General features: G+C 65.3%; 113 protein-coding genes, 3 tRNA genes and 2 pseudogenes (2 of these 118 cut by a window edge). 51 read left to right on the top strand and 67 right to left on the bottom strand.

Features of this window, described 5'->3' with window-relative positions; genetic code table 11:
* Positions 1-345, bottom strand: partial view of a hypothetical protein gene (locus LPB260_RS24245; RefSeq protein ID WP_208708397.1) — the 5' portion only. 330 nt of this gene lie to the left of the window's left edge; the window shows 345 of its 675 coding nt (coding positions 1-345); its start codon is at positions 343-345; its stop codon lies beyond the left edge, outside the window.
* Between the two features lie 649 nt (positions 346-994).
* Between LPB260_RS24245 and LPB260_RS24250 the strand changes: the two genes are divergently transcribed.
* The 11 genes and pseudogenes from LPB260_RS24250 to LPB260_RS24300 all read left to right on the top strand — a co-directional run bounded on the left by LPB260_RS24250 (position 995) and on the right by LPB260_RS24300 (position 10,058).
* Positions 995-1,687, top strand: a complete 693-nt coding sequence (locus LPB260_RS24250) for an SOS response-associated peptidase (RefSeq protein ID WP_208708398.1) — start codon at positions 995-997, stop codon at positions 1,685-1,687.
* 152 nt (positions 1,688-1,839) lie between these two features.
* Positions 1,840-2,907 carry a P-loop NTPase gene (locus LPB260_RS24255; RefSeq protein WP_305888805.1) on the top strand — a complete coding sequence of 356 codons (1,068 nt, stop codon included), beginning with the start codon at positions 1,840-1,842 and terminating at the stop codon, positions 2,905-2,907.
* 391 nt (positions 2,908-3,298) lie between these two features.
* Positions 3,299-3,955 carry a hypothetical protein gene (locus LPB260_RS24260; RefSeq protein WP_208708399.1) on the top strand — a complete coding sequence of 219 codons (657 nt, stop codon included), beginning with the start codon at positions 3,299-3,301 and terminating at the stop codon, positions 3,953-3,955.
* 44 nt (positions 3,956-3,999) lie between these two features.
* A complete protein-coding gene (locus LPB260_RS24265) occupies positions 4,000-4,650 on the top strand; it encodes a hypothetical protein (RefSeq protein WP_208708400.1) in 651 nt (216 codons plus the stop codon).
* Between the two features lie 337 nt (positions 4,651-4,987).
* Positions 4,988-5,218: a GNAT family N-acetyltransferase gene (locus LPB260_RS29515; protein ID WP_371926131.1), complete on the top strand. Its 231-nt coding sequence runs from the start codon at positions 4,988-4,990 to the stop codon at positions 5,216-5,218.
* Between the two features lie 560 nt (positions 5,219-5,778).
* Positions 5,779-6,210 (top strand): hypothetical protein, encoded by a 432-nt coding sequence (locus LPB260_RS24275; RefSeq protein ID WP_208708402.1) that lies wholly within the window; start codon positions 5,779-5,781, stop codon positions 6,208-6,210.
* Between the two features lie 513 nt (positions 6,211-6,723).
* Positions 6,724-7,134: a hypothetical protein gene (locus LPB260_RS24280; protein ID WP_208708404.1), complete on the top strand. Its 411-nt coding sequence runs from the start codon at positions 6,724-6,726 to the stop codon at positions 7,132-7,134.
* Positions 7,135-7,365: 231 nt separating this feature from the next.
* Entirely contained in the window at positions 7,366-7,995 is a 630-nt protein-coding gene (locus LPB260_RS24285; RefSeq protein WP_208708406.1) for a hypothetical protein, read from the top strand.
* 82 nt (positions 7,996-8,077) lie between these two features.
* Positions 8,078-8,356, top strand: a complete 279-nt coding sequence (locus tag LPB260_RS24290) for an MAPEG family protein (RefSeq protein ID WP_208708408.1) — start codon at positions 8,078-8,080, stop codon at positions 8,354-8,356.
* Between the two features lie 101 nt (positions 8,357-8,457).
* Positions 8,458-9,073: pseudogene (locus tag LPB260_RS24295) on the top strand (hypothetical protein); the annotation flags it as partial.
* A pseudogene (locus LPB260_RS24300) lies at positions 9,070-10,058 on the top strand (tyrosine-type recombinase/integrase). The pseudogenes LPB260_RS24295 and LPB260_RS24300, both read left to right, overlap by 4 nt.
* Here the strand turns inward: LPB260_RS24300 and LPB260_RS24305 are convergent.
* Positions 10,043-10,678, bottom strand: coding sequence for a hypothetical protein (locus tag LPB260_RS24305; RefSeq protein WP_208708410.1), 636 nt, complete (start codon positions 10,676-10,678; stop codon positions 10,043-10,045). The pseudogene LPB260_RS24300 and the gene LPB260_RS24305 sit on opposite strands and share 16 nt — an antisense overlap.
* Positions 10,679-11,296: 618 nt before the next feature.
* On the opposite strand from LPB260_RS24305, the gene LPB260_RS24310 reads away from it, so the two are divergent.
* The 4 genes from LPB260_RS24310 to LPB260_RS24325 all read left to right on the top strand — a co-directional run bounded on the left by LPB260_RS24310 (position 11,297) and on the right by LPB260_RS24325 (position 14,727).
* A complete protein-coding gene (locus tag LPB260_RS24310) occupies positions 11,297-12,013 on the top strand; it encodes an SOS response-associated peptidase (RefSeq protein ID WP_208708412.1) in 717 nt (238 codons plus the stop codon).
* Positions 12,014-12,089: 76 nt separating this feature from the next.
* Positions 12,090-12,953: a restriction endonuclease gene (locus LPB260_RS24315; RefSeq protein WP_208708414.1), complete on the top strand. Its 864-nt coding sequence runs from the start codon at positions 12,090-12,092 to the stop codon at positions 12,951-12,953.
* An 88-nt stretch (positions 12,954-13,041) separates the two neighbouring features.
* A complete protein-coding gene (locus LPB260_RS24320) occupies positions 13,042-14,097 on the top strand; it encodes a DUF262 domain-containing protein (RefSeq protein ID WP_208708415.1) in 1,056 nt (351 codons plus the stop codon).
* Positions 14,098-14,100: 3 nt separating this feature from the next.
* Positions 14,101-14,727: a hypothetical protein gene (locus LPB260_RS24325; protein WP_208708417.1), complete on the top strand. Its 627-nt coding sequence runs from the start codon at positions 14,101-14,103 to the stop codon at positions 14,725-14,727.
* 152 nt (positions 14,728-14,879) lie between these two features.
* Here LPB260_RS24325 and LPB260_RS24330 read toward each other — a convergent pair whose 3' ends face one another.
* Genes LPB260_RS24330 through LPB260_RS24340 form a run of 3 tightly spaced genes read right to left on the bottom strand, consistent with a single transcriptional unit; the run spans position 14,880 to position 15,791 of the window.
* Positions 14,880-15,209: a hypothetical protein gene (locus tag LPB260_RS24330; RefSeq protein WP_208708419.1), complete on the bottom strand. Its 330-nt coding sequence runs from the start codon at positions 15,207-15,209 to the stop codon at positions 14,880-14,882.
* 45 nt (positions 15,210-15,254) lie between these two features.
* Entirely contained in the window at positions 15,255-15,464 is a 210-nt protein-coding gene (locus LPB260_RS24335; protein ID WP_208708421.1) for a hypothetical protein, read from the bottom strand.
* 54 nt (positions 15,465-15,518) lie between these two features.
* Positions 15,519-15,791, bottom strand: a complete 273-nt coding sequence (locus LPB260_RS24340) for a DNA-binding protein (RefSeq protein WP_208708423.1) — start codon at positions 15,789-15,791, stop codon at positions 15,519-15,521.
* 122 nt (positions 15,792-15,913) lie between these two features.
* Here LPB260_RS24340 and LPB260_RS24345 point away from each other — a divergent pair, with 122 nt between their 5' ends.
* The 12 genes from LPB260_RS24345 to LPB260_RS24400 all read left to right on the top strand — a co-directional run bounded on the left by LPB260_RS24345 (position 15,914) and on the right by LPB260_RS24400 (position 23,668).
* Positions 15,914-16,186, top strand: a complete 273-nt coding sequence (locus tag LPB260_RS24345; protein WP_208708425.1) for a DNA-binding protein — start codon at positions 15,914-15,916, stop codon at positions 16,184-16,186.
* Positions 16,179-16,343, top strand: a complete 165-nt coding sequence (locus LPB260_RS24350) for an Arc family DNA-binding protein (protein ID WP_208708427.1) — start codon at positions 16,179-16,181, stop codon at positions 16,341-16,343. Before LPB260_RS24345 ends, LPB260_RS24350 begins: the two co-directional genes overlap by 8 nt.
* Before the next feature lie 39 nt (positions 16,344-16,382).
* Entirely contained in the window at positions 16,383-16,715 is a 333-nt protein-coding gene (locus tag LPB260_RS24355; protein ID WP_208708429.1) for a DUF5447 family protein, read from the top strand.
* A gap of 471 nt (positions 16,716-17,186) precedes the next feature.
* Positions 17,187-17,546 (top strand): hypothetical protein, encoded by a 360-nt coding sequence (locus LPB260_RS24360; RefSeq protein WP_208708431.1) that lies wholly within the window; start codon positions 17,187-17,189, stop codon positions 17,544-17,546.
* A gap of 15 nt (positions 17,547-17,561) precedes the next feature.
* Positions 17,562-17,747: a hypothetical protein gene (locus LPB260_RS24365; protein WP_208708433.1), complete on the top strand. Its 186-nt coding sequence runs from the start codon at positions 17,562-17,564 to the stop codon at positions 17,745-17,747.
* On the top strand, positions 17,744-17,956 hold the full coding sequence (locus tag LPB260_RS24370; protein ID WP_208708435.1) for a hypothetical protein: 213 nt from the start codon (positions 17,744-17,746) through the stop codon (positions 17,954-17,956). Before LPB260_RS24365 ends, LPB260_RS24370 begins: the two co-directional genes overlap by 4 nt.
* 14 nt (positions 17,957-17,970) lie before the next feature.
* Positions 17,971-18,213: a major capsid protein gene (locus tag LPB260_RS24375; protein ID WP_208708436.1), complete on the top strand. Its 243-nt coding sequence runs from the start codon at positions 17,971-17,973 to the stop codon at positions 18,211-18,213.
* Positions 18,214-18,364: 151 nt separating this feature from the next.
* A complete protein-coding gene (locus tag LPB260_RS29125) occupies positions 18,365-19,726 on the top strand; it encodes a virulence factor TspB C-terminal domain-related protein (RefSeq protein WP_256625584.1) in 1,362 nt (453 codons plus the stop codon).
* The gene (locus LPB260_RS24385; protein ID WP_208708438.1) at positions 19,726-20,052 is read left to right on the top strand and encodes a DUF2523 domain-containing protein; all 327 of its coding nucleotides are present in this window, start codon (positions 19,726-19,728) and stop codon (positions 20,050-20,052) included. The genes LPB260_RS29125 and LPB260_RS24385 overlap by 1 nt, the downstream gene beginning before the upstream one ends.
* A 12-nt stretch (positions 20,053-20,064) precedes the next feature.
* Positions 20,065-21,255: a zonular occludens toxin domain-containing protein gene (locus tag LPB260_RS24390; protein ID WP_208708439.1), complete on the top strand. Its 1,191-nt coding sequence runs from the start codon at positions 20,065-20,067 to the stop codon at positions 21,253-21,255.
* Positions 21,256-21,395: 140 nt separating this feature from the next.
* Positions 21,396-22,679 (top strand): hypothetical protein, encoded by a 1,284-nt coding sequence (locus tag LPB260_RS24395; protein WP_208708441.1) that lies wholly within the window; start codon positions 21,396-21,398, stop codon positions 22,677-22,679.
* On the top strand, positions 22,676-23,668 hold the full coding sequence (locus LPB260_RS24400) for a tyrosine-type recombinase/integrase (RefSeq protein ID WP_208708443.1): 993 nt from the start codon (positions 22,676-22,678) through the stop codon (positions 23,666-23,668). Before LPB260_RS24395 ends, LPB260_RS24400 begins: the two co-directional genes overlap by 4 nt.
* Positions 23,669-23,670: 2 nt before the next feature.
* Here the strand turns inward: LPB260_RS24400 and LPB260_RS24405 are convergent, their stop codons facing one another.
* From LPB260_RS24405 to LPB260_RS24455, 11 genes are all read right to left on the bottom strand, one after another.
* Positions 23,671-24,318: a hypothetical protein gene (locus tag LPB260_RS24405; protein ID WP_208708445.1), complete on the bottom strand. Its 648-nt coding sequence runs from the start codon at positions 24,316-24,318 to the stop codon at positions 23,671-23,673.
* A gap of 110 nt (positions 24,319-24,428) precedes the next feature.
* Positions 24,429-24,505 (bottom strand) — tRNA-Met (locus LPB260_RS24410).
* A 77-nt stretch (positions 24,506-24,582) separates the two neighbouring features.
* A complete protein-coding gene (gene ychF / locus LPB260_RS24415; protein WP_208708447.1) occupies positions 24,583-25,683 on the bottom strand; it encodes a redox-regulated ATPase YchF in 1,101 nt (366 codons plus the stop codon).
* Between the two features lie 39 nt (positions 25,684-25,722).
* The gene (gene pth / locus LPB260_RS24420; RefSeq protein ID WP_208708449.1) at positions 25,723-26,307 is read right to left on the bottom strand and encodes an aminoacyl-tRNA hydrolase; all 585 of its coding nucleotides are present in this window, start codon (positions 26,305-26,307) and stop codon (positions 25,723-25,725) included.
* 68 nt (positions 26,308-26,375) lie between these two features.
* Positions 26,376-27,017, bottom strand: a complete 642-nt coding sequence (locus tag LPB260_RS24425) for a 50S ribosomal protein L25/general stress protein Ctc (protein ID WP_208708451.1) — start codon at positions 27,015-27,017, stop codon at positions 26,376-26,378.
* Between the two features lie 113 nt (positions 27,018-27,130).
* Entirely contained in the window at positions 27,131-28,072 is a 942-nt protein-coding gene (locus tag LPB260_RS24430; protein ID WP_208708453.1) for a ribose-phosphate pyrophosphokinase, read from the bottom strand.
* 45 nt (positions 28,073-28,117) lie between these two features.
* Positions 28,118-28,192, bottom strand: a tRNA-Gln gene (locus LPB260_RS24435).
* A 54-nt stretch (positions 28,193-28,246) separates the two neighbouring features.
* Positions 28,247-28,321 (bottom strand) — tRNA-Gln (locus tag LPB260_RS24440).
* Between the two features lie 22 nt (positions 28,322-28,343).
* Positions 28,344-29,219 (bottom strand): 4-(cytidine 5'-diphospho)-2-C-methyl-D-erythritol kinase, encoded by an 876-nt coding sequence (gene ispE, locus LPB260_RS24445; RefSeq protein WP_208708455.1) that lies wholly within the window; start codon positions 29,217-29,219, stop codon positions 28,344-28,346.
* A complete protein-coding gene (lolB, locus tag LPB260_RS24450; RefSeq protein WP_208708457.1) occupies positions 29,216-29,833 on the bottom strand; it encodes a lipoprotein insertase outer membrane protein LolB in 618 nt (205 codons plus the stop codon). The genes ispE and lolB overlap by 4 nt, the downstream gene beginning before the upstream one ends.
* The gene (locus tag LPB260_RS24455) at positions 29,833-31,563 is read right to left on the bottom strand and encodes a tetratricopeptide repeat protein (protein WP_208708459.1); all 1,731 of its coding nucleotides are present in this window, start codon (positions 31,561-31,563) and stop codon (positions 29,833-29,835) included. The genes lolB and LPB260_RS24455 overlap by 1 nt, the downstream gene beginning before the upstream one ends.
* A 185-nt stretch (positions 31,564-31,748) precedes the next feature.
* Here LPB260_RS24455 and hemA point away from each other — a divergent pair, with 185 nt between their 5' ends.
* The 6 genes from hemA (at position 31,749) to LPB260_RS24485 (ending at position 37,199) form a co-directional block, all read left to right on the top strand.
* Entirely contained in the window at positions 31,749-33,026 is a 1,278-nt protein-coding gene (gene hemA / locus LPB260_RS24460; protein WP_208708461.1) for a glutamyl-tRNA reductase, read from the top strand.
* Positions 33,026-34,108, top strand: coding sequence for a peptide chain release factor 1 (gene prfA / locus LPB260_RS24465; RefSeq protein WP_208708463.1), 1,083 nt, complete (start codon positions 33,026-33,028; stop codon positions 34,106-34,108). The genes hemA and prfA overlap by 1 nt, the downstream gene beginning before the upstream one ends.
* A gap of 79 nt (positions 34,109-34,187) precedes the next feature.
* On the top strand, positions 34,188-35,021 hold the full coding sequence (prmC, locus tag LPB260_RS24470) for a peptide chain release factor N(5)-glutamine methyltransferase (RefSeq protein WP_208708465.1): 834 nt from the start codon (positions 34,188-34,190) through the stop codon (positions 35,019-35,021).
* The gene (locus LPB260_RS24475) at positions 35,014-35,787 is read left to right on the top strand and encodes a molybdopterin-synthase adenylyltransferase MoeB (RefSeq protein ID WP_208708466.1); all 774 of its coding nucleotides are present in this window, start codon (positions 35,014-35,016) and stop codon (positions 35,785-35,787) included. Before prmC ends, LPB260_RS24475 begins: the two co-directional genes overlap by 8 nt.
* Positions 35,777-36,565, top strand: coding sequence for a glutamate racemase (gene murI / locus LPB260_RS24480; protein WP_208708468.1), 789 nt, complete (start codon positions 35,777-35,779; stop codon positions 36,563-36,565). The genes LPB260_RS24475 and murI overlap by 11 nt, the downstream gene beginning before the upstream one ends.
* 118 nt (positions 36,566-36,683) lie before the next feature.
* Entirely contained in the window at positions 36,684-37,199 is a 516-nt protein-coding gene (locus tag LPB260_RS24485) for an acyloxyacyl hydrolase (RefSeq protein ID WP_208708470.1), read from the top strand.
* A 64-nt stretch (positions 37,200-37,263) separates the two neighbouring features.
* Here the strand turns inward: LPB260_RS24485 and LPB260_RS24490 are convergent, their stop codons facing one another.
* The 12 genes from LPB260_RS24490 to LPB260_RS24545 form a co-directional block, all read right to left on the bottom strand.
* A complete protein-coding gene (locus LPB260_RS24490; protein WP_208708472.1) occupies positions 37,264-37,581 on the bottom strand; it encodes a YkgJ family cysteine cluster protein in 318 nt (105 codons plus the stop codon).
* Between the two features lie 37 nt (positions 37,582-37,618).
* Positions 37,619-38,143 (bottom strand): DUF2878 domain-containing protein, encoded by a 525-nt coding sequence (locus LPB260_RS24495; RefSeq protein WP_208708474.1) that lies wholly within the window; start codon positions 38,141-38,143, stop codon positions 37,619-37,621.
* Positions 38,136-39,410 carry a cyclopropane-fatty-acyl-phospholipid synthase family protein gene (locus tag LPB260_RS24500; protein WP_208708476.1) on the bottom strand — a complete coding sequence of 425 codons (1,275 nt, stop codon included), beginning with the start codon at positions 39,408-39,410 and terminating at the stop codon, positions 38,136-38,138. The genes LPB260_RS24495 and LPB260_RS24500 overlap by 8 nt, the downstream gene beginning before the upstream one ends.
* Positions 39,397-40,197, bottom strand: a complete 801-nt coding sequence (locus LPB260_RS24505) for a DUF1365 domain-containing protein (RefSeq protein WP_208708478.1) — start codon at positions 40,195-40,197, stop codon at positions 39,397-39,399. The genes LPB260_RS24500 and LPB260_RS24505 overlap by 14 nt, the downstream gene beginning before the upstream one ends.
* Entirely contained in the window at positions 40,197-41,444 is a 1,248-nt protein-coding gene (locus LPB260_RS24510) for an NAD(P)/FAD-dependent oxidoreductase (RefSeq protein ID WP_208708480.1), read from the bottom strand. The genes LPB260_RS24505 and LPB260_RS24510 overlap by 1 nt, the downstream gene beginning before the upstream one ends.
* Positions 41,441-42,220: an SDR family oxidoreductase gene (locus tag LPB260_RS24515; RefSeq protein WP_208708482.1), complete on the bottom strand. Its 780-nt coding sequence runs from the start codon at positions 42,218-42,220 to the stop codon at positions 41,441-41,443. The genes LPB260_RS24510 and LPB260_RS24515 overlap by 4 nt, the downstream gene beginning before the upstream one ends.
* A complete protein-coding gene (locus LPB260_RS24520; protein ID WP_208708484.1) occupies positions 42,217-42,639 on the bottom strand; it encodes a nuclear transport factor 2 family protein in 423 nt (140 codons plus the stop codon). Before LPB260_RS24520 ends, LPB260_RS24515 begins: the two co-directional genes overlap by 4 nt.
* Positions 42,639-44,081 carry a deoxyribodipyrimidine photo-lyase gene (gene phrB, locus LPB260_RS24525; RefSeq protein WP_208708486.1) on the bottom strand — a complete coding sequence of 481 codons (1,443 nt, stop codon included), beginning with the start codon at positions 44,079-44,081 and terminating at the stop codon, positions 42,639-42,641. Before phrB ends, LPB260_RS24520 begins: the two co-directional genes overlap by 1 nt.
* Entirely contained in the window at positions 44,069-45,034 is a 966-nt protein-coding gene (locus tag LPB260_RS24530) for a MerR family transcriptional regulator (RefSeq protein WP_208708488.1), read from the bottom strand. The genes phrB and LPB260_RS24530 overlap by 13 nt, the downstream gene beginning before the upstream one ends.
* Positions 45,031-45,999, bottom strand: a complete 969-nt coding sequence (locus LPB260_RS24535) for a DUF523 and DUF1722 domain-containing protein (protein ID WP_208708490.1) — start codon at positions 45,997-45,999, stop codon at positions 45,031-45,033. Before LPB260_RS24535 ends, LPB260_RS24530 begins: the two co-directional genes overlap by 4 nt.
* Before the next feature lie 129 nt (positions 46,000-46,128).
* Positions 46,129-46,362 (bottom strand): TIGR02450 family Trp-rich protein, encoded by a 234-nt coding sequence (locus LPB260_RS24540; RefSeq protein WP_208708492.1) that lies wholly within the window; start codon positions 46,360-46,362, stop codon positions 46,129-46,131.
* Positions 46,363-46,381: 19 nt separating this feature from the next.
* Positions 46,382-47,374: an NAD(P)/FAD-dependent oxidoreductase gene (locus LPB260_RS24545; protein ID WP_208708494.1), complete on the bottom strand. Its 993-nt coding sequence runs from the start codon at positions 47,372-47,374 to the stop codon at positions 46,382-46,384.
* A 197-nt stretch (positions 47,375-47,571) separates the two neighbouring features.
* Here LPB260_RS24545 and LPB260_RS24550 point away from each other — a divergent pair, with 197 nt between their 5' ends.
* Together LPB260_RS24550 and hemH are read left to right on the top strand one after the other, a co-directional pair.
* On the top strand, positions 47,572-48,477 hold the full coding sequence (locus tag LPB260_RS24550) for a TIGR01777 family oxidoreductase (protein WP_208708495.1): 906 nt from the start codon (positions 47,572-47,574) through the stop codon (positions 48,475-48,477).
* 12 nt (positions 48,478-48,489) lie between these two features.
* Positions 48,490-49,512, top strand: a complete 1,023-nt coding sequence (hemH, locus tag LPB260_RS24555; RefSeq protein WP_208708496.1) for a ferrochelatase — start codon at positions 48,490-48,492, stop codon at positions 49,510-49,512.
* Positions 49,513-49,641: 129 nt separating this feature from the next.
* Here hemH and LPB260_RS24560 read toward each other — a convergent pair whose 3' ends face one another.
* Positions 49,642-50,907 (bottom strand): uracil-xanthine permease family protein, encoded by a 1,266-nt coding sequence (locus LPB260_RS24560; RefSeq protein WP_208708497.1) that lies wholly within the window; start codon positions 50,905-50,907, stop codon positions 49,642-49,644.
* 2 nt (positions 50,908-50,909) lie between these two features.
* Entirely contained in the window at positions 50,910-51,548 is a 639-nt protein-coding gene (gene upp / locus LPB260_RS24565) for a uracil phosphoribosyltransferase (protein WP_208708498.1), read from the bottom strand.
* 259 nt (positions 51,549-51,807) lie between these two features.
* On the opposite strand from upp, the gene LPB260_RS24570 reads away from it, so the two are divergent.
* The 3 genes from LPB260_RS24570 (at position 51,808) to LPB260_RS24580 (ending at position 53,955) form a co-directional block, all read left to right on the top strand.
* Entirely contained in the window at positions 51,808-52,365 is a 558-nt protein-coding gene (locus tag LPB260_RS24570; RefSeq protein WP_208708499.1) for a hypoxanthine-guanine phosphoribosyltransferase, read from the top strand.
* Between the two features lie 4 nt (positions 52,366-52,369).
* Entirely contained in the window at positions 52,370-52,843 is a 474-nt protein-coding gene (locus tag LPB260_RS24575) for a WbuC family cupin fold metalloprotein (protein WP_208708500.1), read from the top strand.
* A 101-nt stretch (positions 52,844-52,944) separates the two neighbouring features.
* The gene (locus tag LPB260_RS24580; protein WP_208708501.1) at positions 52,945-53,955 is read left to right on the top strand and encodes an Ldh family oxidoreductase; all 1,011 of its coding nucleotides are present in this window, start codon (positions 52,945-52,947) and stop codon (positions 53,953-53,955) included.
* A gap of 333 nt (positions 53,956-54,288) precedes the next feature.
* Here LPB260_RS24580 and LPB260_RS24585 read toward each other — a convergent pair whose 3' ends face one another.
* From LPB260_RS24585 to LPB260_RS24650, 14 genes are all read right to left on the bottom strand, one after another.
* On the bottom strand, positions 54,289-55,872 hold the full coding sequence (locus LPB260_RS24585) for an aldehyde dehydrogenase (NADP(+)) (RefSeq protein ID WP_208708502.1): 1,584 nt from the start codon (positions 55,870-55,872) through the stop codon (positions 54,289-54,291).
* A 111-nt stretch (positions 55,873-55,983) separates the two neighbouring features.
* Positions 55,984-56,931: a dihydrodipicolinate synthase family protein gene (locus LPB260_RS24590; protein ID WP_208708503.1), complete on the bottom strand. Its 948-nt coding sequence runs from the start codon at positions 56,929-56,931 to the stop codon at positions 55,984-55,986.
* Between the two features lie 148 nt (positions 56,932-57,079).
* Positions 57,080-58,111 carry a proline racemase family protein gene (locus LPB260_RS24595; RefSeq protein WP_208708504.1) on the bottom strand — a complete coding sequence of 344 codons (1,032 nt, stop codon included), beginning with the start codon at positions 58,109-58,111 and terminating at the stop codon, positions 57,080-57,082.
* A 125-nt stretch (positions 58,112-58,236) separates the two neighbouring features.
* Positions 58,237-58,959 carry an amino acid ABC transporter ATP-binding protein gene (locus LPB260_RS24600; RefSeq protein ID WP_208708505.1) on the bottom strand — a complete coding sequence of 241 codons (723 nt, stop codon included), beginning with the start codon at positions 58,957-58,959 and terminating at the stop codon, positions 58,237-58,239.
* Positions 58,952-59,602: an amino acid ABC transporter permease gene (locus LPB260_RS24605; protein ID WP_208710149.1), complete on the bottom strand. Its 651-nt coding sequence runs from the start codon at positions 59,600-59,602 to the stop codon at positions 58,952-58,954. Before LPB260_RS24605 ends, LPB260_RS24600 begins: the two co-directional genes overlap by 8 nt.
* Positions 59,603-59,615: 13 nt before the next feature.
* Positions 59,616-60,281: an amino acid ABC transporter permease gene (locus LPB260_RS24610; RefSeq protein ID WP_208708506.1), complete on the bottom strand. Its 666-nt coding sequence runs from the start codon at positions 60,279-60,281 to the stop codon at positions 59,616-59,618.
* 3 nt (positions 60,282-60,284) lie between these two features.
* On the bottom strand, positions 60,285-62,054 hold the full coding sequence (locus LPB260_RS24615) for an aconitase X (RefSeq protein ID WP_208708507.1): 1,770 nt from the start codon (positions 62,052-62,054) through the stop codon (positions 60,285-60,287).
* A 73-nt stretch (positions 62,055-62,127) separates the two neighbouring features.
* Complete coding sequence (locus LPB260_RS24620; protein WP_208708508.1) at positions 62,128-62,946, bottom strand: transporter substrate-binding domain-containing protein; 819 nt, start codon at positions 62,944-62,946, stop codon at positions 62,128-62,130.
* 622 nt (positions 62,947-63,568) lie between these two features.
* Positions 63,569-64,330, bottom strand: coding sequence for an AraC family transcriptional regulator (locus LPB260_RS24625; protein ID WP_208708509.1), 762 nt, complete (start codon positions 64,328-64,330; stop codon positions 63,569-63,571).
* 62 nt (positions 64,331-64,392) lie between these two features.
* Complete coding sequence (locus LPB260_RS24630) at positions 64,393-65,694, bottom strand: FAD/NAD(P)-binding oxidoreductase (RefSeq protein WP_208708510.1); 1,302 nt, start codon at positions 65,692-65,694, stop codon at positions 64,393-64,395.
* A complete protein-coding gene (locus LPB260_RS24635; protein ID WP_208708511.1) occupies positions 65,691-65,927 on the bottom strand; it encodes a (2Fe-2S)-binding protein in 237 nt (78 codons plus the stop codon). The genes LPB260_RS24630 and LPB260_RS24635 overlap by 4 nt, the downstream gene beginning before the upstream one ends.
* Positions 65,924-67,045, bottom strand: a complete 1,122-nt coding sequence (locus LPB260_RS24640) for an FAD-binding oxidoreductase (RefSeq protein ID WP_208708512.1) — start codon at positions 67,043-67,045, stop codon at positions 65,924-65,926. The genes LPB260_RS24635 and LPB260_RS24640 overlap by 4 nt, the downstream gene beginning before the upstream one ends.
* On the bottom strand, positions 67,042-67,977 hold the full coding sequence (locus tag LPB260_RS24645; RefSeq protein WP_208708513.1) for a 4-hydroxyproline epimerase: 936 nt from the start codon (positions 67,975-67,977) through the stop codon (positions 67,042-67,044). Before LPB260_RS24645 ends, LPB260_RS24640 begins: the two co-directional genes overlap by 4 nt.
* A gap of 149 nt (positions 67,978-68,126) precedes the next feature.
* Positions 68,127-68,342, bottom strand: a complete 216-nt coding sequence (locus LPB260_RS24650; protein ID WP_208708514.1) for a hypothetical protein — start codon at positions 68,340-68,342, stop codon at positions 68,127-68,129.
* A gap of 164 nt (positions 68,343-68,506) precedes the next feature.
* Between LPB260_RS24650 and LPB260_RS24655 the strand changes: the two genes are divergently transcribed.
* Positions 68,507-68,848 carry an FKBP-type peptidyl-prolyl cis-trans isomerase gene (locus tag LPB260_RS24655; protein ID WP_208708515.1) on the top strand — a complete coding sequence of 114 codons (342 nt, stop codon included), beginning with the start codon at positions 68,507-68,509 and terminating at the stop codon, positions 68,846-68,848.
* Between the two features lie 22 nt (positions 68,849-68,870).
* On the opposite strand, the gene LPB260_RS24660 is transcribed toward LPB260_RS24655, so the two are convergent.
* Entirely contained in the window at positions 68,871-69,545 is a 675-nt protein-coding gene (locus LPB260_RS24660) for a GntR family transcriptional regulator (RefSeq protein ID WP_371926170.1), read from the bottom strand.
* 201 nt (positions 69,546-69,746) lie between these two features.
* Between LPB260_RS24660 and LPB260_RS24665 the strand changes: the two genes are divergently transcribed.
* Positions 69,747-70,034, top strand: coding sequence for a PA4642 family protein (locus LPB260_RS24665; RefSeq protein WP_208708517.1), 288 nt, complete (start codon positions 69,747-69,749; stop codon positions 70,032-70,034).
* A gap of 52 nt (positions 70,035-70,086) precedes the next feature.
* Here the strand turns inward: LPB260_RS24665 and LPB260_RS24670 are convergent, their stop codons facing one another.
* The 7 genes from LPB260_RS24670 to LPB260_RS24700 all read right to left on the bottom strand — a co-directional run bounded on the left by LPB260_RS24670 (position 70,087) and on the right by LPB260_RS24700 (position 77,822).
* Positions 70,087-71,418, bottom strand: a complete 1,332-nt coding sequence (locus tag LPB260_RS24670; RefSeq protein ID WP_208708518.1) for a DUF58 domain-containing protein — start codon at positions 71,416-71,418, stop codon at positions 70,087-70,089.
* Between the two features lie 22 nt (positions 71,419-71,440).
* Positions 71,441-72,493, bottom strand: coding sequence for a MoxR family ATPase (locus LPB260_RS24675; RefSeq protein ID WP_208708519.1), 1,053 nt, complete (start codon positions 72,491-72,493; stop codon positions 71,441-71,443).
* Positions 72,490-73,698, bottom strand: a complete 1,209-nt coding sequence (locus LPB260_RS24680; RefSeq protein ID WP_208708520.1) for a DUF4350 domain-containing protein — start codon at positions 73,696-73,698, stop codon at positions 72,490-72,492. The genes LPB260_RS24675 and LPB260_RS24680 overlap by 4 nt, the downstream gene beginning before the upstream one ends.
* Complete coding sequence (locus LPB260_RS24685) at positions 73,695-75,263, bottom strand: DUF4129 domain-containing protein (protein WP_208708521.1); 1,569 nt, start codon at positions 75,261-75,263, stop codon at positions 73,695-73,697. The genes LPB260_RS24680 and LPB260_RS24685 overlap by 4 nt, the downstream gene beginning before the upstream one ends.
* Complete coding sequence (locus LPB260_RS24690; RefSeq protein WP_208708522.1) at positions 75,250-76,230, bottom strand: stage II sporulation protein M; 981 nt, start codon at positions 76,228-76,230, stop codon at positions 75,250-75,252. Before LPB260_RS24690 ends, LPB260_RS24685 begins: the two co-directional genes overlap by 14 nt.
* A complete protein-coding gene (locus LPB260_RS24695) occupies positions 76,227-76,952 on the bottom strand; it encodes an RDD family protein (RefSeq protein ID WP_208708523.1) in 726 nt (241 codons plus the stop codon). The genes LPB260_RS24690 and LPB260_RS24695 overlap by 4 nt, the downstream gene beginning before the upstream one ends.
* A gap of 108 nt (positions 76,953-77,060) precedes the next feature.
* Complete coding sequence (locus LPB260_RS24700; protein ID WP_208708524.1) at positions 77,061-77,822, bottom strand: hypothetical protein; 762 nt, start codon at positions 77,820-77,822, stop codon at positions 77,061-77,063.
* Positions 77,823-77,988: 166 nt separating this feature from the next.
* Between LPB260_RS24700 and sbcB the strand changes: the two genes are divergently transcribed.
* Positions 77,989-79,416, top strand: coding sequence for an exodeoxyribonuclease I (gene sbcB / locus LPB260_RS24705; protein WP_256625587.1), 1,428 nt, complete (start codon positions 77,989-77,991; stop codon positions 79,414-79,416).
* Between the two features lie 388 nt (positions 79,417-79,804).
* On the opposite strand, the gene mvaT is transcribed toward sbcB, so the two are convergent.
* Positions 79,805-80,179, bottom strand: coding sequence for a histone-like nucleoid-structuring protein MvaT (gene mvaT / locus LPB260_RS24710; protein ID WP_208708526.1), 375 nt, complete (start codon positions 80,177-80,179; stop codon positions 79,805-79,807).
* 340 nt (positions 80,180-80,519) lie between these two features.
* On the opposite strand from mvaT, the gene purU reads away from it, so the two are divergent.
* The 3 genes from purU (at position 80,520) to LPB260_RS24725 (ending at position 82,140) form a co-directional block, all read left to right on the top strand.
* On the top strand, positions 80,520-81,371 hold the full coding sequence (gene purU / locus LPB260_RS24715) for a formyltetrahydrofolate deformylase (RefSeq protein ID WP_208708527.1): 852 nt from the start codon (positions 80,520-80,522) through the stop codon (positions 81,369-81,371).
* A gap of 48 nt (positions 81,372-81,419) precedes the next feature.
* Positions 81,420-81,842: a CBS domain-containing protein gene (locus LPB260_RS24720; RefSeq protein ID WP_208708528.1), complete on the top strand. Its 423-nt coding sequence runs from the start codon at positions 81,420-81,422 to the stop codon at positions 81,840-81,842.
* A 109-nt stretch (positions 81,843-81,951) separates the two neighbouring features.
* Entirely contained in the window at positions 81,952-82,140 is a 189-nt protein-coding gene (locus tag LPB260_RS24725) for a hypothetical protein (protein WP_208708529.1), read from the top strand.
* A 44-nt stretch (positions 82,141-82,184) separates the two neighbouring features.
* On the opposite strand, the gene LPB260_RS24730 is transcribed toward LPB260_RS24725, so the two are convergent.
* Positions 82,185-84,062: a methyl-accepting chemotaxis protein gene (locus LPB260_RS24730; protein ID WP_208708530.1), complete on the bottom strand. Its 1,878-nt coding sequence runs from the start codon at positions 84,060-84,062 to the stop codon at positions 82,185-82,187.
* A gap of 145 nt (positions 84,063-84,207) precedes the next feature.
* On the opposite strand from LPB260_RS24730, the gene LPB260_RS24735 reads away from it, so the two are divergent.
* Positions 84,208-85,710 carry a helicase HerA-like domain-containing protein gene (locus LPB260_RS24735; RefSeq protein ID WP_208708531.1) on the top strand — a complete coding sequence of 501 codons (1,503 nt, stop codon included), beginning with the start codon at positions 84,208-84,210 and terminating at the stop codon, positions 85,708-85,710.
* A 94-nt stretch (positions 85,711-85,804) separates the two neighbouring features.
* Here the strand turns inward: LPB260_RS24735 and LPB260_RS24740 are convergent, their stop codons facing one another.
* Complete coding sequence (locus LPB260_RS24740; RefSeq protein WP_208708532.1) at positions 85,805-86,017, bottom strand: hypothetical protein; 213 nt, start codon at positions 86,015-86,017, stop codon at positions 85,805-85,807.
* Positions 86,018-86,621: 604 nt separating this feature from the next.
* Here LPB260_RS24740 and LPB260_RS24745 point away from each other — a divergent pair.
* Positions 86,622-87,752, top strand: a complete 1,131-nt coding sequence (locus LPB260_RS24745) for a M14-type cytosolic carboxypeptidase (protein WP_208708533.1) — start codon at positions 86,622-86,624, stop codon at positions 87,750-87,752.
* 15 nt (positions 87,753-87,767) lie between these two features.
* On the opposite strand, the gene LPB260_RS24750 is transcribed toward LPB260_RS24745, so the two are convergent.
* From LPB260_RS24750 to LPB260_RS24790, 9 genes are all read right to left on the bottom strand, one after another.
* On the bottom strand, positions 87,768-89,168 hold the full coding sequence (locus tag LPB260_RS24750; RefSeq protein WP_208708534.1) for a diguanylate cyclase domain-containing protein: 1,401 nt from the start codon (positions 89,166-89,168) through the stop codon (positions 87,768-87,770).
* Between the two features lie 287 nt (positions 89,169-89,455).
* Positions 89,456-90,577, bottom strand: coding sequence for a glycine cleavage system aminomethyltransferase GcvT (gene gcvT, locus LPB260_RS24755; protein ID WP_208708535.1), 1,122 nt, complete (start codon positions 90,575-90,577; stop codon positions 89,456-89,458).
* A gap of 124 nt (positions 90,578-90,701) precedes the next feature.
* Positions 90,702-92,078, bottom strand: a complete 1,377-nt coding sequence (locus tag LPB260_RS24760) for an L-serine ammonia-lyase (RefSeq protein ID WP_208708536.1) — start codon at positions 92,076-92,078, stop codon at positions 90,702-90,704.
* A 75-nt stretch (positions 92,079-92,153) separates the two neighbouring features.
* The gene (gene glyA, locus LPB260_RS24765; RefSeq protein ID WP_208708537.1) at positions 92,154-93,407 is read right to left on the bottom strand and encodes a serine hydroxymethyltransferase; all 1,254 of its coding nucleotides are present in this window, start codon (positions 93,405-93,407) and stop codon (positions 92,154-92,156) included.
* 61 nt (positions 93,408-93,468) lie between these two features.
* Complete coding sequence (locus LPB260_RS24770; protein WP_208708538.1) at positions 93,469-94,845, bottom strand: sodium:alanine symporter family protein; 1,377 nt, start codon at positions 94,843-94,845, stop codon at positions 93,469-93,471.
* A 271-nt stretch (positions 94,846-95,116) separates the two neighbouring features.
* A complete protein-coding gene (gene gcvP, locus LPB260_RS24775) occupies positions 95,117-97,972 on the bottom strand; it encodes an aminomethyl-transferring glycine dehydrogenase (protein WP_208708539.1) in 2,856 nt (951 codons plus the stop codon).
* Positions 97,973-97,982: 10 nt separating this feature from the next.
* Positions 97,983-98,366 (bottom strand): glycine cleavage system protein GcvH, encoded by a 384-nt coding sequence (gene gcvH, locus LPB260_RS24780; RefSeq protein WP_208708540.1) that lies wholly within the window; start codon positions 98,364-98,366, stop codon positions 97,983-97,985.
* Positions 98,367-98,723: 357 nt separating this feature from the next.
* Entirely contained in the window at positions 98,724-100,130 is a 1,407-nt protein-coding gene (locus LPB260_RS24785; RefSeq protein ID WP_208708541.1) for an FAD-binding oxidoreductase, read from the bottom strand.
* A gap of 38 nt (positions 100,131-100,168) precedes the next feature.
* On the bottom strand, positions 100,169-100,972 hold the full coding sequence (locus tag LPB260_RS24790; RefSeq protein WP_208708542.1) for a SirB1 family protein: 804 nt from the start codon (positions 100,970-100,972) through the stop codon (positions 100,169-100,171).
* A 173-nt stretch (positions 100,973-101,145) separates the two neighbouring features.
* Here LPB260_RS24790 and LPB260_RS24795 point away from each other — a divergent pair, with 173 nt between their 5' ends.
* From LPB260_RS24795 to LPB260_RS24810, 4 genes are all read left to right on the top strand, one after another.
* Complete coding sequence (locus LPB260_RS24795) at positions 101,146-102,168, top strand: Glu/Leu/Phe/Val dehydrogenase dimerization domain-containing protein (protein ID WP_208708543.1); 1,023 nt, start codon at positions 101,146-101,148, stop codon at positions 102,166-102,168.
* A 124-nt stretch (positions 102,169-102,292) separates the two neighbouring features.
* On the top strand, positions 102,293-103,384 hold the full coding sequence (gene pdhA, locus LPB260_RS24800) for a pyruvate dehydrogenase (acetyl-transferring) E1 component subunit alpha (RefSeq protein WP_208708544.1): 1,092 nt from the start codon (positions 102,293-102,295) through the stop codon (positions 103,382-103,384).
* Positions 103,377-104,363 carry an alpha-ketoacid dehydrogenase subunit beta gene (locus LPB260_RS24805; protein ID WP_208708545.1) on the top strand — a complete coding sequence of 329 codons (987 nt, stop codon included), beginning with the start codon at positions 103,377-103,379 and terminating at the stop codon, positions 104,361-104,363. Before pdhA ends, LPB260_RS24805 begins: the two co-directional genes overlap by 8 nt.
* Positions 104,364-104,799: 436 nt before the next feature.
* Positions 104,800-105,906 carry a dihydrolipoamide acetyltransferase family protein gene (locus LPB260_RS24810; protein ID WP_208708546.1) on the top strand — a complete coding sequence of 369 codons (1,107 nt, stop codon included), beginning with the start codon at positions 104,800-104,802 and terminating at the stop codon, positions 105,904-105,906.
* A gap of 18 nt (positions 105,907-105,924) precedes the next feature.
* Here the strand turns inward: LPB260_RS24810 and LPB260_RS24815 are convergent, their stop codons facing one another.
* Both LPB260_RS24815 and LPB260_RS24820 read right to left on the bottom strand, forming a co-directional pair.
* Positions 105,925-106,749 (bottom strand): cytochrome b5-like heme/steroid binding domain-containing protein, encoded by an 825-nt coding sequence (locus LPB260_RS24815; protein ID WP_208708547.1) that lies wholly within the window; start codon positions 106,747-106,749, stop codon positions 105,925-105,927.
* Entirely contained in the window at positions 106,746-108,044 is a 1,299-nt protein-coding gene (locus LPB260_RS24820; protein ID WP_208708548.1) for a ferric reductase-like transmembrane domain-containing protein, read from the bottom strand. Before LPB260_RS24820 ends, LPB260_RS24815 begins: the two co-directional genes overlap by 4 nt.
* Before the next feature lie 286 nt (positions 108,045-108,330).
* On the opposite strand from LPB260_RS24820, the gene LPB260_RS24825 reads away from it, so the two are divergent.
* Positions 108,331-108,951 carry a DUF1326 domain-containing protein gene (locus LPB260_RS24825; RefSeq protein WP_208708549.1) on the top strand — a complete coding sequence of 207 codons (621 nt, stop codon included), beginning with the start codon at positions 108,331-108,333 and terminating at the stop codon, positions 108,949-108,951.
* A 37-nt stretch (positions 108,952-108,988) separates the two neighbouring features.
* Here the strand turns inward: LPB260_RS24825 and LPB260_RS24830 are convergent, their stop codons facing one another.
* Positions 108,989-109,271, bottom strand: the final stretch of a protein-coding gene (locus LPB260_RS24830) for a DEAD/DEAH box helicase (RefSeq protein WP_208708550.1). 1,661 nt of this gene lie beyond the right edge of the window; only the last 283 of its 1,944 coding nucleotides appear in the window; its start codon lies beyond the right edge, outside the window; its stop codon occupies positions 108,989-108,991.

A 109,271-nucleotide genomic window follows, 5' to 3' on the forward strand; every position in this document is an offset into this window, starting at 1 on the left:
GTTGAAGGTCAGCAGCATCACGATGGTGATCTTGGCCTGCAGCTTGGGGTTGAGCAGGTAGGACAAGCCGCTGGCACTGATATCCAGCCAGATGATCGCCACGCCGCTGACCCAGAGGACCGCCAGGGCGGCGGAAACGGATTTCTGCAGGCTTTCCATATGCTGGCTGTCTTGCAGGTGGGAGTTTCCACCCTTGAACAATTCTTTGATCATCGCGAAGTCGCTGGTCAACACCATGCCGATGGCGACACAGCAGGCGATCAGGTGCGCATAAACAATCCCTAGGCGCATAAACTCCATGGTGGTCTTCTGCTCGAACAGCGCAGTAATGATAGTGAAATCCATGGGTGCCTCTTTTTATCAGGTGAGCCTCACAATCAGGGCGTTGTGGGCATTAGGTTTTTACATTTGCAGTTAAGAAACGCTTCCAGAGCCGGTCTTCGGTTTCAGGATGAAACTGTCGATCCGGTTACCACCTGGCGAATGAGCCTTCAGTCATTCGATTTCCTCTTTCAAAAGTAAAAGCTCCCCCTGCACATGACTCGTGCCTGTGAGAAAAAGCTCCTGGTTTGCTGGAAGGCGGGGCGAATGCCTCCGCCGTCATCTGGCTACTCTCAGAGCGGGCTGAAATCGGTTTGTTCATTTTTTGAGCAGTGACGGCGACGAACGGTAGTGCCGTTCAGGGCGCCGGAAATACTGGCTATTTAGCGGCCAGGCAGCCCCCATCCGCTCTGGTCCGAGGCCTGGCCGGTGCATCGCGTGCCAATACCGAGGTCCACGGCGAATAGGCGTTGCCGGGTCGCAGGCGGAGGCAGACGCGGCTCTACTTCTCTTCCGCGGGGTTCATGATTTTCGGCCGCTGATGGTTGGGTTGCTCGAGTGGCGTGATGAGCCTTGCAGGCACGCCTCGTCTCCCATCCAACCGGACTAACCTGAATACAGCGGTGGGCTCGACACGCCGATCTCGACCAATCCCGACGCTTCGGAGGTGTCCATGTGCGGTCGATACGTCAGCCCCGATGAAGCCGCCATGGAGCGTTACTGGCACATCGGCGCAGGCAACTCCGGGCGGTGGATTCGGCGTATCTACAACGTCGCCCCGACAATGACCGTGCCCGTGGTGCTAAGCAACGAAGAGGGTATAGCCGAAGTGCTGCCGGCTCGCTGGGGGCTGATTCCGGGGTGGTGGAAGAAATCCAGTCTGCCGACCCTGACCTTCAATGCCCGCCGTGAAGAGGCGGCCGAAAAAACCATGTGGCGGCAAAGCTACCGGTCTCGCCGCTGCCTGATGCCAGCCCAGGGCTGGTATGAATGGAACGCTCAGGAACAGGCAGTCAGTCCGAGCGGCCGCAAGGTCAAGCAGCCGTACTACATCCATTGCCCCGATGATTCGATGCTAGCCTTCGCTGCGCTGTGGTCCACCTGGCTGGGCCCGGATGCGCGGCAAGTCCTGTCCTGCGCATTGCTCACCACGGAAGCGTCACCGGCCATTCACGCCATCCACCAGCGCATGCCCGTTGTCCTGGCCCCGCAGCAGTTCGACCTGTGGTTGTCGACCAACCTGTCGGCTGAGCGGGTTGGCGAGGCGCTGACCCACGCTCGGCGTGACCTCATTGCCCATCCCGTCAGCACCGAGGTCAACGACGCCCGCAACGACTACTCCGCGTTGCTCCAGAAACTGAACTAGCCCTTGCCGCCTGATTCGCCTGGCCTGCGTCCTCCCAAACTTCCGGAGGCGTCGCCATCCATCGGGAATCAAACGCGTGTGTAGATTTCCATTAGTGTCACGATTGGCATCAAAGGCATTTATGACATAATCGTGAGGTCAGCTTGTGATGGATGACCTGGATCAGCCTGGGCGATGCGTTGAGCGCGCTGCGGAGCCATCGGTTGAGCTCGCTGATGCTGATCGGTCGGCCGCTGCGAGGCGAGACGAATGATGGGCTCACCAGTAAGGGCATCGCCAGTGAGGGCAGCGTTGTGGCAAATCGTGGGGGGAATCCTGTTCAGGTCGTTGCCGTGACCAGCGGCAAGGGCGGTGTCGGCAAGACGAATGTTGCGGCCAACCTCGCCCTGGCATTGGCCGACCTGGGTAATCGGGTCTTGTTGCTGGATGCCGACCTGAGCAAGGCGAACCTCAATGTATTGCTGGGCCATGCAGCCGAGCGCAGCCTTGCAGACGTAATCAACGGCAAGTTCCGCCTGAGCGAAGTGGTCCACGAGGGTAGGAGTGGCGTTCGCGTGGTTTCCGGCAGTTCTGGCGATCCCGCGATGGGGCGGCTCAGCGCCATGCAGCATGCCGGGCTGATTCACGCCTTCAGCGAGATCGGTGACGCCATGGACTACCTGATTATCGATACGGCCTCGGGCATCAGCGACACGGTGCTGAGTTTCGTGGGCGCCTCCCGGGAAGTGCTGGTGGTGGCCGGTGACGAGCCCAGTTCGATTGCCAGTGCGTCCACGCTGATCGAGTTGCTCAATCGTGAGCATGGCACCACGCGTTTCCATGTGCTGGCCAACATGACCCACAGCCCTCAAGAGGCGCACTTGCTCTTCAGAAAACTGGTGAAGAGCAGCGAGCACCTCCCCGAGGTACTGCTGTCCTACGCCGGCGCCATACCTTTCGACAACTTCGTGCGCCGAGCCGCGCAGAAGGGGCGGGCAGTCTATGAGGCCTACCCCCGTTCAAGGAGCGCGGCGGCCTACAAGGTGCTCGCGCAGCGGGTCTGCCTCTGGCCGTTGCCTGGTGGACCGAGTGGCCGGGTGGAGTTCTTTGTCGAGCGTTTGGTTGCGAGCCCAGCCGCGCCAGTTCGACGTCCGCGCATTCATTTGGCCGCGGACTATCAAGGCGCCGATCATCACGCCGCCTTGTGGCCTGATCTGGCCCGCGTCAGCCTGATCGGCTGAGGCGATCGCCGCGGCTTCTCTACAGTAGTGCAGCCGTTTCCCGAGCAGGTCGCTGTTCATCAGGGCAAACTGAACCGGGCGGCGACCCAGGCAACTGATCCCGCCATTGAGCGGAGGTTAAGCGCCATGAACATCCGACCAGGCAGCCCCACCGACAGTAAGCGCCTTGCCGAACTGATTGAGAGTTTTCAGCCACTGCCTACGCTCGACAATTGGCCTTGTTCTCACGGACCTACTAGAGTCTCGGAAGGGCCGCCGCTGCTACGGCTGACCCATGGATGTGTACTCCATGGACGCTCGACGCGTTAGGTCGGACAGCGTGCAGTTAGAGGCGGTCCAATAGCCTCTATCGGTAGGGGGCTACCTCGATGCATTACGTATAGGTGATGCTATGAATCCGGTAGGTGCGCTACGCCTGGCTCTCTTCACTCTGGCTGTCACCGTACTTCTCGCTGGCTGCGCGACCAGTCCGTCTATACCTGCTATATCTCAACCGAGCGCATCCGCCTTGGTTGTAGATTTAACCTTGAATGCACCGGTCAGTGTATTCACCAATAAACCTGATCAGGTCTATTTTGTCAGGGTCGATAACCAAGACGGTCTTCTTCAACAAAGTATTATCCGCTCCAACTTCGTCAAGGACGGTCGAGCCTATCTACTCAATGCACGACCAGGTACCTATGCTGTGGTTGGCGCGTTTTTTTTGCCACCCATGCAAGCAGCCAGAAGTACCTACACCACCTATTTCTCCAGGGCGATTGTAGAGCAGTCAGTTGTCACTGTTCATGAGAATCAGTTTGTCGTTATGGGGCGCTATGTCGTCAACACATCAGTAGGGCTTGATGGGGCTGATGAGACCCAAGAGCATTATAAAAATGTAATCGCACCTGGGGAGGCTACTGGCCTGCTTGCCATGTCCTTCGGTGGGGCAGTTCATTACCGTGGTGTTCTGCATCAACTAAACAATGACGAGAAAACTCGAAATGAAATCCTTCGACTCGCCAGGCAGGATCTGGCCGGTAGTGGTTGGGCCGATTCTATAAAATGACGTGCTTTCGCCGTCTCGTTTGTGCACTAGTGGAGATAAGGCCAATGAAGACTGTGCTAGCGGTCCTTGTGCTGATGCTTGCTGGCTGTGCGGGGCAAATCACCAATCCCAACGTCGCCGACGTTGATCGGTCCAGCACCCTTTCGGTAGTCGATCGGCGGCCGGAGTCGGAGAAGGAAGCAGAGACGTTTAGCTATTCAATCAGCAACGCTGCGTATGCGACCTATCGTGTGGCTGAAGACGCCGTTTCACCGCCCGGTACCATTCTCCTACGCCATCGTGCGTATGAAAAATTCGGCGCGGCAACGCCGAGCCTTGAACTCGTTGTCCATCATTTTGTTGTGTACTGCAACCTGCAATCAGAGCTTCGCCGTAGCACATTTGGCGGAGTGTTTGCGGGTGCCTTGGGCGCAGTAGTAGTGGGCCAGCTACCGACGACGGTTCCAAATACAGCATGTACATCGGTTGATCGTGCTGGATTCGAGTCGCTAGCATCGGCCGAATACAAACGGGCACTGTACTCGGCGCGAGAAAATCCCAGTCACGCCAGCGTGTATATCGTCTACATAGACGCGGAGATAAATGGCAAACGTGTATTCACTCGAACCATGATGCCGTTTAAAAATGCGGTTGATGCGGACCCTCAGGTAGCTGCCCTAGAGGCGGCTGTTGGATGCCAGCTGTCACAACATTAATAATAGTGAATTACCTCCAGACGTTAGGCGGCGCAAAGATCCATCATGCAGTCGACGGGTAATGTACGAAGGCTCGAAGCAACAGATTGGCTGCTATATAGTCAGCTGCGCCTGCGCGGTCTGACCGAGTCGCCTGACGCCTTCGGCAGTACCCTGGCACTTGAGCAGCAGCGCTCCGCGGAAGAGTGGCAGCGTCGTACGTCCAACGGGGCCGCGTCATCCTCGGATCTTCCCCTCCCGGCTCTCGTGCACAACTATCCTGCTGGACTTGCTTGGGCCAAGGCAGATCCCTCCAACCCCTCTCAGATCAACCTGTTCCAGATGTGGGTCGCCCCCGGTGCACCGAGGCATAGGGCTGGGAAGGCAGCTTTTGCAAGCGGTGATCTCATGGGCGCGAGCGCGCGATGCCACTGCCGTCTGCCTTGGCGTCACGCTGAACAATGGCCCAGCGACGCACCTCTACCTTAAGGCTGGCTTTGTACCAAGTGGTGCAACTGAGCCTTTGCGTCCCGGCTCGGCCTTGCTAGTCCAGTCCATGACGCTCTGCCTTAAAGAAGGGGTTGTCTAACGCTGGCCAGGAGCGGAGGCGCAACGGAGTGTGTTGATTCTGGCTGTCTGCCCATCTCCGACCTCATCCAGGCAATGCTTTCCAGAGAACAGGCTGATGCTGCGGCACATCTCATGAATGGTGTTGGTCGTTTCCCTCTCTCCTGCAACCCCGATAGGCCCGCAGGGTCTGGGTTTCAGCCGGCGCGTGCCTCACCAGTACAGAGTGTTCAGAAACGCTCACCGCATAGTCGTGGCCTATATCAGAGGAGTCCTTCTGTGTGCTGAGGCCAGAGTGCTCAGATTTCATGTGGGATTTATGACTTGCAGGTAGGGTGTTGTTGGCTAGGCTTGTTCCGGTATCCGCATAGGCAGTACTGATTTGAGGATAAATAATTGTAATTTATTGGTGATGTGCCCATAGACAGTGCCAATCGTATTGGCTAATACGATTCACTGTTCAGGTTGCCGTCATAGTCAATAGATGAGGAGGTGTCACTATGGTCTAGCTTGTAAAGGCTTTAAGTGTGAAAGCTATGAACAGGAAGTTTCATTAGCAGTTCTATACGGGATGATAAACTCATGTCTATGTATACCGAAAGCTTTAAGATTGTTAATAACAGCCCTTACTCCTTGACCCTGTTGAATCAGGATAATCAAGGGGATGGGGATTGGCCTAAGTCCATACCTGCCCACTCTACAACGCCTGTCTTCAAGCAGACGGGCCGGTTAAGTATTAATCCAACTGTTACATACGGTTGTGATGGTGCAAGTCCGGCGATTTCGATAACAATGCACTTTTACCTCTGGGGGCTCGATCCGCTGTTAACGGCAAATATGTACATGTCGTTCAGTAATAATGAGCCGTTCAATAATAGCTCAATATACTTGGATAATAATTTCCATGACGGGGCCACCTCTAGCTATCCGCCGGATACCTCGTTGGAAATTAAAACCACGGGCAATGGTAGTTCTACTGGGAATGCAATATTTACGGTGGGGAGCAATAGCTAGTTTTTAAAGCATTTGCTGAGCGGTAGTGGGTGTAGCCTGTGTTGTCTGTCAGTTTTGTCAGTTGCATCCACTTCTTGCAAATAGCCCACTGAAGGAGCTAGCAAATCCGAGTTATCTATATCTAGCGATTGCTGTCCAGCTCCGCTCCGCCGTCAATACGAAGCACCTGAGCGGCTACACCCTTACCCCAGAAGGCCCATTAACAGGCCTTCAGCCTTCCTAGACCCCTGTCTAAACAGAGCTTTCAGAAAAAAGGCCGATGTAGTCACCGTGCCTAGTTCCCTTTTTTCTGACGCTAAGGCATCATCGCGCCGCACTAGTGGCATTATGCCCATCGACCTGCAGGAGTCACGGATGACCTACCGCACCTCAGATACACTTTCGAATACTTCCCCCAACACTCCCTTGATGCTTGCGCTGAGCGGAATGGCGCCTGCGTGCATTGACGATATGACTGCTTCGCTTATTAGCTCAGTCTAAGCATTTCCATCAACTAGAGGGTAGAGGTTCTACATGCTCCAACTGCTGCTTGCTGCTGCGTTTATATTTTTTGTAGTCATCGCGCCAATGGAAAAGGTCATGTTAGCTGCTGTTTCCATATTGCTTATGGTCGGAGTCGCGAAGCTCTGTGCCAAGGTGGTATCTGGATGCTCTCCGTCCTGGGGAGAGTCCTTTAATGCCGTAGCACTCTCTTGCATATTTGCTGTAGTTGCGATGCTGGGGCTGAGTGGGTTTTCGTCAGGCTCTGGTGCGTTTATGTACTCAGGTATCTCGGCACTTGCTGCGCTAGGGGTGTTCTTTTGCTCGTATGTGCTTGGTTTTAGCGTGGCTCTAGGAACAAAATTTGGGCCAAGTGTCATGATTGCGGTCATATCAACTGCGATTACGGAGGGGTTGTTTATTGTCGCTGGGCCGATTATTTAACTGTTATGTTTTAAGTGTTTTGGAGTGCGAAAGTCAGAGGCGTCTAGTGTCCGATACTTGTCGAGGTGCTAGGTGGATTCATGGTTGCGATAATAAGCTTCGTCTTTCCCCGGAGTGCTGAAGCATGGCGGCACCAAACTACAAGAGGTTGGCGAGCAGGAGTGGACTGGTCGTCAATATGTAGTACCCATGGCTTAGGTTAGTCGCTGGGTTTTGGTAAAGAGGGCTGGGATGAGTCGCGTATCTGTTTTGGTATTTTGTGTTTTGCTGCTTTGTGGTTGTGTAACGACCAATGTGTCTAAGAACTACTCACTGAAGGAGAATTCTGGGACTGGGCTTGTTGTTGGCTCCATTACCTATGATGGTTCGTATTCGGGATATGCCGTGTCGTACCGGCGGGCTCCCTCTGAGGCTTCTGGGCGTTTTCAGTCTGGTCAGTCAAATGTGGTGATTCCGTATTTTCCGGCTGGTGAATTTGAGACTATGGGGATCAACGGTAATTTGATCGCTGCTGAACTGCCTGCGGGTGACTACGTTATTGACGCCTGGAGTGTTGGCAGTGGTGCCGCCTTCGTGCGCCCAACAAGGCCATTCTCAATCTTGTTTAGCGTCATCCCAGGCAAGGCGACATACATAGGCAATTTCCACTTCACTCAACTTTCCCGCATGGGCCTAACTGTTACTGGGGCCAAGGTTGATTTTAGTGATAAGCGGGAAAGGGACTCGGATGTGTTGAAAAAGCACTATCCAAATCTATCAACTGTATCGATCGTCTCGGCGGTTGAGCCTGGCCTGCACGTTACTGAGTTGGGAGGGCTTCATCACACCACTATTTCGATAGACGTTCCGATTACATATTGATTGTTCTGTGGGGTAGGTTCTGAGTTGTGCTAGCTGTAGCGAACGTGACCCCGACTCTTGGAATAAATCTATGGTCTTGCACATGACGAACCCAACCATTCTCTACCCCATATTTGCCCTGGCGCTCTGGACCAGCCTGGTTCTGCTGCTGATTCCCATCGCGAGAATGCGGGCAGGCCAGCGACGCGAGATCGTCACCAACGACTTTAAGTACGGTGAGTCGGCCACCGTGCCGCCGCATGTGAGCATTCCCAACCGCAACTACATGAACCTGCTTGAGCTGCCGGTTCTGTTCTACGTAGTGTGCCTGCTGATCTTCGTCACCCGGGGTGCCTCGTCGCTCATGCTCACCTTCGCTTGAGCATTTGTGGCGTTGCGGGTACCTGAGGCGCGAGTGGCTGGCCTGCTGGTTGGTTAAACCTGAGCCTCGGCGCGCTTTTGCTTCTCCTTCTTCCCAGGTGCAAACAGGCCCGCGCCGCGGACAAGCTCGACTACTGGGAAAGCGTCTGGAAGCGCCGTGACAGCTTCGATGAAGGCGACCCGGAGAACTACGATCCGGCGCAAGACGTCTGGCGAGTCGAGCTGCGCTATCACCATTCGATCATCCAGCAGTTCGCCAGCGGGTCTATCGACGTCAAGACGGGGGAGACCATCGACACCCGGTCGTTTGCCGCTTTCTCGGGCCATTTGGACGGCCTATGGCGCTATGGGCCTGGCGCAGTTCAAGTTGCTGGTCCGGCCTGGCTATTTCGAGCCGATCGGGACCCTGATCCGCGATGATGTGCGGGTCGATCTGCCGGTGGACTCGTTGCTCGATCAGACCGAATACAAGCGTTACTACAAGACGAGCCGAGGCTTCTCCGGGAAGAACGTCGAGCTGTTCCTGGGAAACTTCGTCAGCCTGCTGGCAAGGGAGCGGGTGGGCGCAAAAAAGGCCTTTGAGACCCTCCAGCAATGGGACTGCTGGCCGGTGATCCGCGACCACTACGCCGCCAAGGACATGAGCGAGCACGACCTGTACAAGCACATCAAGGCGCTGCTCGAGGAGCGCAATGTCAGGTGGGGCAGGGCGGTATGACCGTTCGCAAAAACGGCAAAACATGGATGGCGGACTTCTATGAGAACGGCCGCACCGGTCGGCGAATCCGCAAGAAGGGCTTCGCGACCAAGTCAGCCGCGCAGCGTTTCGAGTCGGATTACTTCGCGGCGCTAAAGCAGACCGGCAGGCCGCTCGATGATCGCCTCTCCGATCTGGTCACCGTCTGGTATGACCTGCACGGCTGTTCGCTCAAGGATGAGAAGGCCCGGCTGTCTCGGACCATGGCAGTGGTCCAGCGCCTGGGCGACCCTCGCGTCTCCGACTTCGATGTCCTGGCTTGGGCCCGCTACCGTCAGTCACGCTTGAAAGACGCGACGCCCAGCACGGTCAACCACGAGCAGCGCTATCTGTCCGCCGTCTTCTCCGAACTGATTCGCCTGGGCGCTTGGGCGGGCAACAATCCGTTAGCCAAGGTCCGGCAGATAAAGACCGACCAGACCGAGCTGTCGTTTCTGAGCCTGGAGCAGATTCGTCAGCTGCTCGATGAGTGCCGCAGGTCGACGAACAACCACACCTATCCAGTGGCGCTGATCTGCTTGGCTACTGGCGCCAGATGGGACGAAGCGGAGAGTCTGACGCGGGGCGCGATCTTCGGGGGAAGGCGCATTTTCACCGGACCAATAACCGGCAGTCGCGCTCGGTGCCGATACCCAAGGAAGTCGAAGATGCGGTTTTCAAGGTGGCCATGCCTGGGAACGGTCGGCTGTTCATGTCCTGTCGCGCAGCATTTCGTAGCGCCTATGAACGCTGCGGCTTCGATACTCCTGGGCAACTCACTCACATCCTCCGGCACACCTTCGCCAGTCACTACATGATGGCCGTTGGTGACATCCTCAGCCTGCAGCGCATCCTCGGGCATTCTTCGATCACGATGACCATGCGCTATGCACATTTGTCGCCCGATCACTTGGAGTCGGCACTACGACTATCTCCGTTGATTCAGAGTGCTCACTGTGTTCGGTGAGTTACTGCCGCCACAGGGGGATTCCGGCTAACTTTATCGGAGTGGTATCTATAACCACTCCACAAAATTATCGGGTTTTGCCCCGGCGTATCTTCTGCAGCGGCGGTAATTAGGCCGTGTTTTACTCGCCATACGACTAACTTTTTCCCGAATGAATCGGTGCCAAATCTGGCGCCCGGCATCTTGTCGAGGCGTGGGTAGTCGGCAAGCTTTCTCATGAGATAGTCATTCAGACGGTCAAAGCTTCCGGACGCAAATTCGATGCGTACGTTGCTCAGCTTATTCTTGGAGAAAAAGAACGTTACCAGTCGAGCAGGGATGTTGTCATACGCATTGCTGATATGCGCTGAGCACAGGTAGTCATCTTGTGCGCTAATGCGTTCTGCTGGGCCCAAATTGCCATAGCATTTCAACTTGTGGCCGCGAGCCTCATTCTCGCTGATGACTGCGGCTTGGTCTCGTGCAGAGAAATAGTCAGGCGCTTCTGAATAGGTGGGGGTGCCCAAGCGAGCATGCCAGTCGGAAATCGCGTGCTGGTAATGCAGGGGAAGTGTGGGGTATAGGAGTGTTGCGGCGCCATACAACGCGACTACAACGAAGATTGGCTTTAGGAGCTTCATTGCTTTCCTTTTCAGACGTAGTACCACCCATCTTTCCTAGGCGGCTGTGGTTTTAAGAATTAGTGAATAGAAGAAGGGCGGGAGCGATAACGGTTAGAAACGCTAAGCGCTGCTTTTTCCAGGGAATCCAGAGGTATGCGATGGTCGCTAGCGATGTTGCAATATAGAGCAGTAATTTGCTTACTGTTAACGCTACTGCGTAGCAATGCACTGCACTGGCTGGCGCGGGAGGAGGGAGAAAGTAGCATTCAGCTGAGAGCCCAATGAGGGCAAGCCATCCTAGAGCCCCCAACGAGAGAGCGACCCAGCAAATGAACGTGGCGGTCGTTTTCATCGGCATCCTGCCGTATCGATAGGTGTGGGCGCGCCGTAGTCACTTTGTAGTCACTAGCGCCCACAAAAAAGGGCTTACCTTTCGGTAAACCCTTGTTTTGTTTGGTGGCTACGCAGGGACTTGAACCCCGGACCCCAGCATTATGAATCACCTGAGCGGCTACACTCTGAGCCAGGAAAGCCCATAAACCGGGGCTTTCAGCCTGCCTCGGCCCTCGTCAAAACAGAGCTTTCCAGAAAAACAGGCCGATGTAGTCACCCCCGGATTGAGCCCAAGAGGTGCCCATGTGCGGTCGATACGTCAGCCCCGATGAAGCAGCCATGGAGCGCTACTGGCACATCGGCGCGCGAAACTCCGGGCGGTGGATTCAGCGGATCTACAATGTAGCCCCGACCATGACGGTGCCCATCGTCCTGAACAACGACGACGGATCGCCCGAGGTCGTGCCCGCTCGCTGGGGGCTGATTCCGGGGTGGTGGAAGAAGCCCAGCCTGCCAACCCTGACCTTCAATGCCCGCAGTGAAGAAGCCGCCGAAAAGCCCATGTGGCGGCATAGCTACCGTACCCAGCGTTGCCTGATGCCCGCCCAGGGCTGGTACGAATGGAATGCTCACGAATCGGCACGCAGCCCGAGCGGTCGCAAGGTGAAGCAGCCGTACTACATCCATTCCCCTGATGATTCGATGCTGGCCTTCGCCGCGCTATGGTCCAGCTGGCAGGGCCCGGATGATCAGCAAGTCTTGTCTTGCGCACTGCTCACCACGGAAGCGGCGCCGTCCGTTCATGCCATCCACAACCGCATGCCCGTTGTCCTGGCCCCGGAGCAGTTCGACCTGTGGTTGTCGGCCAGTCTCTCGACTGACCAGGTTGGCCAAGTGGTGGCCCAGGCTAGGCATGACCTCATCGCCCACCCGGTCAGCACAGAGGTCAACAACACCCGTAATGACTACCCTGAATTGTTGCACGCCGTGGAGCTATCCACCGGCAATGAACCGCTCTAGTTCCAATGTTTCAGCCTTTGCGGCATTATCCGGTAACGCTAATGGCCATGTGCCAAGGAACAGGTAGGAACCAGGGATGGCACGTCGCAAGAAAACCTCGCCTTTTGAAGACCTTATCTTCATCGCCAGCCGTTTGCCCTGGTGGGTAAGCCTGCTGATCGCCTTGGCCGCAGGGCTGTACTTCCACTCTGTTGCCAATACCCTGTCGCCTACAGCGATAGACCATAAGAATTTTGGCCCTGCCATCGCCGGTCAGGTGTGGCGCAGCCTTGCTCTGTTCCTTCAATACATCATTCCCATTGCCTTTGTGCTGGGCGCCATCGGCTCCATATTCGGCCGAGCCAAGCGTCGCAAGCTGATGGAAGACGTCGCCTCCGCCACCAAGCCGGGCAAGACCCTCGACGGCATCACCTGGCAGCAGTTCGAGCAACTGGTGGGCGAAGCCTTTCGCCGGCAGGGTTTCACCGTCACCGAAACTGGCGGTAACGGCCCGGACGGTGGCATTGACCTGATCCTGCGCAAAGGCAGCGAGAAGCACCTGGTTCAGTGCAAGCAGTGGCGCTCACTCAAGGTTGGTGTTGCCGTGATTCGCGAGTTCTTTGGTGTGATGGCGGCAGAAGGGGCGGCTGGCGGTTTTGTCGTAACCTCGGGCACCTTTACTGATGAGGCCAAGACCTTTGCCAGTGGCCGCAATATTCGCCTGGTCGAAGGCGCCGAGCTCAATCGCTGGGTTGCGGCATCCCGCAGTACGCAAAACAAGCCTCCAGCAGTTACTCCAGTTCCAATAAAACCACTCCAACCTCAGCAGGCACTCGCGCCCAGTTGTCCGGTGTGTAATTCCGTCATGCGGAAACGGACTGCGAAGCGTGGCGCTAATGCGGGAAATGTGTTTTGGGGCTGTGTACAGTATCCTAAGTGTCGTGGAACGATTCCGGGTTGAGGGCTTCTGAGTGATTAATAGCCTACCTCTATAATGTTTCCGATATCGTGTGATTCAGTCCTTTGCCTAAATTTAGTGGACGACGTAAATGAAGAATTTTGATTCGCGCACTTACAGTATTAATGACTTCATTGAATGGCATGAGAATGGTCAGCTTGAATTGTCTCCTAAGTTCCAGAGGCGATCTGTGTGGACAGATACGGCCAGATCCTACCTCATGGACACAATTATTGATGGTAAGCCGATTCCTAAAGTTTTTATTCGTCAGAAAATAAACCCGCAAACCAGGAAATCTATTCGTGAAGTTGTTGATGGGCAGCAGAGATTAAGAACTATTCTGTCTTTTGTCAAGGATGGGTTTGTAATTAGTAAGCGGCACAATAAAGTATACGGTGGTCTCTATTTTAGTCAGCTGGATGGTGTTGATGACGATATCCAGTCTCAAATACTTAATTATGAGATTTCTGTCGATTTATTAGTGAATATGTCGGACCCCGATGTTCTTGATATATTCAGTCGATTGAATTCTTACTCTGTGACGCTAAACGAGCAGGAAAAAATAAACGCCAATCACTTTGGGCCATTTAAACGACTGGCTGACAATGTTGCTCATAAGAATAACGCGTTCTGGATCGATAATAAGATAGTTAGCGAGCAGAATGTTCTGCGCATGCATGATGTTCAGCTGACTGCGGATCTGCTAATCGGTATGGTTGAGGGGGTGCGCAGTAAAAAGCAAATAAGGAAATATTATGAGCAGTATGAACATGAGTTTGAATATGATACTGATGATTTAGAAGCTAGATTCCAGTCTGTAATAGATATTATTAAAGAGCTTTTTGATGATAACTTCAAGAAGAGGGAGTTTAGGCGGCCGCACGTTTTTTACTCCCTCTTTATGACTCTGTATCACATGCAGTATGGAGTTGAAAATCTTTCCTCCCCAAGGGTAGATATGAATCGTATTGGGTATGCGCGAATCTCTCAGAATCTCGAGCGCATTGATTATATTTTTGAAGAGGAGGATAAGCAGTTGTTGAGCCGAGATGAACGGCAGTTTCTTGAAGATTGTCGCCGGGCAACTACAGATACAGCGGTGCGCATCAGGAGAAGTGACTTCATAGCTGGGGTCATTGCGGGGTAGGTTATGTCGCTGGCTGATACGCTTTCCGAATTCAGAAGGGGGATTGCTCTAACTAATAGTTTTGTATCTATGGCTTATGAGCGAGACCAAAATGGGAATGATTTATTTGATGATGTAAAAAAGGATTTTGTTATTTCTTCATCCTTTCTGAAAATGTTTATATATTGGGAGTCTTTTTTGGAAGACTCTTTTGCGAAGTATCTTGCGGGCGAGTTGTCAACTGCGGGGACTCCTGCTCCTGGAATTGTTACTCCTGCAGATAAGCAGCATGCTATAAAAATTTTAGTGGGGACTCAGAAGTATGTGGACTGGGCGAATCATGAGATTGTAAGGAGGCTTGCAGGTATATATTTGGTTGATGGTAATCCACTTCTTACAAATCTATCGTCAATAGCAAGTGAGCTATCGGATTTGAGGACTATTCGGAATGCCGCTGCTCATTTGAGTAGTTCTACACAGGCGCAGTTGGATGCCTTGTCAACAAGAATACTAGGGCGCACTCAAAGAAGTACGACGGTCTCGGGTTTGGTTATGCAGTTGCATCCGGGGGACGCATCAAAAACTGTGCTCCAGTATTATCAGGATATGCTAGATATATGTGCAGACAATATTGCGGCAAATCGAGTGTGAGACTACGTTGTCTCTGTAAGTGAGTAAAGGGTTTGGTTATTGTGCTTATAGGTTGTAGTTATATTGTTTGGTTCTTTATTGTTCTTCAATGCTGCAAGGTTGAGTGCTCTCCTGAAGTGCTCGGGCATATGTCGCAGTTTTATGGGGATAAGTCACCATGTTTTCTCGCGTAGCCCTTCAATGCATTCCTTCACATCATCATCAATGACGTTCCCAGGCTTGATGCACTCTTTCATGCTCTTGCGGGTGCCGCGATTGGCTTCCCGCTCGCGCTGATCCTGCATCCTGAGGTTGGCGCGCGCACCTTCGGCCATCGGGCCTTTGCCGCCGGCCATGATCTCAGTGAAGGTTCTGCTTACGCTTTTACTGAATGCTTCCGCATAGGGGGTAACGGCTTCTGCCGCCTGGGTAGCGACGGGCTTTTCCTCATCGGCAAAAGCGGGCGCTGCCAGGATGAGTAAGGCGATAAGTGCTTGCTTCATGATGTTGCTCCGTTCCTTCGGAAATACCGCGACTCGTATGCCCGCCTAGGGTTGTGGCAAGGCTATGGTCATGCCGCCCAGCAGTGCGCCTACCGAAATCAGCCAGAGCAGGGTGCCGATCAGGCTCAGCACGCTGCCGCCGACGATGATGCCCAGGGCGATCTGCTTCCAGAGCCCCGCATATTGGTTAGGCTGATGCCGTCTGAAGGTCGGCGCCTCGCGCTCGGCCCGGATGTTTTCAAAGCTCTCTTTCACTCGATCTCTCCACCTTTCGGGCGTACCAGCGCTTAGTCACTTCCGTTGTGATTGCTATCCCGCGTTTTGACCGATCAAGTTTCGGTTGGCCTCGTCGTAGTCCGGGCTTGTTTGATCATTCTCTGGCATGACCTCGCCTGTAATCAGCCACCACCGGTAGCGTGGGAATACACGGCCGAGAATCTCGATCTCGTTGGCTCCTATCCTTGCCTTGCCTCGTTTGATGTTCTGCCAGCGGACGTATTCCGTCCCCCCGCTTTCCGCCAGCTCTTTCAAGCTCGCGCGTTCGAGAAGTTGAAGCCCTCTATCAGAAATGCCTTCGCTCATTAAAAAATGCCATGAATGTTCTATGTACACTCTGAGCCATTTGGGTACTATGTACATGTGTATCTAGTACATATTTTGCCGTGAAGGGCACAGCCATTTCGCCGGATTATAGGGGCTTTTACATGGAACAGTCTGGAGTAGTGGGGTTCAACGCACAGGGAAACGCAGAGCGCATCACCGACTTCCGTGATTCGCCTTTTTGCTCCCAGCTGGTTTTCGCCGAAATGCTCGGCATCGAAGACGTCACTCAGGACGTGGTGCGCGGGTGGGTTGAGTCGCAAGCCATCCCGACCGTGAAGATCGGCCGCCGGCGCGTGATCAACCTGCACCGCATCCGCCGCGACCTGGAGAAGGGCAAAACCATCTTTTGCGCCGGGGATTACGCCGATGAGTAGGGCAGATCAGCAATTCAAGCTGCGCATGCCGGCATCCGTTCGCGCTCAGTTGGAGCAGGCCGTCAAGCAGGCCCGCCGCTCTCTCAACGCTGAAATCGTCATCCGCCTTGAGGCGAACTTCGCCCAGGGAGAACCAAAGCAGGAGGCTTCGCTGTGATCTACGCCATTTCCGAGCGCCCAGGCGAGGGCATGACCTATGAATCAGTCCAGCTACAGCCACAAGCCGCATGCCGAGAACTGCGCCTGCTCTGTCTGCTGGTCCAAGGCCGAAATGGCCAGGTCCGATCCTTGCCCATCCACACCATGCGCCCTATGCCGCCGCGCCTCTGCGCTGCCGATTCGCGTCATCAAGATGGGCTTCGTAGCTGGCGCCTGGAAAGTCCTGCTCTCGGACTGGGCGGTGACACCGGCCTTTATCTGCGAGAAACACACGCCACCGCTCCAGCCGCCGAAGTACTGGCGCGTTGTGCAGGACAGCGGCGCCCCCATTCCATCGCTGCCGCCAGTGGATCTCTTCTATGACTTCTGAACAGATCGCCCTGCTCATCTTACTGGCGCCGGCTGCCTATATCGTCGGCCACGGCATCACCCGTTACCTGTGGCGCGAGTGGCTGGCCTGCTGGTTCGTCAAACCCGAACCTCGGCGCGCTTTTGCTTTTCCTTCTTCCCAGGTGCAAACCCGCTTTGCCCAAGGCCCGAGTGGGGCCCCACGTGTGGGGTCGAGGGCTGATAGATATCCACGGGCGCAGCCGGTGGGTATCTGTCCCAGGCAACGCGGGTTGCGCATCCATGCCCCGATCCCCAGCCCGCCCCGACGATGGAGCGGCTGACCAGCAGCCCCAGTGCTGACCCCGTAACAGCTCAACGCAAGACCCGGCTTTAACCCCCGGCAAGTCGAGATAACCCAGTAGGCCGAACTTCACAGTTCACCTGCTCGGGATCGCTCGGCCTGCTGATAGGCAAACCGCGCAATAACGCGCAACTCAACGAGGAAATACCAATGGCACGTTCAACTATGGAAGTTGCATTTCTCGGCACGCAGATGACCCAGGTCGATGACGCCAAATACGCCAAGATTTTCTATGGCGATGAACCGGACGGCAAAAGCGAGCACGGTCTTTCCATCATCGGCATGGCCATCGCCGAAGACGTGGCCGATGAAGTCTTCGCCGCCGGCGCCCAGTTCGACCCGCTGCAGAAGGTGCGTATCACCTTCGACGTAGCCCGAGGCGGGCAGAACAAGGGCAAAAATCTCGCCCTGCACATCGAAGCCGTGGACCCGCGCCCGACCACCCGCCAGACCCCGGCCAGCCCGCAACGGCCGGCCCAGCAGCCGTCGCCTGACGCGGCCAAGAGCTAAGGGGGAGGGCAGACCGTGCTGATCGTCGATCGCGTCATCTGCGACCTGTGCTTGGGCGACATGGGCCAACTGCACCACCAGCCCGCGCCCCAAGCCGATCTGCTGGCCGATCTGCGTTTGGCCCCGGCCTTCACCGTCTGCCCGGATTGCTGGGACTCCAGCGAAGTATCAAGCCCCGTGTTGATTGAGGGCGGGGCATGAATTTCCTGGCCTGTGAGGGCGACTGGTCGAAGGGCGCAGCTGGCGAACCCATCTGCACCGGCGCCTTGGTCTCCCTCACCCGCGAGGAAATGCAGGGCCTTAGCGGCTCTGCACTCACCTGGGATCAGGTAAGCGAACTGCAAGGCGAGGTCATCACCTTGTTCGCCCTGGCGTTTGGCTTCCTGGTCCTGAAAAAAGTCCTGAAATAGCGAGGTACACCACGATGAAACACCTGAAAACTCAGCTGCAGAACGTCGCGTCCGGCTTCGGCCGCCGCTCCCGTCAACTGGCTACCGGCGCTGCCGTTGGCTCCCTGGCACTGGCCGGCTCGGTGCACGCCGCCGTACCGACTGAAGCCACGGCCGCGCTCGATACCGCGGGTACCGACGTCGGCACCATCGGCTGGGCCGTGTTCGCCGTACTGATCGCCGCCATGGCCTTCAAGTACATGCGTCGCGCCCTGTAACCCGACCACACCGCACCTCACCAGTGCCGAAGCAAACCAACCCCGCTCCGGCGGGGTTTCTCTTTCAGGAGGACGCCATGGACTACCAACTGTACGTACTGCTGCTCAGCACCCTGGCGTTTTACCTCGTGTTCTTTGGGCGGGTTTGAATATGGCCGCTATTAGTCGGGTTTTATTGATTCTTGGCCTGTTGATATCGTTGTGCTGGGCTCAGGGGGTTAGTGCTGCGGATTTCTACTGGCAGCGCCCAGGCTATCCGCGCCAGGAAGCTACTCCTTCTGCTCTTTGTAATTACTACCGCACCACAATTGGACAATGCCAATACAGCGAGTGTTCTGGCGAGTTTGTCAGCAACAATACATTCAAGCTGGTTAAGCAGGCAGACACTCAGTTCAAGTGCGAATACTATTCGCAGCCGTCCAACTTTCAATACGGTTCTGTCGTTGCGGTGCGCGGTGGTGACTCGTGCCCGGCTGGCGCTAACTACAACTCCGCCACTGGTGCATGTGATCCTGCCCCTGTAGAGCCGCCACCATCGCCTGACGATTGCTCAACCAAATCCGGTCAATCTACCTCCTGGTCATTGCTGCGGCCTGATACCAACGGCCTCGGCAATATCGAATATGGCTGCTCTGATAGTTGTCGTATTTCCCTTGGCACCTCCACCTGTGCCGCTACGCCTGATGGGGCTACGCCTGGCATTTGTTATGGGACCGGCACCTTCACAGGCGCTGCTTGTTCTCCTGGCGATGAGCCCACTGGCGGTACGCCTCCAACCGATCCCAACAACCCCGACGATCCGCCGCCGCCTAATTGTGGCGACGGTTACAGCTGGTCTGGCACAACCTGCGTTCCGTCGGACGGTGGCAGTCCTGGCGACGGCGGCGACCCGTCCGACCCCTCTGATCCGTCGGACCCTGGCGATGGTGGTGATGGATCTGGAGATAGCGGTGGCGGTGGCGGTGGCGGTGGCGGTAGTGGTGGCGATGGTCCCGGTGATGGAAGCGGCGACGGATCGGGTGATGGATCGGGCGATGATGGCGGAGAAGGAGACGGCGAGGATGAAGGCGCCTGCGATCCCAAGACCGACCCGAACAAGTGCGGTGAAGCCAGCGTCGGTGGGGAAAGCTGCGAAGGGGTTCTGACCTGCTCGGGTGACATCATCCAGTGCGCCATCCTCAAGCAGCAAAAAGAGCTGCGCTGCCACGTCGAGAAGCAAGACGACTTCGCCAAGCAGAAGCCTGAAATCGAAGCGCTCCTGCAGGGTGACAAATTCAAGCTGCAGGACGGCGGCGAAATCGAACTGCCGTCCTTCATCAACCAAGGCACCCGCTTTCTGCCTTCCAGCTGCCCCGCGGCGGAAAGCTTCTCCTTGACGACTGCTGGCGGCCGTACGTTCGCCATCAGCTACGAACCCCTGTGCAATGTCGCCAGCGCGCTCAGTCCGTTGTTTCTGGTGGCTGCCAGTGTCTTTGCCGCTCTCTATGTCGGGCGCTCCGTAGGAGGTCAGTGATGCAATACCTGTTCATCGCCCAGTTGCTCATCATGATCGTCGGCCCCTTGGTAAAGATGGTCCTGCGCATCCTGGGCTTCGGCTTCGTCACCTATTTTGGCTTCAACCTGATCATTGGTCAGGCGCAGAGCTACGTATTCGCCCGCATGGGCGAAGCCGGCCCGATCATTCAACAGATTCTCGGCCTCGCCAAATTCGATGTGGTGATCAACATCTTCTTCGCCGCGATCGCCACCCGCTTCATTTTGGCGGGCATCGACAAGGCCACCGACCGCAAACGCAATCAGGTCTGGCACAAGCCGGGCGGCACCTCCATCGACGCCTAAGGGGAGCGAGCCATGCTCTACATTCGCACCGGTAAACCGGGTCACGGCAAGACCCTCAACACCATCCGCGAAGTCGACCAGAAGGCCCATAGCGAAGGCCGGGTGGTTTACTTCCACAACATCAACGGCCTCAAGCCTGAGCAGCTGCAAGCGCCCTGGTATCCCTTCGAAGATCCCGAGAAGTGGTACGAGCTACCCAATGACGCCATTGTCGTGGTGGATGAGGCCCAGGGATGGTTTGGCAGTCGTGACCCTCGTCAGCGCCCTCCAGAACACATCACCCGCTTCGAAACCATGCGTCACCAGGGCCATGAAGTGCATCTGGTCACCCAGGACCCGCGCTACCTCGATGTGCACCTGCGCCGCCTGTGCAACGGCCATGTCCACTACTGGCGGGTATTCAAATCCCAGCAACTGCTGCGCTTCGAGTCCGAAGCGGTGGTGGAAAAGGTCGAAGTGAAAACCAGCTTCAAGGATGCCGACAAGAAATCCCTGCGCCTGGATAAGCGCTACTTCACCGCCTACACGAGCAGCAACGCCAAGCACCACTTCCAGACCAAGCTACCGACCAAGTTCATCATGGCCGCGCTAGTCATCCTTGCCGCTGGCGTGCTGGTCTATCGCGCCTACGACCGCTACGCAGATGCCAAGACCGACAGCGGAACCCAGGCGGCCACCGCTACCAGCTCGGAAGCCGGGGGCGTGGTCGAACAGGTCAAGTCCACGGTGGGCGCGTTCATCACGCCGGTCGGCGCACCTGAGCAGGCCAGTCCGGAGCAAACGGTCGCTGGCTATTTGGCCAGTCGCCTGCCTCGGGTGCCCGACCTACCGTCCTCGGCTCCAGTCTATGACCACCTCACCGCTCCAGTCTCCCACCCCAGGCTCTATTGTCTGTCCAGTAGTGACCCCGAACTGGTGGCCAGAAGGCCGCCGCAGACGGTGAAGGATGGCGTGTCCTGCCAGTGCTACACGCAGCAGTCGACCAAATACCAGACCTCGTTCGACTTCTGCATCGGTGTGGCCCGGGATGGTTATTTCGATCCGACCGTTCCTGATCGCCAGCCAGCGGAAAACCCAATGCTTGCCCAGGCCGAACCGAGGCCATCAGCCCCAGTGCGCAATCCCGCTGCTGCGGCTGAGGGTAAGCCATCAGGAATCACCGTGACGCGTATTCCCTATGAGAAAGGCGAGTTCCTATGGTGACTGCTCAGCGCCTTCGCTCGGCGCTTTTGGGCGCAGGCGCGAGGGACGAGCGCCGCGCCAAAAGCGCGCGCTGACGTTCCTGTAACACGTCAGATAAACAGAAGTGAACGACCAGACTAAACCAGATTGAAGGGTGTGAAATGGCCAGAGCAAAGGACTTCTCCCGCATCGATATAGAAACCGGCTTGGAGAATTCGAAAAGTCGTCTTTTCGTCGATCCGGGCCATATGGGCTTCGTCGACCTGTCCGGCGTTCGCCTGCTGCGCTGTGGCGTCGATACGGTGCGTCAGCTGTACCGGGGCATGATCCGCCCGGAGATCATGGCGCTGTTTGAGACGCCGGGCGCCATGGTCGATTTTGCCGGCCAGCGCTGGCACTCCGGTCGCGTCGGCCGTGATTCGGGTTACCAGTACAAGCTGCAGAACGCCGACCTGGGCATCATCCTGTTGGTGAAGAATTTCAACTCCAAGCTCGATAGCATCGGCCCCCATCTGAAAATCGAAGTCTCGCCTCACGCCATCGACGCCTTCTCGCCCGAGCGTCTGCAAGAGCGCCTGGACTACTACGCCGACGCCGTGCTGACCCATCTGGAAATGAACCAGTGCGCGGTCCATCTGGCGTTGGACCTGCAGGGCTGGACGCCGCCTGCCGATCTGGTCGCCCGGATGCACTGCAAGGCGCGCACGCACCGCGACATATCCGGCATCAATGAAGTCCATTGGTCCACCAAATCCAGCGTCTACGGTCGCGGCGAAACCTCCATGTTCGGTTCCGCCGGTGGCGTTCAACTGGCCATCTACAACAAGACCGAACAGGCCCGCGCCACCGACAAGCTCGACTACTGGGAAAGCGTCTGGAAGCGCCGTGACAGCTTCGATGAAGGCGACCCGGAGAACTACGATCCGGCGCAAGACGTCTGGCGCGTAGAGCTGCGCTATCACCACTCAATCATCCAGCAATTCGCCAGCGGCTCTATCGACGTCCATACGGGGGAAGCCATCGACACGCGCTCCTATGCGGCGTTTTCGGGCCATCTGGACGGCCTATGGCGCTATGGCCTGGGGCAGTTCAAGTTGCTAGCCCGTCCCGGCTATTTCGAGCCGATATGGACCCTGATCCGCGATGACGTGCGGGTCGATCTGCCGGTGGACTCGTTGCTCGATCAGACCGAATACAAGCGTTACTACAAGACCAGCCGGGGCTTCTCCGGGAAGAACGTCGAGCTGTTCCTGGGAAACTTCGTCAGCCTACTGGCAAGGGAGCGGGTGGGCGCAAAAAAGGCCTTTGAAACCCTCCAGCAGTGGGACTGCTGGCCGGTGATCCGCGACCACTATGCCGCCAAGGACATGAGCGAGCACGACCTGTACAAGCACATCAAGGCGCTGCTCGAGGAGCGCAATGTCAGGTGGGGCAGGGCGGTATGACGGCACGCAAGGAGGGCAAGACCTGGACTGCTGATTTTTATGAGAATGGTCGTACCGGGCGCCGTATCAGGAAGTATGGATTCCTAACCAAGTCGGCGGCTCTGCGCTACGAGTCCGACTTCTTCGCGTCAATGAAACTGACTGGCAGGCCGCTCGATGATCGCCTCTCGGATCTCGTCACTGTTTGGTATGACTTGCATGGCTGCTCGTTAAAAGACGAAAAGGCTCGCCTCTCGCGCACTCTCGCTGTGGTGGAGCGCCTGGGTGACCCTCACGTATCTGACTTCGATGCCCTGGCCTGGGCTCGCTATCGCCAGTCACGCCTGAAAGATGCCACTCCCAGCACGGTCAATCATGAACAGCGCTACCTGTCTGCCGTGTTCTCCGAGCTGATCCGCCTGGGCGCATGGTCGGGTATCAACCCTTTGGCCAATGTTCGTCAGATCAAGACCGATCAGACCGAGCTGTCCTTCCTGACCCTGGAGCAGATAGGCCAGCTCCTTGAGGAGTGCAGGAAGTCGACGAACAACCACACCTATCCGGTTGCCCTAATCTGCTTGGCAACTGGTGCGCGTTGGGATGAAGCGGAGAGTCTGACGCGGGGTGCGATCTTCGGGGGTAAGGCCCATTTCCATCGGACGAAGAATCGGCAGTCTCGCTCGGTGCCGATACCCAAGGAAGTCGAGGACGCCGTGTTCAACGTGGCCATGCCTGGGAACGGTCGGCTCTTCATGTCCTGCCGTGCCGCATTCCGTAGTGCCTATGAGCGCTGTGGCTTCCAGACGCCGGGGCAGCTAACCCACATCCTTCGTCATACCTTCGCCAGTCATTACATGATGGCGGGAGGGGATATCCTCAGCCTGCAACGAATCCTCGGCCACTCCTCGATCACCATGACCATGCGCTATGCGCACTTGTCGCCGGATCATCTGGAGTCAGCGTTGAGGCTTTCGCCTCTTGCGCAAAGCGGAGCCTTCCGGGAGGACTAAGGTCAATGAGCTGCGGTGACTACGATTGGCGGCAGGCAGTCGATGTATTGCGAGTAGATCTCTCGTACGGGCGTAATCACTGTAATGTCGCCTGTGTGCATCGCCATCATAACTGCGGTCATGTGGCTCAACCCATTTGAATTCTTGACCACCTCGATGGCTAGCTCTACGGGAAAGCCTTCGGTGTGCCTCTTGAGTGGATGAATGCCCCCATGCACAAAGGAGTTCAGTGCATTGAGCGATACGCTCTTGAACTCAATGAGTTTGAGGTAGGCGTGGTGTGCTGACTCAATCGCCTGCAGCCTTCCAAGCATCTCATTCAGCCCGGGTAGCTTCTTCGCGGCGTGCTCACTTTCGGCGCTGAGTGGCTGGCAGAGCTGCTCGATTACCTTGTCGCTTGCGCAGTAAAGTAGCCACAGAGCTCTAGTCAGGGTCTCGTACTGAAGCCTGAGCAGGCTAGTTGCACTATTCGCATGGCCTCGGGCTATCAGGGCTCTTAAACCTTCTGCATGCTCCTGCGATAGTGAGCACATACAGAAGCTTGCTTCCACTCGCTCTGTTGGGTAGGGCTTAGTCCCGAGAAGTAGTCTGCTGTAGGCACGATGAAATTCGGCGGACCGGGAGAGGATTTGATCAAGCTCGATCGTCATTCCGTTTACTCAAGCGCCTGATAGGAGCGGCGGTGGTCGGAATGTAGTCTGTTTGTAGTCTGCCGGACAAACAAAAAAGGGCTTAGCTTTCGCTAAACCCTTGTTTTGTTTGGTGGCTACGCAGGGACTTGAACCCCGGACCCCAGCATTATGAATGCTATGCTCTAACCAGCTGAGCTACGTAGCCGAGTGGCGCGCATTATTCGCGGAAGGCGGGCTGCTGTCAACCCTGTTTCGCGAAAATTTCTGCGCGCGATCAAGCGCTTAGACGTTGAAGCGGAAATGCATGACGTCGCCATCCTTGACGATGTACTCCTTGCCTTCCAGGCGCCACTTGCCGGCTTCCTTGGCCCCCGCTTCGCCCTTGTACTGGATGAAGTCGTTGTAGGCGATGACCTCGGCGCGGATGAAGCCTTTCTCGAAGTCGGTGTGGATCACTGCAGCGGCCTGCGGCGCGGTGGCGCCGACGCGAACGGTCCAGGCGCGCACTTCCTTGACCCCGGCGGTGAAGTAGGTCTGCAGGTTGAGCAGTTCGTAGCCGGCGCGGATCACCCGGTTCAGGCCGGGCTCTTCCAGGCCCAGGGACTCGAGGAACATGTCCTTCTCCTCGCCGTCTTCCAACTCGGCGATTTCCGCTTCGATCTTGTTGCACACCGGGACGACGATGGCGCCTTCCTCGGCGGCGATGGCGTTGACCACGTCGAGCAGCGGGTTGTTCTCGAAGCCGTCTTCGGCGACGTTGGCGATGTACATCACCGGCTTGCTGGTGAGCAGGTGGAAGCCCCGGACCAGTTGCTTCTCCTCGTCGCCCAGGGTCTTCAGCAGGGTGCGCGCCGGCTTGCCTTCGCTGAAGTGCGGGATCAGCTTCTCCAGCAGGGCCTTCTGCGCCACGGCTTCCTTGTCGCCGCCCTTGGCGTTGCGCTGGACTTTCTGCAGCTGCTTCTCGCAGCTGTCGAGGTCGGCGAAGATCAGTTCCAGCTCGATGATTTCGATGTCGCGCTTGGGGTCGACGGTATTGGCCACGTGGATCACGTTGTCGTCCTGGAAGCAGCGCACCACGTGGGCGATGGCGTCGGTCTCACGGATGTTGGCGAGGAACTTGTTGCCCAGGCCCTCACCCTTGGAGGCGCCGGCGACCAGGCCGGCGATGTCGACGAATTCCATGGTGGTGGGGATCACCCGCTCCGGCTTGACGATGGCCGCCAGGGCGTCCAGGCGCGCATCGGGCATGGGCACGATGCCGCTGTTCGGCTCGATGGTGCAGAAGGGGAAGTTCTCCGCGCTGATCCCGGCCTTGGTCAGGGCATTGAACAGGGTAGACTTGCCGACGTTGGGCAGGCCGACGATGCCGCAGTTGAATCCCATGGTGTGTTCCTCGCGGAGGTGAATTCGGTGGGGAGAAGGTCAGGCTTTCTGGCTGTGCAGTTGCTGCATGGCCTTGGACCAGTCGCCGGCGAGCATTTGCGGTAGCACGCCGAGGGCGAAATCGATGCTGGTATCGAGCAGTTCCTGCTCGCTGCGCGGCGCGCGGCCGAGCACGTAGCCGGAAACCATGCTGCTGTGCCCGGGGTGGCCGATGCCGAGCCGCAGGCGATAGAAATTATTCTGATTACCGAGCTGGGCGATGATGTCGCGCAGCCCGTTATGTCCGCCGTGCCCGCCACCCTGTTTGAGTTTGGCGATGCCGGGGGGCATGTCGAGTTCGTCGTGAGCCACCAGGATCGCTTCCGGGGGGGTGCGGAAGAATTTCGCCAGCGCCGCCACGGCCTGGCCGCTGCGGTTCATGTAGGTGGTGGGGATCAACAGGCGAACGTCGCGGCCCTGGTGGCTGAACTTGCCCACCAGGCCGAAATACTTGCGATCGACGCTCAGGTTGGCGCCCTGGCTGGCCGCCAGGCGCTCAACGAAAAGGGCCCCCGCATTGTGCCGGGTCTGGTCGTATTCGGGGCCGGGATTACCCAGGCCAACGATCAGTTGTACGGCGGTCATGTCAGGAGCCCTTTAGTGAAAATAGCCCGGCCACCGAGGTGGCCGGGCTGTTTTCGGCGGTGCGAGGGTTACTCGGCAGCGCCTTCACCTTCTTCGTCTTCGACTTTGCTTTCAGCTTCGTCTTCTTCCTTCACCACGCGGGAAGCGTGGATGTTGGCCACGGCCAGGTCGTTGCCGTGAGCCAGTGCCACCAGCTCGACGCCCTTCGGCAGGGTCAGGTCGGACAGGTGAACGACTTGGCCCAGCTCGACCTTGGCCAGGTCAACTTCGATGAACTCCGGCAGGTCCTTCGGCAGGCAGGAAACTTCCACTTCCACCAGGGTGTGGGAGATTTCGCCGCCGCTCTGCTTGACGCCGACTGCGGTTTCTTCGTTGAGGAAGTGCAGCGGAACGTGAGCAGTCAGCTTCTGGCCAGCGATCACGCGCTGGAAGTCGGCATGCAGGACGAAGCCCTTGGCCGGGTGACGCTGCAGCGCCTTGATCAGGACGCTTTCGTTGCTGCCGGCGACGTTCAAGGTCAGAACGTGGCTGAAGGCCGCTTCGTTCTCCAGCAGCTTGGCGAAGTCCTTGGCCAGCAGGCTGATCGATTGCGGGGCTTTCTCGCCACCGTAGATTACGGCAGGAACCAGGCTGGCGTTACGACGCAGGCGGCGGCTCGCACCTTTCCCCAGGTCGGAACGCACTTCGGCATTCAGGGCAAATTCAGTCATTTCATTTCTCCAAAATAACCAAACCGTCCTTCACGCTTGCGACCAGCGACCGGACGGTTGGGCAAAAAGCCCCGCTCGAGGCGGGGCGCATTTCGTTCAGCGGTGATTCCGGGTTAACGGAACATCGCGCTGATCGATTCTTCATTGCTGATGCGGCGGACCGCCTCAGCGACTACCGGTGCGATATCCAGCTGGCGAATACGCGAGCAGGATTGCGCGGCGGCGGACAGCGGGATGGTGTTGGTCACCACCAGCTCGTCCAGCACGGAATTCTCGATGTTCTCGATGGCGCGACCCGACAGCACGGCGTGCGTGGCATAGGCGAAGACTTTGGCGGCGCCATGTTCCTTCAGGGCCTTGGCCGCGTGGCACAGGGTGCCGGCGGTGTCCACCATGTCGTCGACCAGGATGCAGGTGCGGCCTTCCACGTCGCCGATGATGTGCATCACCTCGGAGTGGTTGGCCTTCTCGCGACGCTTGTCGATGATCGCCAGGTCCACGCCCAGGGACTTGGCCACGGCGCGCGCACGCACCACGCCGCCGATATCCGGGGAAACGATCATCAGGTTGTCGAAGCGCTGATCTTCGATATCGTCGACCAGTACGGGCGAGCCGTAGATGTTGTCGACCGGGATATCGAAGAAGCCCTGGATCTGGTCCGCGTGCAGGTCGACGGTGAGAACACGGTCGATGCCTACAACGGTGAGCATGTCGGCCACTACCTTGGCGCTGATAGCCACGCGGGCGGAGCGCGGACGGCGATCCTGGCGGGCATAGCCGAAGTAGGGGATGACAGCGGTGATTCGAGTGGCCGAGGAGCGGCGGAAGGCGTCGGCCATTACCACCAGTTCCATCAGGTTGTCGTTGGTTGGCGCGCACGTCGGCTGGATCAGGAAGACGTCTTTACCGCGGACGTTTTCGTTGATTTCAATGCTGATTTCGCCGTCGGAGAACTTACCGACAGAGGCATCGCCGAGGGGGATGTGCAGCTGACGAACAATACGTCGCGCCAGATCGGGGTTAGCGTTCCCCGTAAAGACCATCATCTTGGACACGCGCAGTACCTGCCGGCTGAGGGTATACCTGGATGAGTATAGAAATGGCAGGGGCGGCTGGATTCGAACCAACGCATGCCAGGATCAAAACCTGGTGCCTTACCGCTTGGCGACGCCCCTGTATCGTGTGTAACCCAATGCTGTCAGTCGTACTCACAACGCCTGTGGCGTTGATGGCAGGGGCGGCTGGATTCGAACCAACGCATGCCAGGATCAAAACCTGGTGCCTTACCGCTTGGCGACGCCCCTAGTACAACTCACTCTTACGCATTCACTTCTTGGCCAGAGCTGCGAGCTTTCGATGCAACATCGAGATGTTGCGACCTTGAGCGACAAAGCTCGGCAAAGCGGCTGGAAGTTGGCGGGCGACTTTATCAGCATCGTCCCGGTTTGGGAAGCTCCCAAACACACAAGCTCCAGTGCCGGTTAATCTAGTTGGAACAAATTTGTTCAACAAGATCAAAGCGTTACGAACAGCTGGGTAACGCTTCTGGACAACCGGCTGGCAGTCGTTACGACCACCCCCCTCAAGAAGGCTGCGAACTTTAATGGGCGGCGTATCGCGTGTCAACTCGGGGTCGGAGAAAACTTCCGCTGTGCTGACAAGCACTTGCGGGATGGCCACGAGAAACCAGGGTTCGGCGAGCTCGACCGGGGTGAGTCTCTCGCCGACGCCCTCGGCGAAGGCGGCGCGGCCGCGCACGAACACCGGCACGTCGGCGCCGAGGCCGAGGCCCAGCGCGGCCAGGCGGTCCTCGTCCCAGTCCAGCTGCCAGAGCTGGTTGAGGCCGAGTAGGGTGGTGGCGGCATCCGAGCTGCCGCCACCGATGCCGCCGCCCATGGGCAGCTGCTTGTCCAGCCAGATGTCGGCGCCCAGTGGACAGCCCGACTGCCGCTGCAACTGCCGGGCGGCACGCACGATCAGGTTGCTGTCGTGCGCCACGCCGGATATCTCGGTGTGCAGGCGGATCTGTCCGTCGTCGCGCAGGGCGAAGCCCAGCTGGTCGCCATGGTCGAGGAACTGGAACAGGGTCTGCAGCTCGTGGTAGCCGTCGGCGCGGCGACCGAGGACGTGCAGCATCAGGTTGAGTTTGGCCGGCGCCGGCAGGGTCAGCTGGGCGGCGGCGGGAATGGCCGGCTGGATCATTGGCCGAGCTGGCGCGGTTGCCAGTCCTTGATCACCAGGGTGACCTGCAGGTCGTGGCCGTCGAGCTTGATGCGCTCGGGCAGCCAGTAGCCGTTCTGCTCGGTGTAGCGCAGGTAGTCGACCTGCCAGCCGTCCTGCTTCAGTTGCGCCAGGCGGCTGTCGCCGTCCAGGGTGACGCGACTCCTGCTGTCGGGCGAGGGCAGGCCGCGGATCCACCAGAGTAGATGCGAGACCGGCAGGTTCAGGCCCAGCTGCTGTTGCAGCAGGGCTTCCGGCGAGGCGGCCTGATAGCGGCCCTGGTTGGCCACTTCCAGGAGGATCGCCCCCGGCCGCCCGGTCAGGCGGGCGGCGCCGCGGCCCAGGGGGCCGGACAGGCGAATGTCGTAGTAGTCCTGGCGCTGCAGCCAGAACAGCGTGCCGCTGCCGGAGTCGCGCGGGGCACGGATGCCGACCTTGCCGCTGATCTGCCAGGCGTCGAGGGTGCTGACCTGCTGCTTGTGCAGCTTCCAGCGGGCCGGATCGCCGGCGCCTTCGAGCGCTTCGCGGGAGGTCAGGCCGGCGCAACCGGCGAGCAGGATGGACAGGCTGAGGAGGATGAGGGTACGGGCGAGCATCACAGGGTCTCGGAGCCGGTCAGGCGCAGCAGGGTGCTACGCAACACGGTGCTGTCGGGTTGATCCTTGAGGGCGCCGGCCCAGACTTTCCTGGCCTCGCGCTGCTTGCCCTGGGCCCAGAGCACTTCACCGAGGTGGGCGGCGACCTCATGGTCGGGGAAGCTGCGCAGGGCCTGGCGCAGCAGGCGCTCGGCCTCGTCCAGGTTGCCCAGGCGATAGTTGACCCAGCCCAGGCTGTCGAGAATCGCCGGGTCGTCCGGGCTGATCTGGTAGGCCAGCTCGATCAGTTCCTTCGCCTCGGCGTAGCGCGTGGTGCGGTCGGCCAGGGTGTAGCCGAGGGCATTGAGCGCCATGGCATTGTCCGGCTCGCGCTCGATGATGAAGCGCAGGTCCCGTTCCAGCTGGCCCAGGTCGTCGCGCTTCTCCGCCAGCATGGCGCGGGTGTAGAGCAGGTTGAGGTCGTCCGGGAACTGCTCGAGCGCCTGCGCGATCAGGGTCCAGGCGGTTTCGTGCTGCTGCTGCTTGGATAAGGCTTCCGATTCGATCAGGTACAGCTGGATGGCGTAGTCGGGCTGCGCTTCGCGCGCCTTGCGCAGGCGTGTCGAGGCCTCTTCGCCGCGCTGCTCGGCCAGCAGCAGTTCGGTCTGGCGCGCCTGGGCCGGCAGGTAGTCGTTGCCGGGGCCGACCAGGGCGTACTCCATCAGCGCGTTCTTCGGCTTCTTCAGCGCCTCATAGGCACGGGCCAGATTGAAGTGGGCGGCGTCGACATGGCTGCCACGCTCGACCAGTTCCTGCAGGTAGACGATGGCCTCTTTCCAGGCTTCCGCTTCCAGGCAGACCAGTGCCAGGGAGAAGCGCAGGTCATCATCCGTGGGGAATTGCTGCAGGAGCTTGGCGAACTCGCCCTTGGCGTCCTCCAGGCGGTCCTGGGTGACCAGCATGCGCGCGTAGGTCAGGCGCAGGCGCTTATCCTCCGGGTGGCGCTTGAGGCCCCGCTCCAGCAGTGGCAGCGCTTCATCGCCACGCTCGAGGCCCTGCAGCAGGCGCGCGCGCAGCAGCAGTGGCGCCACGTTGTCGAGCTTGGCGGCCTGCTCCTCGAGCAGCTCTAGGGCCTCCTGGGGGCGCTCGTCCTGCTGCAGCAGCAGGGCCTTGCCGAACAGCAGTTGGCCGTTGTCCGGGTGCTTTTCCAGCAGCTGGTCGAAGCTTTGCAGCAGGCCGGCGCGGGTGTCCGGGTCGGTTTCTGCGGCGGACAGGGCGAGGAAGTCGAAATGGGTATCGCCCTGGCGTTGCAGGACGCTTTCCATATAGTGCATGGACTCGTCGTAGCGCCCGGCGCGGGCTAGTTGCACGGCGGCGGCGCGCTGGGCGTCGAGGTTGTCGGGAGCGTTCTTCGCCCAGATCAGCGCGGTATCCAGGGCCGCCTGCTCGGCACCGAGGTATTCGGCGATGCGGAAGCCGCGCTCGGCGACCCCGGCGTCCTGGGTGGCGTTGGCCTGCTGCACGTAGTTGCCCAGGGCGATATCGAAGCGGTTGCGCTGCCCGGCCAGCTCGGCGGTGAGCAGGGCGAACAGGGTTTCCTGGCTGAACGAGGCATATTCCTTGGGCGTCGGCGCTTGCGTTGCCGGGGAGGCCTCCTCCACGGGCGGCGTGCCGTCCGGAACGGCAGGGCTGAGCACTTGGCAGCCGCCCAGCAAGGCCAGGGCGGTCAGTAACGCGAAGGATCTATTCATAGGGGCAAAGACGACTAACCTGCGGTCGGGGCATCATGACACAAGCCGTAGGGCAAGCCCATGGGGCAGGCCTCACGGCGCTGCAGTGGCGCACACGCTTGGCTAGGACAGTGGTCGGCGGTGGTTGTTCTCGTACCGGCGAAGTAGGACAATTGCGCGCTTCCCTCTTCTGTCAGCGACCTTGCATGGCCTTCATCGCCCTCGGCATCAACCACAAAACCGCCTCGGTGGACGTCCGCGAACGCGTGGCCTTCACCCCCGAGCAGTTGGTTGAAGCCTTGCAGCAGCTGTGCCTGCGCACGGCGAGCCGCGAGGCGGCGATCCTCTCGACCTGCAACCGCAGCGAGCTGTACCTCGAGCAGGACAGCCTGGCGGCCGACGCGGTGCTGGCCTGGCTGGCCGAGTTTCACCAGCTCAGCCTCGATGACCTGCGCGCCTGTGCCTATGTGCACCAGGACGACGCGGCGGTGCGCCACATGATGCGGGTGGCCTCCGGGCTGGACTCCATGGTGCTCGGCGAGCCGCAGATCCTCGGCCAGATGAAGTCGGCCTACGCCGTGGCCCGCGAGGCCGGTACCCTGGGGCCGCTGCTCGGCAGGCTGTTCCAGGCCACCTTCAGCACCGCCAAGCAGGTGCGTACCGATACCGCGATCGGCGAGAACCCGGTGTCGGTGGCCTTCGCCGCCGTCAGCCTGGCCAAGCAGATCTTCAGCGACCTGCACGACAGCCAGGCGCTGCTGATCGGCGCCGGCGAGACCATCACCCTGGTTGCCCGTCATCTATACGAGCAGGGCGTCAAGCGCATCGTCGTGGCCAACCGCACCCTGGAGCGGGCCAGCAGCCTGGCCGAGCAGTTCGGCGCCCACGCCGTGCTGCTCTCGGACATTCCCCAGGAACTGGTGCACAGCGACATCGTCATCAGCTCCACCGCCAGCCAGCTGCCGATCCTCGGCAAGGGTGCGGTGGAAAGCGCGCTGAAGCGGCGCAAGCACAAGCCGATCTTCATGGTCGACATCGCCGTGCCGCGGGACATCGAGCCCCAGGTCGGCAAGCTCGACGACGTCTATCTCTATACCGTCGACGACCTGCACGAGGTCATCGCGGAAAACCTCAAGAGCCGCCAGGGCGCCGCCCAGGCCGCCGAGGAGCTGGTCAGTGCCGGGGCCGAGGACTTCATGCTGCGCCTGCGCGAGCTGGCCGCGGTGGATGTGCTCAGGGCCTATCGCCAGCAGGCCGAGCGCCTGCGCGACGAGGAACTGGCCAAGGCCGTGCGCCTGCTCGGCCGGGGCGCCTCGGCCGAAGAGGTGCTGGCCCAGCTGGCCCGCGGGCTGACCAACAAGCTGCTGCACGCGCCCAGCGTGCAGCTGAAGAAACTCTCCGCCGACGGCCGCATCGATGCGCTGGCCGTGGCTCAGGAACTCTTTGCCCTCGATGAGGGCGTGCCGTCCGACAAAGGCCTGTGATGAAAGCTTCACTGATCAACAAACTCGACTTGCTGCAGGATCGTTTCGAAGAATTGACCGCGCTGCTCGGTGATGCCGAAGTCATAAGCAAGCAGAGCCAGTTCCGCGCCTATTCCAAGGAGTACGCCGAGATCGAACCGGTGATCCTGGCGTTTCGCGAGTTCTGCAAGGTGCAGGGCGACCTCGAGGGCGCCCAGGCGCTGCTCAAGGACAGCGACCCGGACCTGCGCGAGATGGCCGAGGAAGAAGTGGCCAGCGCCAAGGCCCAGCTGCTCGAGCTGGAAGACCGTCTGCAGCGCATGCTGCTGCCCAAGGACCCCAACGACGGGCGCAACGTCTACCTCGAGGTGCGGGCCGGTACCGGCGGCGACGAGGCGGCGATCTTCTCCGGCGACCTGTTCCGCATGTACTCGCGCTATGCCGAGAAGCAGGGCTGGCGGGTCGAGGTGCTGTCGGCCAACGAGGGCGAGCACGGCGGCTACAAGGAGGTGATCGCCCGGGTCGAGGGCGACAACGTCTACGCCAAGCTGAAGTTCGAGTCCGGCGCCCACCGCGTGCAGCGCGTGCCGGAAACCGAGTCCCAGGGCCGTATCCACACCTCCGCCTGTACCGTGGCGGTGCTGCCGGAGCCGGATGAGCAGGCGGCGATCGAGATCAACCCGGCGGACCTGCGGGTCGACACCTACCGCTCCTCCGGCGCCGGTGGCCAGCACGTCAACACCACCGACTCGGCGATCCGCATCACCCACATTCCCACCGGCATCGTGGTCGAATGCCAGGAGGAGCGCTCGCAGCACAAGAACCGCGCCAAGGCCATGGCCTGGCTCGCCGCCAAGCTCAAGGACCAGCAGGAGGCCGCCGCGCACAAGGAGATCTCCGACACGCGCAAGCTGCTGGTCGGCTCCGGCGACCGTTCCGAGCGCATCCGCACCTACAATTTTCCCCAGGGCCGGGTCACCGATCACCGCATCAACCTGACCCTGTATTCGCTGTCCGAGGTCATCGCCGGCGGCGTCGATGCGGTGATCGAGCCGCTGCTGGCCGAGTACCAGGCCGACCAGCTGGCCGCGCTGGGCGATTGAGTCCAGTGGTGCGCATAGTGCTCCCTACGGCGTGCCATGTAGGGTGCGCCGCGCGCACCAACCACCCTACGAGAGGAATATGGCCAGCATCGAATCCCTGTTGAGCGCGGCCGAGCTGCCCGACTCGCCGACCCCGCGGCTGGATGCCGAGCTGCTCCTGGCCAGCGCCCTGGGCAAGTCGCGCAGCTACTTGCACACCTGGCCGGAGCGCGAAGTCGAGGCCGCGCAGGCCGAGCGCTTTGCCGCCGACCTGGCGCGCCGCCGCGCTGGCGAGCCGGTGGCCTATATCCTCGGCCAGCAGGGCTTCTGGAGCCTGGAGCTGGAAGTGGCGCCGCATACCCTGATTCCCCGCCCGGACACCGAACTGCTGGTGGAGACCGCCCTAGCGCTGCTGCCGGCGACGCCGGCCAGCGTGCTCGACCTCGGCACCGGCAGCGGCGCCATCGCCCTGGCCCTGGCCGCCGAACGGCCGGCCTGGCGGGTCACCGGCGTGGACCGGGTGCCCGAGGCGGTGGCCCTGGCCGAACGCAACCGCCAGCGGTTGAAACTGAACAATGCCGCCTTCTGCGCCAGCCACTGGTTCGCCGCTTTGGGCGCCGGGCGCTATGCCATGATCCTCAGTAACCCACCCTATATCGCCGCCGATGACCAGCATCTGCGCGAGGGCGACCTGCGCTTCGAGCCGAGCAGCGCGCTGGTCGCCGGCGCCGATGGCCTGGACGATATCCGCGAGATAGTCGCCCGGGCCCCGGAGCACCTCGAAGCGGGCGGCTGGCTGCTGCTCGAGCATGGTTTCCAGCAGGCCGCGGCGGTCCGCAGCCTGCTGAGCGCGCGCGGGTTCGTCGAGGTGCAGAGCCGGCGCGACCTGGGTGGCCATGAACGCATCAGTCTGGGACGTTTTCACCATGAATGAGCCGAACACGCTGAACGATGAGGAGCTGCTGCGCTACAGCCGGCAGATTCTCCTGGCGCAGATCGATATCGAAGGGCAGCTGCGTCTCAAGGGCAGCCGCGTGCTGATCGTCGGCCTCGGCGGCCTCGGCTCGCCGGTGGCGCTGTACCTGGCGGCGGCCGGTGTCGGCGAGCTGCACCTGGCGGACTTCGACGCGGTGGACCTGACCAACCTGCAGCGACAGATCGTCCACGACAGCCCGAGCATCGGCCAGGGCAAGGTCGACTCGGCCATGGCGCGGCTGGCGGCGCTCAACCCGCAGGTACGCCTGCAGGCGCACCGCACCGCCCTGGATGCCGACTCGCTGGCCGCGGCGGTGGCGGCGGTAGATCTGGTGCTGGACTGCTGCGACAACTTCGCCACCCGCGAGGCGGTCAATGCCGCCTGCGTCGCCGCGCGCAAGCCCCTGGTCAGCGGCGCGGCGATCCGCCTGGAAGGGCAGTTGTCGGTGTTCGACCCGCGTCGCGACGACAGCCCCTGCTACCACTGCTTGTACGGCCATGGCAGCGAGGCCGAGCTGACCTGCAGCGAAGCCGGGGTGGTCGGTCCGCTGGTGGGCCTGGTCGGCAGCCTGCAGGCGCTGGAGGCGTTGAAGCTGCTGGCCGGCTTCGGCGAGCCGCTGATCGGTCGGTTGCTGCTGGTCGATGCCCTGGGCTCGCGTTTTCGCGAACTGCGGGTCAGGCGCGATCCGGCCTGCAGCGTCTGTGGCGGTGGCCATGGCCGATAACGCGCCGGTCGGGGTATTCGACTCCGGCGTCGGCGGCCTCTCGGTGCTGCGCGAGATCCGCGCCCTGCTGCCATCTGAGTCCCTGCTCTACGTGGCCGACAGCGGCCATGTGCCCTACGGCGAGAAGAGCCCGGAATTCATCCGCGAGCGCTGCCGGACGATCGCCGATTTTCTCCTCGGGCAGGGCGCCAAGGCGCTGGTGCTGGCCTGCAACACCGCCACCGTGGCCGGTATTGCCGAGCTGCGCGAGCTGTACCCGCAGCTGCCGATCATCGGCATGGAGCCGGCGGTCAAGCCGGCGGCGGCGGCGACCCGCGCCGGGGTGGTGGGCGTGCTGGCCACCACCGGCACCCTGAAGAGCGCCAGGTTCGCCGCCTTGCTCGACCGCTTCGCCAGCGACGTGCGGGTGGTGACCCAGCCCTGCCCGGGTCTGGTGGAGTGCATCGAGGCCGGCGAGCTGGACGGCGCGGCGACCCGCGAGCTGCTCCAGGGCTTCGTCGCCCCGCTGCTGGCCGAGGGCTGCGATACGCTGATCCTCGGCTGCACCCATTACCCCTTTATCAAGCCATTGCTGCGCGAACTGCTGCCGGCTTCGGTCAGTCTGATCGATACCGGCGCGGCGGTTGCTCGGCAGTTGCAACGGCGTCTCGACGAGCAGCGGCTGCTGGCCGCTGGTCCGGCGCGGGCCGGGCGCTTCTGGAGCAGTGGCGATCCCGGGCAGATGCAGGCGGTGCTGCCACTGCTCTGGGGCGATGCGGCGGACGTCAGCCGGCTTTGACAGCCCCGGGCGGCGATGCTGTTATGCAATAGTCTGCTTGTATTAATAACCAAGACTTCGATACTTTCAGGTGACTGCACGGGGATGCCCCGGACCTGGTGATAAAAGGAAATTTACAATGAAGAAGTTGTTCGCTTTGGCTGCCCTTGCAGCCGTGACCATGGGATCAGTGGTGTCGGCGCAGGCGGCCGATGTGACCTTCTCCGTAGGCAGCACCGACGAGTCGACCATGGTCTACCGTCTCGGTACCCAGTTCGACTTCAGCAGCCGCTGGTTGGAAAGCGGCACCGGCCATCTCGGCGGCTACTGGGATGCCGGCTACACCTACTGGCAAGGCGATGAGTCGGCCAGCAACCACAGCCTGTCGTTCTCGCCAGTGTTCGTTTATGAGTTCGCCGGGGACAACGTGCGGCCCTACATCGAGGCCGGCATCGGCGTGGCCTTCTTCTCCAGCACCGAGCTGGAGGGCAGCAAACTGGGTTCGTCCTTCCAGTTCGAGGATCGCCTCGGCGTCGGCCTGCGTTTCGCCGACCAGGAGGTTGGCCTGCGCGCCTGGCACTACTCCAATGCCGGGCTCAAGGAGCCGAACAATGGCATCGAGGCCTATACCCTGCATTACCGCATGGGTTTCTGAGGCGCGGCGTCAGATCGAAAAAAACCGGGCCATGGCCCGGTTTTTTCGTTTCGGCGGGGCACCCTCAGCGATAGATGCCGGCCATGCCCTGGCGTTCTTCCAGGCACTCGCCCGAGCCCATCTCGAAATCACGGCAGATCTGCGGGCGCTGTTCGTAGATGCTGCAGCGCATGCTGTCGCGGTCCAGGGCCGCGCACCAGCCGTCGTCGAGGCGGCGCATCACCTCGCCACCCCAGGCATCGGTGCCGATGAAGCGTTGCGGCACGCCGGTGTCGCTGATCAGCATGACTTCCAGCTGGCAGCAGCAGGCGGCGCAGTTCGAGCAGCTGACGGCCGGCTCATCGGGCAGTTGGGTGTGGGCAATGGGCGGGAGATGACTCATGGGCCGCAGTGTACGCCAGCCATGGTCGCTGCGGCGCTCAAGCCGACCGGCGCGCGCGCAGGCTCTGCTGGTACTGGCTGCGATAGAGCCTGGCGAAACCGTGCAGCACGGGCATCACCAGGGCCCAGATCAGCGCCACCAGGGCCAGGGTCGGCCAGGTGCCATAGGGCAGGGTGACGTCGGCCAGCTGGGCGCCGGCATAGTAGGACAGCGGCCCGCCGACGGCGCCGAGCAGGCTGCCACGCCACCAGGGTTGCGCCGTCCAGGCCAGGCAGTGGTTGAGGGTGGTCGCCAGCAGCAGCCAGAGCAGCGCCAGCCACAGCGGGATCAGGGTGCGCGGCTCGCCGAAGTCGAACACCCCGAGGTTGAGCAGAAAGCTGTCCAGGGCGCTGCCGGCGAGGAACACGCTGAACAGCAGCTTGCCTTCGGCGGCCCAGCTGGCGGTCCACAGCAGGTGCACCGCGACGGCCAGGGCCACCAGCAGCAGCCAGGGGCCGCCGCCCAGCACGCAGGCCAGCCAGCCGAGTTGGAACAGCAGGGCGTTGGCGATCAGTTTAGGCATCCAGGCGTCCCAGTAGCGGTTGCGGTCGCGCCGCCGGCTTGGCCAGCAGCAGTTGAGCGGTGCCGATGGTGCGCTCGATGAAGCCGCCCTCGCAATAGCACAGGTAGAACTCCCACAAGCGGTAGAAGTGCTCGTCGTAGCCGAGTTGCTCCAGCTTGTGCCGCGCCTGGCGCAGGTTGTCGTGCCACAGGCGCAGGGTGCGGGCGTAGTGCAGGCCGAAATCCTCCATGTGATGCAGGTTCAGGTCGGTGCGGCTGCCGACTATCTCCAGCATCTTCTGCAGCGAGGGCAGGGCGCCGCCGGGAAAGATATAGCGCTGGATGAAGTCGACGCTGCGCCTGGCCTGCGCATAGCGCTGGTCGCGGATGGTGATGGCCTGCAGCAGCATCAGGCCGTCGTCCTTGAGCAGCTTCGCGCACTGCTGGAAGTAGGTGGGCAGGAAGCGGTGGCCGACCGCCTCGATCATCTCGATCGACACCAGCTTGTCGTACTGGCCGGCGAGGTCGCGGTAGTCCTCCAGCAGCAGGGTGACGCGCTCGCCCAGGCCCTGCTCGGCGATGCGCCGGGCGGTGTAGTCGTACTGCTCGCGGGACAGGGTGGTGGTGGTGACCCGGCAGCCATAGTGGCTGGCCGCATAGATCGCCATGCTGCCCCAGCCGGTGCCGATCTCCAGCAGGTGGTCGTCGGGGCGCAGGGCCAGCTTCTGGCAGATGCGTTCGAGCTTGTTCAGCTGGGCCTGCTCCAGGCTGTCGTCGGGGCCCTCGAACTGCGCCGCGGAATACATCATGGTCGGGTCGAGGAACTGCTCGAACAGTGCATTGCCCAGATCGTAGTGGGCGGCGATGTTCTTGCGCGAGCCGCGCCGGGTGTTGCGGTTGAGCCAGTGCAGGCCCTGGATCAGCGGCCGGCCGAGGCGGGCCAGGCCGCCCTCCAGGGCATCGAGCACCTCGAGGTTGCTGACGAACACGCGCACCACCGCGGTCAGGTCCGGGCTGCTCCAGTAGCCATGGATAAAGGCCTCGCCCGCGCCAATCGAACCGTTGCCGGCGACCAGCCCCCAGACGGCGCCGTCGAGCACCTCGATCTGCGCGCTGAGGCTGGCCTGCGGGTCGCCGAACGCCAGGCGCTGCTCGCCCTCGATGATCAGCAGGTGGCCATGGCGCAGCTGGCTCAGCTGGTGCAGCACGGCGCGGCGCAGCAGGCCGGCGCCGAGGCCCTGGCCGGCGACCAGGGAGTATTTTCCGGTGGTTGGGCTAGTGCTTTTCATGGGATACGTCCTTCGCGTGTGCCCGGGCCGTGCGGAAGCCGTCGTCCGCGACCTGGTGGCTGAACAGGGGAGTGCGTTTGAGCAGCAGGCGCAGGGCCTGCCAGTAGATGGCGGCGAGGGTCTTGCCGGTCATCCAGGGGAAGCGCAGCAGGTAGCGGTGCAGGCTGGCGCGGTCGAGGGGCTCGCGCTGCAGGCTGAGGCTGGCGTCGAACAGCTTGTCCTCGCCCTGCCAGTCGGCCATGTGCAGGCCCAGGCGCTGGCCGGGCGCGGCGAAGCTCATGCGGTATTGCAGTTCGCGGGGCAGGAACGGCGAGACGTGGAAGGCCTTGGCCACGGCGACGTGCTGCTGGCCCGCGCCTTGTGCCGGCAGCACGTAGTGGTAACGCTCGCGCCAGGGCGTGTTGCTGACTTCGCAGAGGACCGCCGCCAGGCGCCCGTCGGCCTCGAAGCAGTAGAAGAAGCTCGCCGGATTGAACGCCAGGCCCCAGCTGCGCGGTTGGGTCAGCAGGCGGATCGCCCCCCCGGGCGCCTCGCCCAGGGCCTCGGCGACCCGCTGGCGTACCGCGTCGACCAGGCGCATGCCGTGCCTGGTGAATTCCGGCAGGTAGTCGCTTTCGCGGAAGGCGAAGGGCGCCCAGCGACCGCCGCCGGCCAGGGGCGAGAGTGCCAGCACCTGCTCCTGCTCGGCCAGGTCCAGGTACAGCAGGCCCATGCGGTAGCGGAAGCTATGGCTCCTGGGGGCGAAGCGCCGGTGCTGCACCCAGCCGCTGTACAGGGCGCTGTGCATCAGAGTTCCTCGCCGAAGGCGCGGGCCACGCGCAGGGCGCTGACCACCCCGTCCTCGTGGAAACCGTTGGCCCAGTAGGCGCCGCAGTAGTAGCTGTGCTGGGCGCCGAGCAACTCCTGCCAGCGCGCCTGGGCGGCCATGCCGGCCAGGCTGTACTGCGGATGGGCGTAGCGGTAGCGGCCGAGGATCTTGTCCGGGTCGATCGCCGCGGTCTGGTTGAGGCTGACGCAGAAAGTGGTGTCGCTGTGGATGCCCTGGAGGATGTTCATGTTGTAGGTCACCGCCGCCGCCTGCTCGCTCGGCCCGCCCAGTCGATAGTTCCAGCTGGCCCAGGCCAGGCGGCGCCGGGGCAGCAGGCGGGTGTCGGTGTGCAGCACCACATCGTTGTCGGCGTAGGGCAGGGCGCCGAGGATCTCCCGCTCGGCCTGGCTCGGCTGGGCCAGCAGGGCCAGGGCCTGGTCGCTGTGGCAGGCCAGCACCACCTTGTCGAAGCGTTCCGTGCCGGCGGCGCTGTGCAGGGTCACGCCCGTCTCGTAGCGCTCGATGCGCTGCACCGGGCAGTTCAGGCGGATGCGCTCGGCGAAGGGGGCGCTGAGCGGCGCCACATAGCTGCGCGAGCCGCCTTCGATCACCCGCCATTGCGGGCGGTCGCTGACCGACAGCAGGCCGTGGTTCTTGAAGAAGCGCACGAAGAACTGCAGGGGGAAGTGGAGCATCTCGGCCAGGGACATGGACCAGATCGCCGCGCCCATTGGCACGATGTAGTGCTCGATGAAACGGCTGCCGTAGCCGCCACGCTGCAGGTAATCACCGAGGGTGACATGCGCCTCCATGCGCCCGGTGCCGAGGTCGGCGAGGGCTTCGCGGTTGAAGCGCAGGATGTCGCGCAGCATGCCCCAGAATACCGGCGACAGCAGGTTGCGGCGCTGGGCGAACAGGCTGTTGAGGTTGTTGCCGTTGTATTCCACGGCGCTGTGCGGATCGCGCACCGAGAAGCTCATCTCGGTGGCTCTGGAGGCGACGCCGAGCCGGTCGAGCAGGCGGATGAAGTTGGGATAGGTCCAGTCGTTGAACACGATGAAGCCGGTATCGATGGCGTAGTCGCGACCGTCCACCCGCACATCGACGGTATGGGTATGGCCGCCGACCCAGTCGCCGGCCTCGAACAGGCTGATGTCGTGACGCCGGTTGAGCAGGTAGGCGCTGGTCAGGCCGGCGATGCCGCTGCCGATGATGGCGATCTTCATGGGCGTTCCTTCGACGATGTTTCGCGGCGCGCCATGCGTCGGCCGATGGCCAGTTGCAGGCGCCCCGGCAGGTGGGCGAGCAGCCGCAGCGCGGCGATGAACGGCCGCGGGAAGGCGATCTCCAGTGGCCGCTTGTCCAGGCGGCTGGCGATATGGGCGGCCGCCCGCTGCACCGGCCAGCGCATCGGCATGGGGAAGTCGTTCTGCCGGGTCAGGGGCGTGTCGACGAAGCCTGGGCTGACCAGGGTGACGTCGATGCCTTCGTCGGCCAGGTCGATGCGCAGCGCCTCCAGCAGGTAGCGCAGGCCGGCCTTGGAGGCGCCGTAGGCCTCGGCGCGGGGCAGGGCCAGGTAGGTCACCGAACTGCCGACGCCGACCAGGTGCGGCTGCCAGCCGCGGCGCAGCAGCGGCAGGGCGGTCTCGATGCAGTAGCTGGCGGCGAACAGGTTGACCCGCATCACCCGCTCGATCATCGCCGCCTCGAAGGTCCGGGCATCGACGTATTCGCAGGTGCCGGCATTGAGCAGCAGGGTATCCAGGGCACCCCAGCGCGAAGCGATGCGCTCGCCGATGTCGCGCACCTGCTCGGCGTCGCCGAGATCGCCGGGGGCCAGCAGCACCTGTTGTGGATAACGGTCGGCCAGGGCGCGCAGCGGACCCGGGCGGCGCGCGCTGAGCGCCAGGCGGTGGCCAGCCTTGAGCAGCAGTTCGGCCAGGGCGGCGCCGATGCCACTGCTGGCGCCGGTGAGCCAGATGCGTCGCGATTCGCTGTTCATGCCAACCTCCGCTTCAGCCAGCGGATCAGCCGGCCGATCAGGGGCGCGTGCTCGTAGAGCAGGGCGCCGGCGTCGAAATAGTCGCGGTGGCGATGGACCTTGCCGTTCCACAACAGATGGGAGCAGCCCTCCACCCGGATCAGCTGGCCACCGGCCAGGCGTGGATGGCGGTAGCTCATGGTCCAGCGCAGGTAGCCCTCGCCCTCGCGGACCTGGTCGAAGCCGTAGAAGTCGAAGCGCAGGTCGCTGACGTTGGCGTACAGCTGGGCGAAGTAGCGGTGCAGGTTGTCCAGCCCGCGCACCTCGTGCAGTGGATCGCAGAACAGCGCATCGTCGCTGTACAGCTGGCCCAGGCGCTCGAGGTTGTCCTTGTCGAGGCTGGCGAAGTCCTTGGCGAAGCGGCGCAGGAAGTCGCTCATCAGCTGGCCTCCCGAAGCAGCGGCGGCAGGTTCTTGAAGGCCGCCAGGGCCCGTTCGCGACTGTGGCTGAGGTCGACGATCGGCCGTGGATAGTCGAGCGAGTCGAACAGCCCGCCGCGCACCGTGCTCGGGTCATGGATGGCCTTGTCGTCGAGCCCGGCCAGCTCCGGCAGCCAGTGGCGGATGAAGCGGCCCTGGGGATCGAAGCGCCGCGACTGGCTGACCGGGTTGAACAGGCGGAAGTAGGGCACCGCGTCGGTGCCGGTGGAGGCGCTCCATTGCCAGCCGCCGTTGTTGGCCGCCAGGTCGCCGTCGATCAGCTGGCGCATGAAGTAGCGCTCGCCGGCGCGCCAGTCGATCAGCAGGTTCTTGGTCAGGAACATGGCCACGACCATGCGCAGGCGGTTGTGCATCCAGCCGGTGGCGTGCAGCTGGCGCATCGCCGCGTCGATCAGCGGGAAGCCGGTGCGGCCCTGCTGCCAGGCGGCGAGCTCGTCCGGGGCGTCGCGCCACGGCAGCGCCTCGGTCTCGGGGCGGAAGGCGCGGTGCCGCGAGACGCGCGGGTAGCCGACCAGGATGTGTTTGTAGAACTCGCGCCAGAGCAGCTCGTTGATCCAGGTGACGACGCCGTTGTTGCCGCCATCGAATTCGCCTTGGTTGACCTGCAGGGCGGCGTGCAGGCACTGGCGCGGCGACAGCACGCCGGCGGCGAGGTAGGCCGACAGCTGGCTGGTGCCGGGCTTGGCGGGGATGTCGCGGGCGTCCTGGTAGTAGTCGATCTGCTCGTCGGCGAAGCGTGCCAGGCGCTCATGGGCGCTGGCCTCGCCGGCCGGCCAGAGCTGGCGCAGCGCCTCGGCCGCCGGGCCGAAACCGGCGACAGCGGCGGGCACGGCATCGCTCGCGAGCGCCAGGGGCGCCTGCGCCGCCGGGGTCGGCAGCAGGGGCGGCAGGGCGGTGTGCAGGCGCTGGTAGCAGAGCTTGCGGAACTGGCTGTAGACCTTGAAGTAGCCGCCGGACTGGGTCAGCAGGCTGCCCGGCTGGAACAGCAGCTGATCGAGGTGACCGTGGAAGGCCACGTCCTGTTCGTCGAGGCGCCGGGCCACGGCCTGGTCGCGGCGCTGCTCGTTGATCCCGTACTCCTCGTTGACCCGCACGGTGCTGATCCGCAGCTCGCGGCACAGCGCGCCTATCACGTCGGGCGCGGCGTCCCAGCTGTCGGCCTGGCGGATCAGCAGCGGCACGTTGAGCCGGCCCAGGGCGGTGGACAGCTCGGCCAGGTTGCGCAGCCAGAAGTCGACCTTGCACGGCGCGTCGTCGTGCCGCTGCCACTGGCCGGGGCTGAGCAGATAGAGCGCCACGGTCGGCCCGGCCGCCATGGCGGCGGCCAGGGCGCTGTTGTCGCGTACGCGCAGGTCGCTGCGCAGCCAGATCATTTGCCGCATGGGGTCACCTGTGAAGGGGCCTGTAGGTTGAGCTGGTCCAGCGCTCGCAGCGCCGCCAGCGGGTCTTCCGCCAGGCGCAGGTCGGCGCGCGCGGCGGTCAGTTCGGCCAGGGCCTGTCGATGAATGCGTACCGCCGGCCCGGCCAGCACCGTGGGGCAGCGGCCGGCGCCGAGCAGGCGTGGCAGCTGCTGGCCGTCGAGGGCCTGGCTGGCGTACAGCAGCAGGGCGCAGGGGCGGATGCGTTCCAGGGCCAGGCCCAGCTCGGCGGTCGGCACCGGCCAGTCGAACACTTCCACCGCATGCCCGGCACTGCTGGCCAACCAGGCGCTGAGCCACAGGCCGGGCTCCATCGGCGGTTCGCATAGGTTGATCAACAGCACCGGCGCGCCGCCATGCAGGCGGTTGTTGTGGTACAGGCGCGCGCCGAGCTTGCTGCGCAGCCAGGAGAGGAAGAACACCCGCTCCAGCTCCGCGCCGAACTGGCCGCGCCAGCGCAGTTCCAGGGCCTGCAGCAGCGGCAGTAGCAGTTGCTGGCACAGGGTCTGCGGCGGGTACAGCGCCATTTCGCCATTGAAGCAGTCGTCGAGGCGGCGTTCGGCCAGGTCGCCGATGGCCGCCAGCAGCTGGTCGCGCTTCTGACCCCACTGCGACAGGTTTTCCTCCGGCGCGCTGCGTTCCGCTTGCAGCAGGCCCTTGACCTGGCTGACCGAGACGCCGCGCTCGAGCCAGGTAAGGATCGCCTGGACCCGAGCGATGTGCGCTTCGGAGTAGAGTCGATGGCCCTTGGCGGTGCGGTGCGGCACGATCAGGCCATAGCGGCGCTCCCAGGCGCGCAGGGTGACGGCATTGACGCCGGTCAGCCGCGCCACCTCGCGGATCGGCAGCAGGCCCTCGCCCAGCGCCTCGCTGGCCGGGTCGCCGCCGGGGGCAGCAGGGCGGGCTTCGCCGTTCATAGGGCGTTGCGCAGGCTGAGGTTTTCCGGATGGGGCTGCAGGTAGGCCTGCTGCGCCACGTAGGCGTCCGGGTGGCGGCGGAAATGGTGCTTGAGCAGGGTCAGCGGCACCACCAGCGGCACCATGCCGTCGCGGTACTGGCCGATCAGCTGGTGCATCTCCTGGCGCTCTTCGCGGCTCAGGCCCTGCTTCAGGTAGCCGCACAGGTGCTGCAGCACGTTGCTGTGGGTGCCGCGGGTGGCGCACTGCTTCAAGGCGGCCATCAGCTCGCTGAAGTAGCGCGGCGCCAGTTGCGCCAGGTCATGCCGGCCGAGGTCGCCGAGCAGTCGGCCGAGGGCCTTGTACTGCAACGGCGCGGTGGCCATCAGCAGGTACTTGTAGCGCGAGTGGAAGGCGATCAGGGTCTTGCGCGTCAGGCCCTCGTGCAGCAGGCGCTGCCATTCGGCGTAGGCGAATACCCGGGTGAGGAAGTTCTCGCGCAGCACCGGGTCGTTGAGCCGGCCATCTTCTTCCACCGGCAGATCCGGGTGCCGTGCGATCAGGGCGTTGGCGAAGATGCCCCGGCCACTGGCCTCGCTGGGCCGGCCGCGGTCCTGGTAGACCTTGACCCGTTCCATGCCGCAGGACGGCGACTTCTGCATCAGGATGTAGCCGCAGATGCCGTCCAGTTCCTCGGCCATGCGCGCACCGTAGGCCGCCAGGCGTTCGGTCACATCCAGGGTCGGGTCGACCGTGCCGACTGCGCGCGGCGCCTGCGGATCACCGACCAGGCGGATGGGTTCGCGCGGCGTGCCGAGGCCGATGGCGACCTCCGGGCACAGGGGGACGAAGTCGAAGTGTTCACCGAGTACCTGGCTGCACAGGCGCGATTCCTTGTGCCCGCCGTTGTAGCGCACGGTGTTGCCCAGCAGGCAGGCGCTGATGCCGAGCTTGGGTCTGGCGTGGTGGGCTTGGGCAAGGGACATGGCGCGACCTCCGATGAAGACTTGTACAGGTAATATTTCCTGTACAACCTGTGTCCATCATAGGAGTGGGGCTGGCCTTGTACAAGTATTTTGTACAAGATTTGTATAGGTCGTGTGTGGGGAGGGGGGTTACTGCCAGCCCATGCGCCAGTGCCGGGCGTCCTGCAGGGCGCGCCAGGGCAGGCGCTGGTTGCGTTGACTGAGCACCGCCTGCAGCTCGACCGCGACGACGTTGTCGTCCTCGTCGCGCAGCAGTTCGATGACCAGGAAGTGCTTCTCGCGGTTCTGTGGCTGCACCGCTGTCCACTTGGACAGCAGCAGCTTGCGCGGATTGAGGCGGTGGCGCGGCAACCCGGCGTTCATCGTCCCGCTCCGGCTCCGCTCACTGCAGGTGGCCGAGCAGCTTGCGCGCCGCCTCGTGGCCGCTCAGCCAGGCGCCCTCGACGCGACCGGACAGGCACCAGTCGCCGCAGGCATACAGCCCCAGGTCGGCATCGGCCAGCGCGCCCCACTGGTGGGCGTTGCCCGGGCGGGCATAGAGCCAGCGATGGGCCAGGCTGAAGGACGGCGCCGGCACGGTGCAGCCGATCATCTCGGCGAAGGCGCCGAGCAGGTGCTCGATCACATCTTCCTTGGGCAGGTCCAGGTGCTGCTTGCTCCAGCTGCTGCTGGCGTGCAGCACCCAGGTGTCCAGGGTGGTCTCGCGGCCGGGCTTGCTGCGGTTGCGCGCCAGCCAGTCGAGGGGGCTGTCGTGCACGAAGCAGCCCTCCACATCGGTGTCCAGGGGGCTGTCGAAGGCCAGCGCGGCGGCCCAGGTCGGCTCCATCGGCACGCTGGCGGCGGCCGCGGCGAGCTTGGGGGCGCTGGCCAGCAGGGCGCTGGCCTGGGGCGCCGGGGTGGCGATCAGGACATGGCTGAAGGGGCCGTGGCTGCGCCCGTCGGCATCCTGCAGGTGCCAGTACTGTTCACCGCGGAACACCTCGGTGATGCGGCAGGAGAAGTGCACCGGCAGGGCGCCGAGCAGGGCGCGGGTGATCGCGCTCATGCGTGGGATGCCGACCCAGCGCAGCTGCTCGTCCGGCGAGGAGGCGAGCTGGCCGTCGCGGTAGTGGTAGAGGCTCGGTTGCCATTCGGCGACCCAGCCGCGGGCCTGCCACTGCTGGACCGCCTCGACGAAGCGGCGGTCGCGCGCGGTGAAGTACTGCGCGCCCAGATCGAGGGCGCCGGCGTCGCTGCGCCTGCTGGCCATGCGCCCGCCGCTGCCGCGACTCTTGTCGAACAACTGCAGCTCGTGGCCCGCGGCGTGCAGGGTCTGGGCGGCCGACAATCCGGCCATGCCGGTGCCGATGATGGCGATGGGGGCGAGTGCTGTCATGGTCTACCTCATGTGCTAGAGCGCGAGATTACGCTTTAGACAAAAGCTATACAATATTATAGTTGTGTATAAACTTGTGCGGTTCCTCGGCCGTCTCTCTATATTTAGGACAACCTGCCTGGGGATAAAAGGCACGTGCCCTCTTATAAAACAGACTAGGGCGATAACCCGCTGTTACGCCATGCGAGGAAGATGCCATGCACATATTGCTGACCGGCGGTACCGGTTTGATCGGACGTGCCCTGTGCCGCCACTGGCTTGCCCAGGGCCACCAGCTGACCGTGTGGAGCCGCAGTCCGCAGCGGGTATCGAGCCTGTGTGGCGCCGCGGTGCGCGGCATCGGCCGCCTCGAGGAGCTGGGTGAGGAGCCGCTGGATGCGGTGATCAACCTGGCTGGCGCGCCGATCGCCGATCGGCCCTGGACGCGCAAGCGCAAGACCCTGCTGTGGGCCAGCCGGATCGGCCTCACCGAGCAGCTGCTGGCCTGGCTGGGGCAACGCGGGCAGAAACCGCAGCTGTTGCTGTCCGGCTCGGCGGTCGGCTGGTACGGCAATGGCGGCGAACGCGAACTGCTCGAGGACAACCCCCAAGTCACCGACGACTTCGCCGCCCAGCTGTGCGGCGCCTGGGAGGAGACCGCCCAGCGCGCCGAGGCCATGGGCATCCGCGTGGTGCTGGTGCGCACCGGCCTGGTGCTGGCCAGGGAAGGCGGCATGCTCAAGCGCCTGCTGCTGCCGTTCAGGCTCGGCCTGGGTGGGCCGCTGGGCGACGGCCGACAGTGGATGCCGTGGATCCACCTGGACGACCAAATCGGCCTGATTGATTTTCTCCTGCACCAGCAGCAGGCCGCGGGTCCCTATAATGCCTGCGCGCCGGCGCCGGTGCGCAACGCCGAGTTCGCCCAGGCGCTGGGCAAAGCCTTGCACCGCCCGGCGATCCTGCCCGCCCCGGCTTTCGTGCTGCGCGCCACCCTGGGCGAGCTGTCCGAGCTGCTGCTCGGTGGGCAGCGCGCGCTGCCGGCGCGCCTGGAGGCGGCGGGCTTTCGATTTCGCTTTACCGATCTGGATGCGGCCCTCGAGGATCTTCTGGCCGGCCGCCATTGAATAGGACTGTTTATGACCGATCACGCCCTGCTGCTGGTCAACCTGGGCTCCCCGGCATCGACCGACGTGGCCGATGTGCGACGCTACCTCAATCAATTCCTCATGGACCCCTACGTCATCGACCTGCCCTGGCCGCTGCGCCGGTTGCTGGTGTCGCTGATCCTGATCAAGCGTCCGGCGCAGTCGGCCCATGCCTATGCGTCTATCTGGTGGGACGAGGGCTCGCCCCTGGTGGTGCTGAGCCGGCGCCTGCAGGAGGCGATGCGCGGGCACTGGGGCCAGGGGCCGGTGGAGCTGGCGATGCGCTACGGCGAGCCGTCGATCGAGTCGGTGCTGACCCGGCTGGCCGCCCAGGGCATTCGCCAGGTGACCCTGGCGCCGCTCTATCCGCAGTTCGCCGACAGCACGGTGACCACGGTGATCGAGGAGGCCAAGCGGGTGGTGCGTGACCAGCGCCTGAAGCTGGACTTCGCCATCCTGCCGCCGTTCTACGACCAGCCGGAGTACCTCGATGCCCTGGTGGACAGCGCCAAGCCCCACCTGGAGCAGGACTTCGACCACCTGCTGCTGAGCTTCCACGGCCTGCCCGAACGCCACCTGCACAAGCTCGACCCCAGCGGCCACTGCCTGAAGGGCGCCGACTGCTGCCGCACGGCACCGGCCGAGGTGCTCGCCACCTGCTACCGCGCCCAGTGCCTGCGCAGTGCCGAGGCCTTCGCGGCGCGCCTGGGGCTGCGTCCCGAGCAATGGTCGGTGTCCTTCCAGTCGCGCCTGGGCAAGGCCAAGTGGATCGAGCCTTACACCGAGACCCGCCTCGACGAGCTGGCCGGGCAGGGGGTGAAGAAGCTGCTGGTGATGTGCCCGGCTTTCGTCGCCGATTGCATCGAGACCCTGGAGGAGATCGGCGACCGCGGCCGTGAGCAGTTCCAGGCGGCCGGCGGCGAGAGCCTGCAGCTGGTGCCTTGTCTCAACGATCACCCGAGCTGGGTGGCGGCCCTCAAGCGCCTGTGCGAACGCGCGCCGACGATGCTCTAGAGCCTGGCGGCGATCTTTTCTGGGGGTATTGGTGCGCGTGGCGCACCCTACGGGAAATCGTGAACTGGCTGTAGGCGGCGTGTGCAACGAAGAAGCCCCGCATCGGCGGGGCTGCTTCGTCTGGGCCGCTTAGCCCTGCTCTTCGCTCAGCGCCTTGCTGCGCCAGCCCTGGCCGCCGGGTAGCAGCAGGTTGAGCAGGATGGCGATGATGCCGCACAGGGAGATGCCCTTGAGGCTGACGTCGCCGGCGCCGATGACCATGCCGCCGATGCCGAACACCAGGGTCACGGCGACGATCACCAGGTTGCGCGCCTCGGACAGGTCGACCTGGTGGCGGATCAGGGTGTTCAGGCCGACCACCGCGATGGAGCCGAACAGCAGGCAGAGGATGCCGCCCATCACCGGCACCGGGATGCTCTGCAGGGCGGCGCCGAACTTGCCGATGAAGGCCAGGGCCATGGCGATCAGCGCGGCCCAGATCATCACCTTGGGGTTGAAGTTCTTGGTCAGCATCACCGCCCCGGTGACTTCCGAGTAGGTGGTGTTGGGCGGGCCGCCGAGCATGCCGGCGGCCGAGGTGGCCAGGCCGTCGCCGAGCAGGGTGCGGTGCAGGCCGGGCTTCTTCAGGTAGTTCTTGCCGGTCACCGTGCCGATCGCCAGCACGTCGCCGATGTGCTCGATGGCCGGGGCGATGGCCACCGGCAGGATGAACAGGATCGCCCCCCAGTGTAGCTCCGGGGCGACGAAATTCGGCACCGCCAGCCAGGGCGCGGCGGCCACGCCGCTGAACTCGACCACGCCGAACAGCACGGCCAGCACGTAGCCCACGGCGACGCCGCAGAGGATCGGGATCAGGCGGAAGATGCCGCGGCCGATTACCGCGACGATCAGGGTGGTGATCAGCGCCGGCAGGGAGATCATCAGCGCCGTGTCATAGGGCACCAGCTGCACGCTGGCGTCGCCGGCCTTGCCCATCGCCATGTTGGCCGCGACCGGCGCCAGGCCCAGGCCGATGGCCATGATCACCGGGCCGATCACCACCGGCGGCAGCAGGCGGTCGATGAAGCCGGTGCCCTTCAGGCGCACCGCGCCGGCCAGCAGCATGTACATGCCGCCGGCGGCCACCAGGCCGCCGAGGGTCGCCGGCAGGCCGAAGTCGTTCTTCGCGGCGAGGATAGGGGCGATGAAGGCGAAGCTGGAGGCGAGGAACACCGGCACCTGGTTCTTGGTCACCAGCTGGAAGATCAGGGTGCCGAGGCCCGCGGTGAACAGCGCCACGTTGGGGTCCATGCCGGTGATCAGCGGCATCAGCACCAGGGCGCCGAAGGCCACGAAAAGCATCTGCGAGCCGGCCAGGGCCTGGCGCCAGGTGGGGTCCTGCATATGGTCCTGCATGCTCAGGCGTCCTTCTGCTTGGTGCCGAAGATCTTGTCGCCGGCATCGCCCAGGCCGGGAATGATGTAGCCGTGCTCGTTGAGCCGCTCGTCGATCGAGGCGGTGTAGATCTGCACATCCGGGTGGGCGTCGTTGACCACCTTGATGCCCTCCGGCGCGGCGACCAGCACCATGGCGCGGATTTCCCTGCAGCCGGCCTTCTTCAGCAGGTCGATGGTGGCGACCATGGAGCCGCCGGTGGCCAGCATCGGGTCGATGATCATCGCCAGGCGCTCGTTGATCTCCGGTACCAGCTTCTCCAGGTAGGTGTGCGCCTGCAGGGTCTGCTCGTTGCGTGCCACGCCCACGGCGCTGACCTTGGCCCCCGGGATCAGGCTGAGCACGCCGTCGAGCATGCCGATGCCGGCGCGCAGGATCGGCACCACGGTGATCTTCTTGCCGGAAATCTTCTCCACCTGCACCGGCCCCGCCCAGCCCGGGATCTCGTAGCTTTCCAGGGGCAGATCCTTGGTCGCCTCGTAGGTCAGCAGGGCGCCGACTTCCTGCGCCAGTTCGCGGAAGTTCTTCGTGCTGATGTCGGCGCGGCGCATCAGGCCGAGCTTGTGGCGGATCAGCGGGTGGCGGATCTCGAGAGTGGGCATGCGGGGTCTCCGACGGGGCTGGCGAAAAATGGCGTTAGAGTAATGCATTGCGCCGGGCAAGTGGTGCGCGGTTTGCCGAGTCTTGCCGGAGGATTGCGTTTAATATCCCCCCGTTCGCCGAGGTAGCCGGCTTGTGGCCACGTTTGTCCGCCGGGGCTTGCTCCGCGCCGGCCGGATGCGTACCTTTGCCGACTTTTATTTTGACGACCCGATCAGGTTCTCTGCCTCGAGCAGGGCCATTCACTCAAGAGGAATCATCATGCCCGCCGATCTCGCGCACATTCGCCAAGTCATGGCGGAAGCCGATTGCCTGTACAGCGAAGCCGAAGTGGAAGCGGCCATCGACCGGGTCGCCGCGGCGATCAACGGCGAGCTGGCCGAGCGCAACCCCGTGGTGTTCTGCGTGATGAACGGCGGCCTGATCTTCTCCGGCAAGCTGCTGCCCAAGCTGGACTTCCCCCTCGAGTTGTCCTACCTGCACGCCACCCGCTACCGCAACGAGACCAGCGGCGGCGAGCTGTTCTGGAAGGCCAAGCCGGAAATCTCCTTTATCGACCGCGACGTGCTGATCATCGACGACATCCTCGACGAGGGGCACACCCTCGGCGCGATCATCGACTTCTGCCGCCACGCCGGCGCGGCGGCGGTGCACACCGCGGTGCTGATCGACAAGGACCACGACCGCAAGGCGCGCCCGGACCTCAAGGCCGATTACGTCGGCCTGCCATGCATCGACCGCTACATCTTCGGCTACGGCATGGACTACAAGGGCTACTGGCGCAACGCCGCCGGCATCTTCGCGGTCAAGGGCCTGTAACGCCATGGCCGCGCCGCGCCTGCTCGACCGGCGCCTGTTCAGCGAGCTGGCCGAACAGGCCGCGGCCAACCCGCGCCAGCGCCAGCACCACAACTTCCATGCCATGGAGGAGCCCTGCCACCGCATGGCCGTGGGCCTGCAGCCGGACACCTATATCCCGCCGCACCGCCACCTTGCGGCGGACAAGGCCGAGGCCCTGCTGGTGCTCAAAGGGCGCCTGGGCCTGCTGATCTTCGACGAGGCCGGTGCGCTGCAGGACCAGCGGGTGCTGGAGGCCGGCGGCGACTGTGTCGGCGTCGACCTGCCGCCGGGGGTGTTCCACGCCCTGGTGGTGCTGCAGGCCGACAGCATCCTGTTCGAGTGCAAGGCCGGGCCCTACCGGCCGGTCGGCGAGGGCGAGCGCGCGCCCTGGGCGCCAAACGAAGGCGAGCCCGGCGCGGCGGCCTACCTGGCGTGGATGCGCGCGCAGTTCGCCTGAGCGCGGCTGTGCCGAATTCGTCAGTTTCCCCGGCTAAACGGCTCAAGCCGCTGCAGGGCCGAGGCGCCACGCTAGCCGTTGGTTAGCAGAGGAGCCGCACCGTGATTCGATTGACCCTGGAACAAGCACGCGAACTGGCGCAGGACATCCTGCGCCGCAATGGCTTCAGCGAGCCCCACGTGCAGGCGGTCAGCGCCACGGTGCTGGCCGGCGAGCGCGACGGCTGCGCCTCCCACGGCCTGTACCGGCTGCTCGGCTGCGTGCGCTCGCTCAAGGCCGGCAAGGTGGTCGCCGACGCCGCGCCCGAGGTGTTCGACCAGGCGCCGGCGATCGTCCGCGTCGATGCCCGCGGTGGCTTCTCCCAGCTGGCCTTCCAGGCCGGCCTGCCGGTGCTGCTGAGCAAGACCCGCGACTGCGGCATCGCCGCCCTGGCGATCAACCATTGCGTACATTTCTCCGCCCTGTGGGTGGAGATCGAGGCCCTGACCGCGGCCGGCCTGGTGGCCCTGGCCTGCACCCCCAGCCATGCCTGGGTGGCGCCGGCCGGCGGCAGCCAGCCGGTGTTCGGCACCAACCCGATCGCCTTCGGCTGGCCCCGGGCCGGGCACGACCCGTTCATCTTCGACTTCGCCACCAGCGTCATCGCCCGCGGCGACATCGAGCTGCACCGCCGCGCCGGCAAGCCGATCCCCGAGGGCTGGGGCGTCGATGAGCAGGGCCGGCCCAGCACCGATGCGGCGGCGGTGCTGCGCGGCGCCATGCAGACCTTCGGCGGACACAAGGGCTCGGCCCTGGCGGCGATGGTCGAACTGATCGCCGGTCCCTTGATTGGCGATCTGACCAGCGCCGAGTCCAAGGCCTTTGACGGCGGCGGCGACTGCTCGCCCTATCACGGCGAACTGATCATCGCCCTCGACCCGCGGCGCTTCCTCGGCGACGCGGCCGCACAGCACCTGGCGCGGGCCGAAACCCTGTTCGAGAGCATCCAGGGCCAGGGCGCGCGTCTGCCGTCGCAGCGCCGCTACGAGGCGCGGGCGCGCAGCGCCGAACAGGGTGTGCAGATTCCCCAGGCGCTGTACGACGACCTCCAGGCATTGCTTGTCGCCGGATGACGGCCTGAGCGCATAAGAAGCATATCCGTAGGGTGGGTTAGCCGCGTAGCGGCGTAACCCACCACAGCGTTCCAACAGACGAGAACCTTGCTCGGTTACGGCGCCGCAGACTCGAAAGCCGCAAACCATCTTTGGCAGACCTATGGATTGCCTGGTGGGTTACGCGGTACGCCGATTCTATAGGTGGTGCTTAGCTACCCGTCCTGTGTCGCCCACCCTACGTCCTTTGTTGGAACGGACGAGTGCAGTGGTGGGTTACGGCGCCACAGATCCGGTAGCAGCCAACAACCTGTGCCAGGCGCCTAACCCACCCTACGACCTGGCCGACAGCTTTCAGGTCAGGGCTTGCCGCGTGGTCTCGCCGTCCACCAGGCGGGCGATGCCCAGTGGGTTGGCGTTCTGCAGGGCGGCCGGCAGCAGCGCGTCCGGGCAGTTCTGGTAGCAGACCGGGCGCAGGAAGCGCTCGAGCGCCGCGCTGCCCACCGAGGTGCCGCGGGCATCGGAGGTGGCCGGGTAGGGACCGCCATGCACCATGGCGTCGCCCACCTCGACCCCGGTCGGGTAGCCGTTGAGCAGCAGGCGCCCGGCCTTCTGCTCAAGCAGCGCCAGCAGTGGTGCACAGCTGTCCAGGTCCGCCGGGTCGGCGATCAGGGTGGCGCTCAGTTGCCCGTGCAGGCCATGCAGGGCCTGGGTCAGCTCGGCCATGTCGGCCACCTCGACAACGATGCTGGTCGGGCCGAACACCTCTTCCTGCAGCAGCTCGTCGCCCCCGCGCAGCAGGCGGGCATCGGCCTGGAACAGCTGCGGCTGGGCCTGCTTGCCGGCCTGCGTGCGACCCGCCAGGTGGCGAATGCCCGGGTGGCCGTGCAGCGCCGCCACGCCTCGCTCATAGCTGCGCAGGGTGCCGGCGTTGAGCATGGTCTGCGCCGGCTGCTCGGCCATCCGGGCGGCCAGGTCCTGCACGAAGGCGCTGAACTCGGCCGAACGGATGCCGATCAGCAGGCCGGGATTGGTGCAGAACTGGCCGCAACCCAGCACCACCGAGGCGCTCAGCTCGCTGGCGATCTGCGCGCCGCGCTGCTTCAGGGCTGCGGGCAGCAGCAGCACCGGGTTGATCGAACTCATCTCGGCGAACACCGGGATCGGCTGCGGGCGCGCCGCCGCCAGGTCGCACAGCGCCCGGCCGCCCTTGAGCGAGCCGGTGAAGCCGACGGCCTGGATGGCCGGGTGCCTGACCAGGTCGGCGCCCACGCCGTTGCCGTAGACCATGTTGAACACCCCGGCCGGCATACCGGTCTTCTCCGCCGCCTGGATGATCGCCTGGGCGACCAGTTCTGCCGTGGCCATGTGCCCGCTGTGGGCCTTGAACACCACCGGGCAGCCGGCGGCCAGCGCCGCGGCGCTGTCGCCGCCGGCGGTGGAGAAGGCCAGGGGGAAGTTGCTGGCGCCGAACACCGCCACCGGACCGAGGCCGATGCGGTACTGGCGCAGGTCCGGGCGCGGCAGCGGCTGGCGCTCGGGCAGCGCGCGGTCGATGCGCGCGCCGTAGAAATCGCCACGCCGCAGCACCCGGGCGAACAGGCGCAGCTGGTTGCTGGTGCGGCCGCGTTCGCCCTGGATGCGTGCGGCGGGCAAGGCGGTCTCGCGGCACACCAGGGCAACGAAGTCGTCGCCCAGGGCGTCGATCTCGTCGGCGATGGCCTCGAGAAACTCGGCGCGGCGCTCGGCCGAGAGTTGCCGGTAGCGCGGGTAGGCGGCTGCCGCGGCGCGGGCGGCGGCATCCACCTCGGCCTCGGTGGCCTGGTGGAAGCTGTAGGGCAGCGCCTCGCCGGTCGTGGCGTCGAGGCTCTGCAGGATGACCTCACCGGCGGCGCTGCGGTCGCCGGCGATGAAGTTGTGGCCGATGGTAGCGGGCATTGCTAGCTCCTGTTGGGGGCCTATAAACAGGTACGGAATGTTCGGTTGAACTCGGTTATTGCAGGCCAGATCGGCCGACTGCGCTGGAAGCACCCGGCCGAAGTACCGCGATCAGGCGAGGTTCTGTTCGGCCGACCAGTTGGCGTACCACTGGCGGAACAGGTTGTACTGGGTCTCGGCGTAGTGACGTTGGGCGGCGCTGAGCGCATCGGTTTCGTTGAAGTGCAGGGCGTATTCCTGGTCGCCGCCCAGCACCATCAGGTGTTTGTAGTAGAGAACCAGGTCGGTGCCTTCGTCGAAAGACGACAGCACGTTCAGCGCCTCGGACAGCTCCAGGGCGCGGCGGCGGGCAATGGCGTCGCCCTTGGCGGCCTGCTTGCTCAGTTCCACCAGCTGCAGCACTTCGCGCGGCAGGGCGTTGCCGATACCGGTGATGGCGCCGGTCGCGCCGCAATTGACGAAGCCATGCATGACCTGGGTATCGACGCCGGCCATGAGAATCACTTCGTCATCCTGCGAGGTGATGTGCTCGGCGGCGTAGCGCATGTCGGCGGCGCCGCCGAATTCCTTGAAGCCGATCAGATTGGGGTATTGGCGGCGCAGTTTGAAAAACAGTTCGGCGCGGGTTGCAAAGCCGTAGTACGGGCTGTTGTAGATCACCGCCGGAAGCTGCGGCGCCGCTTCGAGAATGGCGGAGAAGTGCGCCTCCTGGGCGGCTGGCGAAGCACCACGGGACAACACGCGGGGGATGACCATCAGGCCATGGGCGCCGACCTTGGCGGCGTGGGCGGCGTGGGATACCGCTTCGCGACTGTTCACCGCACCGGTGCCGACGATAGTCGGGATGCCGGCGGCGACCAGGCGCGCCACCCCTTCCTGGCGTTCGGCCTCGGTGAGCAACGGCCAGTCGCCCATGGAGCCGCAGTAGACCACCGCGCTCATGCCGGCTTCGATCATTTCGCGGCCCTTGCGCACCAGGGCGTCGAAGTCCGGCTTGCGCTCGGCGGTGCAGGGGGTCATCAGGGCGGGGATGGTGCCGGTGAAGATGTTGCTGTTCATGCTGTCGCCTCCTGGGCAGATTAAAAGTATTTCGTATACGAAAATAAATGGCCGTTATAAACCCTTGTTGCCATTGGTTGGGTCCAGGCCCGGTTCATGGCGCCGGCGAGGCGGCGGTTTTCAGATCTTCAAAGAACAGGGTTTAGCGCTACAGCTCGACCGGCCAGGTATCCGAGAGGCGGTAACCGGTCGGCCAGGGGTCGCTCGGGTCGAGCAGGTGCTGGTGGGTGCCGGTGATCCAGGCCCGGCCGGACAGGCAGGGGATGATCGCCGGGCGCCCGGCCACCTCGGTGAGGCTGTCGATGCGGCAGTGGAACTCGGAGCCGATGATCGAGCGGCCGATAAAGCGCTCGCCCACCGCCAGCTGGCCCCTGGCATGCAGCACCGCCATGCGCGCCGAACAGCCGGTGCCGGTGGGTGAGCGGTCGACCTTGCCGGGGCGGATCACCACGGCATTGGCGGCGCTCAGCACACCCTGCTGCCGCTGCAGCGGACCGGCCAGCTGGCAGAAGGAGATATGCTCCCAGTCGGGGTTCAGCGGGTGGACGAAACCCAGCTGCTCATTGGCCGCGCGGGTGATCTTCAGGCCCATGGTCGCGAGGTCCGCCGCCTCGTCGGCGCCCAGGGCAAAGCCCAGGGCCTGGGCGTCGGCGATGACGAAGCTGTCGCCGCCGTAGGCGGTGTCCACCTGCAGCGAGCCGATGCCCTCCACCTCGATCCAGGCGTCGAGCCGGTCGGCGAAGGAGGGCAGGTTCTTCACCTCGACCCGCTCGACCTTGCCGTCGCGGCACTGGGCCAGCGCCTCGATCAGGCCACCCGGCGCTTCCAGCACCAGGCGGGTCTCGGGCTCCGTCATCGGCAGGATGCCGCTCTCCAGCAGCACGGTGGCCACGCACAGCGAGTTGGAGCCGGACATCGGCGGGGTGTCGGCCGGCTCCATGATGATCCAGGCCATCTGCGCCCGTGGGTCCTTGGCCGGCAGCAGCAGGTTGACGTGGCGGAACACCCCGCCGCGCGGTTCGTTGAGCATGAAGTTGCGCAGCGTCTGGTCCTCGGCGATCCAGCGCGATTGCGCCCAGACCGTGTCGCCGGGTGGCGGCGCCACGCCGCCGACTATCACGTCACCCACCTCGCCCTCGGCATGGCAGCTGACCACATGGATGATCTTCGATGAACGCATGAATGACTCCTGGTGTGCTGTCTCGCTGATCCGTTGTTCAAGCGTCTGCGCTTGGCATCTGTAGGGTGCGCCCTGCGCACCATTGACATTGTTGCTGGTGCGCAGGGCGCACCCTACGCAGCTCGCTAGAGCACGGACTTGAGGAAGTCGGCGGTTTCCGCGCGCTGCGGATTGCCCAGCACCTGCTCGGGCGTGCCGATCTCGTGCACCAGGCCGTTGCGGAAGAACGCCACGCGGTCGGACACCTCACGGGCGAAGCTGATCTCGTGAGTCACCAGGACCATGGTCATGCCTTCCTCGGCGAGCAGGCGCATGGTGTCCAGCACCTCGCCGACCAGCTGTGGGTCCAGCGCGCTGGTGGCCTCGTCGAACAGCATATAGTCCGGCGACATGGCCAGGGCGCGGGCGATGGCCATGCGCTGCTGCTGGCCGCCGGAGAGCTTGCCGGGGAACACCCTGAGCTTGTCGCCCAGGCCGACGTGGGTCAGCTGCCTGACCGCCATTTCCTCGGCTTGCTCGCGGCTCTGGCCGAGCACCTTGCGCGGCGCCAGCATGACGTTCTCCAGTACGGTCAGGTGGGGGAAGGCGTTCCATTGCTGGAAGACGATGCCGATCTTCTGCCGCAGCTTGTTCAGGTCGGTGGCCTTGGCGTGCACCTCGGTGCCGTCGACGCGGATGCTGCCCTGCTTGATCGATTCCAGGCCGTTGATGCACATCAGCAGGGTCGACTTGCCCGAACCCGAGCCGCCGATGATCGAGACCACCTCGCCCTTGTTCACCGTCAGGCTGACGCCCTTGATCACGTCCAGGTCGCCGAAGGATTTGTGTACGTTGTCGATCTCAATCATTTTCCTGCCACCTTTTCTCCAGTTGGTTGCCCAGGCGGGCAACGACCAGGCTGATGAAGTAGTAGATGAGCCCGGCGATGCACAGCACCAGCAGCGGCTCCTGAATGCGCGTGACGATGGTCTGCGAGGCGCGCAGCAACTCGATGATGCCGATCCACATGACCAGGGCGGTGTCTTTCATCACCGACAGGCACAGGTTGAGCCAGCCGGGAAAGGCGATGCGGGTGGCCATCGGCAGGACGATATGGCGCAGGTCCTGCCAGTAGCTCATGCCGAGCGAACGGGCGGCGCGGCGCACGTTGGGCGACACCGCCAGCACGCCGCTGCGCACGATCTCCGTGCAATAGGCCGCGGCATACACGCCGAGCACCCCGCAGGCGACGGAAAAGGCGCTCCAGTCCAGGCCGGCGATGCTCTTGAGCGAGTTGAACAGGACGAACTGGATCAGCAGCGGCACGCTGCGAAACACATCCAGCAGCCAGGCCAGCGGCAGGCTGGCGCGCGGCAGGGTGGCCCGCAGCAGGCCGCAGAGCACGCCGCCGAGGGTGCCCAGGAGCATCGCGCCGAGGGTCAACAGGATGGTGGTCCAGGCGCCCTGCAGGAGGAACAGCAGGTCGGTCGAGGTAAGGCTGGTAGCGAACATGGCCATGGCCCTCTCAGTAGCGGAACAGGCGCCAGCCCAGCAGGCGGGCGGCCAGTACGATGGCTTTGGCGATCAGGTAGTAGAGCACCGCCGCCAGGGCGAAGTACTCGAAGGTGCGGAAGGTCTTCACGTTGTAGTCCTGGGTGACCCCGGTGAGGTCGTTGTTGAGGCCGACGATCACCCCCAGGGAGGTCATCAGCACCGCCCAGACCATCTGGTTGGTCAGCGGGTAGAAGACGATGCGCAGGAGCTGCGGCACGACGACCAGCCGGTAGGCCTTGAAGGCGCTCATGCCCAGGGAGCGGGCCGCGCGCATCTGCGTCTCCGGCACCGCCTTGAGGCCGCCGCGGAAGTTCTCCGCCAGGTAGCCGGCGTTATTGAAGGTGATGCCCGCCAGCAGCGCGGCCCAGGAGCTGATATGCAGGCCGAAGGAGCCGAGGCCGAAATACAGCAGGTAGATCTGGAACAGCGACGGCGTGTTGCGCGCCACCGACACCCAGGCATCGGCGAAGCCGCGGGTCAGCGGGTTCTTCATCTGTCGCATCAGGGTCAGGCACAGGGCGATCAGTACGCCGAAGATCATCGACAGGGCGGCGGTCTCGAAGGTCACCCAGGCGCCGCTGAGCATGTCGGGCAGGGCCTTGAGGGCCGAGCGCCAGTGGAAGCTGTAGTCGAACATCGCTCAATGGCCTCCTTGGCTGCTGGTGGCCGGGTTCAGCCAGGCCGGCAGCGCGCCGCTGGCCTGGCCGCTGCAGGCGGCCTCGACGCACGCCGCCAGGCCGGCGAAGTGCACGCGGCGGCCGACCAGGCCCGGGGCGTAGTGGGCGTACTTGCCGGAGTTGGTCATCAGGGTTGTGGCCGCCACCGGCAGCACCGGCTCGCCGAGCATGCACCAGCAGGTGTCGGTGACGAACTGCGCGCCGAAGGCCGCAAGCGCGGCGACGTGGCCGGCTTGGCTAGCCTGCTCGAGCACCTGGCGACCACAGGTGATCACCAGGGCCACGTCGGGGTGCTTGCGCCGGCCGGCGCAGAGACGGGCCAGGGCGGCGCATTCGCTCAGGGAGAAGTGCGGGTTGCCCAGGGCCACCAGGCCCAGCTGCGGGCTGTCGGCGCTGTTCAGCTCGCGCCAGCTGGCGAGCAGGTCCTGCACAGTGATCCTGAGTCGGCGGCGCGGCGGCATGCCGACCAGGGCCTGCTCGGCCGTCGCCGCCTCCGGGGTCACCCCGGCGATATGGAACATCGGTGCTCCGGAGGTGGTGGCGAAGGCCGCACCGAAGGCCTTGAGCTCGTCCAGGCTCGGCGCGCTCTGCTCCAGGCCGGTGATCAGCGGGATCTGGCTGCCGGCCAGGGCGCCGATGTGGTAGCCCAGCAACGGATAGTAGGCATCGTCACGCCGCTCCGGCGGCGTCACCTCGACCAGCAGGCTGGGCACACGGCCGCTGTCGAGATGGCAACCGGAACGTGGTGCGCGGCCGGTCAGGGCGATGCAGATGTCGAGAAAATCCGGGTATTTCTGGGTGCGCGCGGCCAGCACGCTGTTGGCATACACCACCGCGTTGGACTCGGCCCAGACCACCTGCTCGCCGGCCTTGGGCGCGCTGTCCAGCAGGTAGGGTGCGCAGGTGAAGCTCATCTGCGCACCCATTGCCATGTAGACGTCACCCAGGGCGCTGGCCGGTTCGCCGAAGGCCGGGTCGATGCCCTGGGCGCGCCAGAGACGCTGGTCCACGGAGATGGCGTTGAGGGTGGTCGGCACCCGCACCTGCGCGCCCCAGTCGAGCAACTGACGGGCGAAGCGCAGGCTGGCCGGGCCGGTGTAGATGCAGCCATCGATATGCGCCTGGGCGATGTCGATCAGCTCGCTGGCGCCCTGCAGCTCGGCCATCTGCAGGACGATCTGCATGGCCACCTGGGCGGCCTTGCCGTGGTGGCCGTCGAGCAGCGCGCGGTCGCCGTCGCTGAGTGTGAAGCTGCTGGCAACGGGATGGCTCGCGAGATCGTCCGGCTTCGGGCGCCAGGCGTCGGCGGGCGGCGCGTCGAAGGCCTCGACCCGACTGCCTTCGATTCGCACGAAGCGGCAGTCCTGCAGGCAGGCGAAGGCCTCCTCGCCAACGCAAACCACCGGCAGGTCGCGCTCGAACAGGGCCTGGGCCACCAGCACGCCCAGGCTGAGAATCTCCTCGGGCTGCGCCACCACCAGGGCGGCGGGCCCATGACCGTTGAGAATCAGTTCCAGCAGCACGCTGCTGCCGGTGCAGGAGCCGCGACCGCTGGGGATCGCCAGCACGCGCCCGGCGATGACCCGGCCACTCAGGGGGTGATGGCGATCGATCACCTCGCCGCTGCTGGGGTCGACTCCGCCCCAGAAGCTCAAGCCAACATCGGCATACAGCAATTCGCCTTGCGCGTTGCCGGCAACCAGGCTGCGCGCTTGTATCGACAGTTCAGGCATCTGTAGCTCCCGTGCGACCCGTGGGGCCGCACGTTGATTGGTGAATGTGCGCGGGTTTGGCTGGCTGTGCGGCTCAGTAGTACACGCCCGGTACGGCCAGGTTGGCTGGCGCGACCTCTTCGCCGACCCACTTGTTCCACAGCTCCTGGTAGCGACCGGTGCGCACCTGCTGGTTGACGAACAGGTTCATGTAGTTGAGCAGGCCGTACTCGTTGCGCTTGGCCGCCAGGGACACGTAGTCGATGGTGTAGGGCGCGTCGCCGGCGATCTTCAGGCCCTTGTACTTGCCGGATTTGAGGGTCGAGGCGGCCACCGTGTTGGTCACCACCGTGGCGTCGATGTGACCCTGGGTGACGGCGAGGATGGTGTCGTTGAGGCTCTGGTAGGCGCGGAAGCTGCCGCCGCCCCAGGCCTTGACGTCCTTCTCCAGGGCGATGGCCTCGTAGGTGCCGCTGGTGTTGCCGACCGGGCGGCCCTTGAGGTCCTGGTAGCTGCTGATGCCGCTGTCGTCGCGGGTCAGCACCACCATCTGGAAGGCGAAGTAGGGCACGGTCATGCCGACGGTCTTGGCCCGCTCCAGGGTGTCGGAGGTGGAGGCGACGATGACGTCGGCGCGGCCGGAGATCAGCGCCGGGATGCGGTCCGGGAAGGGGGTTTCCACGACTTCTGGGGTGACGCCGAGAATCTTCGCCAGGTCGGCGCAGTAATCCACGTCGAAGCCGGCGGGCTGGTTGGCTTCGTCACGGAAACCCATGGGCGGGAAGTCCAGGGTCACGGCGCAGCGCAGCTTGCCCGACTCGATGATGTCGTCGAGCTTGTCGGCCTGGGCCAGGTTGATAAAGGAGGTGCTCAGGACAGCGCTGAGGGCTACGGCGATTGTTGGTGTTTTCATAGGGGCCTCGTGGTCTGGTGGGGTCGAGCGGATGGGGTAACGGACGCCTTTCGTATAGATGATTTCGTATACGATATTTTATATGCACTGGCTGTGCCAGAAACCTGGCAGGGTCGGCACGAATCGCCGGGAGAGGCTTTGGCGTGGGCCGCAGGCCCCGAAGCGCGGGGCGTCAGGCCTGGCCCGGGCCGGGTCGCAGGCGTGCCAGCAGCCGTCGCGGGTGAGCCCGTGGCGGGGCGTGGCGTCACAAAATGAAGCAGGACGAAGCGGGTTTGCACCCAAAGGTGACACGGGGGTAACAGGCGACGACAAAACCGAGGGGCCGCCGGGTGTGGGGTTTATGGTGTTTGGTGCGCGCGGCGCACCCTGCGGGGGGTAGATGTTTGGTTTACGACAGCGCCCCCGCCGGTTGGTCGTCGAATCGGCGTAGGGTGCGCCATGCGCACCATTGGCCCCGGTTGCAGGGTGGTTGGCGCTTGGTGCGCGCGGCGCACCCTACGGGTTGGGATGTCTGGCTTGCGGCGGCGCCCCGCCGGTTGGTCGCCGAGTCGACGTAGGGTGCGCCATGCGCACCGTCGGCCCCGGTTGCAGGGTGGTTGGCGCTTGGTGCGCGCAGCGCACCCTACGCGCCGCGTTGGCGCTCGCGGTACTGGCTGGGGGACAGGCCGGTGAGGGCCTTGAATTGGCGGCTGAAGGCGCTGTGGTCGGTATAGCCGCAGCGCAGGGCGATCTCGGTGATCGGCAGTTCGCCGCTCAGCAGCTGGGAAGCGGCGCCCAGGCGTGCGCGGTGGATCATCTGCCGCGGGTTGAGGCCGAAGATGCGCTTGCACAGGCGCTCCAGCTGGGCGACGGACAAGCCGGCGATGGCGCAGAGGTCCTTCACCGCGATGGGCTGGGCATAGTACTGGCGGATATGCGCGTCCACCGCCGCCAGCTTCTGGTAGGCCGGGTGGCTGGCCTGGGGCGCCTGCAGGTCGGCGGAGATGCCGGCCATGCCGATGATCGCGCCGTCACGGTCGCGCAGGGCCAGCTTGTGGGTCAGGCACCAGCCGGGCTGGCGGCCGGGGTAGAGGTGCAGCTCCAGCTGGTCGCGCAGTTGCTCGCCGCCCTCCAGCACGCGGCGATCCTGCTCGGTATAGAGCGGGCCGAAACGCGAGGGGAATACCTGTTCGGCGGTCATGCCGAGCAAAGCCTGGCGCTCCTTGAGGGCGCAGCGTTGTAGCAGGGTCTGGTTGACCAGCACGTAGCGCGCCTCGGTGTCCTTGATGAAGAACACCAGGTCGGGCATGGCATCGAGCAGGGGGGCGATCAGCTGCAGGCTGCCGAGCAGTTCCGGCAGGTCGCGGGGCGTGGGCAGGTGCTGGAGCTGGAGCGGCAGGGGCATGCGCAGGCGAGGTCCGGGCAGGGCGGGAAAGGGCGCGCTCGCGAGGCGAGCGCGGCCCTACTCTACGACCCGCGCCGCGCTCGGGGAAGCGCCGGCTCCTCGGCCGGGCGTGTCTGGGGCACGTCGGCCAGTTGCAGCAGGCTGTCGATGCGCGCCGGCGAGAAGGGTGGCCGCGGCGTCGGTGCCGGCCAGTCGAACAGGAAGCGGGTGGCGCCGCCACAGATGCGCCCCTGGCAGGCGCCCATGCCGCAGCGGCTGTGCAGCTTGGCGTCGGTCCAGTCGCTGCGCCCGGCGAGCGCGGCATAGGGCACATCCTCGCAGCGGCACACCAGGGTGTCGGCATCGGCCAGTTGCTTGAGTCGCGGGTCGAGGGCGAAGCGGCGGCCGAGCTGCGCGGCGAAGGCCTGCCAGCGCCGCCGTTGTGGCCACAGGGCGCGGGCTTCGGCCTGTTGGCCGACTGCCGCGTGGCCGGCGATGGCGCCCTCGACCAGGGCCAGCTCGCTGCCGCCGAAGCCGGTGCATTCGCCGGCGGCGTAGTGGTCGTCCAGGCTGCAGGCCTGCCAGGCATCCACGGCGATGGCCTGCTCGCTCAGCTCGCAGCCGAGGGCCTGGCCCAGCTGGGTGTTGGGGACCAGGCCGAAACCACAGGCCAGGCGTTCGCAGGCCATCTCCGCTACCTTGCCGTTCTGCCACAGGCGCACCCCTTCCAGGCGCTTGTTGCCGAGGGCGGCGAGCACAAAGCTGCCGCTGCGGTAGTGGCGGTCGAACAGTTGCCCGGCCTGCAGCAGCTTGCCGGGCCAGCGCGGCAGTTGCAGGGCGAAGGCCGCCAGGGCGCCGAAGCGGGCCTGTTCGGCGATGCGCAGGATCTGTGCGCCGGCCTGTTTCGCGGTGGCGGCGCTGGCCAGCAGCAGTGGACCGCTGCCGGCGATCACCAGGCGCTCGCCGGCGACCGGCACGCCGCCCTTGATCAGCGCCTGCAGGCCGCCGGCGCCGGTCACCCCGGGCAGGGTCCAGCCGGGGAAGGGCAGCAGCAGCTCGCGGGCGCCGGTACAGAGGATCAGCTTGGCGTAGCGTGCCTGCCAGGCGCTGCTGTCGTCCTCCAGCAGCAACAGCTGCGGGGCGGCGATGGCCACCACCCGGGTGGAGCTGAACAGCTGGATATTGCCCGCCGCGGCCAAGGCCTCGCGGTAACGCAGGGCATTGTCCGGCAGCTGCGCCCGCACGCCATCGCGCCAGATCTGTCCGCCGGGCGCCGGGTTGTCGTCGATGATGGCGATGCGCGCGCCGCTAGGGGCGGCGGCCAGGGCCGCGGCCATGCCGGCGGGGCCGGCGCCGATGATCAGCAGGTCGAAGTCGCGGGTCATGGCCGGGTCTCCACCTGCATGCCGGGCTGACACAGGGTCTGGCAGGCCAGGCGGCGCCGGCCGTCGATGCTGACCCGGCACTCCTGGCATACGCCCATGCCGCACAGCGGCGCGCGACGCTGGCCGCCGACCGCGGTGCGGCTGCTGCCGTCGCCACCCAGGCAGAGCGCGGCCGCCACGGTGCAGCCGGCGGGCACGCGCAAGGGTTGGCCATCGAGGCTGAGTTCGATCATGCGCCTTGCTCCATGGGGACAGTCATGTGGATGAAACGCTCGGGGCGGTAGGGCTCGAGGTCGATGGCCGGGCGCTCGTCGAACAGCTGGGCGGCGAGCAGCCGGGCGCTGCCCGGCGCGGTGGTGACGCCGAGTCCCTCGTGACCGACCGCCAGCCATAGGCCGGGCTGCTGCGGATGCTGGCCGAGCAGCGGCAGGCCATCCGGGGTGGCGGCGCGAAAGCCGGTCCAGCTGCGGATGGCGTTCATGCTCGCCAGCCCCGGCAGGTAGTCGAGGGCGCGCGCCAGCATGCGCGCCAGCAGTGGGCCCTCGACGGCGGGGTCGAGGCTGTCGAACTGCCGCGAGGAGCCAAGCAGGATCTGCCCGGTCGGCCGGGGCTGGGCATTGAATGCCACCGAGCTGCCGCTGTTGGCGTGGGCGCTGGCGGCATAGCCGAGTTCCACCAACTGATGCTGGATGCGCCCGGGGTAGCGGTCGGTGATCAGCAGGTGGCCCTTCTTCGGGCGGATCGGCAGTTCCGGGCACAGCTCGCTGGCATGGATGCCGGCTGCCAGCACCACGAACTGGGCCTGCAGCCACTCGCCGCCCTCCAGGCGCAGGCGGTTGCCGGCGACCTCGACGACCCGCGCCCGGCGCTGGCGGATGCGCATGCCGCCCTGCTCCAGTAGCCAGCGCGCGGCATTGGGTGCGTAGAGGATGCTGTCGCCTGGCACCTTCAGGGCGCCGCTCAGGTCCTGGCGCAGCATCGGCTCGGCCTGACGCAGCGCGGCGGCGTCGAACATCTGGCAGGCGATGCCGGCCGCGCTCAGGGTGTCGCGCTTGTGCTCGGCGGCGCCCAGCTCCTCGCGGTCTGTGGCCAGCCACAGGGTGCCGCAGTTGTGGTAGGCGCAGTCGGCGGGGAGCTGCGGCGCCCACTGGCGCCACAAATCGATGGAGTAGCGGCTGAGGGCCAGCTCCGCCGGGTTGTCGTCCATCGCTACCAGGTGGCCCATGCCCACCGCCGTGGCGCCGCCGCGCTGGCTGTCCAGCACCAGCACGTCGAGGCCGCGGCGGGCGAATTCATAAGCGCAGGCGCTGCCGACTATGCCGGCGCCGATGACGATGACGTCGGCATTCATCCGCGAATGCCCCAGGCGAAGGGATCGTCGTCCTCCAGCAGCAGGGTCGCCTCGGCGCTGATATGGGCGCGGCCGCGGATGGTCGGGACGATGCGGCGTTGGTCCTGCCACTCATAGCTGGCCTCGAACTGGCTGCCGATCACGCTGGCCTGGCGCCACAGGGCGCCGGGCGCCAGCTTGCCGTCGGCGGCCAGGCAGGCCAGCTTGGCGCTGGTGCCGGTGCCGCAGGGCGAGCGGTCGTAGGCCTTGCCGGGGCACAGCACGAAGTTGCGGCTGTCGGCCTCGGGGTCGTCGGCGAAAAGCTCGATATGGTCGATCTCGCCGCCGTCCTCGCCGCGCAGGCCCTGGGCCTCCAGGGCCTGGCGCACGGCCCAGGTGTAGGCGGTCAGCGCCTCCAGGTTGTCGCCGGCGATGCGCTGGCCGTGCTCGGCGATCAAAAAGAACCAGTTGCCGCCCCAGGCGATATCGCCCGTGACCTTGCCGTGGCCCGGCACTTCCAGGGGCACCGCCTGGCGGTAGCGGTAGGCGGGCACGTTGCGCACGCTGACCGAGCGATCCGCGTGCAGGGTCGCCTCAACAGTACCCACCGGTGTCTCGATGCGGTGCAGGCCGGGCTGGATGCGCCCCAGGTGGGCCAGGGAGGCGATCAGGCCGATGGTGCCGTGGCCGCACATGCCGAGATAACCGCTGTTGTTGAAGAAGATCACCCCGGCGCTGGCGCTCGGGTCCGCCGGCTCGCACAGCAGCGCGCCGACCAGCACGTCGCTGCCGCGCGGCTCCAGCACCGTGGCGGCGCGCCAGTCGTCATGGTGCTCGGCCAGGCGCTGGCGGCGTTCGAGCATGCTGCCGCGGCCCAGCTCGGGAAACCCGTCGATTACCAGGCGGGTCGGTTCGCCGCCGGTGTGAGAGTCGATGACTTGGATGTGTTTCATGGCTGCCGGCACCTGCACAGAAAGGATGCCTGTAAGACTGGCGTCTCGAGGCAGCGCCGGCTTGATGGCTTTCGTGGTGCGTGATGACGAAATCGGCACAGCTTACGCCTTAGTGAGCGTGCCTTTGCCTGGCCTCGCAGCAGGCAGGCTCAGGCGCGCCTAAGGCCCTGGCCGGCAATCTCGTCACGGGCCAGGCGCAGCTGGGCGGCGTCCTGATTCATGCGCTGGATCAGGTTCAGCAGTTGCTGGCGGAGCACCTCATCGCCCAGGCGCTCGGCGGCGCGCATCACCGTGACCGTGCCGGCCTCGTTATTGGCGGCCACCATATCCAGGGTCTTGCAGAGGGTGCGGGTTGTTCGGCTCACGTGCCCATCGTCCTTGTGAAAGCGTGCCGGCACTCTAGAACCGGGTTGTTTCAGTTTGATGGCGGCGCCTGCACAGCGGTTCGGGCGCTTGCCAGGCCGCCGGTTTCCTGAGAAAACGCTGCCCGGTAGGCGGCCACCGGCCGGCGAACTGACAGGAGGGTGTGATGATCAGCGAATTGCAGGTGATAGATATTCAGCTGGGCGACGGCAAGGAAGTGGTCAAGGGCGCCTTGATCACCACCCAGTACCGCGGCTTTCTCGAGGACGGCACGCCGTTCGATTCCTCCTACGAACGCGGCAAGCCGTTCCAGTGCGTGATCGGCACCCGGCGGGTGATCCAGGGCTGGGACAAGGGTTTGATGGGCATGCGTGTCGGCGGCAAACGCAAGCTGCTGGTGCCGGCTCACCTGGCCTATGGCGAGCGGCAGATCGGCGAGCATATCCCGGCCAACTCGAACCTGATCTTCGAGATCGAGTTGCTCGAAGTGCTGACCCGGGACGACTGAGCGCCCGCCCTGGGCGGCGCGATCAGCTGGGGCTGAGCCGGTTCGGCAGGTGCTCGTAGAGGGTGCGGCAGACGCCGATGATGTGCTGCTCGATCAGTTCCGCGGCCTTGTCGGCATCGCCGGCGCGGCAGGCGGCGAGGATCTCGCGGTGTTCCTGGTCGGCGCGGTTCTTGCCGGCGGACAGGCTCATCTGCATGCGCAGGTAGCGCTCGACCTTGTCATGGATGGAGCGGATCAGGTTGACCAGGAAGGGCCGTTGCGCCGGTTCGTAGAGGCAGGCGTGCAGTTTCCAGTTCAGCTCGGCCCAGTGGCCGATGTCGGTCTCGCCGACGAACTCCTGGCAGATGCTTTCGGCGCGGGCGAAGGTTTCCTCGGTCATGTTCGGCACCGCCAGGCGGATCGCCTGCACCTCCAGCAGCACCCGCACCTCGAAGATCTGCGCCAGTTCCGGTTCGGAGATACGCGTCACCACCGCGCCCTTGTTGCGCTGGAACACCACCAGGCCCTCGGCCTCCAGGCGCTTGAGCGCCTCGCGCACGGGGATCTTGCTGACGTTGAACAGGCGCGCGACGTCGTCCTGGCGGATCGGCTCGTCCTCGGCGAAATGGCCGCCGATGATCGCCTCGCGCAGGTGCTTGGTGATGACTTCCGAGGCGGTCGGGGTGACGCCGAGGTTGGGGGCGTTGAAACTGGGCAGCGGCAAGGGAAGGTCCTGCAATGATCGGTGATGCGGATATTGTATACGAGGCGCTGGGCCTTGCGCCTGCCGCTCGCCCACTCGGAGCGAGCTGCGCGCTGGGGGGATCGGCGCTCCGTGAACGTGGTCACGCGTTGAGCGCCGGGGCGTCGCGGAGGTACACTGCCGCCCCCCGTGTGGCCTGGTTAGCTGGAGTGAACGATGCGCAAAGACAAGAAGCAGGTGATTGGCGAAGAGATCGGTGACGAGTCGATCAAGCTGTTCCTCGACGTGGAGCCGGCCGACGCCACGCCGCCAGCGCTGCACAAGCTGATCAAGGCCTACCGCGGCCTGCGCGTCGACGACTTCGAGCGCTTCGTCGGTTTCTTCGTCGAGGCCGGCTACGACCTCGACGCCAAGGACGAGCAGGGCAACGACTTCATTGCCCTGATCCAGGATCAGCGCCAGGCCGAGCCCTATATCGAGGTGATCAAGGCCGCCCGCGGCTGATCGCTCGAGCGAATCGAGAGCCCGCCCAGCCGCGGGCTTTTTTCTGCCTGCGCTACAGCACCCCGGCCTTCTTCCAGGCCAGGTAGCGGCTGACCAGCTGCGGGCCCAGCTCGCTGGGGCGGGCATCGAGCACCGGCACGTTATGCGCGGCCAGGCGTTCATGCAGGCTGGCGCGGGCGTTGAGGTAGTCCACCGTGCCGCAATAGGTCAGGGCACCCTCGAAATCCTCCACCGGGGCCTGGCGCAGCTGGTCGAGCACCTCCTCGCGCAGGCTGGCGATCAGTACCCGGTGCTGGCGGCCCAGGCGCCTGACCGCGGCCAGCAGGTCCTCATCGTCTTCGTCGCGCAGGTTGCTCACCAGCACCACCAGAGCGCGGCGCCGCTGACGGCTGAGCAGCAGGTCGGCGGCCGCGGCGAAGTCGGCCGGTTGGCCGGTGGTCTGCAGGTCGTACACGGCATTGAGCAGCACCTTGAGCTGGGCGGCGCCCTTGACCGGTGGCAGGAAGCGGCTGTGCTCGCCGGCGAAGGTCGCCAGGCCCACCGCGTCGCCCTGGCGCAGGGCCACGTAGCTGAGCAGCAGGCTGGCGTTGAGGGCATGGTCGAAGTGCGCCAGCTCGCCGTCCTGGCTGCGCATGCGGCGGCCGCAATCGAGCAGGAAGACGATCTGCTGGTCGCGTTCGTCCTGGTATTCGCGGGCGATCGGCGTGCGCTTGCGCGCCGTGGCCTTCCAGTCGATCTGGCGCAGGCTGTCGCCGTCGCGGAACTCGCGCAGCTGGTGGAACTCCAGGCCCAGGCCGCGCCGTGGGCGCTGGCGCACCCCGAGCTGGCTGAGCCAGTCGTCCACCGCCATCAGCTGGGCGCCGTAGAGGCGGGCGAAGTCCGGGTAGACCCGGGTTTCCCCCGCCAGCGCCAGGTGGCGCCGCGCCTGCCACAGGCCCAGGGGGCTGGGCAGGCCGATTTCGCACAGGGGGAAGTGGAAGTGGCCGCGCTGCAGCGGGCGCACGCGATAGCCGACACGGGTCAGTTGGCCCGGCAGCAGGGCGACGCGCTGCGGCAGGTGCTCGACGGCCATGCCGGCGGGAACGTGATCGAACAGCTCCAGCTGTAGCGCGCGCGGATAGTCGTGGTGCAGGCACAGCTGCACCTCGTGCCAACGCCCCAGCGGCAGGTTGCCCGGTAGCTGGCGCTCGATGCGCGGCGAGGGCCGGCGGCGCAGGCGCAGGGCATCGAACAGCGCCGCGCCGAGCAGGGTCAGCAGCAGCGCCCACCAGAGCGCCGGCAGCGTCGGCGGCAGCTTGATCGCCAGGGCGTGGAGGACGCCGAGCAGCAGGGCCAGGCCGAACAGACCGGCGACCAGCGCCAGCAGCAGGCGCGACGGCTTCATGACGCCTCCCTGTTCGAGTCGCTCATAGGCGCGGCGCCGCCACCTGGTCGAGCAACTGCTGCAGCACCTGGTCGACCGACAGACCTTCGATATCCAGCTCCGGTGCCAGGCGCACGCGGTGACGCAGCACCGCCAGGGCGCCGCTCTTGATGTCGTCGGGCAGGACGAAGTCGCCGCCGCGCAGCAGCGCACGGGCGCGCCCGCCGCGCACCAGGGCGATGGAGGCGCGTGGCCCGGCGCCGATGGCCAGGCCCGGCCAGCTGCGCGTGGCGCGGGCCAGGCGCACGGCGTAGTCGAGGACCTGGTCGTCGATGGGCAGGTCGCTGGCGATCTTCTGGATGGCCAGCATGTCCTTGGCCTGCAGCAGGGTGCGCAGCGGGGTGACTTCGAGCATGTCGGCCTTGGTCGAGCGGGTGACCTGGCGGACCAGGCGCAGCTCCTCGTCCTGCTCCGGGTAGTCCATGCGCAGCTTGAGCATGAAGCGGTCCAGCTCGGCTTCGGGCAGCGGGTAGGTGCCTTCCTGCTCGATCGGGTTCTGCGTGGCCAGCACCATGAACGGCAGCGGCACCGCCAGAGCGCGGCCCTCCAGGGTCACCTGGCGTTCCTGCATGACCTCCAGCAGGGCCGCCTGGGTCTTGGCCGGGGCGCGGTTGATCTCGTCGGCCAGCAGCAGGTTGGTGAACACCGGGCCCTTGCGCAGCTTGAACTGCTCGCTGGCCAGGTCGTACACGGCATGGCCGGTGACGTCGCTGGGCATCAGGTCCGGGGTGAACTGGATGCGCGCGAACTCGCCGCCGAAGCAGCGCGCCAGGGCGCGCACCAGCAGGGTCTTGCCCAGGCCCGGCACGCCCTCGACCAGCACATGGCCGCCGGCTACCAGGGCAGTGAGCACGTCGTCGATCACCGCGGTCTGGCCGATCAACGCCTTCTGCAGCTCCAGGCGCAGGGCCTGGAGCAGCTGGCTGGCGCGCTGGCGCTGGGGCGGCGGATTGACCGGGGCGGTCGCCGGCGCCGTGGCGGCAACTGGGGCGTCGACAGCCGGGCTGTCGGGCTGTTCGGGCGTGTATTCGCTCATAGGGCATTCCTGAGGGTTTGCAGGTGCGCGACCTGACGGGTGAAGTCGGCGGCGGCCAGGCGCTGCTGGGGCAGCGGCCGCATGGCTTGGCTGATGGCTCGGGGTGGCAGGCGGCTGAGGCGGCTGAGCAGCTGCCACTGGTCGGCCACGCCGAGGCGTTCGAATCCGGGATGTCGTTGCCGCGCGCGGCGCTGGATGTCCTGCTGCAGGGCTTGCAGCAGGCTGTGCTGGCCGCTGCGCCGGAGCAGGAAGTCGGCGCTGCCGCGCAGGTGCTCGCGCAGCTGCCGGCGCGCCCGGCTGGCCGCCGGCTGCAGCGGGCCCTGGCGCATGCCGACGTGCCACAGGCCGAGGACCAGCAACAGCCCCAGGGCCGTCAGGGCCAGGGGGAAGTGGCGCAGCAGCAGGCTCGCCAGGCCGTCGCGGTCGGCGCGGTAGAGCAGGGTCACGGCGCTGTCCTGGCTGAGGTACCAGAGCAGCCAGGCGTTGTCGTATTGATCGATCTTGTCGTTGCGCCAGATCCAGGCGTCGCTCAGCACGCTGATCAGGCCGTCGCCGTGGTACAGCTGCAGCATGTGCGTGGCGGCGCCGCTGTTGGCCCAGGCATGGGCACGATTCTGCGCGTCGTACAGGTGGAAGTCGGTATCGAACTCGATGTAGGCCGGCGCGGTTTCGTTTTCCAGGTACAGCTGGGTCAGCTGCGGGTAGCGGTTCGCCTCCTCGAGGGGCTCGGCCGGCGCATCGCCTGCGCCTGCGCCTGCTTCGGCCTCGCCGTCCTCCTCGTCGAGCGCGTCGCTCTGGTACTGCTGGATGCCCAGGCGATCGAGCAGCAGGTCGCCGCTGACGCCTGTCTCTTCGTCCCACAGGCGTTCGGCGACGAACAGCAGGTGGCCGCCCTTGGCCGCCCACTCCAGCAGGCGGTCGGTCTGGCGCGGGGTCATGCGCTGACGGTCGCCGAGCAGTAGCAGGGTCTGGCCGGCGCTGGGCAGGCTCGACAGCTGCTGCAGGCTGTCGGCGCGCTGCACCTGCAGGCCCTGGCGGCGCAGGAAGTGCTCGGCGGCCAGGTAGGGGTTGGCCCGCGCCTCGGGGGCCGGGCCGTGCTCGAGGGTTTCCTGGTAGGGCTCCAGGCGCCCCAGCAGGTACACGCCGAGCAAGCCGAGGGCCAGGCACAGCGCGCAGACTAGGAGGAAGCGGCGCTGTCGGTTCATGGCCGCACCTCGCCCGCAAACAGGCGCCGCCAGCCGTCGCACAGCTGTGCCTTGAGCTCCTCCGGCGGCAGGCGATGGCCATAGGCGAGGTTCTGCCAGTGCTGGGTCAGCGCCCGGCTGAAGCCATCCAGTTCGCCCTGCTCCAGGGTTGCCACCAGGCGCAGCATCTCGGCCTCGGTGTGGGCGCCGCTCAAGGGCAGGCGATAGTCATGCAGCAGGCGGCTGAGCAGGGCGCGGTAGAGCAGGCCGAGGGCGGCGCGGGGCTGCTCGGCCCACAGTCGTTCGGCTTCGCCGGGGACATCCGCGGGCAGGCTTTGCGGCGCGACTTCCAGGCCGAACAACTGGCTCGGCGGCGCGGCTGCGGGGCGTGGTGCCACGCCCAGGCGGCCGGCGAACGCCGCGAGCCAGTCGCGGTAGCGCCAGGCCAGCATGGCCAGCAGGGCGAACAGGCTGGCCCACAGCAGCACCTCGAAGAACAGTGCCACGCTGTCCAGGTGCTTCCAGAACTCGATCAGCGCGCGGAGTTTCTCCAGCAGGGCCTCCAGGTCCAGTTCCCCGGACGGTTCGGCCGCCTCCTGGGCGCCGAAACGCCAGAGCGTGACGGTTTCGCGGTGCTCGAACGGCGGCTCATCGAGCAGCTGGGCGATGCTCCGCTGCGCGGCCTGGCTGGTCAGTGGCTGCTGCAGCAGGCGCGGCGCCTCGGGGCCATGGGGATCCTCCTGCGGCAGTGGGCAGCTGCTGCCGGCGGCCAGCGCCACGCCCGGCGTCTGCGCCAGCAGCAGTCCCAGGCCGAGGACCAGGGCATAGGCCACGCCGGTCAGGCGCTGGCGCAGACGGCGGAAGCTCAGTTCGATGTCCCAGGCCTCCAGCGCAGTGCGCCGGTTGAGGTAGAGGCTGAAGCCGCAGGCCACATAAATGGGCTCCCAGAGCACCAGCACCAGGGCGTAGAGCAGGTTGGACAGGTGCTCCAGCCACAGCCAGTCGCCGGCATCGGCCTGAATCAGGCTCTGCCAGCTCCAGTCCAGCTCGATTTGCTGCGGCAGCAGCAGATAGAACAGGCTGACCAGGCCCAGCCACAGGGCCATTTCCAGGTGCACGCCGACCAGGGTCAGCCAGGTCGCCGGTGCCGAGTCGCGCTGACCCAGCACCGCCAGCCGCGCGCTGCGCGCCTGCCCGGCCAGGCCTTCGAGCTGCAGCACCGGCAGGTCGAAGCTGCGGGTGGGGCTGAGCCGGCGCCAGGTCAGGCTGGCCAGCAGCTGCGGCTTGAGCAGGCCGGGCCAGGCCTTCAGGGCCTGCTTGAGCGTCGGCGTATCGCCGAACAGGGCGCGGCCGAGGATATACAGTGGCAGCCGCTCGAAGGCCGGCTTCAGCCACCAGAAGGCGAGCATGGCCCAGCCGGGGGAGTCCCACAGCAACAGGCAGAGCAGGGCGAACACCGGCAGGCTGACCAGCGCCCAGCTGGCCATCAGCAGCCCGGCATGGCGGCGCGCCAGGAGCACGCCGAGGTCCAGCGCCTCCCAGGCGCTGCGCGGTCGGATCGCCACGCTGGCGTCAGTCAGGCGCATGGTGACCTCGTCCGGCCAGCAGCAGGTAGGCCAGCACCAGGGCCCAGAGCCCCGCGCCGACCAGGTACTTGAGTTGGGCGCCGGCCAGGGTCATCGACGACCAGTAGGCCTCGATGAAGGCCGCCAGCAGCAGGAACAGGATGACCCCGCCGACCAGGCGCACGCTGCGCGCGGCGGCCAGGCGCAGGGCTTCGCTGCGCGGCAGCCGGCCGGGGGCGAGCAGTGCCCAGCCGAGCTTGAGGCCGGCGGCACCGGCCAGGGCGATGGCGGTGAGCTCGAAGGCGCCGTGGCCGATGACGAACGACCAGAAGGTCTGGCCATAGCCGATCTGCGTCAGGTGGCCGGCCACCGCGCCGATCATCAGGCCGTTGAACAGCAGGTAGAACAGGCTGCCGAGGCCCAGCAGCAGGCCGCTGGCGAAGGTCTGAAAGGCGATGCCGATGTTGTTCATGATGTAGAAGCCGAACATCATCCAGTCGTCGCCCGAGTCGCGCTCGGCGAAACGCCCTAGGCGGCTGGCGTCCGGGTCGTACATCCGCTCCATGCTGCTCACCTGCTCCGGGTCGACCAGGCTGTAGACCAGGTCCGGGAACAGGTAGACCAGCACGCCCATGCCCAGCAGGCTGCCGAAGAACAGCAGGCTGGCGCTGAGCACGCAGCGCCATTCCTCCCGTACCAGGCGGGGAAAGCCGCCAAGCAGGAAACCGAGCAGCTGCGCGCCGAGCGGGCTGCGGTGGCGGTAGAACTGCTGATGGCCACGCATGGCCAGCTGCTGTAGCTGCTCGACCAGGCGGCTGCTGTAGCCGCGCGCTTGGGCCAGGGCCAGATGCTGGCACTGACGTCGGTAGGCGGCGGCAAAGCCACGGCTGTCCTGGCTGTCCGCCTTGCCGCGCTCGAGTGCCTCGAGCAGGCTGGCGAAGGCCTGCCATTCGGCCTGGTGGCGGCTTTCGAACAGGCTCTGCTTCATGTCGACCCCAGCAAGCTGCGGGCGATGCCGTGAAGCCGCTGCTCGGCCTGCTCCGGCGGCACCTGCAGTGGTTCGGCGAGAATCGCCGCCAGTTCGCCGCGGCGGGCGCTGGACAGTTGCTCGGCGCGCTCGGCGAATGCCAGCAGGGCACGCTGTTCGCCCTGGCTGAGGCCGATGGGCGCCGGCACGGGCTCGGCGGACGGCAGGCTCTGCGGCGCTGGCGGCGTGTCGCGATAGACCACCAGGGTGCCGGCGGCGAGATCGCCGAGGCGCTTGAAGGCCGGGTGGTTGAGGCAGCTGAGAATGCCCAGGAAATAGGCGAACGGCAGGATATCGACGAAGCGCAGCAGGTTGCGGGTCAGCGAGGCGGCCCATCCGACCGGCGTGCCGTCATCGTGCACCACGCGCAGGCCGAGCAGCTGTTTGCCCGGTGAGCGCCCCTGGTTGAGCACCTCGAACAGCACCATGTACCACCAGGTCACCAGGAACAGCATGATGGTCGCCAGGCCCATGCCGAACTGGCCGAGCAGACCGAGGACGATGAACAGCGCCGCCAGCAGCAGACCGCGGATCAGCAGGTCGATGGTGAATGCCAGGGCGCGCGGCACCAGGCCGGCGGGGCGCAGGCTCAGGTCGATGCCTTCCGGTGTTTCCACCGGATAGCGGGTGTCCAGCGGCGGGCGTTGCACGGCGCAAGGGGTAATGGCGGAGGAGAGCGGCATCGGCAGACTGCGTCGAAGAAAGCCCGATGCTAGCCAGCAGCAGGCGGGTAAGCAACCGGGCTCAGTGACGAGCCCGGTGCCTCGGGTGCGTGGCTAGCGAGCCAGTGCTCACTTGGCCACGGGTAACACGCCGAAGATGGTGCGGTAGAGCACGCCCATGGCGACCACGAACAGCGGAACGCTCCAGATCAGGCCGATACCCAGGGGAAGGACGGCGACCAGGTTGATCAGGCAAAGCAGCAGGAACAGGCCGAAGACCTTGAACCAGTGCTGGCTGATGGCCTTGCGCGAGGCTTCCAGGGCTTGCCAGGGCGACAGGCGCCGTTCGACCACCAGGGGGATCGCCAGCAGATAGGCGATGGACAGATAGACGCCGGGAATGACCAGCAGCATAGAACCCAGGTTGACCAGTACCAGCATGATGATGGCGGTGATGATCAGCGGCAGGCTGCGCCCGAGGTGGGCGAACACCTCGCTGAACCTGACCGGTTGATCGGCCGCCCGGCGGATGCCGACCATGTTGATGCCGGCCATGAAGGGGTAGGCCAGGGAGGTGATCAGCAGGGACAGCAGCATCGTGGCGACCATCAGGGTCGTCACGTCGTGGCTGATCATCAGCACGAAGCTGAACGCCTGGCTGAGGACCAATCCGCACAACATCAGGGCCACGAAGCAGGCGATGAAACCGCCGATGATGATGCCTTTGGTGCCTTCGACACGCTGCCAGGATTCGCTCAGCAGTTCGCCGATACGGAAGTCGTAACCGCGGCTCAGGGCCTGCTCGATGCTCGGTGCCTGGGCATCGCCACGGGCCTCCTGCAGGTCGCTGGTCGGCGCGGCGTAGGGGTTGGGGCTGGTGATTTCGCTCATGGGACATCCTTGTGCGCGAGTTGATCGAGGCAGGCACTCTAGCCCCGCGGGCATGCCGAGGACAAGGCGCGCGCCGGTGCGGCGTGCGCTGGCGCAAGGTTCGCTGGCGACGATCCGTCGTGGCCTGGATGCTAGACTGCCGCGGCCTCTGACTCAGGACAGCCACGTGACTTCCATCTTCTGGTACGACTACGAAACCACCGGCATCGACCCGCGACGCGACCGCCCCTTGCAGGTCGCCGGCATTCGCACCGACGAGAATCTCCGGGAAATCGGCGAGCCGCTTAACATCTACTGCCAGCCCAGCGACGACATCCTGCCGCATCCGGCTGCTTGCCTGGTCACCGGCATTACCCCCGGGCGGCTGGCGCAGCAGGGCCTGGGCGAGGCCGAGTTCATGAGCCGCGTGCACGCCGAGCTGGCGCAGCCCGGCACCTGCGGCGCCGGTTACAACAGCCTGCGTTTCGACGACGAGGTCACGCGCTACAGCCTCTACCGCAACTTCTTCGACCCCTATGCCCGCGAATGGCAAGGCGGCAACAGCCGCTGGGACCTGATCGATCTGCTGCGCACCGCCTACGCCCTGCGCCCAGAGGGCATCGTCTGGCCAGAGGAGGAGGGCCGCGTCAGCCTCAAGCTGGAGCGCCTGACCCAGGCCAACGGCATCGACCATGGCCAGGCCCACGATGCCCTGTCCGACGTGCGCGCGACCATCGCCCTGGCGCGTCTGCTGCGCGACCGGCAGCCGAAGCTATACGACTACCTCTATCAATTGCGCAGCAAGCAGCGCGTGCTCGATCAGATTCGCCTGCTACAGCCCTTGGTGCACGTGTCCGGCCGCTTCGCCGGCTCTCGCCATTACCTGGCGCTGGTCCTGCCCCTGGCCTGGCACCCGCGCAATCGCAATGCCCTGATCGTCTGCGACCTGCAGGCCGATCCGACGCCCCTGCTGGCGGAAGATGGGGAAACCCTGTGCCGGCGTCTGTACACCCGGCGCGAGCAGTTGGCCGAAGGTGAGCTACCGGTGCCGCTGAAGTTGTTGCATATCAACCGTTGTCCGGTGGTGGCGCCGTTGAAGGTATTGCGCGACGAGGATATTCAGCGCCTGCAGTTGGATATGTCGACTTGTCAGGCGCGGGCCAAGCAGCTCGCGGACACTCAAGCACAATGGCAGGACAAACTTGCCCAGGTTTACCGCGAGGAAGACTTCGCCGCGAGCGAGGACCCGGAGCAGCAGTTATACGAGGGATTTATCGGCGATCGCGACCGGCGACTGTGCGAGCAGGTACGTAATGCCGAGCCGCAACTCTTGGCCAGACAGAGTTGGCCGTTTGACGATGCGCGGCTGCCGGAGTTGCTGTTCCGCTATCGTGCGCGGAATTGTTTCTCCAGTTTGACCGAGGCCGAACAACAGCGCTGGCGTGAGTTCTGCCAGCTGCGATTAAGCCGGGCCGAGTACGGGGCGCCGAATACCCTGGCGAATTTCGAAGCGGCGGTGGCGGAAATAATCCCGACGGCGTCACCGGAGCAGCAGGCGATATTGGCCGAATGGCAAGGTTACGCGCAGCAGTTGCGTGAGCGATACGCGCTTTAAAAAGAACGCCGGCGCGGGTTACTGGCGCTGGTGCATGGCTCGCCATAATTAGACTGCGTGGTCGGCGTTCGATACTGGTCGGTCAATAGCGCTCGCATTGTTGTTGCGGGAGTCTCGCCGGCGAACGGCGAGTCGGATATTCCCTGCGTTTCGGGTTGCTTCGAGCACTAAGGCAGTCTTCGCTCCAGTGCTGGACGAAGTTGCGCTATTGGCGATAGCCGCGGTCGGCCTACTGTTTGCGCTGAGGGGCTTTCTGCCAAGCCGTTATGGCGATAGCCCGCGCGGATGTCGCTGAACCAGTGTCGATGCGCACATTCCTGCCGCCATAAAAAAACGCCAGCATGGCCGGCGTTTTTTTATGTGCTGAGAAGCAACCTAGTAGCGGGGATCAACCCAGCAGGGTGGCCCAGCTTTCTACGGTGTCGGCGCCCCACTTGGCTTTCCACTCTTTCAGAGTCTTGTGGTTGCCGCCTTTGGTTTCAATCACTTCGCCAGTGTTGGGGTTCTTGTACTGCTTTACCTTGCGCGCGCGCTTGGCGCCAGCGGGCTTGGTGGCGCGGCCGGCCTTGCTGACCTTGGCTTCGGGATCGAGCAGGGCGATGATGTCGCGCAGGGACTTCTGGTATTCGCCCATCAGTGTGCGCAGCTTGCCTTCGAATTCCAGTTCTTTCTTCAGTTTGTCGTCTTGCGACAGGGTTTTCAGGCGCTCTTGCAGTTCTTTGATGGCTTCTTCGGCAGCGCGATATTCGTTGATCAGCGACATGGGATTTCCTTGGTACGCAAGTGGCAGATGGCTAAGTGTCAGTAATAATAGTCAGGCACTTTTCACAAGTAAACTGCTTTGTTGAAAATTGCCAGTGGGCGTCATATTTAGTTGCGCTTTTAGCCGCGAACTAACTCCTGGCTGCGGCAGCTGAGGTAATTGTCTGCGGCGCGTAAACCTCGTGGCCGCGACGGCAAACTCCCAGCGACTCAGTCTTGTCCGTGGTTTGGCGGTTGCCTCAGGCCATTGCAGGTGTTTTTTCGACGCCACCGCCGCGCTACTGCAGTTTTTCCGCGTGCTGGCTAGAATGGCCGCCTTTGCGAAAACTCTGGAGTCTCTAATGCGCACTTTTCGTCTGGTCATTGCCTGCCCGGACCGCGTCGGTATCGTGGCCAAGGTCAGTAACTTCCTGGCGACCTATAACGGCTGGATTACCGAGGCGAGCCATCACTCGGATACCCAGAGCGGTTGGTTCTTCATGCGTCATGAGATTCGTGCCGATTCGTTGCCGTTCGATATAGACGGCATGCGCCAGGCGTTTGCGCCTATCGCCCGGGAGTTTTCCATGGAGTGGCGGATTACCGATTCGGCGCAGAAGAAACGGGTGGTGCTGATGGCCAGCCGTGAATCGCATTGTCTGGCGGACTTGTTACACCGCTGGCACAGCAATGAACTCGACTGCGATATTCCCTGTGTCATTTCCAATCATGACGACTTGCGCAGCATGGTCGAGTGGCATGGTATTCCCTACTTCCATGTTCCGGTCGACCCCCAGGACAAACAGCCGGCCTTCGCCGAAGTGGAACGGCTGGTCAAGGCGCATGCGGCCGATGCCATCGTCCTGGCCCGCTACATGCAAATTCTGCCCGAGCAACTCTGCGCCGAGTTCGCCCAGCGGGTGATCAACATCCATCACAGCTTCCTGCCGTCGTTCGTCGGCGCCAAGCCCTATCACCAGGCGTCGCTGCGCGGGGTGAAGCTGATCGGCGCCACTTCGCACTACGTCACCGAGGAGCTGGATGCCGGACCGATCATCGAACAGGACGTGGTGCGGGTGAGCCACCGCGACAGTGTCGAGGAAATGGTTCGCCTGGGTAAGGATGTGGAGAAAATGGTGCTGTCCCGTGGACTACGCTATCACTTGGAAGACCGGGTGCTGGTACACGACAACAAGACGGTGGTGTTCGACTGACACTTGCTGACGTGGGCCGCTTGGGGTGGACGATACAGGAGTTCGCTAATGCTCAAGTCAATCAAGGTGCGGGATTACATGACGCGCCACCTGGTGACCTTTCGGTCCGACACCGATCTGTTCACCGCCATCAACCGCCTGCTGGAGCACCGCATTTCCGGTGCCCCGGTGGTCGACTCCCAGGGCCATCTGATCGGTTTGCTGTCCGAGGGCGACTGTCTGCGCGGGATACTCTCCGGCGCCTACTACGAGGCCATCGGCGGCACGGTCAGCGGCTATATGGTCACCGAGGTGGAGACCATCTCGCCAGAGGTCGACATCATTGAAGTCTCCCAGCGCTTCCTGCGCGGCCGTCTCGGGCGCATTCCGGTGATCGAGGGTGGTCGGCTGGTCGGCCAGATCAGTCGCAGCGATGTGTTGCGCGCGGTCAAGGAGTTCGCGCAGCACGAGCAGGGCGCCAAGCAGGAGTAGGCCCGCTGGCCACTGGGCGCGCGACTGGGATTGGCTGCGCCTTGCGCCGAAGCCGGGCGCGGCGGATGCTGCAAGGCGACTCGCCCCGTTAGCCACCGAGAATGAAGTCATGACCGATCCACTCGAACGCGCCACCTCCAGGCCGCCGCCGACGCTCGGCGAGGGATGCGTGCGGCGTTACGACCCAGAGTCCATGGATGACAGCGTCGGCAGCGATTTTCCCGGTGCCGCCGAACTGTGGCAGCAGCTGCAGACTGAACAGGCGCAGGCGCAAGAAGCAAAACCGCCGCGCAAATGAATCGGGGCGCTGTCTGAGCGCCCCGTTGTCGTTTCCCGGCGGGATCAGATGCGGAAGCTGTCCACCAGCTGCTTCAGGCGCGCGGCCTGCTGCTCCAGGTCACCGCAGGCACGCAGGGTGGCGTGGAGGTTCTCCACACCCTCCTGGTTGAGGGTGTTGATCTCGGTGATGTCCATGTTCAGCGACTCGATCACCGAGGTCTGCTCTTCGGTGGCGGTGGCCACCGACTGGTTCATGCCGTCGATCTCGCCGATGCGCTGGGTCACGCTGCTCAGGCGCTGGCCCGCCTGGTTGGCGATCTCCACGCTTTCCTCGCTGTAGCGCTGGCTCTCGGTCATGGTGGTGACCGACTCGCGCGAGCCGACCTGCAGTTCCTCGATCATGCTCTCGATTTCCTGCGCCGACTCCTGGGTACGGTGGGCCAGGTTGCGCACCTCGTCGGCGACCACGGCGAAGCCCCGGCCCGCTTCGCCGGCCCGCGCGGCCTCGATGGCGGCGTTGAGTGCCAGCAGGTTGGTCTGCTGGGAGATGCTCTTGATCACCTCGAGGATCTGGCCGATGTTTACCGTCTTGCCGTTCAGCGTCTCGATGTGGCTGCAGGAGCTGCTGATCTTGCTCGACAGGTCGTTCATCGCGCGGATGGTCTGTTCCACCACCTGGCGGCCGTCCTCGGCCTGGCCGCGGGCATCGGAGGCCTGGGTCGAGGCATCGGCGGCGTTGCGGGCGATCTCCTGGGCCGCGGCGCCCAGCTCGTTGATCGCCGCGGCCACGCTGTTGGTGCGACTGGCCTGCTCGTCGGAGTTGAGCATCGAGGAGTTGGAGGCGTTGACCACCAGCTTGGCCACCTCGTTGACCTGGATGGTGGCCGAGGACACCTCGCGGATCGAGGCGTGAATCCGCTCGACGAAACGGTTGAACGACTTGGCCAGCTCACCGAACTCGTCGTTGGACTGGATCGCCAGGCGCTTGGTCAGGTCGCCTTCGCCCTGGGCGATGTCCTGCATGGCCTTGCCCATCACGCGCAGCGGCTGCATCAGCACGCGGATCAGCATGCTCAGCAGCAGGATGATCAGCACCACGGCGATCAGGGTGGCGACAATGGCCGAGGCGCGGAACTCGCTGAGCATCGCATAGGCCTTGGCCTTGTCGATGGACAGGCCGATGTACCAGGAAACCGAAGGCAGGCCCTTGACCGGGGTGAAGGTGAACAGGCGGGTATTGCCATCCACTTCGGTCTCGCTGAAGTCGCTGCCGATACGCGGGGTGTCCTGGGGGAACACCTCCTTGAGGCTCTTCATCACCAGCGCCTGGTCCGGGTGCACGAGAATCTTGCCGTCGGCGCTGACCAGGAAGGCGTAGCCGATGCCGTTGAAGTCCAGCGAGTTGATCAGGTTGACCAGGGTGCTCAGGCCCAGGTCGCCGCCGACCACACCGGCGGGCTTGGCCGGCGTGGCGATGGTGATGGTCAGCTCGTTGGTGGAGGCATCCACGTAGGGTTCGGTGAGGGTGGTGCCACCGGCGGCCATGGCGTCCTTGTACCAGGGACGGGTACGCGGATCGTAACCCGCCGGCAGATCGCTTTCCGGACGCGAGGTGAAGGTGCCGTCGTCGCCGCCCAGGTAGGCGAAGGCGAAGGTCGAGGCCAGCGCACGTTGTTCCAACAGGCTGACGACCTTGTCATTTGCCGCCTCCCGGGTTATCGACTGGGCCGTGCTCTCCACCAGCAGGATGCGTCCGGACAACCAGTTCTGGATGGTGCCGGCGGTCACCTCACCCATCTCGTGCAGGTAGTTCTCCAGGTTGGCGCGGATCGCGTTGCGCTGCAGGTAGTCGTTGTACAGGGTGAACAGGGAGAAGGCCGCGATCACCACCAGCGAGGCGGCGAGCAGGATCTTGTGGCTGAACTTCAGGCTGTGGGTCATGGCTTATGCTGTCCGTTAGAGGCGGCTGCCAGTCTGGGCTGGCTTGAGGTTTCATGCGGTGCCGGAAATGGGGGCTGTCCAGGCGGCCAGCACTCCCCTTGTGTCGGCATTCGTGGACGAAAGCTTTAACTTGGGAGACACCGAAATGTCCGTATCCGAACAGTTCATTTTTGGCGCCGACAGTTCCGGCCAGCCGGTTGCGCAGCCCCTGCGCCTGGCCAACCGGCACGGGCTGGTCGCGGGGGCGACGGGCACGGGCAAGACGGTGACCCTGCAACGCCTGATCGAGGGTTTCAGCGATGCCGGGGTGGCGGTATTCGCCGCCGACGTGAAGGGCGATCTCTGCGGTCTGGGCGCCGCCGGCGCGCCCCAGGGCAAGGTGGCCGAGCGCATCGCCAGCATGCCCTGGCTGGACCACCGGCCGACGGCCTACCCGCTCACCCTGTGGGATATCCACGGCCAGAGCGGGCACCCGCTGCGTACCACCCTGAGCGAGATGGGGCCCTTGCTGCTCGGCGCGCTGTTGGAGCTGACCGACAGTCAGCAGGCCGCGCTCTACGCCGCCTTCAAGGTGGCCGACCGCGAAGGCCTGCTGCTGCTCGACCTGAAGGATCTGAAGGCCTTGCTGGCTCATCTCAAGGCCCATCCCGAGGTGCTCGGCGACGACAGCGCATTGTTCACCTCAGCCTCGGCCCAGGCCTTGCTGCGCCGCCTGGCGGGCCTCGAGCAGCAGGGCGCCGAGGCCCTGTTCGGCGAACCGGCCCTGCAGCTCGAGGACATCCTGCATCCCGATCGCGATGGTCGCGGGCGCATTCATCTGCTCGACGCCAGTCGCCTGGTGCACGAAGCGCCCAAGGTCTACGCGACCTTTCTGTTGTGGCTGCTGGCCGAGCTGTTCGAGCAGCTGCCCGAGCGCGGCGACGCCGACAAGCCGGTGCTGGCGCTGTTCTTCGACGAGGCACACCTGCTTTTCGCCGACACCCCCAAGGCCTTGCAGGAGCGCCTGGAGCAGGTGGTACGGCTGATCCGCTCGAAAGGTGTCGGGGTGTATTTCGTCACCCAGTCGCCCAGCGACCTGCCCGATGACGTGCTGGCCCAGCTCGGCCTGCGCATCCAGCATGGCCTGCGTGCCTTCACCACCAAGGAGCGCAAGGCCCTGCGCGCGGTGGCCGACGGCTTCCGCGCCAATCCGGCGTTCGACACCCTGAGCCTGCTGACCGAGCTGGGCATCGGCGAGGCCCTGGTCGGCACCCTGGAGGACAAGGGCACGCCGGCCCTGGTCCGGCACGTGGCCATTGCCCCGCCGCAGTCGCGTATCGGCCCGCTGAGCGAGCAGGAGCGCGCCGCACTGATCCGCCAGTCGCCCCTGGGTGGGCGCTACGACCAGGCGGTCGACCGCGAGTCGGCCTATGAGCTGCTGTCTGCCCGTGCCGCCAAGGCCAGCGCCGAGGCCGCCGAACTGCAGGCGCAGCAGGTCAGTGAGAAAGCCGACAAGTCGACGGCTGGAATCGGCGGCATGGCCGGTGGATTGCTCGGCAGCCTGGCCAGCCAGGCGGTGAAGAGCGCCGTGCGCCAGGCCGCCAACCAGATCGGTCGGCAGCTGGTGCGGGGGCTGATGGGCTCGTTGCTGGGCGGTAAGCGCCGCTGATCAGGCAGCCTCGCAGGCCGGCCCGGCCCTGGCAGGGCCTGGTCGGTCATGCGGATCAGTCGCCGGTGCCCGCGGCAACGGCGCGTCGGCGCCGTCAATCTTGCGATTTTTCGGCTTTGCTCTGCAGGTCTTTTTCGATCTTTTCCAGTTCTTTCTCGAATGCTTGATCGAGAAGATTGGCCTTCTTGCGCCAAGGCTTGCGCTCGGGATCAGGTTGAGCGGCGTAGGTAATGACTTCCCCGCCGTATACGTCCTTGTAACGCTGCGCCTGGCGCTCGAGTTCGGCGCGCAGTTCGTCTTTCGTCACGTGGTTACCCATGGTCTGTAACTTATGAGGTGACAACGTAAGGCTGCCTGCCTTACTGCTACGGTCACCGTTTGCGGTGCAGTCAAAGCTGCTTTGATTTTATTGAGTGTATTTGTAACAGGTTTATTGAGTGATAAATCCAATAATAAACAACGACTTAGGTTGTTTACGGGGCTTATTACGGCGCTTTCTATGGGCGCGGTAATAATTATGGCGAACACTCGCTAAAAGTCTAGCGCTGTCTTGAATTCAGTTAAGAACAGTGTGTGTGGCCTGTCACGAAAATCGTTTGCCGGCGATCGCCCAAGTAACACTGCGATATTGATTCGTGCTAGGGATAAGGCTGTAGCGTGACCGCCCGGTCGTTATATTGTCGCCGCAGTCAACGGTATTTTTCTTGAGACTTTCCGCTCGCCTAACTTCGCCGACAAGAATGCGGCGGCCCGCTTTGCGCTCTTTGCCGCGGACTGCGGCGGCGCTCGAGTTGTCCCCCGAGCGTGATACGGGACCTGGTGCTCAGGTATATGTCGCATTCAACGTTTCCAAGGGCCGGCCGAACTGCGATCCTCGCGGACTTCGGCAACCCCTTGCGCCTGAGGTAAGCATGCTCATCAGCTCCGACTTCGACAGCGGCAATATCGAGGTACTCGACGCCAGCAATCCACGGCAGGTTCGGCTCGCCATGCGCCCGGACCTCAATAGCCATCATTTTCAGTGGTTCCACTTCAAGGTGGCGGGCATGAGCCCCGGCCAGCGCTACGGCTTCAGCCTGTGCAACGCCGGCCAGTCGGCCTACAGCCACGCCTGGAGCGGCTACAACGCCGTCGCCTCCTATGACCAGGTCAACTGGTTCCGCGTGCCCAGCCGCTTCGAGGAGGGGGCGCTGCAGTTCGAGCTCGAGCCGCGCGAGGCCCAGGTCTGGTTCGCCTACTTCGAGCCCTACAGCCGTGCCCGCCACGACTGGCTGATCGGCCAGGCGTTGGAGAAGGCCGGGGCCGAGTTGTTCGCCTGCGGCAAGAGCATCGAGGGCCGGGACATCCAGTTGTTGCGGATCAGCCGCACGCCCCAGGCCACGCGCAAGATCTGGATCATCGCCCAGCAGCATCCCGGCGAGCACATGGCCGAGTGGTTCATGGAAGGGTTGATCGAGCGTCTGCAGGACCCGGACGACGCCGAGCTGAATGCCCTGCTGGCTCAGGCCGAACTGTACCTGGTGCCGAACATGAACCCCGATGGCGCCTTCCGCGGGCACCTGCGCACCAACGCCGCCGGCAAGGACCTCAACCGTGCCTGGCAGTCGGCCAGCGAGGCCGAGAGCCCCGAGGTGTTCTTCGTCCAGCAGCAGATGCGCCGGGTCGGTGTTGATCTGTTCCTCGACATCCACGGCGACGAGGAGATTCCCCACGTGTTTACCGCCGGTTGCGAGGGTAATCCCGGCTACAGTCCGCGCCTGGCGGCGCTGGAGGATGAATTCAGGCGTCGCCTGGTGGACATCGGCGCGGAGTTCCAGACCGCCTTCGGCTACCCCCGCGACGAGCCGGGCCAGGCCAACCTGACCCTGGCCTGCAACGCGGTCGGCGAGGAGTTCGACTGCCTGTCGTTCACCATCGAGATGCCGTTCAAGGACCACGACGACAATCCCGAGCCGCTGACGGCGTGGAGCGGTCGGCGCTCGAAACGTCTGGGCCATGATGTGCTCAGCGTGGCGGCGGCGATGGTCGGCACGCTGCGCTGATCGGCTCGTCGGCGGTTAGCCGGGGAGCGTGGCTGCGCCGTTGTCTTCGGCGGGGCCAGGCAGGGTGCGCAACTGAAAGCAGTTGCCGCCGCTGCCTTTGGCGCCGTACATGGCGTCATCGGCGTGCTTGAGCAGTTGCTCGACCGTATCGCCGTGCTCGGGGTAGAGGGCGATGCCGATGCTGGGCAGGATGCACAGGGGCTGGCCGCCCAGGTCCATGGGCAGGTTGAGCAGGCGGCGAATCTTCTCCGCCAGGTGCGCCGCTTGCTCCGGCGTCTGTATGCTCTCGAGCAGCACCACGAATTCGTCGCCGCCGATCCGGGCAACCGTGTCGACGCCGCGCACGCACTGCTTGAGGCGGCTGGCCACCTCCTGCAGCAGCAAGTCGCCGGCGGCATGGCCGAGGCTGTCGTTGACCTGCTTGAAGCGGTCCAGGTCGAGGTACAGCAGGGCCATTCTGTCCTGTTCCCGCCGCGCCCGTTCCAGGGCCGTCTTCAGGCGATCATGCAGCAGGCCGCGATTGGGCAGCTGGGTCAGCTGATCGTACTGCGCCATGTGCCGCAGGCGGGCCTGCAGCTGCTTGCGCTCTATCGCGGCGGCCACCTGATTGGAGACGAACTGCAGCAGTTCGGTGTCCTTTTCGCTGTACTGCGCGCCGCCGCGGTAGCTCTTCAGCGCCAGGGCGCCGATGACGCCGCCCGGCGAATTGAGCGGCACGCCCAGCCAGCACAGGGCGTCCTGGTCGGTGCTCGGCCGCAGCGGCTCGGCCGCCTTGCTCTGGGTTCCGGGGCTCAGCAGCAGCGCCTGGCCGCTGCGGATCACCTCGGCGCAGAGCGCGCCTGCGGTCGAGTTGCCGGACGCGTCGGACTGGTCGCGCTCATCGACGTGATAGGGAAAGCTCAGCCGGTCGTGGAGCGCATCGTATAGCGCCACGGAAAAGTTCTGCGCCGGCAGCAGCTCGCCGATGATCTGGTGAATCTGCCGGAACAGGGCCAGCAGGTCCTCGGCGACGTGCGCCGCCTCGGAGATGGCGTAGAGCGCGGCGTGCAAAGACTCGGCCTGCTTGCGCTCGGTGATGTCGCGGGCCACGGCAATGCGCAGCTGGTCGGACTCCGACCAGCGGGCCGACCACATGATGTGGGCGATCCGGCCGTCCTTGTGTCGGTAGCGGTTCTCGAAATAGGGCTTGGCCTGCCCGGCCATGATCTCGCGCGCTGTCTGCAGGGTCCTTTCTCGATCCTCGGGCAACACCAGGTCGATCATGTTCATGCCGATCATTTCTTCCGGGCGATAGCCGAAGATGCGCTCGCAGGCCGCGCTGACGAACACGAAGTGGCCCTCGGCGTCGACCGCGCACACGGCATCGAGCAGCAGGTCCATGAATCCGGTGGGCGGCGAATAGGGGCTCGTGTCCATAGGCGCTACGTACTGCCTCACTGGCTCGGCGTTATGTCTGGAGCCCGACCGGGCCTTGGCCGCTTGGGCCGCCCCATTGCAGCGGGCGAAGATCCAGCGGTCCGCGGTGGCGGCGGGTATCGCGTTGGGCAGAATGACTCGAAAGGTCCGGGCACGCAGTGGCGGGGACTTACCCTGCATTCTGGCCATCAGATTGCGATCGGGCAAGCCGTGAGGCGTGCAGCGGGGGCTCTAGCGCGAGTGATGCGCCGGAAGGCCCTCGCCGGCAGGCGGCGAGGGCCGGGGGATCAGCCGCGGTAGTAGCGCTGCGGCACGAAGGGGGTCTTGGCCACTTTCATGGCCACGCGCTTGCCGCGCACCAGCGCCCAGACCTCGCTGTCCACCGCCACATGGCTGCTCTGCACGTAGCCCATGGCCACAGGCGCGCCGAGGGTCGGGCCGAAGCCGCCGCTGCACACCTGGCCGATCACCTGGCCGTCGGCGTCGACGATTTCCGCGCCTTCGCGCACCGGCACGCGCTCCTGCGGCAGCAGGCCGACGCGCTTGCTGGCGACGCCTTCACGCAGCTGGGTGAAGATCCGCTCGGCGCCGGGGAAGCCGCCGGCACGGGCGCCGTCGGCGCGGCGGGCCTTGGAGATGGCCCACAGCAGGCTGGCCTCGATCGGCGTGGTGCTGGTGCTCATGTCGTGGCCGTACAGGCACAGGCCGGCTTCCAGACGCAGCGAGTCGCGCGCGCCGAGGCCGATGGCCTCGACTTCCGGCTCGGCCAGCAGGCTGCGGGCCAGGGTCTCGGCGTGCTCGGCCGGCACCGAGATCTCGTAGCCGTCTTCGCCGGTGTAGCCGGAGCGGCTGACGTAGCAGTCGACGCCGAGCAGGCGCACGGCGGCGAACTGCATGAAGGTCATCTTCGCCACTTCCGGGGCCAGGCGCGCCAGCGCGTCGACGGCCTTCGGGCCCTGCAGGGCGAGCAGGGCGCGGTCGAAGTGCGACTCGATCTGGCACTGGCCGGCGATGTGCTGCTGCAGGTGCATCAGGTCCTGCTGCTTGCAGGCGGCGTTGACCACCAGGAACAGGGTGTCGTCGCCCAGGTTGGCGACCATCAGGTCGTCGAGGATGCCGCCGTTCTCATCGGTGAACATGGCGTAGCGCTGCATGCCCACCGGCAGGTCGATGATGTCCACCGGCACCAGGGTTTCCAGGGCCTTGGCGGCCTCGGCGCCGCGCAGGACGATCTGGCCCATGTGCGAGACGTCGAACAGGCCGGCCTGCTCGCGGGTGTGCAGGTGCTCCTTCATCACGCCGAGCGGGTACTGCACCGGCATGTCGTAGCCGGCGAACGGCACCATGCGCGCGCCCAGTTCCAGGTGCAGGGCATGCAGAGGGGTTTTCGCCAGGGTTTCGGTGGTCATGCAATGTCTCCGGTAGGGTGCGCCGAGCGCACCGTTAAAGATCTGGGTGCGCCGTGCGCACGGGTAGGGCGTTGGTGCGTGGGCGCACGGGTAGAGCATTGGTGCGCATAGCGCACCCTACAAATCAGCATTCGATGATGTTGACCGCTAGGCCGCCGCGGGCGGTTTCCTTGTACTTGCTCTTCATGTCGGCGCCGGTCTGGCGCATGGTGCGGATCACCTTGTCCAGCGAGACGAAGTGCTGGCCGTCGCCGCGCAGGGCCATGCGGGCGGCGTTGATCGCCTTCACCGAGCCCATGGCGTTGCGTTCGATGCACGGCACCTGGACCAGGCCGCCGATCGGGTCGCAGGTCAGGCCGAGGTTGTGCTCCATGCCGATCTCGGCGGCGTTCTCCACCTGCGCCACCGTACCGCCGAGCACTTCGCACAGGGCCCCGGCGGCCATCGAGCAGGCCACGCCGACCTCGCCCTGGCAGCCGACCTCGGCGCCGGAGATCGAGGCGTTCTCCTTGTAGAGGATGCCGATGGCCGCGGCGGTGAGCAGGAAGCGCACCACGCCGTCCTCGTTGGCGCCGGCGATGAAGCGCATGTAGTAGTGCAGCACCGCCGGCACGATGCCGGCCGCGCCGTTGGTCGGGGCGGTCACCACGCGGCCGCCGCTGGCGTTTTCCTCGTTGACCGCCAGGGCATAGAGGTTGACCCAGTCGAGCACGCTGAGCGAGTCGCGCAGGGCCGCTTCCGGGTGCTTGCACAGCTGGCGGTGCAGCGCGGCGGCGCGGCGCTTGACCTTGAGCCCGCCGGGCATGATGCCCTCGTTCTGGCAGCCGGCCTCGACGCAGTCCTGCATCACCTGCCAGATCTTCAGCAGGCCTTCGCGGGTTTCCGCCTCGGGGCGCCAGGCGGTCTCGTTGGCCAGCATCACCTGGCTGATCGACAGGTTGTGCTCGGCGCAGTGGGCCAGCAGCTGCTTGGCGGTGGTGAAGGGGTAGGTCAGGGGCGTGCGGTCCTCGACGATGCGGTCGGCGCCGGCGGCTTCCTCGTCGACCACGAAACCGCCACCCACCGAGTAGTACTCGCGCGAACGGATCTGCAGGCCGGCGCCGTCGAAGGCGCGGAAGATCATGCCGTTGGGGTGGTAGGGCAGGGGCTTGCGGATCATCGCCAGGTGTTCTTTCTCGACGAAGCGGATCGCCTTTTCGCCGAGCAGCTTGAGCTCACCGGCCTTGCGCATCGTCGCCAGGCGCGAGTCCACCGTGCGCGTGTCGACGGTGTCCGGTTGCTCGCCCTCGAGGCCGAGCAAGACTGCCTTGTCGCTGCCATGGCCCTTGCCGGTGGCGCCGAGCGAGCCGTACAGCTCGACCTTGATGGATTCGGTGCTGGCGAGCAGGTCGTCGCGGCGCAGGCCTTCGACGAAACGCACGGCGGCGCGCATCGGCCCGACGGTGTGCGAGCTGGAGGGGCCGATGCCGATTTTGAACAGATCGAAAACGCTAAGTGACATGCTGATCTCCGGCTTCTGGCGGTACGGGCGGCGCGCCCAGGAATGGACGCGCTCCGGGCCAGGAAGCGACCTTATCTATTCAGCGTAGACCGGGAAGGTGGCGCACAGGTCCGCGACCTGACCACGGACCCGCTCGATCACGCTGGGGTTGTCCATCTCGTCGAGGATGTCGCAGATCCAGCCGGCCAGCTCACGGCACTCGCCCTGCTTGAAGCCGCGGGTGGTCACCGCCGGGGTGCCGATGCGGATGCCGGAGGTGACGAACGGCGACTGTGGGTCGTTCGGCACGGCGTTCTTGTTCACCGTGATATGCGCCGCGCCGAGCGCCGCGTCGGCGGCCTTGCCGGTCAGGCCCTGCTTGATCAGGCTGAGCAGGAACAGGTGGTTGTCGGTGCCGCCGGAGACCACCTCGTAGCCGCGGCCGACGAACACCTCGGCCATCGCCTGGGCGTTGTCGATCACCTGCTGCTGGTAGGCCTTGAAGCCGGGCTCCAGGGCTTCCTTGAAACACACCGCCTTGGCCGCGATCACGTGCATCAGCGGGCCGCCCTGGGCGCCCGGGAACACCGCGGAGTTGAGCTTCTTCTCGATCTCCTCGTTGGACCTGGCCAGGATCAGGCCGCCGCGCGGGCCGCGCAGGGTCTTGTGGGTGGTGGTGGTGACCACGTCGGCGTAGGGCAGCGGGTTGGGGTACAGGCCGGCGGCGACCAGGCCGGCGACGTGGGCCATGTCGACGAACAGCAGCGCCCCGACCTGGTCGGCGATGGCGCGGAAACGGGCGAAGTCCAGGGTCCGCGAGTAGGCGGAGAAGCCGGCGACGATCATCTTCGGCTGGTGCTCCACGGCCAGGCGCTCGACCTCGGCGTAGTCGATCAGGCCGTTCTCGTCGATGCCGTACTGCACCGCGTTGTACAGCTTGCCGGAGGAGCTGACCTTGGCACCGTGGGTCAGGTGGCCGCCGTGGGCCAGGCTCATGCCGAGGATGGTGTCGCCCGCGTTGAGCAGGGCCAGGTAGACGGCGGCGTTGGCCGAGGAGCCGGAGTGCGGCTGGACGTTGGCGTAGTCGGCGCCGAACAGCTGCTTGGCCCGTTCGATGGCCAGTTGCTCGACCTTGTCGACGTGCTCGCAACCGCCGTAGTAGCGCTTGCCCGGGTAGCCCTCGGCGTACTTGTTGGTCAGCCCGCTGCCCTGGGCCTGCATCACGGCCGGGCTGCAGTAGTTTTCCGAGGCGATCAGCTCGATGTGGTCCTGCTGGCGGCTCTCTTCGGCGGCGATGGCGTGGGCCAGGGCCGGATCGTAGTCGTTGAGGGTCAGGCTCTTGTGGAACATGGGAGAGGTCCTTGGCGAAGGGCGCGACCGTGAACCGGCCGCGCCAGGGTCATGCGAGGGGTTAGCGTTGTACGACAGCGGCGCCGCCGACGCTGGCCTTGTTGGCGAAATGGTCGCGGGTCAGCTTGACCACCACCGGGCTGAGCAGCAGCAGCGACAGCAGGTTGGGCAGTGCCATCAGGCCGTTGAGGGTGTCGGCCAGCAACCAGGCGAAGTCCAGTTGGGCGATGGCGCCGAACGGCACGGCCAGCACCCAGATGATGCGGAACGGCATGATCGCCTTGGTGCCGACCATGAACTCCCAGCACTTCTCGCCGAAGTAGCTCCAGCCGAGGATGGTGGTGAAGGCGAAGACCACCAGGGCGATGCTCAGCAGGGCGCCGCCGAAGCCGGGCATGGCCGCTTCGAAGGCCGCCGCCGACAGGGCCGCGCCGCTCTCGCCGCTGGTCCACACGCCGGAGGCGATGATCGCCAGGCCGGTCATGCTGCAGATGATGATGGTGTCGATGAAGGTCCCGAGCATGCCGATCATCCCCGAGCGCACGGCGCTGTTGGTGATGCCGGCCGCCTGGGCGATGCCGGCGGTGCCCAGGCCCGCCTCGTTGGAGAAGATGCCGCGGGCCACACCGAAGCGGATCGCCGCCATCACCGCCGCGCCGGCGAAGCCACCGGCAGCGGCGATCGGGCTGAAGGCGTGGGTGAAGATCAGCTCGAAGGCGCCGGGGATGGCGTCGGCGAAGGCCACCAGCACCGCCACGGCGGCGACGATGTAGGCCACGCACATGAACGGCACCAGGGTCGCGGCGACCTTGCCGATGCGCTGGATGCCGCCGAGGATCACCAGGCCGACCAGCACCATGCTGACCAGGCCGGTGGCCCACAGCGGGATGTCGAAGGTGCTTTCCAGGGCGTGGGCCATGCTGTTGACCTGGACCATGTTGCCGATGCCGAAGCCGGCCAGGCCGCCGAAGATGGCGAAGGCGGTGCCCAGCCACAGCCACTTCTTGCCCAGGCCGTTCTTGATCGCGTACATCGGCCCGCCGACGTGCTCGCCGCGGTCGTCCTTCTCGCGGTAATGCACCGCCAGCACCACTTCACAGTATTTGGTGGCCATGCCGACCAGGGCGGTGCACCACATCCAGAACAGCGCGCCGGGGCCGCCGAGGAAGATGGCGGTGGCCACGCCGGCGATGTTGCCGGTACCGACGGTGGCGGCCAGGCAGGTCATCAGCGCCTGGAACGGGCTGATCTCGCCGCTGGCCGCATCGTCCTTCTTGCGGCCTTGCCACATCAGGGCGAAGCCGGCGCCGATCTTGCTCAGCGGCATCAGCTTCAGGCGCAGCATGAGGAACAGACCGGTACCGAGGATCGCCACCAGCATCGGTGGGCCCCAGACCAGGCCGTTGATTTGATTGACCAGAGAGGTGATGAATTCCATGTAACGCTCCTTTTCTTGTTGTTAGGGCGCAGGGGTGGCCTGCTTCGAATAAGGGCTGTCGTGCGGTTGTGCCGCGATGGGAATTGCTGTTTTGCGCTAAACGATCCGCCGTGCAACGACGAACCGGTTGTGGGTGCGCGCTGTGTGCCATGGGTTTGCCGACACAGGGACGCACACCGCGCACCCACAAACTCCTGCCGGCCTCGAGCCGCTCAACGCCGCTCGAGGCCACTGTTGGCTGGCCCGGCATGCGCCGGGCCAGGGGTGCTGCTTAGGCGTCCTGGTAGGCCTCGATCGATGGGCAGGCGCAGATCAGGTTGCGGTCGCCGAACACGTTGTCGACCCGGCCGACCGGCGGCCAGTACTTGCCGTCCACCAGGGAGGCGAGCGGGTAGACCGCCTGCTCGCGGCTGTAGCCGTGGGTCCACTCGCCGACCAGCTCCAGGGCGGTGTGCGGCGCGTTCTTCAGCGGGTTGTCCTCGGCGTCCAGGTCACCACGCTCGACCGCGCGGATTTCCTCGCGGATGGCGATCATGGCGTCGCAGAAACGATCCAGTTCTTCCTTGGACTCGCTCTCGGTCGGCTCGATCATCAGCGTGCCGGCCACCGGGAAGGACATGGTCGGGGCGTGGAAGCCGAAGTCGATCAGGCGCTTGGCCACGTCGTCGACGCTGATGCCGCTGCTTTCCTTGAGCGGGCGGATGTCGAGGATGCACTCGTGGGCCACCAGGCCGCCTTCGCCGCTGTACAGCACCGGGTAGTGCTCTTCCAGGCGACGGGCGATGTAGTTGGCGTTGAGGATGGCCATCTGCGAGGCGCGCTTGAGGCCTTCGCCGCCCATCATGGTGATGTACATCCAGGTGATCGGCAGGATGCTGGCGCTGCCGAACGGCGCCGCGCTGACCGCGCCTTCCTTGCGCGCCATCTTGTCGTGGCCCGGCAGGAAGGGGATCAGGTGCGACTTGACGCCGATCGGGCCGACGCCCGGACCGCCACCGCCGTGGGGGATGCAGAAGGTCTTGTGCAGGTTCAGGTGCGAGACGTCGCCGCCGAACTGGCCCGGGGCGCAGAGGCCGACCATGGCGTTCATGTTGGCGCCGTCGATGTACACCTGGCCGCCGTTATCGTGAACGATCTGGCAGATCTCGCGGATGCCTTCCTCGAACACGCCGTGGGTCGACGGGTAGGTGATCATCAGCGCGGCCAGGCGGTGCTGGTGCTCCTGGGCCTTGGCGCGCAGGTCGTCGATGTCGACGTTGCCGCGGGCGTCGCAGGCGGTCACCACCACGCGCATGCCGGCCATGCTGGCGGTGGCCGGGTTGGTGCCGTGGGCGGACTGCGGGATCAGGCAGATGTCGCGCTGCTCCTCGCCGCGGCTGCGGTGGTAGGCGCGGATCGCCAGCAGGCCGGCGTACTCGCCCTGGGAGCCGGCGTTCGGCTGCAGGGACACGCCGTCATAGCCGGTGGCGGCGCACAGCATGGCCTCCAGCTCGTCGGTCAGCTGCTGGTAACCCTGGCTCTGCTCGGCCGGGGCGAAGGGGTGCAGGTTGCCGAACTCCGGCCAGGTGACCGGGATCATCTCGCTGGCGGCGTTGAGCTTCATGGTGCAGGAGCCCAGCGGGATCATGCTGCGGTCCAGGGCCAGGTCCTTGTCGGCCAGCTTGCGCAGGTAGCGCATCAGCTCGGTTTCGCTGTGGTAGCGGTTGAACACTTCGTGCTGCAGGATCGCCGACTGGCGCAGCAGGGCCTGGGGCAGGCGGGCGGCAGTGGCGGCGGCCAGCTCGGCGAAGTCCGGGAGGTTCTGGCCCGGCTCGGCGAAGACTTCCCACAGGCGCTCGACGGCGGCCTGGTCGGTGGTCTCGTCCAGCGACAGGCCGAGGCGCTCGGCGTCGATCTCGCGCAGGTTGATGCCCATCTCGCGGGCCTGCTGGTGCAGCTGCGCGGTGCGCGCACCGGTGGCCAGGGTCAGGGTATCGAAGAAGCTCTCCTGCTCGGCGGCCAGGCCCAGCTTGGCCAGGCCCGCGGCGAGGATGGCGGTCAGCTGGTGCACGCGCTGGGCGATGGCGGTCAGGCCCTGGGGACCGTGGTACACGGCGTACATGCTGGCGATGTTGGCCAGCAGCACCTGGGCGGTGCAGATGTTGCTGGTGGCCTTCTCGCGGCGGATGTGCTGCTCGCGGGTCTGCATGGCCAGGCGCAGGGCCGGCTTGCCGAAACGGTCGACCGAGACGCCGACCAGGCGGCCGGGCATGTCGCGCTTGAAGGTGTCGCGGGTGGCGAAGTAGGCGGCATGCGGGCCGCCGAAGCCCAGCGGCACACCGAAGCGCTGGGCGCTGCCGATGGCCACGTCGGCGCCGAACTCGCCCGGGGCGCTGAGCAGGGTCAGGGCCAGCAGGTCGGCGGCCACGGCGACCAGCGCCTTGGCCTCGTGGAAGCGCTCGACCAGCTCGCGGTAGTCGAAGATGTCGCCGTTGCTGGTCGGGTACTGCAGCAGGGCGCCGAAGTAGGCGCTGGCGTCGGCGATTTCGCGCTCGTCACCGACCACCACTTCGATGCCCAGGGGCTCGGCACGGGTGCGCAGCACGTCGAGGGTCTGCGGGTGGCAATGCTGCGAGGCGAAGAAGGCGTTGCTGGCCTTGTTCTTCGACAGGCGCTTGCAGAAGGTCATGGCCTCGGCGGCGGCGGTGGCTTCGTCCAGCAGCGAGGCGTTGGCGATCGGCAGGCCGGTGAGGTCGCTGATCAGGGTCTGGAAGTTCAGCAGCGCTTCCAGGCGGCCCTGGGAGATTTCCGGCTGGTAGGGGGTGTAGGCGGTGTACCAGGCCGGGTTCTCCAGCAGGTTGCGCAGGATCGGGCTCGGCGTGTGGGTGCCGTAGTAGCCCTGACCGATGTAGGTCTTGAACTGCAGGTTCTTGGCGGCGATGGCCTTGATCTTGGCCAGGGCGTCGGCCTCGCTCAGGCCCGGGGTCTGGCCGAGCACGCTGGTGCCCTTGATGGTCTCCGGGATGACGCTGGCGATCAGCGCCTCGACGGAGTCGAAGCCCAGGGTGGCGAGCATGGCGGCGGTGTCGGCGTCACGCGGGCCGATATGCCGGGCGATGAATTCGTTCTGGGTAGTGAGTTCAGACATGGCGCGGCCCTCAGGCTTCGTCGTTGGCTTTGAGCAGACGCTGGTAGGCGTCCTGGTCGAGCAGGGCGGCGACAGCGCTGGCATCGGTGGGGCGGAAGCGGAAGAACCAGCCCTTGTTCAGCGGGTCTTCGTTGACCAGCTCCGGGCTGCCTTCCAGCTCAGCGTTGACTTCGACGATTTCACCGTCCAGCGGCATGGCGATGTTGCTGGCGGCCTTCACCGACTCCAGCACGGCCACTTCGTCGCCCTGGGCATAACCCTGCGCTTCCGGCAGCTGCACGAACACCACGTCACCCAGGGCTTCCTGGGCATAGGCGGTGATGCCAACGGTAACCAGGCCATCGGCATCCTGACGCAGCCATTCGTGATCGACGGTAAAACGCAATTCGCTCATGTGAACTCCTCAAGTGGGCGGGTTCGCCCGTTTCTGCTGCGGGCGTGATCGGGGCGCTCGTGCCGGGCAGCGAGCCATCTGGCAGAAGACTAAGCAAGGGTAGTGCCATTGATAAAAAAATCAATAAAATCAATAAGTTAACGTTCGGCATATGAAGTGGTGTGCCGATGTTCTGTATTGAAATCAATACGGCTGGGATAGGTGCGAGCCGAATCGACGGGCAGGAGCCGCTGATGTCGCGGTTTGGCAGGTGTGCGTCGCTTTTGTGTCGATTTCGTTACGACGTATCGAAATCGATACGGTCGGACTGCCTTGCCCTACGACTGTCCGCGCCAGGGTGGCGCACCCGGCGCCCGATCAGCCCATCAGGCGTTCCATGAAGTCCGCCAGCCGGGCCGCCAGGGTGCGGCGCCAGGCCGGGCTGCGCGGATTCGCCAGCACCCGGTCCTCGTGGCGGAAACTGTTGGCGATGGCGTTGTAGCCGAGCCAGCGCCAGGGCTCCGGCTCCCAGGCGCGCAGGCTGGTCAGCGGCCGCCCGGCGAGCACCCAGGGTTGTTCGGTCAGGGGGCTGGCGCGGCCGAGCATGAGGTCGGCCAGGGTGCGCCCGGCCAGGTTGCTGGCGCCCACGCCCTCGCCGCCATAGCCGCCGGCCAGGGCGATGCGGCTTTGTCGGTCGAGCAGCATGTGCGGCTGGAAGCGCCTGGCCATGCCGAGGTTGCCGCCCCAGGCATGGCTGATCTCGACATTGCGCAGCTGCGGGAACAGCTCGCCGAGCAGTTCGCGGCGCAGGCCGATTTCCCCGTCATCGAGGGCGAAGTCCTGGCGCAGCCGACCGCCGAAGCGGTAGCCGCCGCGGGCGCCGAACACCAGGCGGTCGTCGGCGCTGCGCTGGCCGTAGGTGACCTGGCGGCTGAACTCGGCGAAGGCCTGGCCGCGGTCCAGGCCGATCTCCTGCCACAGCGCGCGCGGCAGGGGCGCGGTGGCCACCATCAGGCTCTGCACCGGCAGCTGATAGCGGCCCAGAGGCGGCAGTTCGGCGGCATAGCCCTCCACGGCCGGCACTATCCAGTCGGCCTGCAGCTCGCCCTGGGCGGTGCGCAGCAGGCCCGGCTGCCAGTGGCTGACCCGGCTCTGCTCGAACAGCCGTACCCCCAGGCGCTCGACCGCCAGGGCCAGGCCACGGACCAGCCTGGCCGGCTGGAGGGTGGCGCAGTGCGGGCTGTAGATGGCGCCGAGCGCGCCGTTGAGGCGCAGCTGCCGGTTCAGCTCGGCCGGCGTCAGCCAGCGGTAGTCGGCCTCGCCCAGGCCCAGGCGAAGCAGTGCGTCGAGCCAGGTGCGCAGGCGCCCGGCCTGCTCCGGATAGCGCGCCGCGCAGTGCAGCACACCGCCCTTGCGGTAGTCGCAGGCGATGCCCTCGCGCTGCAGCACCGTCGCCACCTCGTCGGGAATGCCGTGCAGCAGCTCGAAGGCCGCGTGGCGGCGCTCGGTCGGCAGGTCGCCGAGCAGGCGTTCCTCGCCCAGCAGGCCGCCCAGCAGCCAGCCACCGTTGCGCCCCGAGGCGCCGAAGCCGGCGTACTCGGCCTCAAGCAGGGCGATGCGCAGCGTGGGCGCCTGGCGCTTGAGGTAGTAGGCGGTCCAGAGGCCCGTGTAGCCGGCGCCGATGATCGCCACGTCGACTTCCAGGCTGCCGGCCAGCGCCGCACGGGTCGGCGCGGGCGGGTCGGCTTGCTCCATCCACAGGCTGATCGGCGGCCGGGCCGGCATCGCGGGCTCCTTCTCGTGCGTCACCCGGCGCGGCGGCGTCAGTGCAGCGCCGGGCTGGCGCTTAGCCGACGCAGGCGCTCGCCGAGCTGCAGGCGCTGGGCCGGCTCATCGCACAGCAGCAGGGCGCGCTGCAGGTCGAAGCGTTCGGCCTGGGGGCAGTCCAGCTGGTGGTAGAGGTCGGCGCGGGCCAGGTGGTCGGCGACGCTCGGCGGGCCCAGTTGCAGCACCCGCTCGGCATCCTTGAGGGCGGCCAGCGGGTCGTCGTTGAGTTGATGCAGCTGGCGCAGGTTACGCGACAGGCGCTGCAGCATGGCCCCGGCGTCGCAGCCCAGCAGGTGCGCGGCCGTCAGTTCGGCGTGGCCGCCGAGCTGACGCAGCAGCAGCTCGCGGCAATCGCGGGTGTACAGGCGCCGCCCGCCGCAGGGGTCGAGCAGGTGGTCGGCCCCCGGCACGCGCAACAGAAAGCGTCCGGGGAAGTTCACCCCCTGCAGGGGGATCTCCAGGCGCCGGGCCAGCTCCAGGGCGATCAGCGCCAGCGACAGCGGCTGGCCGCGGCGCTGGCGCAGCACCAGGTGCAGCAGGGCGCCCCGCGGTTGTGGCGGGCTGGCGTCGTCCTCGTGGAAGTCCAGCTCGTTGAGGCGGCGCAGCAGCGGCTGCGCCAGTTCCCGGGCGGGCAGGTCGGGCAGGCCGTTGGCCACCAGCTGCTGCAAGGAGTGCAGCTCGCGCAGCAGCAGCTGCGGCTGCAGCGCCGGGTCGTGCTCGGCGGCAATCCACAGCGCCGCCTCGAACAGGGCGGGCGGCTCACGGTCCAGGCAGGCAAGGCAGGATTGGCGGGGGCTCATGGTCACCTCGGCGAATCACTGGTTTGTAGCCGGCCAGGACGCTGGCGTCCAGTCTTGTGTCGGCTTGCCCCGGCGCCTGCGGAGGGCCTGCCTATACTGGCGATAACGACGATGCTCGGCGGAGCGGCAAGCGGATCGAGCGCCGCGCCGTCGCGAGCCCAAGGAGCCACAGCATGTTCGCCATGATGGAAGCCTCGCGGCTGGAGGAACTGCACCTCGCCCAGGACCCGGCAACCGGGCTCAAGGCGGTGATCGCCATCCACAGCACCCGCCTGGGTCCGGCCCTCGGCGGTTGCCGCTACCTGCCCTACCCCGACGAGCAGAGCGCCATTCGCGACGCCATCGGCCTGGCCAGGAGCATGAGTTACAAGGCGGCGCTGGCGGGCCTGGAGCAGGGCGGCGGCAAGTCGGTGCTCATCCGCCCGGCCCATGTGGCGAATCGCGGCGCGCTGTTCGAGGCCTTCGGCCGCATGATCGAGAGCCTGGGTGGGCGCTACATCACCGCCGTGGACAGCGGCACCTCCAGCGCCGACATGGACTGCATCGCCCAGCACACCAATCACGTCACCAGCACCACCCGCGGCGGCGACCCCTCGCCGCACACGGCCATGGGCGTGTTCGCCGGGATTCGCGCCACCGCCCTGGCCCGCCTGGGCAGCGACGACCTGACGGGCCTGCGCGTGGCCATCCAGGGCCTCGGCCACGTCGGCTATGCCCTGGCCGAGCAGCTGCACGCGGTCGGCGCCGAGTTGCTGGTCAGCGACCTGGACCCCGGCCGGGTGCAGCTGGCGGTCGAGCAGCTGGGCGCCCAGGCGGTGCCCAGCGAGTCCCTGCTCGCCACGCCCTGCGACATCCTCGCGCCCTGCGGCCTGGGCGGCATCCTCGACGCCGAGACGGTTCAGCAGCTGCGCTGCTCCGCGGTGGCGGGGGCGGCGAACACCCAGCTGGCCAGTGCGGAGGTCGCCGACACCCTGCAGGACCGCGGCATCCTCTATGCGCCGGACTACGTGATCAATTCCGGCGGGCTGATCTACGTGGCGCTGCAGCACCGTGGCGCGAGCCTGGCCACCATTACCGCGCACCTGACCAAGATCAGCGAGCGCCTGACGGAAATCTACGCCCACGCCGAGACCGAGAATCGCTCGCCGGCGCGGGTCGCCGACAGCCTGGCCGAGCGCCTGCTGTACGGCCGCTGAGGGGGCGCGCCGAGCGCCCTGCGACAGAGCGGGATGCCCGCCTACCGGCGGTGCCCCGGGTCAGCCCGCCGCCACGAGCGGCGGGTGCCGCTCAACCACCTACCAGGTGCCGAGGAGGTTTCGCATGCCTGAGAGTCTGAAACTGCCCTACACCCGTTACCTCGATCCGCATGGCGGCCTGGTCGGCGCGCTGCCGGATTGGGCCGACGACTTCGACCTGCTGATCCGCCTGTACCGGCAGATGGTGCTGACCCGCCTGTTCGACCAGAAGGCCGTGGCCCTGCAGCGCACCGGGCGCATCGGCACCTACGCGCCGACCGTCGGTCAGGAGGCCATCGGCGTGGCCATCGGCGCGCGGATGCGCCCCGAGGACGTGCTGGTGCCCTATTACCGCGACACCGCGGCGCAGGTCATGCGCGGGGTGAAGATGGAGGAAATCCTCCTCTACTGGGGCGGCGACGAGCGCGGCAGTGCCTACGTCGATCCGGCCGTGGGGCAGGATTTCCCGCTGTGCGTGCCGATCGCCACCCAGGCCCTGCATGCCTGCGGGGTGGCCACGGCGATGAAGATCCGTGGCGAGCACCGGGTGGCGGTGACCACCTGCGGCGATGGTGCCACCAGCAAGGGCGACTTCCTCGAGGCGCTGAACGTCGCCGGCGCCTGGCAGTTGCCGGTGGTGTTCGTGGTCAACAACAACCAGTGGGCCATCTCGGTGCCGCGACGCATCCAGTGCGGCGCCCCGACCCTGGCGCAGAAGGCCATCGGCGCGGGCTTTCACGGCGAGCAGGTGGACGGCAACGATATCCTCGCCGTCTACGACCGCATGGGCAGCGCCCTGGAGCGCGCCCGCCAGGGCAAGGGGCCGGTGCTGCTGGAGTGCCTCAGCTACCGCCTGGGCGACCACACCACCGCCGACGACGCCAGCCGCTATCGCCCGGCCGCCGAGGTCAAGCAGGCCTGGCAGGAGGAGCCGATCAAGCGCCTGCAGAGCTACCTGGCGGCCCAGGGGGTGTGGGACGAGAAGCGCGAGCAGGAACTGGTCGGCGAGTGCCAGGGCCTGGTGCAGCGGGCCGTGGAAGCCTTCGAGGCGGCCGGCGAGCAGCCCGTCGACAGCGTCTTCGACTACGTCTACGCGCAGTGGCCGGCGGCCCTGGCCGAACAGCGCGAGACGCTCAGGGAGCGGGCCGCGCGCCGCGAGGAGAAGCGCCATGAGTGAGCAGAAGCTGAGCCTGCTGGAGGCGGTCAACCTGGCCCTGCACCGGGCCATGGCCGAGGACGAGAATGTCGTGGTCCTCGGCGAGGACATCGGCGTCAACGGCGGCGTGTTCCGCGCCACCCTCGGCCTGCGCGAGGCCTTCGGCTTCAAGCGGGTGATCGATACGCCACTGGCCGAGACCATGATCGCCGGCCTGGCGGTCGGCATGGCCGCCCAGGGCCTCAAGCCGGTGATGGAAATCCAGTTCATGGGCTTCATCTACCCGGCCCTGGACCACCTGGTGTCCCACGCCAGCCGCCTGCGCAACCGCACCCGCGGCCGCCTGACCTGCCCCATGGTGCTGCGCACGCCGATGGGCGCCGGCATCCGCGCCCCGGAGCACCACAGCGAGAGCACCGAGGCGATGTTCGCCCAGGTGCCCGGCCTGCGCGTGGTCATGCCCTCGTCGCCGGCGCGGGCCTATGGCCTGCTGCTGGCGGCCATCGACGACCCCGACCCGGTGATCTTCCTCGAGCCGACCCGGTTGTACCGGATGAACCCCCAGGTGCTGGTCGACGACGGCAAGCGCCTGCCGCTCGATAGCTGCTTCACCCTGCGCGAGGGCAGCGACCTGACCCTGATCAGCTGGGGCGCCAGTGTGCACGAGACGCTGCAGGCCGCCAGCCAGCTGGCCGAGCAGGGCATCGCCGCCGAGGTGATCGACGTCGCCTGCGTCAAGCCGCTGGACCTCGACACCCTCGAGGCCTCGGTGCGCAAGACCGGGCGCTGCGTGATCGTCCACGAGGCGCCGAAGAGCTGCGCGGTCGGCGCGGAGATCGCCGCCAGCCTCTACGAGCGGGCCCTGCTCGACCTGCAGGCGCCAATCCAGCGGGTCACCGCGCCGGACATTCCACCGCCGCTGTACCGCCTGGAGCAACTCTACATTCCGGGTGTCGAGGACATACTCGCCGCCTGCGAGACGGTACTGAACTACGCCTGAGACGCCGCCGCGCCGATGCGCCCTCATGCACGGCGCATCCTCCGTAGGGTGCGCCCCGCGCACCGGCAACACTGGCGGTACGACGGTGCGCGCAGCGCACCCTACCCAGGCAAACCGTAGGGTGCGCCGTGCGCACCGGCAGCACCACCGCAGGACGACGGTGCGCGTAGCGCACCCTACCCCGGCAAACCGTAGGGTGCGCCGTGCGCACCGGCAGCACCACCGCAGGACGACGGTGCGCGTAGCGCACCCTACTCAGGCAAACCGTAGGGTGCGCCGTGCGCACCGGCAGCACCACCGCGGGACGACGGTGCGCAGAGCGCACCCTACTCAGGCAAACCGTAGGGTGCGCCGTGCGCACCGGCAGCCCCACCGCGGGACGATGGTGCGCAGAGCGCACCCTACGCGGGCACAAGGCCAACGAGGAGATGCAACGATGAAATACTTCAAGCTGCCCGACCTGGGCGAAGGCCTGCAGGAAGCCGAGATCGTCGAGTGGCACGTCAAGGCCGGCGACACGGTGAAGACCGACCAGCTGCTGGTCTCGGTGGAAACCGCCAAGGCCATCGTCGACATCCCCGCGCCCTACGATGGTGTGGTGCACAAGACCTTCGGCGCCGAGGGCGACATCCTGCATGTCGGCGAGCCGCTGTTGGCCTACGAGGGCGAGGCCGACTCCGGCACCGTGGTCGGCCGCTTGGAGGGCGGCGGTGAGGCCCAGGCCGACAGCTTCTTCGTCGGCGCCGCGCCCTCGACCCGCGAGCACCTGGCGCCGCGCGCCACCCCGGCGGTGCGCCAGCTGGCGCGCCAGCTGGGCGTCGACCTGGGCAGCCTGAGCGGCACCGGCAGCGACGGCCTGATCACTCGCGCCGACGTCGAGGCCGCCACCCAGACCGCCCGCGACAAGTTCGGCGGCGAGAAGCTGCGCGGCGTGCGGCGCAGCATGGCGATCAACATGGCCCGCTCCCACGCCGAGGTGGTGCCGGTGGTCATAGTCGGCGACGCCGACCTGCATCGCTGGAAGCAGGCCCGCGACCCGCTGGTGCGTCTGGCCCAGGCCATCGCCGCGGCCTGCGCGGTGGAACCGGTGCTCAACAGCTGGTTCGACGGCAAGAACCTGTCGATCAAGCAGCACGAGCAGCTCGACCTGGGCATCGCCGTGGACAGCCCCGAGGGCCTGTTCGTGCCGGTGCTGCGCAACGTCGGCGCGCGCAGCGCCGAGGACCTGCGCGAAGGGGCGACGCGCCTGCGCGCGGACGTCAAGGCGCGCTCCATCCCGCCCCAGGAAATGATGGGCGCGACCCTCACCCTGTCCAACTTCGGCACCCTGTTCGGCCGCTACGCCAACCCCATCGTGGTGCCGCCGCAGGTGGCGATCATCGGCGCCGGCGGCATCCGCGACGAGCCGGTGGCGGTGGACGGCAAGGTGGTGGTGCACCCGATCCTGCCGCTGTCGCTGACCTTCGACCATCGCGCGGTCACCGGCGGCGAGGCGGCGCGCTTCCTCAAGGCGCTGGTGCAGGCGCTGGAGGCGCCTGAATAGGCGCCTGCGGCCAGGCGGTCAGCGCCACTGGTAGACCCCGCGATTCAAGGCATCGCGCACGGCGGAAATGATCTTTGCGCCGCGCAGGGTGGCGCCGGTCAGGCCATCGTAGTCCTGTACCACCTGGGCCGGCTCATAGAGATCGAAGACCCTTTCCAGGGGCTGGCCTTCCAGGTGGGCGATGGCCTGGCGGTATTGTTGCAGCACCGGGTAGAGCGCCTCCTGCTCGGCCAGTTTCAGATAATCGATACCGGCATAGGCGAGGTAGCGCAGCTCGATGTCGTGCAGCCGATGGTCGCGCAGGTGGAACTGCAGGCTCACCTGCATCTCGCCGCGGTCGGAGAAGTGGCCGCGGTAGATGCCGTCGAGGTAGCTACCCGGCGCCAGGCCGAGCAATACCTTGGCAGAAGGCCGCGACGAGGCGGCATTGGCCGGCGGAATGGCGGCTCCGGTGGCGGCGGTGGGCATGGCCTGCTCCGGCGCCAGGCGGCCGATCAGCAGCGGCTGCAAGAGCCGCGAGGCGCTGGCGCTGTGGGGCTGGCCCGGGCGCTTGTTGTGCCAGGCCTGGCTGGCATCCTTACCGCACCAGGAAAGTGTCTGTTGCGGGTCGCCAGGATGTTCGGCGAGGTAGCGGGTGACGTCGTACACCAGGCCGTCGATGGCCTTCCAACAACTGTCGCGGTGGTCATGCCGGGCCAGTTCGTCCGGAGCGATCAATCGCGGCGTGTCGGCCGCGACGGCATGCTGCGGCGCGCCGGTTCCGAGCAGATGGGCCGCCAGCAGGGTCAGCACGGCGCTGACGAAGGCGACGAGGGCGGTGTAGGCGGTTTTGTTGAGGTTCATAGGAATTCGAATGCCTCCGTGTGGATCAGCTTGGGGTCGGCTCCGGTCGCGCGCAGCAGCGCCTGGACATGCCGGAGCATGGCCGGCGGCCCGCAGATGTAGATCTCGCGCTCACGAAAGTCGGGGCAGTGCGCCTGCAGGAAGGCCTCGCTGAGGGGGCCGCAGTCGAAAAAGTAATGGGTGGTGACGCTCAGCCGCGGCTGGTGGGCCGCGATGGCCTGCAGTTCCTTGAGGTAATAGGCCCGTTCGGCTCGGTCAGCCAGGTACAGCAGGCTGACGTGGCCGGCCGCCCCGGAAGGACCGGCCAGGGCGCGTGCGGCGCTGACGAAGGGCGCGATCCCGATGCCGCCACCCAGCCACAGCTGAGCGCGTGCCGGTGCCCGGCGCTCGAACAGCTGGCCATAGGGGCCCTCGACCTGCACTTGGCTGCCCAGGGGCAGCTCATGCAGGGCGCGGCTGGCATCGCCCAAGGCCTTGATGCCCAGCGTTAGCTCGGCAGCGCCCGGCGCCGAGCTGATGGTGAACGGATGCTCCTCCCCGCAGCCGGCGCTGAGTGATGGCTCCCGGGGGGTGAGGTAGACGAACTGCCCGGCCTGGTGAGCGATGCCGGCACCGCTCGGCCGCAGGCTGATCTCCATGACGTCCGGGGCGAGGCGGGTCAGTGCCGTTACCCGGTAGTTCTGGCGGGCGAAGGTCGGCGCCAGCAGTTTGCGCCAGGCGATCGCCGCCCAGGCGAGCAGGATCAGCAGCCAGACTCCAGGGTTGTCCGGGCTGAGGGGCAGGGCGTGCAGCAGGGCCAGCAGCAAGGTGAGCGCAGACAGCAGGTGCAGGCGCTTCCAGCGCTGATAGTGAAAGCGTTCGGACAGTTGGAAGGTTGGCGCAAGGAACACCACCATCACGGCCAGGGCCAGCCAGCCGACCCAGATCAGGTAGGCCGAGAGTGGCGGGAAGAGCACTTTGGTGGCAGCTGTCGGCGACTCCGGCAAGGCGGCAAAGCCGAGCAGCAGGGCGTGGCCGAGGATCAGGATGAAGGCGATGAAACCCAGGCGCCGGTGCAGCCGCCAAAGGCGCGGCAAACCGCCGAGCCAGCGGTCCAGTCGTGGCAAGCGAATGCACATGGCAGCCGTCACCAGCAGGCTGCACAACCCGGCCACGCCAGCCAGGAGGCCCGCCAAACCCAGCCAGCGCGCGGCGCCCTCGCCAGGCATGGCCCACAGTCGCGGCCAGGCCAGCAAGAGCGGCAGCAGGAGCAGCGCAGCGAGCACCAGGTCGCAGTACTTCAACTTTCCAGGCATCAGGCCTCCTGGGCGAGCCGGCCCATGGCGAGGCATGGGCCACTGATTGCCCAGCTCGGCAATCATCTCCGTTGCAAGCATGGTCGAAAACCCGGGTAGCGCCAGCCGGCTTAGCGCCCGCCCAAGCGCCTGGCGCGAGCACTGCGGCGACAGCGGGACCTCCTATACTGAAATCGGGATTGTGGTTGCTCTGTCAGCGGGGGGCAGTTGTTCAGTCAACGTATCGGCGTTGGCGGGCAGGTGATTGGACGGTTTTGCCAAGGCTGCGTGCAGCCGAGGAGGCCAGATGACTCGCTGGAGCTTCGAGGCGGACTACTTCACCGCCTGCAACTGCGACTGGGGTTGCCCGTGCAACTTCAACGCGCGACCGAGCGAAGGGCGCTGCATGGGCTGGGGCGCCTGGAGCATCCTCACTGGCCAGTTCGCCGAGCTCAAGCTCGATGGCCTGCGCTTCGCCCTCTATTACAAGTTTCCCGGGCTGGTCGAGGAGGGCCAGGGCAGTGCCTGCCTGTACCTCGACAGCCGCGCCGACACCGAGCAGCGCCAGGCCCTGCAGGCCATCGGCAGCGGCCAGGCCGGCGGCGGCATCTTCGAGCTGTTCGGCACGCAGCTGGTCAGCCAGTGGTTGCCGACCAAGGTGGCGCCGATCGACTTCGAGTTCGCCGGCGGCCAGGGCCGGGTGAGCATCGAGGGCTTCGCCGAGGCCGAGAGCGAATTGCTCAGCTACCCCGACGGCAGCGTCATCGAACCCTGGGTCGACCTGCCCCACGGCATCGAATACAAACGCGGCCTGATGACCAACGCCAAGCGCTGGTGGTGGCGCGACGAGCAACTGCTGGCGAGCTACGCCAACAAGTACGGTGCAGTGGCGCGGGTCCGGTTCAGCGAGCAGGGCTGCGTCGGTTGAGGGCTTTGCGGATCTGGACGGGTCATCTGGGCCTGCCTCAGCCCTTGCCCCGCCTCGCCAGCAGTTCGCTCGCGCCCCGGGGCTTGCGGGTGAACCACAGCACGCGGCTGACGCCGCGGGTGATGGCGACATAGGCCAGGCGCAGGCTTTCGTCCTGCATGGCCTGGTCGTAGCTGTTGCGGAAGAACCCCGACTGGGCGTAGAGGGCGTTGCGCAGCGGGTGCTTTTCCGGCGGCGCGCAGTCGTCGACGATGACGGCGACCTCGGCCTGCAGGCCCTTGGCGCGGTGGATGGTGTAGGCCTTGACCGGCAGCTTGCGC

Source organism: Pseudomonas sp. LPB0260 (assembly GCF_013388395.1).

Bases quoted from the DNA above. Each gene is read 5' to 3' on its own strand.
- hemA (WP_208708461.1), top strand. From the start codon at position 31,749: ATGGCCTTCATCGCCCTCGGCATCAACCACAAAACCGCCTCGGTGGAC.
- LPB260_RS24695 (WP_208708523.1), bottom strand. From the start codon at position 76,952: ATGCCGCTCTCCTCCGCCATTACCCCTTGCGCCGTGCAACGCCCGCCG.
- LPB260_RS24515 (WP_208708482.1), bottom strand. From the start codon at position 42,220: ATGAACAGCGAATCGCGACGCATCTGGCTCACCGGCGCCAGCAGTGGC.
- LPB260_RS29125 (WP_256625584.1), top strand. From the start codon at position 18,365: ATGGCCGCTATTAGTCGGGTTTTATTGATTCTTGGCCTGTTGATATCG.
- phrB (WP_208708486.1), bottom strand. From the start codon at position 44,081: ATGCGGCAAATGATCTGGCTGCGCAGCGACCTGCGCGTACGCGACAAC.
- LPB260_RS24665 (WP_208708517.1), top strand. From the start codon at position 69,747: ATGCGCAAAGACAAGAAGCAGGTGATTGGCGAAGAGATCGGTGACGAG.
- LPB260_RS24290 (WP_208708408.1), top strand. From the start codon at position 8,078: ATGACGAACCCAACCATTCTCTACCCCATATTTGCCCTGGCGCTCTGG.
- LPB260_RS24385 (WP_208708438.1), top strand. From the start codon at position 19,726: ATGCAATACCTGTTCATCGCCCAGTTGCTCATCATGATCGTCGGCCCC.
- LPB260_RS24325 (WP_208708417.1), top strand. From the start codon at position 14,101: ATGTCGCTGGCTGATACGCTTTCCGAATTCAGAAGGGGGATTGCTCTA.
- LPB260_RS24350 (WP_208708427.1), top strand. From the start codon at position 16,179: ATGAGTAGGGCAGATCAGCAATTCAAGCTGCGCATGCCGGCATCCGTT.
- hemH (WP_208708496.1), top strand. From the start codon at position 48,490: ATGACCGATCACGCCCTGCTGCTGGTCAACCTGGGCTCCCCGGCATCG.
- LPB260_RS24750 (WP_208708534.1), bottom strand. From the start codon at position 89,168: ATGGACACGAGCCCCTATTCGCCGCCCACCGGATTCATGGACCTGCTG.
- LPB260_RS24425 (WP_208708451.1), bottom strand. From the start codon at position 27,017: ATGACTGAATTTGCCCTGAATGCCGAAGTGCGTTCCGACCTGGGGAAA.
- LPB260_RS24500 (WP_208708476.1), bottom strand. From the start codon at position 39,410: ATGAAAAGCACTAGCCCAACCACCGGAAAATACTCCCTGGTCGCCGGC.
- LPB260_RS24340 (WP_208708423.1), bottom strand. From the start codon at position 15,791: ATGAGCGAAGGCATTTCTGATAGAGGGCTTCAACTTCTCGAACGCGCG.
- pth (WP_208708449.1), bottom strand. From the start codon at position 26,307: ATGACCGCCGTACAACTGATCGTTGGCCTGGGTAATCCCGGCCCCGAA.
- LPB260_RS24345 (WP_208708425.1), top strand. From the start codon at position 15,914: ATGGAACAGTCTGGAGTAGTGGGGTTCAACGCACAGGGAAACGCAGAG.
- prfA (WP_208708463.1), top strand. From the start codon at position 33,026: ATGAAAGCTTCACTGATCAACAAACTCGACTTGCTGCAGGATCGTTTC.
- LPB260_RS24400 (WP_208708443.1), top strand. From the start codon at position 22,676: ATGACGGCACGCAAGGAGGGCAAGACCTGGACTGCTGATTTTTATGAG.
- LPB260_RS24585 (WP_208708502.1), bottom strand. From the start codon at position 55,872: ATGCCCGCTACCATCGGCCACAACTTCATCGCCGGCGACCGCAGCGCC.
- LPB260_RS24285 (WP_208708406.1), top strand. From the start codon at position 7,366: ATGAGTCGCGTATCTGTTTTGGTATTTTGTGTTTTGCTGCTTTGTGGT.
- LPB260_RS24795 (WP_208708543.1), top strand. From the start codon at position 101,146: ATGTTCGCCATGATGGAAGCCTCGCGGCTGGAGGAACTGCACCTCGCC.
- LPB260_RS24535 (WP_208708490.1), bottom strand. From the start codon at position 45,999: ATGTCCCTTGCCCAAGCCCACCACGCCAGACCCAAGCTCGGCATCAGC.
- LPB260_RS24610 (WP_208708506.1), bottom strand. From the start codon at position 60,281: ATGTTCGACTACAGCTTCCACTGGCGCTCGGCCCTCAAGGCCCTGCCC.
- LPB260_RS24685 (WP_208708521.1), bottom strand. From the start codon at position 75,263: ATGCGCCTGACTGACGCCAGCGTGGCGATCCGACCGCGCAGCGCCTGG.
- purU (WP_208708527.1), top strand. From the start codon at position 80,520: ATGCGCACTTTTCGTCTGGTCATTGCCTGCCCGGACCGCGTCGGTATC.
- LPB260_RS24645 (WP_208708513.1), bottom strand. From the start codon at position 67,977: ATGAAACACATCCAAGTCATCGACTCTCACACCGGCGGCGAACCGACC.
- gcvH (WP_208708540.1), bottom strand. From the start codon at position 98,366: ATGAGCGAATTGCGTTTTACCGTCGATCACGAATGGCTGCGTCAGGAT.
- LPB260_RS24635 (WP_208708511.1), bottom strand. From the start codon at position 65,927: ATGATCGAACTCAGCCTCGATGGCCAACCCTTGCGCGTGCCCGCCGGC.
- LPB260_RS24600 (WP_208708505.1), bottom strand. From the start codon at position 58,959: ATGATTGAGATCGACAACGTACACAAATCCTTCGGCGACCTGGACGTG.
- LPB260_RS24605 (WP_208710149.1), bottom strand. From the start codon at position 59,602: ATGTTCGCTACCAGCCTTACCTCGACCGACCTGCTGTTCCTCCTGCAG.
- LPB260_RS24825 (WP_208708549.1), top strand. From the start codon at position 108,331: ATGACTCGCTGGAGCTTCGAGGCGGACTACTTCACCGCCTGCAACTGC.
- LPB260_RS24260 (WP_208708399.1), top strand. From the start codon at position 3,299: ATGAATCCGGTAGGTGCGCTACGCCTGGCTCTCTTCACTCTGGCTGTC.
- LPB260_RS24265 (WP_208708400.1), top strand. From the start codon at position 4,000: ATGAAGACTGTGCTAGCGGTCCTTGTGCTGATGCTTGCTGGCTGTGCG.
- LPB260_RS24810 (WP_208708546.1), top strand. From the start codon at position 104,800: ATGAAATACTTCAAGCTGCCCGACCTGGGCGAAGGCCTGCAGGAAGCC.
- LPB260_RS24370 (WP_208708435.1), top strand. From the start codon at position 17,744: ATGAATTTCCTGGCCTGTGAGGGCGACTGGTCGAAGGGCGCAGCTGGC.
- LPB260_RS24530 (WP_208708488.1), bottom strand. From the start codon at position 45,034: ATGAACGGCGAAGCCCGCCCTGCTGCCCCCGGCGGCGACCCGGCCAGC.
- LPB260_RS24820 (WP_208708548.1), bottom strand. From the start codon at position 108,044: ATGCCTGGAAAGTTGAAGTACTGCGACCTGGTGCTCGCTGCGCTGCTC.
- LPB260_RS24355 (WP_208708429.1), top strand. From the start codon at position 16,383: ATGAATCAGTCCAGCTACAGCCACAAGCCGCATGCCGAGAACTGCGCC.
- LPB260_RS24545 (WP_208708494.1), bottom strand. From the start codon at position 47,374: ATGACAGCACTCGCCCCCATCGCCATCATCGGCACCGGCATGGCCGGA.
- LPB260_RS24725 (WP_208708529.1), top strand. From the start codon at position 81,952: ATGACCGATCCACTCGAACGCGCCACCTCCAGGCCGCCGCCGACGCTC.
- LPB260_RS24655 (WP_208708515.1), top strand. From the start codon at position 68,507: ATGATCAGCGAATTGCAGGTGATAGATATTCAGCTGGGCGACGGCAAG.
- LPB260_RS24455 (WP_208708459.1), bottom strand. From the start codon at position 31,563: ATGAATAGATCCTTCGCGTTACTGACCGCCCTGGCCTTGCTGGGCGGC.
- LPB260_RS24405 (WP_208708445.1), bottom strand. From the start codon at position 24,318: ATGACGATCGAGCTTGATCAAATCCTCTCCCGGTCCGCCGAATTTCAT.
- LPB260_RS24475 (WP_208708466.1), top strand. From the start codon at position 35,014: ATGAATGAGCCGAACACGCTGAACGATGAGGAGCTGCTGCGCTACAGC.
- gcvP (WP_208708539.1), bottom strand. From the start codon at position 97,972: ATGTCTGAACTCACTACCCAGAACGAATTCATCGCCCGGCATATCGGC.
- ychF (WP_208708447.1), bottom strand. From the start codon at position 25,683: ATGGGATTCAACTGCGGCATCGTCGGCCTGCCCAACGTCGGCAAGTCT.
- LPB260_RS24730 (WP_208708530.1), bottom strand. From the start codon at position 84,062: ATGACCCACAGCCTGAAGTTCAGCCACAAGATCCTGCTCGCCGCCTCG.
- LPB260_RS24720 (WP_208708528.1), top strand. From the start codon at position 81,420: ATGCTCAAGTCAATCAAGGTGCGGGATTACATGACGCGCCACCTGGTG.
- LPB260_RS24310 (WP_208708412.1), top strand. From the start codon at position 11,297: ATGTGCGGTCGATACGTCAGCCCCGATGAAGCAGCCATGGAGCGCTAC.
- LPB260_RS24490 (WP_208708472.1), bottom strand. From the start codon at position 37,581: ATGAGTCATCTCCCGCCCATTGCCCACACCCAACTGCCCGATGAGCCG.
- glyA (WP_208708537.1), bottom strand. From the start codon at position 93,407: ATGTTCCACAAGAGCCTGACCCTCAACGACTACGATCCGGCCCTGGCC.
- ispE (WP_208708455.1), bottom strand. From the start codon at position 29,219: ATGATCCAGCCGGCCATTCCCGCCGCCGCCCAGCTGACCCTGCCGGCG.
- LPB260_RS24785 (WP_208708541.1), bottom strand. From the start codon at position 100,130: ATGCCGGCCCGGCCGCCGATCAGCCTGTGGATGGAGCAAGCCGACCCG.
- LPB260_RS24745 (WP_208708533.1), top strand. From the start codon at position 86,622: ATGCTCATCAGCTCCGACTTCGACAGCGGCAATATCGAGGTACTCGAC.
- LPB260_RS24360 (WP_208708431.1), top strand. From the start codon at position 17,187: ATGGCACGTTCAACTATGGAAGTTGCATTTCTCGGCACGCAGATGACC.
- LPB260_RS24670 (WP_208708518.1), bottom strand. From the start codon at position 71,418: ATGAAGCCGTCGCGCCTGCTGCTGGCGCTGGTCGCCGGTCTGTTCGGC.
- LPB260_RS24570 (WP_208708499.1), top strand. From the start codon at position 51,808: ATGCCCGCCGATCTCGCGCACATTCGCCAAGTCATGGCGGAAGCCGAT.
- LPB260_RS24595 (WP_208708504.1), bottom strand. From the start codon at position 58,111: ATGCGTTCATCGAAGATCATCCATGTGGTCAGCTGCCATGCCGAGGGC.
- LPB260_RS24280 (WP_208708404.1), top strand. From the start codon at position 6,724: ATGCTCCAACTGCTGCTTGCTGCTGCGTTTATATTTTTTGTAGTCATC.
- LPB260_RS24690 (WP_208708522.1), bottom strand. From the start codon at position 76,230: ATGAAGCAGAGCCTGTTCGAAAGCCGCCACCAGGCCGAATGGCAGGCC.
- LPB260_RS24590 (WP_208708503.1), bottom strand. From the start codon at position 56,931: ATGAACAGCAACATCTTCACCGGCACCATCCCCGCCCTGATGACCCCC.
- upp (WP_208708498.1), bottom strand. From the start codon at position 51,548: ATGCCCACTCTCGAGATCCGCCACCCGCTGATCCGCCACAAGCTCGGC.
- LPB260_RS24510 (WP_208708480.1), bottom strand. From the start codon at position 41,444: ATGAAGATCGCCATCATCGGCAGCGGCATCGCCGGCCTGACCAGCGCC.
- LPB260_RS24305 (WP_208708410.1), bottom strand. From the start codon at position 10,678: ATGAAGCTCCTAAAGCCAATCTTCGTTGTAGTCGCGTTGTATGGCGCC.
- LPB260_RS24630 (WP_208708510.1), bottom strand. From the start codon at position 65,694: ATGACCCGCGACTTCGACCTGCTGATCATCGGCGCCGGCCCCGCCGGC.
- LPB260_RS24770 (WP_208708538.1), bottom strand. From the start codon at position 94,845: ATGGAATTCATCACCTCTCTGGTCAATCAAATCAACGGCCTGGTCTGG.
- LPB260_RS24395 (WP_208708441.1), top strand. From the start codon at position 21,396: ATGGCCAGAGCAAAGGACTTCTCCCGCATCGATATAGAAACCGGCTTG.
- LPB260_RS24790 (WP_208708542.1), bottom strand. From the start codon at position 100,972: ATGAGCCCCCGCCAATCCTGCCTTGCCTGCCTGGACCGTGAGCCGCCC.
- LPB260_RS24320 (WP_208708415.1), top strand. From the start codon at position 13,042: ATGAAGAATTTTGATTCGCGCACTTACAGTATTAATGACTTCATTGAA.
- LPB260_RS24315 (WP_208708414.1), top strand. From the start codon at position 12,090: ATGGCACGTCGCAAGAAAACCTCGCCTTTTGAAGACCTTATCTTCATC.
- LPB260_RS24700 (WP_208708524.1), bottom strand. From the start codon at position 77,822: ATGAGCGAAATCACCAGCCCCAACCCCTACGCCGCGCCGACCAGCGAC.
- LPB260_RS24375 (WP_208708436.1), top strand. From the start codon at position 17,971: ATGAAACACCTGAAAACTCAGCTGCAGAACGTCGCGTCCGGCTTCGGC.
- LPB260_RS24625 (WP_208708509.1), bottom strand. From the start codon at position 64,330: ATGCCCCTGCCGCTCCAGCTCCAGCACCTGCCCACGCCCCGCGACCTG.
- pdhA (WP_208708544.1), top strand. From the start codon at position 102,293: ATGCCTGAGAGTCTGAAACTGCCCTACACCCGTTACCTCGATCCGCAT.
- LPB260_RS24815 (WP_208708547.1), bottom strand. From the start codon at position 106,749: ATGAACCTCAACAAAACCGCCTACACCGCCCTCGTCGCCTTCGTCAGC.
- LPB260_RS24330 (WP_208708419.1), bottom strand. From the start codon at position 15,209: ATGAAGCAAGCACTTATCGCCTTACTCATCCTGGCAGCGCCCGCTTTT.
- LPB260_RS24760 (WP_208708536.1), bottom strand. From the start codon at position 92,078: ATGTCACTTAGCGTTTTCGATCTGTTCAAAATCGGCATCGGCCCCTCC.
- LPB260_RS24505 (WP_208708478.1), bottom strand. From the start codon at position 40,197: ATGCACAGCGCCCTGTACAGCGGCTGGGTGCAGCACCGGCGCTTCGCC.
- LPB260_RS24520 (WP_208708484.1), bottom strand. From the start codon at position 42,639: ATGAGCGACTTCCTGCGCCGCTTCGCCAAGGACTTCGCCAGCCTCGAC.
- mvaT (WP_208708526.1), bottom strand. From the start codon at position 80,179: ATGTCGCTGATCAACGAATATCGCGCTGCCGAAGAAGCCATCAAAGAA.
- LPB260_RS24615 (WP_208708507.1), bottom strand. From the start codon at position 62,054: ATGCCTGAACTGTCGATACAAGCGCGCAGCCTGGTTGCCGGCAACGCG.
- LPB260_RS24485 (WP_208708470.1), top strand. From the start codon at position 36,684: ATGAAGAAGTTGTTCGCTTTGGCTGCCCTTGCAGCCGTGACCATGGGA.
- gcvT (WP_208708535.1), bottom strand. From the start codon at position 90,577: ATGACCACCGAAACCCTGGCGAAAACCCCTCTGCATGCCCTGCACCTG.
- LPB260_RS24560 (WP_208708497.1), bottom strand. From the start codon at position 50,907: ATGCAGGACCATATGCAGGACCCCACCTGGCGCCAGGCCCTGGCCGGC.
- LPB260_RS24680 (WP_208708520.1), bottom strand. From the start codon at position 73,698: ATGAACCGACAGCGCCGCTTCCTCCTAGTCTGCGCGCTGTGCCTGGCC.
- LPB260_RS24250 (WP_208708398.1), top strand. From the start codon at position 995: ATGTGCGGTCGATACGTCAGCCCCGATGAAGCCGCCATGGAGCGTTAC.
- prmC (WP_208708465.1), top strand. From the start codon at position 34,188: ATGGCCAGCATCGAATCCCTGTTGAGCGCGGCCGAGCTGCCCGACTCG.
- murI (WP_208708468.1), top strand. From the start codon at position 35,777: ATGGCCGATAACGCGCCGGTCGGGGTATTCGACTCCGGCGTCGGCGGC.
- LPB260_RS24675 (WP_208708519.1), bottom strand. From the start codon at position 72,493: ATGAGCGAATACACGCCCGAACAGCCCGACAGCCCGGCTGTCGACGCC.
- LPB260_RS24540 (WP_208708492.1), bottom strand. From the start codon at position 46,362: ATGAACGCCGGGTTGCCGCGCCACCGCCTCAATCCGCGCAAGCTGCTG.
- LPB260_RS24805 (WP_208708545.1), top strand. From the start codon at position 103,377: ATGAGTGAGCAGAAGCTGAGCCTGCTGGAGGCGGTCAACCTGGCCCTG.
- LPB260_RS24640 (WP_208708512.1), bottom strand. From the start codon at position 67,045: ATGAATGCCGACGTCATCGTCATCGGCGCCGGCATAGTCGGCAGCGCC.
- LPB260_RS24550 (WP_208708495.1), top strand. From the start codon at position 47,572: ATGCACATATTGCTGACCGGCGGTACCGGTTTGATCGGACGTGCCCTG.
- LPB260_RS24620 (WP_208708508.1), bottom strand. From the start codon at position 62,946: ATGAAAACACCAACAATCGCCGTAGCCCTCAGCGCTGTCCTGAGCACC.
- LPB260_RS24495 (WP_208708474.1), bottom strand. From the start codon at position 38,143: ATGCCTAAACTGATCGCCAACGCCCTGCTGTTCCAACTCGGCTGGCTG.
- LPB260_RS24275 (WP_208708402.1), top strand. From the start codon at position 5,779: ATGTCTATGTATACCGAAAGCTTTAAGATTGTTAATAACAGCCCTTAC.
- LPB260_RS24390 (WP_208708439.1), top strand. From the start codon at position 20,065: ATGCTCTACATTCGCACCGGTAAACCGGGTCACGGCAAGACCCTCAAC.
- lolB (WP_208708457.1), bottom strand. From the start codon at position 29,833: ATGCTCGCCCGTACCCTCATCCTCCTCAGCCTGTCCATCCTGCTCGCC.
- LPB260_RS24735 (WP_208708531.1), top strand. From the start codon at position 84,208: ATGTCCGTATCCGAACAGTTCATTTTTGGCGCCGACAGTTCCGGCCAG.
- LPB260_RS24575 (WP_208708500.1), top strand. From the start codon at position 52,370: ATGGCCGCGCCGCGCCTGCTCGACCGGCGCCTGTTCAGCGAGCTGGCC.
- LPB260_RS24255 (WP_305888805.1), top strand. From the start codon at position 1,840: ATGACCTGGATCAGCCTGGGCGATGCGTTGAGCGCGCTGCGGAGCCAT.